This is a genomic window from Streptomyces sp. NPDC053427 (assembly GCF_044544985.1).
Classification (GTDB): domain Bacteria; phylum Actinomycetota; class Actinomycetes; order Streptomycetales; family Streptomycetaceae; genus Streptomyces.
On record NZ_JBITYA010000003.1, the window covers coordinates 113,135 to 225,628 of the forward strand.

Annotated in this window: 104 protein-coding genes and 1 pseudogene (2 of these 105 only partly in view); 42 read left to right on the top strand and 63 right to left on the bottom strand. The window is 69.4% G+C overall.

The window, feature by feature from the left end:
- From ACIGWZ_RS08470 to ACIGWZ_RS08480, 3 genes are all read right to left on the bottom strand, one after another.
- A protein-coding gene (locus tag ACIGWZ_RS08470; protein WP_400062169.1) for a hypothetical protein crosses the window boundary here: on the bottom strand, positions 1–597 show its 5' portion. 573 nt of this gene lie to the left of the window's left edge; the window shows 597 of its 1,170 coding nt (coding positions 1–597); the start codon lies at positions 595–597; the stop codon falls past the left edge of the window.
- A complete protein-coding gene (locus tag ACIGWZ_RS08475) occupies positions 594–1,739 on the bottom strand; it encodes a hypothetical protein (RefSeq protein ID WP_400062171.1) in 1,146 nt (381 codons plus the stop codon). The genes ACIGWZ_RS08470 and ACIGWZ_RS08475 overlap by 4 nt, the downstream gene beginning before the upstream one ends.
- Positions 1,740–2,010: 271 nt before the next feature.
- A complete protein-coding gene (locus ACIGWZ_RS08480; RefSeq protein WP_400062173.1) occupies positions 2,011–2,589 on the bottom strand; it encodes a TetR/AcrR family transcriptional regulator in 579 nt (192 codons plus the stop codon).
- A 90-nt stretch (positions 2,590–2,679) separates the two neighbouring features.
- On the opposite strand from ACIGWZ_RS08480, the gene ACIGWZ_RS08485 reads away from it, so the two are divergent.
- From ACIGWZ_RS08485 to ACIGWZ_RS08505, 5 genes are all read left to right on the top strand, one after another.
- The gene (locus tag ACIGWZ_RS08485) at positions 2,680–3,126 is read left to right on the top strand and encodes an anthrone oxygenase family protein (RefSeq protein WP_400062175.1); all 447 of its coding nucleotides are present in this window, start codon (positions 2,680–2,682) and stop codon (positions 3,124–3,126) included.
- A 53-nt stretch (positions 3,127–3,179) separates the two neighbouring features.
- Positions 3,180–3,485, top strand: a complete 306-nt coding sequence (locus tag ACIGWZ_RS08490; RefSeq protein WP_400062176.1) for a VOC family virulence protein — start codon at positions 3,180–3,182, stop codon at positions 3,483–3,485.
- 25 nt (positions 3,486–3,510) lie between these two features.
- Complete coding sequence (locus ACIGWZ_RS08495) at positions 3,511–3,861, top strand: antibiotic biosynthesis monooxygenase family protein (protein WP_400062178.1); 351 nt, start codon at positions 3,511–3,513, stop codon at positions 3,859–3,861.
- 106 nt (positions 3,862–3,967) lie between these two features.
- Complete coding sequence (locus tag ACIGWZ_RS08500; protein ID WP_400062180.1) at positions 3,968–4,393, top strand: DUF4267 domain-containing protein; 426 nt, start codon at positions 3,968–3,970, stop codon at positions 4,391–4,393.
- A 441-nt stretch (positions 4,394–4,834) separates the two neighbouring features.
- Positions 4,835–5,317, top strand: coding sequence for a hypothetical protein (locus ACIGWZ_RS08505; RefSeq protein ID WP_400062182.1), 483 nt, complete (start codon positions 4,835–4,837; stop codon positions 5,315–5,317).
- Positions 5,318–5,382: 65 nt separating this feature from the next.
- Here the strand turns inward: ACIGWZ_RS08505 and ACIGWZ_RS08510 are convergent, their stop codons facing one another.
- The 5 genes from ACIGWZ_RS08510 to ACIGWZ_RS08530 form a co-directional block, all read right to left on the bottom strand.
- The gene (locus tag ACIGWZ_RS08510) at positions 5,383–6,099 is read right to left on the bottom strand and encodes a transposase family protein (protein ID WP_400062184.1); all 717 of its coding nucleotides are present in this window, start codon (positions 6,097–6,099) and stop codon (positions 5,383–5,385) included.
- 54 nt (positions 6,100–6,153) lie between these two features.
- Positions 6,154–6,972 (bottom strand): class I SAM-dependent methyltransferase, encoded by an 819-nt coding sequence (locus ACIGWZ_RS08515; RefSeq protein WP_400063232.1) that lies wholly within the window; start codon positions 6,970–6,972, stop codon positions 6,154–6,156.
- Positions 6,973–7,205: 233 nt separating this feature from the next.
- Positions 7,206–8,120, bottom strand: a complete 915-nt coding sequence (xdhC, locus tag ACIGWZ_RS08520) for a xanthine dehydrogenase accessory protein XdhC (RefSeq protein ID WP_400063234.1) — start codon at positions 8,118–8,120, stop codon at positions 7,206–7,208.
- A gap of 1 nt (position 8,121) precedes the next feature.
- On the bottom strand, positions 8,122–10,527 hold the full coding sequence (gene xdhB, locus ACIGWZ_RS08525) for a xanthine dehydrogenase molybdopterin binding subunit (RefSeq protein ID WP_400062185.1): 2,406 nt from the start codon (positions 10,525–10,527) through the stop codon (positions 8,122–8,124).
- Positions 10,524–12,017, bottom strand: a complete 1,494-nt coding sequence (locus ACIGWZ_RS08530) for a xanthine dehydrogenase small subunit (RefSeq protein WP_400062187.1) — start codon at positions 12,015–12,017, stop codon at positions 10,524–10,526. The genes xdhB and ACIGWZ_RS08530 overlap by 4 nt, the downstream gene beginning before the upstream one ends.
- A 1,111-nt stretch (positions 12,018–13,128) precedes the next feature.
- On the opposite strand from ACIGWZ_RS08530, the gene ACIGWZ_RS08535 reads away from it, so the two are divergent.
- Entirely contained in the window at positions 13,129–13,725 is a 597-nt protein-coding gene (locus ACIGWZ_RS08535; RefSeq protein WP_400062189.1) for a group III truncated hemoglobin, read from the top strand.
- 513 nt (positions 13,726–14,238) lie between these two features.
- Here the strand turns inward: ACIGWZ_RS08535 and ACIGWZ_RS08540 are convergent.
- The gene (locus ACIGWZ_RS08540; protein WP_400062191.1) at positions 14,239–14,592 is read right to left on the bottom strand and encodes a hypothetical protein; all 354 of its coding nucleotides are present in this window, start codon (positions 14,590–14,592) and stop codon (positions 14,239–14,241) included.
- A gap of 121 nt (positions 14,593–14,713) precedes the next feature.
- The gene (locus ACIGWZ_RS08545; RefSeq protein ID WP_400062193.1) at positions 14,714–15,703 is read right to left on the bottom strand and encodes a radical SAM/SPASM domain-containing protein; all 990 of its coding nucleotides are present in this window, start codon (positions 15,701–15,703) and stop codon (positions 14,714–14,716) included.
- Positions 15,704–16,725: 1,022 nt separating this feature from the next.
- On the opposite strand from ACIGWZ_RS08545, the gene ACIGWZ_RS08550 reads away from it, so the two are divergent.
- Complete coding sequence (locus ACIGWZ_RS08550; protein ID WP_400063236.1) at positions 16,726–16,980, top strand: UTRA domain-containing protein; 255 nt, start codon at positions 16,726–16,728, stop codon at positions 16,978–16,980.
- A 379-nt stretch (positions 16,981–17,359) separates the two neighbouring features.
- Here ACIGWZ_RS08550 and ACIGWZ_RS08555 read toward each other — a convergent pair whose 3' ends face one another.
- Positions 17,360–18,112 (bottom strand): hypothetical protein, encoded by a 753-nt coding sequence (locus tag ACIGWZ_RS08555; protein ID WP_400062195.1) that lies wholly within the window; start codon positions 18,110–18,112, stop codon positions 17,360–17,362.
- Between the two features lie 52 nt (positions 18,113–18,164).
- Positions 18,165–18,431 (bottom strand): hypothetical protein, encoded by a 267-nt coding sequence (locus ACIGWZ_RS08560; RefSeq protein WP_400062197.1) that lies wholly within the window; start codon positions 18,429–18,431, stop codon positions 18,165–18,167.
- Here ACIGWZ_RS08560 and ACIGWZ_RS08565 point away from each other — a divergent pair.
- Positions 18,430–18,603, top strand: a complete 174-nt coding sequence (locus ACIGWZ_RS08565) for a hypothetical protein (RefSeq protein WP_400062199.1) — start codon at positions 18,430–18,432, stop codon at positions 18,601–18,603. The two genes, ACIGWZ_RS08560 and ACIGWZ_RS08565, sit on opposite strands and share 2 nt — an antisense overlap.
- Before the next feature lie 776 nt (positions 18,604–19,379).
- Here ACIGWZ_RS08565 and ACIGWZ_RS08570 read toward each other — a convergent pair.
- Both ACIGWZ_RS08570 and ACIGWZ_RS08575 read right to left on the bottom strand, forming a co-directional pair.
- On the bottom strand, positions 19,380–19,712 hold the full coding sequence (locus tag ACIGWZ_RS08570) for a hypothetical protein (protein ID WP_400062201.1): 333 nt from the start codon (positions 19,710–19,712) through the stop codon (positions 19,380–19,382).
- Positions 19,713–19,836: 124 nt separating this feature from the next.
- Positions 19,837–19,951: pseudogene (locus ACIGWZ_RS08575) on the bottom strand (diacylglycerol kinase family lipid kinase); the annotation flags it as partial.
- A gap of 1,072 nt (positions 19,952–21,023) precedes the next feature.
- On the opposite strand from ACIGWZ_RS08575, the gene ACIGWZ_RS08580 reads away from it, so the two are divergent.
- Positions 21,024–21,476: a hypothetical protein gene (locus ACIGWZ_RS08580; RefSeq protein WP_400062203.1), complete on the top strand. Its 453-nt coding sequence runs from the start codon at positions 21,024–21,026 to the stop codon at positions 21,474–21,476.
- 767 nt (positions 21,477–22,243) lie between these two features.
- Here the strand turns inward: ACIGWZ_RS08580 and ACIGWZ_RS08585 are convergent.
- From ACIGWZ_RS08585 to ACIGWZ_RS08595, 3 genes are all read right to left on the bottom strand, one after another.
- Positions 22,244–22,981 carry a VOC family protein gene (locus ACIGWZ_RS08585; RefSeq protein ID WP_400062204.1) on the bottom strand — a complete coding sequence of 246 codons (738 nt, stop codon included), beginning with the start codon at positions 22,979–22,981 and terminating at the stop codon, positions 22,244–22,246.
- A 131-nt stretch (positions 22,982–23,112) separates the two neighbouring features.
- Positions 23,113–23,763 (bottom strand): LysE family translocator, encoded by a 651-nt coding sequence (locus ACIGWZ_RS08590; RefSeq protein ID WP_400062206.1) that lies wholly within the window; start codon positions 23,761–23,763, stop codon positions 23,113–23,115.
- Positions 23,764–24,132: 369 nt separating this feature from the next.
- Positions 24,133–25,476 carry a diacylglycerol/lipid kinase family protein gene (locus ACIGWZ_RS08595; RefSeq protein ID WP_400062208.1) on the bottom strand — a complete coding sequence of 448 codons (1,344 nt, stop codon included), beginning with the start codon at positions 25,474–25,476 and terminating at the stop codon, positions 24,133–24,135.
- A gap of 360 nt (positions 25,477–25,836) precedes the next feature.
- Here ACIGWZ_RS08595 and ACIGWZ_RS08600 point away from each other — a divergent pair, with 360 nt between their 5' ends.
- The 5 genes from ACIGWZ_RS08600 to ACIGWZ_RS08620 all read left to right on the top strand — a co-directional run bounded on the left by ACIGWZ_RS08600 (position 25,837) and on the right by ACIGWZ_RS08620 (position 31,976).
- Positions 25,837–28,587 carry a LuxR C-terminal-related transcriptional regulator gene (locus ACIGWZ_RS08600; RefSeq protein WP_400062210.1) on the top strand — a complete coding sequence of 917 codons (2,751 nt, stop codon included), beginning with the start codon at positions 25,837–25,839 and terminating at the stop codon, positions 28,585–28,587.
- Between the two features lie 106 nt (positions 28,588–28,693).
- Positions 28,694–28,894: a hypothetical protein gene (locus ACIGWZ_RS08605; RefSeq protein ID WP_400062212.1), complete on the top strand. Its 201-nt coding sequence runs from the start codon at positions 28,694–28,696 to the stop codon at positions 28,892–28,894.
- Positions 28,895–29,038: 144 nt separating this feature from the next.
- Entirely contained in the window at positions 29,039–30,466 is a 1,428-nt protein-coding gene (locus ACIGWZ_RS08610) for a hypothetical protein (protein ID WP_400062214.1), read from the top strand.
- A gap of 425 nt (positions 30,467–30,891) precedes the next feature.
- Positions 30,892–31,425, top strand: coding sequence for a hypothetical protein (locus ACIGWZ_RS08615; RefSeq protein ID WP_400062216.1), 534 nt, complete (start codon positions 30,892–30,894; stop codon positions 31,423–31,425).
- A 137-nt stretch (positions 31,426–31,562) separates the two neighbouring features.
- The gene (locus ACIGWZ_RS08620; RefSeq protein ID WP_400062217.1) at positions 31,563–31,976 is read left to right on the top strand and encodes an SHOCT domain-containing protein; all 414 of its coding nucleotides are present in this window, start codon (positions 31,563–31,565) and stop codon (positions 31,974–31,976) included.
- Between the two features lie 150 nt (positions 31,977–32,126).
- Here the strand turns inward: ACIGWZ_RS08620 and ACIGWZ_RS08625 are convergent, their stop codons facing one another.
- The 3 genes from ACIGWZ_RS08625 to ACIGWZ_RS08635 all read right to left on the bottom strand — a co-directional run bounded on the left by ACIGWZ_RS08625 (position 32,127) and on the right by ACIGWZ_RS08635 (position 34,565).
- Positions 32,127–32,540 carry a PaaI family thioesterase gene (locus ACIGWZ_RS08625; protein ID WP_400062219.1) on the bottom strand — a complete coding sequence of 138 codons (414 nt, stop codon included), beginning with the start codon at positions 32,538–32,540 and terminating at the stop codon, positions 32,127–32,129.
- Between the two features lie 121 nt (positions 32,541–32,661).
- Positions 32,662–33,267: a TetR/AcrR family transcriptional regulator gene (locus tag ACIGWZ_RS08630; RefSeq protein WP_400062221.1), complete on the bottom strand. Its 606-nt coding sequence runs from the start codon at positions 33,265–33,267 to the stop codon at positions 32,662–32,664.
- A gap of 125 nt (positions 33,268–33,392) precedes the next feature.
- Complete coding sequence (locus ACIGWZ_RS08635) at positions 33,393–34,565, bottom strand: winged helix DNA-binding domain-containing protein (RefSeq protein WP_400062223.1); 1,173 nt, start codon at positions 34,563–34,565, stop codon at positions 33,393–33,395.
- A gap of 448 nt (positions 34,566–35,013) precedes the next feature.
- Between ACIGWZ_RS08635 and ACIGWZ_RS08640 the strand changes: the two genes are divergently transcribed.
- From ACIGWZ_RS08640 to ACIGWZ_RS08655, 4 genes are read left to right on the top strand one after another with little or no spacing between them, the layout of a single operon-like run.
- Entirely contained in the window at positions 35,014–35,424 is a 411-nt protein-coding gene (locus ACIGWZ_RS08640) for a VOC family protein (RefSeq protein WP_400062225.1), read from the top strand.
- Between the two features lie 58 nt (positions 35,425–35,482).
- The gene (locus ACIGWZ_RS08645) at positions 35,483–35,635 is read left to right on the top strand and encodes a hypothetical protein (RefSeq protein ID WP_400062227.1); all 153 of its coding nucleotides are present in this window, start codon (positions 35,483–35,485) and stop codon (positions 35,633–35,635) included.
- Entirely contained in the window at positions 35,632–35,766 is a 135-nt protein-coding gene (locus tag ACIGWZ_RS08650) for a hypothetical protein (RefSeq protein WP_400062229.1), read from the top strand. Before ACIGWZ_RS08645 ends, ACIGWZ_RS08650 begins: the two co-directional genes overlap by 4 nt.
- An 11-nt stretch (positions 35,767–35,777) precedes the next feature.
- A complete protein-coding gene (locus ACIGWZ_RS08655; protein WP_400062231.1) occupies positions 35,778–36,167 on the top strand; it encodes a VOC family protein in 390 nt (129 codons plus the stop codon).
- A 141-nt stretch (positions 36,168–36,308) separates the two neighbouring features.
- On the opposite strand, the gene ACIGWZ_RS08660 is transcribed toward ACIGWZ_RS08655, so the two are convergent.
- The 3 genes from ACIGWZ_RS08660 to ACIGWZ_RS08670 are packed head-to-tail and all read right to left on the bottom strand — an operon-like array spanning position 36,309 to position 38,310.
- Positions 36,309–37,025 carry a phosphatase PAP2 family protein gene (locus tag ACIGWZ_RS08660; protein WP_400062233.1) on the bottom strand — a complete coding sequence of 239 codons (717 nt, stop codon included), beginning with the start codon at positions 37,023–37,025 and terminating at the stop codon, positions 36,309–36,311.
- Positions 37,022–37,624, bottom strand: a complete 603-nt coding sequence (locus tag ACIGWZ_RS08665) for a phosphatase PAP2 family protein (RefSeq protein WP_400062235.1) — start codon at positions 37,622–37,624, stop codon at positions 37,022–37,024. The genes ACIGWZ_RS08660 and ACIGWZ_RS08665 overlap by 4 nt, the downstream gene beginning before the upstream one ends.
- Positions 37,621–38,310, bottom strand: a complete 690-nt coding sequence (locus ACIGWZ_RS08670; protein ID WP_400062237.1) for a DedA family protein — start codon at positions 38,308–38,310, stop codon at positions 37,621–37,623. Before ACIGWZ_RS08670 ends, ACIGWZ_RS08665 begins: the two co-directional genes overlap by 4 nt.
- Positions 38,311–38,416: 106 nt before the next feature.
- Here ACIGWZ_RS08670 and ACIGWZ_RS08675 point away from each other — a divergent pair, with 106 nt between their 5' ends.
- The 3 genes from ACIGWZ_RS08675 (at position 38,417) to ACIGWZ_RS08685 (ending at position 40,971) form a co-directional block, all read left to right on the top strand.
- Positions 38,417–38,704, top strand: a complete 288-nt coding sequence (locus ACIGWZ_RS08675) for a BlaI/MecI/CopY family transcriptional regulator (RefSeq protein ID WP_400062239.1) — start codon at positions 38,417–38,419, stop codon at positions 38,702–38,704.
- A gap of 216 nt (positions 38,705–38,920) precedes the next feature.
- Positions 38,921–39,583 carry a response regulator transcription factor gene (locus ACIGWZ_RS08680; protein WP_400062241.1) on the top strand — a complete coding sequence of 221 codons (663 nt, stop codon included), beginning with the start codon at positions 38,921–38,923 and terminating at the stop codon, positions 39,581–39,583.
- A complete protein-coding gene (locus ACIGWZ_RS08685) occupies positions 39,580–40,971 on the top strand; it encodes a sensor histidine kinase (RefSeq protein WP_400062243.1) in 1,392 nt (463 codons plus the stop codon). The genes ACIGWZ_RS08680 and ACIGWZ_RS08685 overlap by 4 nt, the downstream gene beginning before the upstream one ends.
- 303 nt (positions 40,972–41,274) lie before the next feature.
- Here ACIGWZ_RS08685 and ACIGWZ_RS08690 read toward each other — a convergent pair whose 3' ends face one another.
- On the bottom strand, positions 41,275–41,883 hold the full coding sequence (locus ACIGWZ_RS08690; protein WP_400062245.1) for a CGNR zinc finger domain-containing protein: 609 nt from the start codon (positions 41,881–41,883) through the stop codon (positions 41,275–41,277).
- Between the two features lie 81 nt (positions 41,884–41,964).
- Between ACIGWZ_RS08690 and ACIGWZ_RS08695 the strand changes: the two genes are divergently transcribed.
- Positions 41,965–42,759 (top strand): MBL fold metallo-hydrolase, encoded by a 795-nt coding sequence (locus ACIGWZ_RS08695; RefSeq protein ID WP_400062247.1) that lies wholly within the window; start codon positions 41,965–41,967, stop codon positions 42,757–42,759.
- A 296-nt stretch (positions 42,760–43,055) separates the two neighbouring features.
- Here the strand turns inward: ACIGWZ_RS08695 and ACIGWZ_RS08700 are convergent, their stop codons facing one another.
- The 9 genes from ACIGWZ_RS08700 to ACIGWZ_RS08740 form a co-directional block, all read right to left on the bottom strand.
- Positions 43,056–45,740: an ATP-binding protein gene (locus tag ACIGWZ_RS08700; RefSeq protein WP_400062249.1), complete on the bottom strand. Its 2,685-nt coding sequence runs from the start codon at positions 45,738–45,740 to the stop codon at positions 43,056–43,058.
- Between the two features lie 231 nt (positions 45,741–45,971).
- On the bottom strand, positions 45,972–46,319 hold the full coding sequence (locus tag ACIGWZ_RS08705) for a YciI family protein (protein WP_400062251.1): 348 nt from the start codon (positions 46,317–46,319) through the stop codon (positions 45,972–45,974).
- A gap of 86 nt (positions 46,320–46,405) precedes the next feature.
- On the bottom strand, positions 46,406–47,299 hold the full coding sequence (locus tag ACIGWZ_RS08710; RefSeq protein WP_400062253.1) for a virginiamycin B lyase: 894 nt from the start codon (positions 47,297–47,299) through the stop codon (positions 46,406–46,408).
- A 180-nt stretch (positions 47,300–47,479) separates the two neighbouring features.
- Positions 47,480–48,148: a CatB-related O-acetyltransferase gene (locus ACIGWZ_RS08715; protein WP_400062255.1), complete on the bottom strand. Its 669-nt coding sequence runs from the start codon at positions 48,146–48,148 to the stop codon at positions 47,480–47,482.
- A gap of 100 nt (positions 48,149–48,248) precedes the next feature.
- Positions 48,249–49,190, bottom strand: a complete 942-nt coding sequence (locus tag ACIGWZ_RS08720; RefSeq protein ID WP_400062257.1) for a GNAT family N-acetyltransferase — start codon at positions 49,188–49,190, stop codon at positions 48,249–48,251.
- An 8-nt stretch (positions 49,191–49,198) separates the two neighbouring features.
- Positions 49,199–49,768, bottom strand: a complete 570-nt coding sequence (locus tag ACIGWZ_RS08725; RefSeq protein WP_400062259.1) for a dihydrofolate reductase family protein — start codon at positions 49,766–49,768, stop codon at positions 49,199–49,201.
- 287 nt (positions 49,769–50,055) lie between these two features.
- Positions 50,056–50,751, bottom strand: a complete 696-nt coding sequence (locus ACIGWZ_RS08730) for an alpha/beta hydrolase (RefSeq protein WP_400062260.1) — start codon at positions 50,749–50,751, stop codon at positions 50,056–50,058.
- A gap of 77 nt (positions 50,752–50,828) precedes the next feature.
- Positions 50,829–51,230: a cupin gene (locus ACIGWZ_RS08735; protein ID WP_400062262.1), complete on the bottom strand. Its 402-nt coding sequence runs from the start codon at positions 51,228–51,230 to the stop codon at positions 50,829–50,831.
- Positions 51,227–52,675: an MFS transporter gene (locus tag ACIGWZ_RS08740; RefSeq protein WP_400062264.1), complete on the bottom strand. Its 1,449-nt coding sequence runs from the start codon at positions 52,673–52,675 to the stop codon at positions 51,227–51,229. The genes ACIGWZ_RS08735 and ACIGWZ_RS08740 overlap by 4 nt, the downstream gene beginning before the upstream one ends.
- A gap of 56 nt (positions 52,676–52,731) precedes the next feature.
- Between ACIGWZ_RS08740 and ACIGWZ_RS08745 the strand changes: the two genes are divergently transcribed.
- Together ACIGWZ_RS08745 and ACIGWZ_RS08750 are read left to right on the top strand one after the other, a co-directional pair.
- Positions 52,732–53,400, top strand: coding sequence for a TetR/AcrR family transcriptional regulator (locus tag ACIGWZ_RS08745; RefSeq protein ID WP_400062266.1), 669 nt, complete (start codon positions 52,732–52,734; stop codon positions 53,398–53,400).
- Positions 53,401–53,590: 190 nt separating this feature from the next.
- Positions 53,591–54,424: a PIG-L family deacetylase gene (locus ACIGWZ_RS08750; protein ID WP_400062268.1), complete on the top strand. Its 834-nt coding sequence runs from the start codon at positions 53,591–53,593 to the stop codon at positions 54,422–54,424.
- Between the two features lie 311 nt (positions 54,425–54,735).
- On the opposite strand, the gene ACIGWZ_RS08755 is transcribed toward ACIGWZ_RS08750, so the two are convergent.
- From ACIGWZ_RS08755 to ACIGWZ_RS08775, 5 genes are all read right to left on the bottom strand, one after another.
- Complete coding sequence (locus ACIGWZ_RS08755; protein WP_400062270.1) at positions 54,736–55,197, bottom strand: cupin domain-containing protein; 462 nt, start codon at positions 55,195–55,197, stop codon at positions 54,736–54,738.
- Positions 55,198–55,279: 82 nt separating this feature from the next.
- A complete protein-coding gene (locus ACIGWZ_RS08760; RefSeq protein ID WP_400062272.1) occupies positions 55,280–55,513 on the bottom strand; it encodes a hypothetical protein in 234 nt (77 codons plus the stop codon).
- A 45-nt stretch (positions 55,514–55,558) separates the two neighbouring features.
- Positions 55,559–56,782: a cytochrome P450 gene (locus tag ACIGWZ_RS08765; protein WP_400062274.1), complete on the bottom strand. Its 1,224-nt coding sequence runs from the start codon at positions 56,780–56,782 to the stop codon at positions 55,559–55,561.
- A 13-nt stretch (positions 56,783–56,795) separates the two neighbouring features.
- Positions 56,796–58,187, bottom strand: coding sequence for an NAD(P)/FAD-dependent oxidoreductase (locus ACIGWZ_RS08770; protein ID WP_400062276.1), 1,392 nt, complete (start codon positions 58,185–58,187; stop codon positions 56,796–56,798).
- Positions 58,184–58,411, bottom strand: coding sequence for a ferredoxin (locus ACIGWZ_RS08775; protein WP_400062277.1), 228 nt, complete (start codon positions 58,409–58,411; stop codon positions 58,184–58,186). The genes ACIGWZ_RS08770 and ACIGWZ_RS08775 overlap by 4 nt, the downstream gene beginning before the upstream one ends.
- A 654-nt stretch (positions 58,412–59,065) precedes the next feature.
- Between ACIGWZ_RS08775 and ACIGWZ_RS08780 the strand changes: the two genes are divergently transcribed.
- Positions 59,066–60,904, top strand: a complete 1,839-nt coding sequence (locus ACIGWZ_RS08780; protein ID WP_400062279.1) for a glycoside hydrolase family 15 protein — start codon at positions 59,066–59,068, stop codon at positions 60,902–60,904.
- Positions 60,905–60,978: 74 nt separating this feature from the next.
- Here ACIGWZ_RS08780 and ACIGWZ_RS08785 read toward each other — a convergent pair whose 3' ends face one another.
- The gene (locus ACIGWZ_RS08785) at positions 60,979–61,818 is read right to left on the bottom strand and encodes an SDR family oxidoreductase (RefSeq protein ID WP_400062281.1); all 840 of its coding nucleotides are present in this window, start codon (positions 61,816–61,818) and stop codon (positions 60,979–60,981) included.
- A gap of 363 nt (positions 61,819–62,181) precedes the next feature.
- Here ACIGWZ_RS08785 and ACIGWZ_RS08790 point away from each other — a divergent pair, with 363 nt between their 5' ends.
- A complete protein-coding gene (locus ACIGWZ_RS08790) occupies positions 62,182–63,093 on the top strand; it encodes a cobalamin-binding protein (protein ID WP_400062283.1) in 912 nt (303 codons plus the stop codon).
- Between the two features lie 129 nt (positions 63,094–63,222).
- Here ACIGWZ_RS08790 and ACIGWZ_RS08795 read toward each other — a convergent pair whose 3' ends face one another.
- The 10 genes from ACIGWZ_RS08795 to ACIGWZ_RS08840 form a co-directional block, all read right to left on the bottom strand.
- On the bottom strand, positions 63,223–64,767 hold the full coding sequence (locus tag ACIGWZ_RS08795; RefSeq protein WP_400063238.1) for an ABC transporter ATP-binding protein: 1,545 nt from the start codon (positions 64,765–64,767) through the stop codon (positions 63,223–63,225).
- Positions 64,768–64,838: 71 nt separating this feature from the next.
- Positions 64,839–65,714, bottom strand: a complete 876-nt coding sequence (locus tag ACIGWZ_RS08800; protein WP_400062285.1) for an ABC transporter permease — start codon at positions 65,712–65,714, stop codon at positions 64,839–64,841.
- Entirely contained in the window at positions 65,711–66,664 is a 954-nt protein-coding gene (locus tag ACIGWZ_RS08805) for an ABC transporter permease (RefSeq protein ID WP_400062287.1), read from the bottom strand. The genes ACIGWZ_RS08800 and ACIGWZ_RS08805 overlap by 4 nt, the downstream gene beginning before the upstream one ends.
- The gene (locus ACIGWZ_RS08810) at positions 66,661–68,232 is read right to left on the bottom strand and encodes an ABC transporter substrate-binding protein (protein ID WP_400062289.1); all 1,572 of its coding nucleotides are present in this window, start codon (positions 68,230–68,232) and stop codon (positions 66,661–66,663) included. The genes ACIGWZ_RS08805 and ACIGWZ_RS08810 overlap by 4 nt, the downstream gene beginning before the upstream one ends.
- 33 nt (positions 68,233–68,265) lie before the next feature.
- Positions 68,266–69,075, bottom strand: a complete 810-nt coding sequence (locus tag ACIGWZ_RS08815; RefSeq protein WP_400062291.1) for a class I SAM-dependent methyltransferase — start codon at positions 69,073–69,075, stop codon at positions 68,266–68,268.
- A gap of 13 nt (positions 69,076–69,088) precedes the next feature.
- Positions 69,089–70,333, bottom strand: coding sequence for an MFS transporter (locus tag ACIGWZ_RS08820; RefSeq protein ID WP_400062293.1), 1,245 nt, complete (start codon positions 70,331–70,333; stop codon positions 69,089–69,091).
- The gene (locus ACIGWZ_RS08825) at positions 70,317–71,378 is read right to left on the bottom strand and encodes a dipeptide epimerase (protein ID WP_400062295.1); all 1,062 of its coding nucleotides are present in this window, start codon (positions 71,376–71,378) and stop codon (positions 70,317–70,319) included. The genes ACIGWZ_RS08820 and ACIGWZ_RS08825 overlap by 17 nt, the downstream gene beginning before the upstream one ends.
- Positions 71,375–72,466 (bottom strand): PLP-dependent cysteine synthase family protein, encoded by a 1,092-nt coding sequence (locus ACIGWZ_RS08830; RefSeq protein ID WP_400062298.1) that lies wholly within the window; start codon positions 72,464–72,466, stop codon positions 71,375–71,377. The genes ACIGWZ_RS08825 and ACIGWZ_RS08830 overlap by 4 nt, the downstream gene beginning before the upstream one ends.
- A complete protein-coding gene (locus ACIGWZ_RS08835; protein WP_400062299.1) occupies positions 72,463–73,311 on the bottom strand; it encodes a Rossmann-like domain-containing protein in 849 nt (282 codons plus the stop codon). Before ACIGWZ_RS08835 ends, ACIGWZ_RS08830 begins: the two co-directional genes overlap by 4 nt.
- Positions 73,308–74,564, bottom strand: a complete 1,257-nt coding sequence (locus tag ACIGWZ_RS08840; protein WP_400062301.1) for an ATP-grasp domain-containing protein — start codon at positions 74,562–74,564, stop codon at positions 73,308–73,310. Before ACIGWZ_RS08840 ends, ACIGWZ_RS08835 begins: the two co-directional genes overlap by 4 nt.
- A gap of 145 nt (positions 74,565–74,709) precedes the next feature.
- Between ACIGWZ_RS08840 and ACIGWZ_RS08845 the strand changes: the two genes are divergently transcribed.
- Positions 74,710–76,203 (top strand): alpha/beta hydrolase, encoded by a 1,494-nt coding sequence (locus tag ACIGWZ_RS08845; protein ID WP_400062303.1) that lies wholly within the window; start codon positions 74,710–74,712, stop codon positions 76,201–76,203.
- Between the two features lie 67 nt (positions 76,204–76,270).
- On the opposite strand, the gene ACIGWZ_RS08850 is transcribed toward ACIGWZ_RS08845, so the two are convergent.
- Complete coding sequence (locus ACIGWZ_RS08850; RefSeq protein WP_400062305.1) at positions 76,271–77,026, bottom strand: (2Fe-2S)-binding protein; 756 nt, start codon at positions 77,024–77,026, stop codon at positions 76,271–76,273.
- 361 nt (positions 77,027–77,387) lie between these two features.
- On the opposite strand from ACIGWZ_RS08850, the gene ACIGWZ_RS08855 reads away from it, so the two are divergent.
- The 5 genes from ACIGWZ_RS08855 (at position 77,388) to ACIGWZ_RS08875 (ending at position 82,242) form a co-directional block, all read left to right on the top strand.
- On the top strand, positions 77,388–78,296 hold the full coding sequence (locus ACIGWZ_RS08855; RefSeq protein WP_400062307.1) for an SAM-dependent methyltransferase: 909 nt from the start codon (positions 77,388–77,390) through the stop codon (positions 78,294–78,296).
- Between the two features lie 2 nt (positions 78,297–78,298).
- A complete protein-coding gene (locus tag ACIGWZ_RS08860) occupies positions 78,299–79,396 on the top strand; it encodes a hypothetical protein (RefSeq protein WP_400062309.1) in 1,098 nt (365 codons plus the stop codon).
- Positions 79,397–79,733: 337 nt separating this feature from the next.
- Positions 79,734–79,895, top strand: a complete 162-nt coding sequence (locus ACIGWZ_RS08865; RefSeq protein ID WP_400062311.1) for a hypothetical protein — start codon at positions 79,734–79,736, stop codon at positions 79,893–79,895.
- Positions 79,896–80,022: 127 nt separating this feature from the next.
- Positions 80,023–81,561, top strand: coding sequence for a helix-turn-helix domain-containing protein (locus ACIGWZ_RS08870; RefSeq protein ID WP_400062313.1), 1,539 nt, complete (start codon positions 80,023–80,025; stop codon positions 81,559–81,561).
- 216 nt (positions 81,562–81,777) lie between these two features.
- A complete protein-coding gene (locus ACIGWZ_RS08875) occupies positions 81,778–82,242 on the top strand; it encodes a peptidase inhibitor family I36 protein (RefSeq protein ID WP_400062315.1) in 465 nt (154 codons plus the stop codon).
- A 368-nt stretch (positions 82,243–82,610) separates the two neighbouring features.
- Here ACIGWZ_RS08875 and ACIGWZ_RS08880 read toward each other — a convergent pair whose 3' ends face one another.
- On the bottom strand, positions 82,611–83,228 hold the full coding sequence (locus tag ACIGWZ_RS08880) for a TetR/AcrR family transcriptional regulator (RefSeq protein ID WP_400062317.1): 618 nt from the start codon (positions 83,226–83,228) through the stop codon (positions 82,611–82,613).
- A 73-nt stretch (positions 83,229–83,301) separates the two neighbouring features.
- On the opposite strand from ACIGWZ_RS08880, the gene ACIGWZ_RS08885 reads away from it, so the two are divergent.
- Complete coding sequence (locus ACIGWZ_RS08885) at positions 83,302–83,778, top strand: DUF1453 domain-containing protein (protein WP_400062319.1); 477 nt, start codon at positions 83,302–83,304, stop codon at positions 83,776–83,778.
- 61 nt (positions 83,779–83,839) lie between these two features.
- Here ACIGWZ_RS08885 and ACIGWZ_RS08890 read toward each other — a convergent pair.
- The 7 genes from ACIGWZ_RS08890 to ACIGWZ_RS08920 form a co-directional block, all read right to left on the bottom strand.
- Positions 83,840–84,720 (bottom strand): IS5 family transposase gene (locus ACIGWZ_RS08890; protein ID WP_400062321.1). Its coding sequence is split into 2 segments (ribosomal slippage): positions 83,840–84,351 and positions 84,351–84,720, totalling 882 coding nucleotides; the frame shifts between segments, so codons are not numbered across the junction.
- Between the two features lie 54 nt (positions 84,721–84,774).
- The gene (locus ACIGWZ_RS08895) at positions 84,775–86,163 is read right to left on the bottom strand and encodes a cytochrome P450 (protein WP_400062323.1); all 1,389 of its coding nucleotides are present in this window, start codon (positions 86,161–86,163) and stop codon (positions 84,775–84,777) included.
- On the bottom strand, positions 86,160–86,774 hold the full coding sequence (locus ACIGWZ_RS08900; RefSeq protein WP_400062325.1) for a GTP-binding protein: 615 nt from the start codon (positions 86,772–86,774) through the stop codon (positions 86,160–86,162). Before ACIGWZ_RS08900 ends, ACIGWZ_RS08895 begins: the two co-directional genes overlap by 4 nt.
- Positions 86,755–87,108 (bottom strand): DUF742 domain-containing protein, encoded by a 354-nt coding sequence (locus ACIGWZ_RS08905; RefSeq protein WP_400062327.1) that lies wholly within the window; start codon positions 87,106–87,108, stop codon positions 86,755–86,757. The genes ACIGWZ_RS08900 and ACIGWZ_RS08905 overlap by 20 nt, the downstream gene beginning before the upstream one ends.
- Positions 87,105–87,512, bottom strand: a complete 408-nt coding sequence (locus ACIGWZ_RS08910; protein WP_400062329.1) for a roadblock/LC7 domain-containing protein — start codon at positions 87,510–87,512, stop codon at positions 87,105–87,107. The genes ACIGWZ_RS08905 and ACIGWZ_RS08910 overlap by 4 nt, the downstream gene beginning before the upstream one ends.
- Positions 87,509–88,972, bottom strand: coding sequence for a sensor histidine kinase (locus tag ACIGWZ_RS08915; RefSeq protein ID WP_400062331.1), 1,464 nt, complete (start codon positions 88,970–88,972; stop codon positions 87,509–87,511). The genes ACIGWZ_RS08910 and ACIGWZ_RS08915 overlap by 4 nt, the downstream gene beginning before the upstream one ends.
- A gap of 611 nt (positions 88,973–89,583) precedes the next feature.
- Complete coding sequence (locus tag ACIGWZ_RS08920) at positions 89,584–90,648, bottom strand: aldo/keto reductase (protein WP_400062333.1); 1,065 nt, start codon at positions 90,646–90,648, stop codon at positions 89,584–89,586.
- A 132-nt stretch (positions 90,649–90,780) separates the two neighbouring features.
- Between ACIGWZ_RS08920 and ACIGWZ_RS08925 the strand changes: the two genes are divergently transcribed.
- Complete coding sequence (locus ACIGWZ_RS08925; RefSeq protein WP_400062335.1) at positions 90,781–91,599, top strand: helix-turn-helix transcriptional regulator; 819 nt, start codon at positions 90,781–90,783, stop codon at positions 91,597–91,599.
- A 17-nt stretch (positions 91,600–91,616) separates the two neighbouring features.
- The gene (locus tag ACIGWZ_RS08930; RefSeq protein WP_400062337.1) at positions 91,617–92,231 is read left to right on the top strand and encodes a GrpB family protein; all 615 of its coding nucleotides are present in this window, start codon (positions 91,617–91,619) and stop codon (positions 92,229–92,231) included.
- 195 nt (positions 92,232–92,426) lie between these two features.
- On the opposite strand, the gene ACIGWZ_RS08935 is transcribed toward ACIGWZ_RS08930, so the two are convergent.
- Positions 92,427–93,569 carry a DUF4185 domain-containing protein gene (locus ACIGWZ_RS08935; protein ID WP_400062339.1) on the bottom strand — a complete coding sequence of 381 codons (1,143 nt, stop codon included), beginning with the start codon at positions 93,567–93,569 and terminating at the stop codon, positions 92,427–92,429.
- Between the two features lie 784 nt (positions 93,570–94,353).
- Here ACIGWZ_RS08935 and ACIGWZ_RS08940 point away from each other — a divergent pair.
- The 3 genes from ACIGWZ_RS08940 to ACIGWZ_RS08950 all read left to right on the top strand — a co-directional run bounded on the left by ACIGWZ_RS08940 (position 94,354) and on the right by ACIGWZ_RS08950 (position 98,230).
- Positions 94,354–95,322: a 3-hydroxyacyl-CoA dehydrogenase NAD-binding domain-containing protein gene (locus ACIGWZ_RS08940; protein WP_400062341.1), complete on the top strand. Its 969-nt coding sequence runs from the start codon at positions 94,354–94,356 to the stop codon at positions 95,320–95,322.
- A 222-nt stretch (positions 95,323–95,544) separates the two neighbouring features.
- Positions 95,545–96,258, top strand: a complete 714-nt coding sequence (locus ACIGWZ_RS08945; protein ID WP_400062343.1) for a 3-hydroxyacyl-CoA dehydrogenase — start codon at positions 95,545–95,547, stop codon at positions 96,256–96,258.
- Between the two features lie 466 nt (positions 96,259–96,724).
- Positions 96,725–98,230 (top strand): long-chain fatty acid--CoA ligase, encoded by a 1,506-nt coding sequence (locus ACIGWZ_RS08950; protein ID WP_400062345.1) that lies wholly within the window; start codon positions 96,725–96,727, stop codon positions 98,228–98,230.
- Positions 98,231–98,303: 73 nt separating this feature from the next.
- Here ACIGWZ_RS08950 and ACIGWZ_RS08955 read toward each other — a convergent pair whose 3' ends face one another.
- Entirely contained in the window at positions 98,304–99,569 is a 1,266-nt protein-coding gene (locus ACIGWZ_RS08955; RefSeq protein ID WP_400062347.1) for a PucR family transcriptional regulator, read from the bottom strand.
- A 310-nt stretch (positions 99,570–99,879) separates the two neighbouring features.
- On the opposite strand from ACIGWZ_RS08955, the gene ACIGWZ_RS08960 reads away from it, so the two are divergent.
- The 3 genes from ACIGWZ_RS08960 to ACIGWZ_RS08970 all read left to right on the top strand — a co-directional run bounded on the left by ACIGWZ_RS08960 (position 99,880) and on the right by ACIGWZ_RS08970 (position 103,478).
- Positions 99,880–101,163, top strand: a complete 1,284-nt coding sequence (locus tag ACIGWZ_RS08960; protein WP_400062349.1) for an acyl-CoA dehydrogenase family protein — start codon at positions 99,880–99,882, stop codon at positions 101,161–101,163.
- Between the two features lie 187 nt (positions 101,164–101,350).
- Positions 101,351–102,571, top strand: a complete 1,221-nt coding sequence (locus ACIGWZ_RS08965) for a CaiB/BaiF CoA transferase family protein (protein ID WP_400062351.1) — start codon at positions 101,351–101,353, stop codon at positions 102,569–102,571.
- Between the two features lie 121 nt (positions 102,572–102,692).
- Positions 102,693–103,478, top strand: coding sequence for a crotonase/enoyl-CoA hydratase family protein (locus tag ACIGWZ_RS08970; protein ID WP_400062352.1), 786 nt, complete (start codon positions 102,693–102,695; stop codon positions 103,476–103,478).
- Between the two features lie 148 nt (positions 103,479–103,626).
- On the opposite strand, the gene ACIGWZ_RS08975 is transcribed toward ACIGWZ_RS08970, so the two are convergent.
- The 3 genes from ACIGWZ_RS08975 to rph form a co-directional block, all read right to left on the bottom strand.
- The gene (locus ACIGWZ_RS08975; RefSeq protein ID WP_400062354.1) at positions 103,627–104,523 is read right to left on the bottom strand and encodes an alpha/beta fold hydrolase; all 897 of its coding nucleotides are present in this window, start codon (positions 104,521–104,523) and stop codon (positions 103,627–103,629) included.
- Positions 104,524–104,871: 348 nt separating this feature from the next.
- A complete protein-coding gene (locus ACIGWZ_RS08980; protein WP_400062356.1) occupies positions 104,872–106,290 on the bottom strand; it encodes a DEAD/DEAH box helicase in 1,419 nt (472 codons plus the stop codon).
- A gap of 504 nt (positions 106,291–106,794) precedes the next feature.
- Positions 106,795–109,392, bottom strand: a complete 2,598-nt coding sequence (rph, locus tag ACIGWZ_RS08985; protein ID WP_400062358.1) for a rifamycin-inactivating phosphotransferase — start codon at positions 109,390–109,392, stop codon at positions 106,795–106,797.
- Between the two features lie 548 nt (positions 109,393–109,940).
- Here rph and ACIGWZ_RS08990 point away from each other — a divergent pair.
- Positions 109,941–112,494 carry the 5' portion of a non-ribosomal peptide synthetase gene (locus ACIGWZ_RS08990; RefSeq protein ID WP_400062360.1) on the top strand. It continues 467 nt past the right edge of the window, so 2,554 of the gene's 3,021 nt are visible here — the first part of the coding sequence; it begins with the start codon at positions 109,941–109,943; the stop codon falls past the right edge of the window.

Here is a 112,494-nt window from a genome sequence, read left to right on the forward strand (position 1 = left end):
GTTGTCGCTGATCCAGCTGCCCTGGGCGATGTCCACGACGGTCGGCCCGTCGAAGTCGCCGGGGCGGCCCAGGCAGCCGTCCGGAATGGCGAGCCAGGCGCGGTCGTCCGAGGCCATGCCCAGCAGGCCGCCGCCGAGCGGGGTGAGACGGGCGGAGAGGAACTCGTCGGCCCACTTGCCGTCGTCGCCGCTACGGTCGTCCAGCCGGTGCACCCGGGCGGTGAGCGCCCATGCGTCGCCGTCGCTGTTCGTCAACTGGCAACTGCCGGTGGGGCCGTCCAGGGAGTGCCCACCGTGCAGCACGGGCGCCTCGACCGCCTTGACGTTCTCCGGCTCGCGGAACGTCGGGGCGAGGTCGTCGCGGGACAGTGCGCCCCAGCACAGCCCGTCCGGCGCGAACGGCCCGGCCTGCGTCTGCCAGGCCATCCCGCCGACGCCGAGCAGCACCCCGGCGAGACCCGCGGCCAGCAGCGGTCGGACCCGGCCGCGCAGCAGCCTGCGCCAGTGCCACCGGCGCAGGCGCCGCTCGCTGAGCAGTTCCCGTTCGGCGGGCAGGGGCTGCTCGTAGCGGTTCGGCTCGTTCGGTGTGCTGCTCACCGGGCGGCTCCCTTGGGGGCGATGGGGGCGCAGCCCAGGCGGGCCGCGGCCGCGTTGGCGAAGGCGGCGAGGTGGTCGGGGTCGGTGGAGGCGCCCATCAGGAAGGTGACGGGCCGGCCGGCGCAGTCGGCTCGTACGATCGCGTGCTCCTCGCCGATGGTTCCGGTGCCGCGCCATCCGCGGACCGCGGAGCGTTCGCCCGCGATGCCGTCGAACACCGCGGCCAGCCGGGGCTGCGCGACCATCGCCAGGTTCAGGTACGGCATGCCGTCGCGATCGCCGCGGACACTGCACGTCTGCAGATCGCGGGTGACCGCGCCGGTCTGGTCCTCGATGTCCTCCGTGGCGAGGTGCAGGCCGCGGATGCCGCAGACGTCGTCAGACGCGCCGAAGATGCTCTCCTTGTTGCCCGGCAGGTCGTAGACCGGCGAGCTGACCTTCAGCGGCTCGTCCGGCGCGCAACCGGCCGCCGCCATCCCATGGTTGGCCGCCGCGACGAGCAGCACCGCCGCCTCCCGGGCGCCGCCCAGATCGGCCGGATCGTGTTGGGTGTACGAAGGGCCGCTGCTGTACGTGCCGGACGCTTGCATGGTGACGACGGTCGGCCGGCCGTCCTGCGTATCGCAGGACTTCGGGAGTACCAGCAGGCCGCCACGCCCGTTCACCGTGCCCGGCAGGCCGTCCGGGAGCGGGACCATGTCGCCGCCCAGGAAACCGTCCTGGATCATCGCGAGCCGGGCCTTTGCGGTCTTGGGGACCGGGCCGTACTCGACGGTCACTCGCTGGTCGGTGGAGACCTGGTCGCCGTCGTAACTGCTCTTGTAGTCGCTGGCGATGGCGACCTCACAGCTTCCGGTCGGGCTCTCGCGGGTGGGCGCCGTCTCCTTGCCGGTGCGTGACCCGTCGTCATCGTCGCCGAACGCCTCGTCACCGAGGAAGTCCGGACCGCTGCCCTCTTCCCAGGCGCCCCAGCAGTAGCGGTCCTTCGGCCACGGCCATGTGTCCGCCGCCCACGTGCCGAGCCCGGTGCCCGCAAGCACGAGCACCAGCGCGGATATCAGCAGCAACCAACCCCGCCTGCCGGTCGGCAGCGCCCGGCGCAGCCGACCAGGCGCCGCGGGCGCCTCTTCTGTCTCACTCACCCCGTGACCCCCTTTGGCGGAGGAGTGTATCCCCGTCATCAGTCAGGAGCGGCCCGCCCCGTCCATGGGATCTTGCCGTTCAACAGGTAGTCGTCCGCGGCGGCTCACACGGTCGAGGCGGGTGCCGGCCGTGGCCGAACGGAGTCCAGGAAGCGTTGCGGTCGAAACGCTTTGCAGGGAGCGCCGCGGAAACATTTGGGACGAAACGTTTCCGAAGGGCGCAGGGCGCGGGACCCGAGGGCCCCGCGCCGCTGCCTGCCGGGATCGTGTGTCAGACCACGGCGAGCCGGTCCACCAGCAGCTCCACCCTCGGCTCGGTGTCCTCCGGCGGCAGCCGTCCCGACCGGGTCAGGGTCGCCACCCCGTGCAGGGACGCCCAGAACACCTCGGTGAACAGCCCCGGGGCGACGCCGTCCCCGGCGACCTCGCCGAGGCACTCCAGCAGTGCGGCGAAAGCGTCCTTGAGAGGTTCCGGGGTGTCCTCCTGTGCGTACGGGAGACCGCCGTCGAGCTGGAAGATGGCGTCGTAGACCGCCGGGTTGTGTGCGGCGAAGTCGAGGTAGGCGCGGGCGAGGGCGTACACCCGCTCGCGCGGGCCGTCCGCGGCGGCGGTCGCGGCGCGCACCGCCGCGGCCAGCTCGGCGGCGCCCTCCAGGGCGACGGCGCCGATGATCTCCCGTTTGCCGCGGAAGTGGCTGTAGAGGACGGGCTGGCTGTATTCGATGCGCTCGGCGAGCCGGCGGGTGGTGACCGCGTCCCAGCCGTGCTGCTCGGCGAGTTCGCGGGCCGTGGCCACGATGAGGCGCTCGCGGCTCGCCCGTTCGCGCTCCTTGCGTTCTTGTACCGACATGATTCGATCCTAGCACCGCTAGACAAGTGAGCGGCAGTAGCGCTAGCGTTGCCTCATCAGCTAGCAGCACTAGATGTCGAGAGGGTCATCATGCTCAACGCACTCGAGGTCGTCACCACCGTGGTCGTCGGCGTGATGGTGGGGGTGGAGTTCTCCGTCGCCTTCGTCATCAACCGGATCCTCGACGCACTCCCCGGTGACAGCGGCCAACTCGGCCGCGCCCACGGGGGCCGGATGCTCGGCGCCGTGATGCCGGTCTGGTACATCGGCTCGCTCGTCCTCGTCGCGGTCTGGGCCATCGCCGGATGGCACCACCACGGCACCGGCCTCGTCGTCACCGCCGGCGCGCTGCTGATCCTCAGCGTGATCATGTCGATCTTGCTGCTCGTCCCGATCAACAACCGGGGCAAGACGTGGACCCCTGACAACCGGCCCGACGACTGGAAGGAGCAGATGAAGCGCTGGGACCGCTTCCACTACGTCCGCGTCGCCGTCATCATCGCCGCCTTCGCCCTGCTGGTCGCCGCCCTCACCTGAGCCCGCGGGCTCACCCGCCCGCTCGTCAGCCGCAACCGCTCGGCCTGGAGCCGATGCGCGCAGCGGAGTGGCGGGTCGGCACGATCTCCTCCCCGTCGGTGTGGATCACCCCGGAGACCATCATCGATCTGATCGCCGGCCCGCGCGGCGAGTCCGACGTCGACCACCGCTGCCTCACCGTGCATCCGGTCGACCGGGACGAGGTCATCAAGTCGGGCACCTTCACCGTCCTGGAGCGCCCTGTCCAGCGCTTCGCTGCCCGCGCCACCGCCACCTCCCTCTTCATCCAGGACCCGGACACCCACACCCTCGAACTCCGCTGGTATCCCCAGGACGCGGGCCCCAGCGACACCCACTGACCGATAGCGAGAGGAAGTACCGAAAATGGCCAAGCTGCAGAGTCTCGACCCGCACACGCCGATGTTCGCGCAGTTCCAGGAGAAGACCGGGCCCATCGTCCTGGCCAACACCTTCGTCGTCCCGAAGGAAGAAACCGAAGCGTTCCTGGCCCTCTTTCGGAGGCAGGCCGAGTTCATGAAGGCTCAGCCGGGATTCGTCTCCCTGCAGATGCACAAGGGAACGGCGGACAGTCAGCTTCTGATGAACGTCGCGGTCTGGGAGTCGACCGAGGCGCTCGCCAGGGCGTTCGGCAGCCCAGAGTTCCAGCGCATGGCGGCCGAGTTCCCCGACGGCATCGTGTCGTACCCGCACATCTTCGAGCAGATCGACGTATGACACGGCGGCTGCGGCTGCGGTTGTAGCCGCAGCCGCGCCGCCTGACCAGGCCCCATACGACGCACCAGGCTTACCAAGCTCACGAAGACTCGCAAGGAGAAGAACAGTGCCGCTGAAGAAGATCAACACCGTCCTGACCGTCGCCTTCATCCTCTTCATCCTCTGGTTCGGGACGGAGTTCATCCTGAGCCCGGAGACGACGGCGCCGGGCTACGGCCTGCCGAGCTGGCCGTCCGGCGACGGCGACGGCTTCCTGGTCATCAAGGGAATCCGCGACGTCGTCCTGGCCCTGGTCCTGGGCATCCTGCTGGTGACGGGCCACCGCCGGGCGCTGGGCTGGGCGCTGCTGGTGGAGGCTTTCGCCGCGTACGGCGACATGACCAACGTGCTGGCCCACCACGGCTCCGTGGCCATCGCGCTCGGCGTCCACTGCCTGACCGCGACGCTGATGGTGGTCAACGGCCTGCTGATGATGCGCGAGACCCGCAAGGTCGCGGCCGCTCCGGCGACGCCCGCCCCGCAGCTCGCCTGATCCCATCGGTCCAAGGTGGCCCAGACCCGGGCCACCTTGGCGCGTGCCGGTATTCGCGTGTCGGCGCCCGTCAGGAAAGGCCAGGCAGACGATCTTCTTCCAGTGAGCGACGACCTGACGGCTGAGGCGGCCCGCTGCACCGCGGCGGCCACGGCCACCTGGACTGGCCGGTAAGGGGACCAATGCGCAGCCCTGCTGCCCGAGCACGGGGACACCCGCTCCCTGGGCTGTCACAACTCCCGTGCGGTCTGGGGGAGCACTGGCGACTGCGAGCTCCGCGCTCACGTGGGGTACGTCGTCACGGCCGGTGGTGATGTACTCAATCAGCAGAGCGTGGGCGGCGTTTCCGTGTCTGGCACCATGCTCGTGGGAAACGCCGACCGATGAGAACAAGGGGAGATCATTCCAACCCCGGACGAGCTTGAGGGCCGAAGCTGCTACGTGCTCGAGACCGCAAATGACGCCCAGATGGCTTGGAGCGTCTTCTTCGTCTACGGAGACCGCGAGCACATCCGCTTCCTGCTACGGAACATCTTCGTTGAGAACGACGATCCGGACATGGTCGACGCACACTTTGACCAGACGGCTGACCTCTGGTTCATCGAAAACGGGCGTCGTGTCGGACACGTCGATCTGCATTCCCTCATCTCGATGCCTGACGATGCAGGCACGAGACGGGTGTTGGTCGACTGGGTCCGCTTCGACGAGCTCGTCCCGGCTTTCCTGACGGGTTCGGTACTACGCCATGGCGAGGAGCTGCGGCTTCTGGACGCTCAAGACGATTTCGCCGAAACTCGGAGCAACTTGCCTCTCCTGTACCCCGCCACGCCGATTGGCTACGGGATGCAGGTGTGGGTGGAGGGGGATCTGACCGACCAGCCATACGAGATCTATCAGGACCCTGATCCCGCAGAGAGCGGCTGATGCGTTCCCGCCTCCGCGAAACTGGAGGTCCGCGCGTGCTTGTACCGTCCGTCCGACATTAGACGTCACTTGGCCCTTGGGGTGTTGGGGCGTCCGTCCCAGCGGTAGAGGCGAATTGCGCGGCGGATGAGGATGTGGAGCGTAACCAGAGTGGCGGCGAGGTACTTGGCGCTGTCGTAGCCGCGGTCGAGGTTGACGGTCTCCGGCATCGCACCGGCCTGTTCTTTCGCCGCTGCCGGGGTAGGGCCGAGTAGCGGCGAGTCGTGCCGGTTCGCGCCGAGCGGGTGACCCGGGTCGATCCCGGCTCGCCGTGCCGCTCGCGCTCCGGCGCGGTCGCCGGCACCTACCACCGGCCGCTTCACCAAGGTGCCCCGGCTCGCCAAGCTCCTACGCGTGCCCACTCCTGCCGACCGCGGGCCCGCAAGACCGACCGACACCAGCGTCGACCGCAGCCGCTCGGTCCGTCGCCCGAACCTGCGGGTGAGACCGGGTACTTGCTCGGCGAAGGTCATGCGCTCGCAGGATTCCTCCTCGCAGACGAACCTCCGCACCCGCAATGACACCACGACGAACGTGCCCGCCGTCGGCAGATCACGAGGAAATCGCAGGTAGGAGCGGTGTATTCGCCCCGACCAGCACCCGCACCCCGGACCGGCCGCCCGCCCTGCGGTCGTACGGGCCTCGACCCGGACGACCGTGTCGATCACCTCGACCGATTCCACCAACACGCCCTCGACCGAGGAGAACAGCAGCTCGTTCAACTGCGGCAGCACGTCGTTCACGGCGAAGGACCTTCGACCACACCACCGTCCAGCCAGGCGATTTTCGGGCGGACTTCAGTGGTCGTAGCGGACCGCCGAGATCAGTCCGCCGGGGCGCTCCTCGCGCTGCGGCGGGGTGCTGAGCGGGCGGCCGTAGGCGGCAGCGCGCTCGCGCAGGGTGTGGCTGTCGGCCTCCCAGCCGTGCCCGGCCAGCCAGCCCACCGGGTCGTCGGGCATCTCCGAGACCCACATGGACGCCGCCGATCCCGGCGCGGCGTCCGCGCCGAAGCGCTCGACCACGCCGCGCGAGCCCAATGCCAGCCCCATCCGACTGCCTGCCGCCGACTGCGCGCTGATCCGGGCCAGCAGCAGCTCCACCGCATCCTCGGGTAGATAGATCAGTAGTCCTTCGGCGATCCACACGGTCGGTGCGGCCGGGTCGTGCCCTGCGGCGGCCAGCGCGCCTGGCCAGTCCTCACGCAGATCCACCGCGACGGTGATCCGCTCGCAGCGCGCGACGGCCCGCTCCTGGCGCAGCACCGAGGCCTTGAAGTCCAGTGGCGCGGCGGTGTCGACCTCGAACAGCCGGGTGCCCTCGGGCCAGTCCATCCGGAAGGCCCGGCTGTCCATGCCGGCGCCGAGCAGCACGACCTGCCGGACCCCGGACGCGGAGGCCTGCTGCAACAGGTCGTCGAGGAACTTCGTCCTGATGACGACGGAGAGCGACACGGCCAGCCGGCGGCGTCGCGCGGTCTCGTCATCGGGCGGCGGCGAGGAGGGCCACAGGCCGCCGGCGGTGGCGAAGGCCTGTGCCAGTGGGTCGCGGAACAGCGCGTTCTCCCGCTCGGTCTCCAGCGCCCGCACCCTGGCGACCCCCACCGCCGTGGCCCACACTCCCGACGGCTGCACCCGCTCCCGCTCATCAGCCACCGCATCAGCCTAGATGATCGATTCCAAGGGGCCTGATGAGGGGAGCCGGCTTCCTGCGCGGCCGGCCGGGCATGCGCGCACTGGCCGCGCATTGCGGCCGGCCGCCTCGCCGGAGCGGGCCGGCGAGGGGCGCGGGTCCACCAGGTAGCCGGTACGCGCTGGTTGGCCGGCCACGTACCCGCCAACTATGGCCGGCGTTACCGGGCCGGGTGGGTAGCAGAAGCAGAAGGCCAGTTGACCGGTGCGATGGCTGCGGCGAATGCGTCACCGGTGGTGGCCGCGGCAACCGCGTTCGGCACCGTCGAGAGGCGGTCGTGTTCGAAGGTCCAGAGCAAGTCTGCCGCGACGCTCACCGCGATCGTGGCGGGTTCCTTGCCGGTGATCTCGGTCATTCCGATCGGGGTCTTGATCCGGTCGATGGTGGCGGCGTCATGGCCGCCCTCGGTGGCCAGGCGGTGCCGGAACCGCGCCCATTTGGCGGCCGAGCCGATCAGTCCGATCGAGCCGAGATCGGTGGTGCGCAAGGCGGCGTCGGCCAGTGCCGCGTCCTCGGCGTGATCATGGGTCATGATCAGGATGTGGGTGCCGGGTGCCAGCTCCGCGAGCACCTCCTCCGGAAGCAGCGGTGTGTGGTGCACGTGGATCTGCGCCACCGCATCCGCGAGCACATTGAGCCGTTCGCCGGTGAGTATGTCGGGGCGGCTATCGATCAGGTGCAGATCGAGGTTGTGGCGTGCCAGGATGCGTGCCAGCTCCAGCCCGACGTGCCCGACGCCGAAGATCGCCACCGCTGGGACCACCGGCAGCGGTTCGAGCAGTACGGTGACGGCTCCGCCGCAGCATTGCACGCCGTGTCGGTTGGTGACCTTGTCGTTGAGGGCGAACTCCATCAGCTCGGGCTCCGACTCGAGCGTGCCGATCAGCTCGCGGGCCCGATCGATCGCGACGGCCTCGATGTTGCCGCCACCGATCGAACCCCAGGTCTCGGTCTGTCCCACAACGAGTTTGGCACCGGCCCGGCGGGGCGCGTGGCCGCGCACGGCCGCGACGGTCACCAGCACGCCGGGCTCCCGGCGGGCTCGCAACCGTGCGACCGTGGCCACCCAGGTCATGTCAGGCATTACTCAAAGCGCTTGTGTCGGTGGGGATCTCACTGCCGTTGCCAGCGTGGCCGTTACGAGCGTGACCGTTGCGCCGCACGCGGGCTGCTTCGATGGCCCAGTAGACCGCCTCCGGCGTTGCGGGCGAGGCCAACTCGACGCTGACTCCGCTCGGGCCGAACGCGGCGGCGGCCTGCCGCAACGCCTCTCGGACCGAGAACGCCAGCATCAGCGGAGGTTCACCCACCGCCTTGGACCCGTATACCGCGCCCTCCTCGGTGGCGTTCTCCAAAAGCGTGACATGGAACTGCTCGGGCATCTCCGAAAAGCTCGGCAGCTTGTAGGTGCTCGCGGCCTGGGTCAGCAGCCGGCCACGGTTCGGCCCGTCACCGGTGTCCCAGCGCAGATCCTCGAGCGTCAGCCAGCCCGCACCCTGCACGAAACCGCCCTCGACCTGACCGATGTCGATCATCGGGGACAGGCTGTCGCCGACATCGTGCACGATGTCCACCCGCCGGAGGCGGTACGCGCCGGTGAAGCCGTCCACCTCCACCTCCGCTGCGGCGGCACCATAAGCGAAGTACTTGAACGGCGAGCCATGGAACGTCTTCGCATCCCAGTGCAGACCCTCGGTCCGGTAGAAACCGGCCGCCGACAACTGAACCCGCTGGAAGTACGCGGTGCGCACCAGGTCGTCCCAGGCCAGCTCCTTGTCGCTGCCCAGGGTGCGCGCGACGCCCTCGACGATGCGCACATCCGAGGCGTTCGCACCCAGTTGGGTACCCGCCACTTGCAGCAGCCGCCCGCGCAACTGCTCGCAGGCGTTCTTCACCGCCGCACCGTTGAGGTCCGTCCCCGAACTGGCGGCGGTGGCAGAGGTGTTGGGCACCTTGTCGGTTCGCGTCGGTGCCAGCCGCACCTTGTGCAGCGGGATGCCCAATGTGGTCGCGGCCACCTGCAGCATCTTGGTGTGCAGGCCCTGGCCCATCTCGGTGCCGCCGTGGTTGATCAGGACCGAGCCGTCCTTGTAGATCAGCACCAGCGCGCCGCCCTGGTTGAAGGCGGTGAGGTTGAACGAGATTCCGAACTTGATGCCGGTCATCGCAAGTGCCCGTTTGGTGTTCGGGTGCGCGGCATTGAAAGCGGCGATCTCGCGCTTGCGATCGGCGATGCCGGCGTTGTCCTGAACCTCTTGCCAGACGGTGGAGATCCGTTCGGGGTGAGCGACCGGCTGCCCGTACGGCGTCGCCTGGCCCTGCCGGTAGAAGTTGCGCTGCCGCAGCTCCATCGGATCCAGGCCGAGCAGCGGCGCGCACCGGCCCAAGATGTCCTCGATCACCAGCATGCCCTGCGGTCCGCCGAAGCCGCGGAAGGCGGTGTTGGAGACCTTGTTGGTCTTGGCGATGCGACCGGCGATGTGGGCGTTGGGGATCCAGTACGTGTTGTCGATGTGGCACAGCGCACGGGCAAGGACCGGCTCGGAGAGGTCCAGGCTCCAGCCGCCGTCCGCGGTCAAGGTGGCGTCCAGGGCCTGGATGCGGCCGTCGGCGTCGAAGCCGATCTTCCACTCGGCGTGGAACCCGTGCCGCTTACCGGACATCGTCAGGTCCTGGGTCCGATTGAGCCGCAGCCGGACCGGCCGACCGGTCAGCTTGGCGCCGAGCGCGGCGACGGCAGCGAACCCGTGCGGCTGCATCTCCTTGCCGCCGAAGCCGCCACCCATCCGCAGACACTGCACGGTCACCTCGTGGCTGTGCAGACCGAGCACATGCGCGACGATTTCCTGGGTCTCCGAAGGATGCTGGGTGCTGCTCTGGACGAACACCTGCTCGGCCTCGTCGATATGGGCCAGCGCCGCGTGCGTCTCGAGGTAGAAGTGCTCCTGATCGGAGAACTGGAACTCGCCGGTGAACACGTGCGCGGAGTCGGCGAAGCCGGCGTCGACGTCGCCGGTCAGCATCACGGGCCGAGCGCCGTGAAAACTGCCCGCCGCCATCGCGTCCTGCAGCGTGATCAGCGAGGGCCGTTCGTCGAGTTCCACCTCGACGGCCGCCGCACCGAGCCGGGCCGCCTCCAGGGTCTCGCCGAGCACCCATGCGACCGCGTGGCCGAAGAACATGACCTCGTCGGGGAACAGCGGTTCGTCATGCTTCATCCCGGCATCGTTGACGCCGGGCACATCGGCGCCGGTCAGTACACGGACCACGCCGGGTACGGCGAGCGCGGGTTCGGTGCGCAGCGCGGTGATCCTGCCGTGGGCCTTCATGACCTGGACCGGGTACGCGTGCAGCACGTCCTTGGTGCGCTGGACCAGGTCGTCGGTGTAGAGCGCGGTGCCGGTGACGTGCAGGGTGGCGCTCTCGTGCGGCATCGAGACGCCGACGACGGGTTTTTCGGGACGCTCGGACAACTGGCTCATGACGACACCGCCTCGGTGGTTTGCGCGTACAGCTTCGGCAGGCTCTGGCCGAGCATCGCGGAGCGGTAGTCGGCGCTGGCGCGATGATCGTTCATCGGCGTGCCCTCGGCCCGCAGCACCCCGGCCGCGGCCTCGACGGTCTCCGCCGCCCACGGCTTGCCCTCCAGGGCCGCCTCGGTGGTGCGGGCGCGGATCGGGGTGGCGGCCACGCCGCCCAGGCCGATGCGTGCCTTGCGGACGATCCCGTCCTCGATGTCCAGCGCGAAGGCGACCGCCACGCTGGAGATGTCGTCGAAGCGCCGCTTGGCGATCTTGTGGAAGGCCACGACCGGCGACAGCGGCAGCGGGATGCGCACCGCGCGGATCAGCTCGCCGGGACGGCGCACGCTCTGCCGATAGCCGGTGAAGTAGTCCGCCAGCGGGACCTCGCGCTCGCCGTCGGCGGCAGCGAGCACCACCGATGCCTCCAGCGCGAGCAGCGCCGGCGGGCTGTCACCGATGGGGGAGCCGGTGCCCAGGTTGCCGCCGAGGGTCGCACCGTTGCGGATGAGCCGGGATGCGAACTGCGGGAACAGCTCTGCCAGCAGTGGGACGCCGCCGGCGAGGCGGCGTTCGATCTCGGTGAGCGTCAGCGCCGCCCCGATCTCGATGTGGTCGGATTCGACTCGCAGCTCCCGCAGTTCGGGCAGCCGGTCGATGGCGACCACGCAATTCGCCCGACGGGAGCGGATGTTCACCTCTACGCCCCAGTCGGTGGAGCCGGCGATCACCACCGCGTCGGGCCGCTCGCGCAGCAACCGCAGCGTTTCGGCCAGGGTGCTCTTCCGCAGGAACGCGCTGTCGTCCTGGGCGTATTCGGTGGCACTCGGTGCGGGCGGTGACTGCTCGCGACGCCGCGCCAGCGGGTCCTCATCGGTGGGCGTACCGACGGCGAACGCGGCATCGCGGATCGGGCGATAGCCGGTGCAGCGGCACAGGTTTCCGCTCAGCGCGTGCAGATCGAAACCGTTCGGACCGTGCTCGACGTCGGTGCTGTCGGCCGTGTCCGTGCCGGTGTCCGCGTCCGTGCCGGTGTCAGCGTGCGCGCAGCGGTCGGGTCGGTAGTACTCGGCGGCCATGCTGCAGATGAATCCCGGTGTGCAGTAACCGCATTGGGAGCCGCCGCGGACCGCCATCTCCTCCTGTACCGGGTGCAGGGTGGGCGGCATGCCGGGTTCACCGGCGGTGGCGAGACCTTCGGAGGTGATGATCTCCTGGCCGTCGAGCGCCGCGGCCGGGACCAGGCAGGCGTTGACCGCCACCCAGTCGGTGGGCTTGTTCACCCCGGGACGGGCCACCAGGACCGAACAGGCGCCGCATTCACCCTCGGCGCAGCCCTCCTTGGTGCCGGTGAGGCCGCGCTCACGCAGGAAGTCCAGGACCGTTGTGTGGGGTGCGGCCGGGGAAATCGGTGCGACCTTCCCATTGACCGTTAGCCGCGCCGCTACCATGGCACATCCTCATTTCGGTGCGCGGTCGTTCTCATTATCCTGGTCGCCATTTCAGGGGACTTTCTCTCTCGGTGGCGCAGCTTGAGAAACCGGAGCATGAATCGGCACGCATCGACGTGCCGTAGCCGGTGACAGAGATAGGAAAGCGCCGGGGCCACAATCGGGCACGCCGGGACGGGGCTGCTCAGCAGCCGTGTGCTACACGACCCGGAATCCAGGCGGCTCGCCGAGCGAGGCGATGCAGGTCAGAGATGGTCGACATCCGACTTCGCCTCCTTCTGGCAGCTCACGAGTCGATGCGCTAGAAACTAAGTTGCCGCAGACCCACCGTCAAGCCGACCTGCGGAAACCGGCAGTAGCCTGTAGGAACCTACAGTGGACTGGTCGGGATCCTCTCAATGTATCGTAGCTTCGCACAAATGAATATGCAGGCAATGTTAAGCGTGTTGAGTGACGCGGGAGGCTCAGCAGGGGCGATTTACCTCTGATGCAGCTTGACCTGGGATTTCCCTGAATCGGTTGCTCAGCAGTTAATCCTAGTTATCTGCAGGTTAACCATGATCATCTCCCAGTGGTTTCCCACTTCGCCCCCCGCTGCATACGAAAGCCGGCCCCGGGCTGCGCACCTTGGGGGGTGACCTGCAGTCCGGGGCCGGCGTTCATGGGTCGCCATCCTCGGCACGGCGGGGATGGCGTCAGGTGGCGCGACGACATCTACCCGCCGCGGCGCCGCTTCCGAATGGGAGCATGGATTCGATTCACTGTGCAATCGCCTAGCCGGGTGATGGGCGTCCGTTGATCAAAATGCACCGTTGGCGGTACAGACTTGTGATCTTGCTCCGTCAAGCGTTTACGGGTGCCATCCGACCCATTGCCCGACTGGGTACGATTGCGCCGCCAGGTGATCGCGAGGCCATCAGACCCACGACTCCGCCGCAGTCTCACACAAGAGATGCTGGCCGAGCGCGCCGGCCAAGGCCAAGGGGCCAATTGCCAACGGCGGAGCTGCAAGCGAAGCCCGGCGGGGCCTGCTTACAGGCTGGCCACTCGAACCAGTGAAACCCGCTTCACCCTCTCGACTCCCAAGTGGTCCCGGGTGAGGATGCCGCCCATGCCAATTCCGCCATCGCAAAGCTTCACCGCCGACAAGGTGATTTCAGCGATCGTGGCCGCGATACGCAGCGGTGACGATCAGACCGTGGACGCCCTGCTGTTGACCGTGGCCGACAGCCCTGACCCGTATGCCGTCTTCGCGCTGCGCCAAGCACTGCAGCAGCACCTCACCCAGCCCGCAAAAGCGCCACCCCCGTCGACCCTGACGACCCGCGCGGGCGTGCGGCGCCTGGTGGAGACCTTCTACGAGGCCGCCGCCGACGACGACCTGCTCGCCCCCGTCTTTGCCCACAGGGGGACCCCACTGATACCTCATATCGACACTCTCACCGACTTCTGGTGCCATCAGTTGTTCGGGCACCTGGGCTGGCGCGGCGCGCTGCTGGAAGCACACCAGTGCGTGCACGCCACACACCCGCTGACCGACGCGCACTTCACCCGCTGGCTATACATGTGGCAGGACAGCGTCGACGCCGCCTTCGTCGGGCCGGCCGCCGAGTATGCCAAGGACCTGGCCACCCGCATCGCCCATTCCATGCGCACCCGCCTGCCCAACTGCCCCTCGGGGTTGCCCCTGCAGGAAACGCTCAGTTAGACCGGAATGCGATCGGCCGCGTTGAAAACGGGTACATGCCCCATCCTCGATCACCTGCTGCTCATCGCCGACGCGCTCGGGACACCCCCCGGAACTCCTCATGCGAGATTCGTAGCCGCAGCCGACTCTGGCTTGGCCGCTCCCGCAGCCAGGCCGTCACACTGTCACCGGCACCCGACTGTGCAGAATTGCCGGGCCAGCTGGAGCGTGTAGTCCTCGGCCGGTGTGGGGCTACAGGATGGGACCGCGCCGCAACTGGGGTTCAAGCAGACGCATGGGAACTCGCCCGTCGGGTTGCCGTTTTCATCGGTTTCGACGTGTTGTGCATGGTGCCGCCGCAGCTTCCGCAGCCGCGGGTCTGGATGAGCTGTCCCGTGTCTGGGTCCTCATCCCCAATGGATCATGACGACCGGTCGCCGATCCCAGCGGCCGGCCGTCGGCCTCAACGACTACCGCCTCACTCCTGTATCAGGGGCGAGGCGGTAGAAGCGGATCGGCTACGCCGCTCTGCGCTCAGGCTTCGAGTGTCTCTTTGAGGCACGCCCGTGCGGAGTCCACAAAGACCTCCCGCGCCTTCTTCAGGTTCAACCAGTCCTGCTCTTCCTTGCTCGCGCGCCCCAATAGCCGGATCTGCTCGACCAGGGCCTGTGCCTCCTTGTGCGGCCCGACCGGCTCGACGAGGATGCGGTTGTACGCATCGCGAGTGACGGCGTACGCCGCATCCTGTGCCGCCGTCGCCGCCTCGGGGTTCGGGTACTGGCCATCAGCCTTCCGCCAGCACACCGACGACTCCTCGTCGGTTGCGCTGAGGAAATCGGCGTACGCATCACGGCGGGACAGGTAGAGATCAGAAGCGGTGGTGCTCATGGTCTTCTCCGTAGGTGCGGGAACAGTGAGCGCTGCCACGCTACTTGTGGGCCTCCTGTCTCTCACCAGATCCATGGCGAGTTCGCCCGTCCGGGCCCGGCCGGTCGACAGTCGGTGCCGGTCAACAGTCGGTGCCTGCGATCCGGGGATTGCTGTACCGCACCGACCGCCGCGGCGACATGATCGGCTCCCGCAAGCGTCCATCCCCCTCGGTCGGATTGCAGGCCGCATCCGGCGCGCATGCCAGTTGCGGCGAGCAGGTGTCGAACGAGGGGTTGCAGTCGGGCAGGCAGCTCGGATCGCTGTTGGCGGCTGGGGCCTTCTCCGGGTGAGCGGCGGCCAGCTCCGCGCGGGCTGCCTGCATGGACACCCCGTGGTAGATGTCCTGAAGGCTCTGTTCGTGGACGTTGCCCACGGTCATCCAGCGCGCGAACACACAGGGCCACACGTCACCGGTGGGCGAGATAGCCATCTTGTCCCGTCCGCACCTGCCGCACAGCTTCTTGATCTCGGGCGCGGCACCGTCGGCTCCCCGACCAAACGGCCTGATCTTGTCCGTCCGAACGTCTCGGAGACCGATGTCCAGCAACTCGCGGCGGGATTCATCCGCGCGCTGGCCTTCCAGCACCTTGATCACGCTGCCGCGCATGGGGATACCCAGAGACTTGGCCTTCTCGATGTTGGCGCGCGTGCGGGTGTGGGAGCCGCGATTTTGGGTCACGTCATCGTGGTCCTGGGCGTCGTCCGAGTAGTAGCTGAAGGCCAGCCGTACATCAGGCGTTCGGAGCGCTTCCCACACCTCGGCGGAGACGTTCGTCAGGTTACTGAAGACCTCGACGCGCATGCGCCGGGCGCGAGCGTGCCGGATGAGCTGGGGAAGGCCGGGGTGAAGGGTGGGTTCGCCGCCGATAAATTGCACGTCCCGGACGCCGAGCGTACTGAGTTCATCGATAACGCGAACCCAATCCTCGTCCTTCATGGTTCCGTGGTTGCCGCGGGGCGATGAATCGGCGTAGCACTGGCGACATTCCAGGTTGCAGAAGCCGGTGATCTCCAGCCATGCGAACTGTGGGATCGGACGCCGGGCCGGGCGCGGGGGCAATAAGGACATGGACGCTCCTTGGTGTATCGGTCTTGGGGACAGGGCCTGAAGTCGCCGCAAGGGGGTGCCGGCCGCCGTCAGGGCGGAGTTCGACGGCGGCCGGCTTTCCCGCGGCGCCTCGGGGGTCGCAGCGCGGCGGGAGTCTCAGAGGAAGGGCCGGGGGCGGGGCGGCCAGGGCTCACCCGGCACCCAAACTCCTTGGGCCCGCGCCACGCACTGATCAAGAGCATGGCTGTGAAGGTCGGGATAAGGCGGCAGCACAAGGCACAGCGGGCAGTACGGGAGGATCCAGCCGGGACCGGACTCGGAGTCGCAGGGCTCCCAGGTGAGGTCCTCAAGGGTTGCGCACCGTGTGCACCGTGCGGGGTTGTCGGCCATGGGGCAGCGTCCGGACGGTGCGTCCGGGTCGCAGGTGAGGCAGACGGTGCGGACCAGGCATGTGCCCCACGCGGTATGAGCGCAGGTGTCACGGAGATCTCTCTCCGAGCCGCATTCGCCGCAATGGTCCGACGCGGTCACCGGCCACCTCGCGCAATGCCGACCGCCAGCACGAAGGCCACGACCGTCAGCACACCGAGGTAGGTGGCTACCTGGGTTAAGCGCTCCCTGCCGTTCATCATGGTTACCTCCGGGTGCACTTGGCGTGCGCGGTGACGGTGTGGGGGGCGGCGGTCCGTCTGCATTGGACGGTGGCTCTGACGGAGTCCTCCGGCCACACCGGGCGTCGGCAGATCTCGCATCGCTGTGCAGGAGGGCCGAGGAGCGTGAGCGTGCAGACTGCAAGTTCGTCGACGAGCCAGCGATCGCTGAGGTAGCTGCCGGTCCACCCCGCCGGTCGAGCCCAGTACGGGCCTGGGCCCGCATCGCTGGCCTGTCCTGGGATCCGCGTGGCGGGGGCTTTGCCTCGCCCCGTGTGCACGGTGATGTAGCGGGAGATGCGCGCCCATGCCCATGGCCGTGCCTGCACCGTGCCTCGGGGCAGCAGCCAGTAGCGAGATGACGTGGCCGGGTCGACGATGTGAGCAGACCGGATCGAAGAGCACTTCGAAGCGCCGATCTCCTGGGAGGAGACCGTGTCTTCCCGGCCGGCGGATGACCGGGAGCAGCAGCAGCTGCGGATAGGTGCAGGGCTGCCGGTCCTCGTGGTGACCCGGGTGTCCCGGATCGGTGAGCGCGTCGTGGAGGTCAACAGGACGCGCATGCCAGCGGATCGGTTCGCCGTGAACTATCAGGTGATGCGGGACGAGACTGCCAAGTGGCCCCGCGAGGTTGAGCGCAGCGAGTAGCGGGCCCTCGCCGGGCCGGGCAACTCGTCCGGCCCGGCGGGGTGTCAGGGCATCCTGTGCGCGATCACGACCCCGAGGAAGATCACGCCGGTGCCTATGGCGAGGATGATGGGGATCTCTGAATTCGACCAGTGCCGCTCGTCGCTTCACTCGTTCCGGCGTTCAACTGAGTGGGGAGTTTCAGCGAGCGTCGGGCACGTTGTCGGCCGGGAACCGCTCGCTCGTGGAGTGTGCGGGCCGTGCCAGCCGGTCAAGGCGCCTGCGGCGGCGCTCCGCTCCGCGCTGGCCTTCGGCCACCCTGGACAGTCCGGCCTGCCCCTGGACCTGGCGTATCGATCAGGGCGCCATCCGCCGGTTGCTGCGGTCCCGGGCCGGGGCCTCAGGCCACTTCGTCCAACGCCATACGGGCTTCGGTGATGAATTCCCCGATGGCGGAGTTGAGAGCATGCGCGGCGTCGCCGTAGGCGGTCGCGGACTGCGAGGTGCAGAGGTGCCCCATGTATGCGAGGCTCACGTCGATGCGGCGCATCAGGGGCCGGAGTTCGCTCAGCATTGTGTTTGCCTCGTCGGGCATTTGCGGGGTGCCGATCAGGGACCAGTAGCCCTCTACGCGGAAAGCGGCTGTAATGTCCCTGACTCGTTCCACCTCCTGCGGATACGCGGCGGCCCGATCGTCGAGCAACGATCGGGCCAGTTGCGAAACCGCCCACACGCGGCACACGTCCATCAGCTCCTCTGCGGCTGCGATGAGGGCTTGCGCGGCGGTGGACACCTCGTCGGGGCCTTCCAGCCTCACAACGAATTTCTTGTGTGACATGTCAGTTGCCAGGGGCTCCGAAGCGGCGAAGACATCCTGGGCGCGACGAGGATCCTCAGCACCCTGCGAGAACACTTTGCCCGCGTGATCGGTGTGATTCAGGACGGCCTGAAGTAGAGCGGCGTACGCCGCTCGCCGGACGGTGCGCCTCCATTGGTTGTGTTCGTTCAGACCCTGTGTGCGTGCAGCGTCCACTGCCGACCGGTAGGTGGCCTCGGCAGTCTGGATCGCCGCCTTCACCTGCCTGTGGCCCACCAGGACGCTGACCAACGCCGCGCCGGCCGCGACTACGGCGCCGATACCCTGAAGATCCATCTCTGCCCCCCGGCGCAACGATTCCACAGCAAGGCGAGGGCTGATCGAGTCTTTACCCTTCGGATACGCCGCTGGTTGTGGGCCGGCGAACGACGCGGGAGGCGAGGACACACCCGTGGCACGCAAGAAGATCACCCTCAATACGGAACCTCACGTCGAGATCGGCGACACCGAACTCCTCTTCCTCCTCGAGGTCATGGGCAACGAGTTCGTCGACGCGTTCTCCGAACTCAGGGGGGCGCAGAGGGCTGCGAGCGGCATCAACATCGACGACTTCTCGACGCTCGACCTCGCGATGATCCGTGGTGCCGCGCGCCATGAGGGCCTTCCTGGCGCGCCTGATGCTGTTCGAGAGCGCCGAACTGTTCACCCGCGTCGACGTCGTCAAGGGTGCCGAGATCCTCAAGTCGTTCCACGACTTCGGTGAGGCAACTGGGTTCGCCAACTCCCCAAAGAGCGTGGTCGTCAGGGAACGCTGCTCCTCTGCCTGACCGGGTCTTGGTCGACATCATGGAGTTCGTCGTCGAGCTGTACGGAGCAGGTACCGACGAGGGTCCTCCTACGTCGTCCTCCGCCTCTGCGAAGCCATCGCGGAAGGGTGGGAGTACGCGCCGTCGGCCGCCGAGGCGAAGCGGCGCCGCACAACGGGCGAGCGGCCGGCCGTGCTATCGGGCGGCCCTCCCTTGTGGCGCCTGTCCGCAGGTCAGGTGCCGGATGGTGGGGAGATCCACTGAGCAGGTGTGGGGTCACCTCCGAGCAGGGGGTGGCCGTTTTCAACGAGCCCCATCAAGGAGCCGCACGGCTTGCTGCCAGTATGCGGATGCGCGGACCTGCCGCATGGAATTTGACGTTGCGGCGGCTCGGAGCGATGAACACAGGGCCGGGGATCTCCTCGATGCGGTCGGCCGGCCGGGGCCCGTGATGGGCTCGCTGCCGGTGGTCGTCGCGGTCCGCGGCGGCCTGGTAGCTGTCGGGCCGCTCGGGAGATTGGGCGTCGCAGGGCTCGCAGTAGTGGACGTAGCGCACATCGCGACGTTAGCGCCTGGCCGGCCGCCAGGGGTGGCGTTCCGGTGCTGACCGTGGTGCGGGCGGCGCCGCACACGGTGCGGGTGCCTGCTGAAGTCCGCGCGATCCGAATCCCGGCGGAGAACCGCACGGTGTACGTCGCGGCCCCGGCCCTCGTTGATGCCGAGCGGTACGTGTAGACATGCCTCGCGGCAAGGCAGAGAGCCCCATCGAGAACGATGGGGCTCTCTGCCTGCGGTAGTTAGCGCTGTCCTCGGCGGTGGCTGCTGAGCCCGATTGCGGCCAGGATCGTGACGACGAACCCGGCTGCTTCGGTCGTGGTCGCGGTACCAGTGATGACGAGGGTGGCGCCGACCGACAGCGAGGCGATCACCAAGATTAACGAGATCAGCTCCCGTTGGATGCTGTCGCGTTCGGGCATGCCTGTTTTACGCTTGCGTGGCAAAGGACTGTTCCTTCCTCGGATGATCCCCGAAGGGTGCAGCGCCTCGAAGGGTCTCCAGCCGGTCACCGCCAAGTAGTCGGCTGGGGGCCCTTTTTGCGCGTTCAGACAGACATCGTCGACAAACCCCACGGCGGATACAACCCCTTCCGGAAAGTTTTTTTTGATTCCTTGGCGTCGACTCAATCACAGGCACTATTCAATGGGGTTCAACCCTCATTAGGCGTTCGACTAGAAGGTCATTTCGGCTTTCCGCTCACACAATCACACGCAGTGCACGGCATACGCCTGTGAACGTGACGCTCGTGCGCAGTCCCAGGTGGGCAGCCATCCACTTGAAGCAGCGTCACGACCTTGAAATGCAAGGTGAAACCACCGTCATAGTCGCTACCTCCGAGGGAGGGGGTGGAGGCAACGTGCTGGTAACGACGCGATGTTCAACCGTCCACACCGGCATTTGCGACGCTTGGGCGGCCCGCTGGCCGACGCGCGACACAGCACCCCGCCAGGAGGGAACCGTGTACGACGGGTCTTTGTAAGAAGCTGTGCAGTCGGGTGACCGGTGCCGCGCAGGTAGGCGCCGCCTTGATGAAAACGTGATCAGCCTCGACGATCGGCGGCTTATTGGGTGGCGGGGCGGTCGGACGTATGGGGCTAGCACGCGACCCGACCGAGGAACATGGCAGTTTTCTAGGGCTATGACCATAGAACGACAGGTTGAGGGATCTTGGCGCCGTCGTTCTCAAAGTTGTTCACTCGTTCGCCGCGTATCCACCTCGCGGGAACCGTGGTTGTCAGGACATGACCACGAACCATCCGCCCCAGCCGGGCAACGAGATCCTGAATCAGGCCGCCGTTTGCAGGCGCATGTCAGTGAAGCGAGGCGCCGTCAAGGGCTACCTGGACAGGAGGGAACTGCCCACAGTCGATCATCAGGGTGCGTTCGACTCGCGACGCACTCTCAGATCTGCTGTGGACCTGCTCATGCAGAAGCAGGGAAAACCGGTCCCAGACGACCGCGACACCACGTCGCCAGATGACGGGAGCTGCCCCAACTGCGGCCGCGAGCACGCCGATCGACGGAGAGCCGAAGCCGAGCGTCGCCGTGTTCAAATGCCTCCGCGGGGGTCGGTGTCTTGCTCACGGCCGGACCTCCCCGTATCCGGAGTTGTTGCAGGGCAGGCAGTAGGGGCGACCGTCACGGCGGTACCGGCGGTGCTCGGCGGCAGCGTGCCCGCGTCGGCAGGTCTCAGCCGGGCTTTCGACGCCGAGCAGGCCGGCGTACGCGGCGCGATTGCGGGTTCGGGTGGCGTCGTCCTCGGCGTGGGCAGGGGCGACGCAGCCCGGCATGCCGCGCCGTGCCCCGGCTGATCAATATCCCCTGTCGAACGAACTCGGCGCCGCGGGAAGTACACGAAGAAGAAGCGCGAGCGGAAGAAGGACATGGAGTCCGCCGCAGTCGAGCAGCTGGCGCGTAACGCTGAGGCGGTGTTCGGGTTCTCGGGCTATGCCTTCATGTGGACGATGGCCATGACCGGGATGCGGCCAGGCGAGCTGTACGGGCTGACGCGCGGGTACTGCTACCCGAATTGGCCCGGCATCGACCCGCGTGCCGACCCGGACGAGGAGGAGCGATATGAGGAGGACGCGGAGCGCTACGGCAAGGGTGAGGGACTCATGCCGGCAATCCGGGTGGAACGCCAAGTTCAACATGTGGAGGGCGAACTGCAGTTTCTGCCGCCGCAATACGACAGTTACCGAACCCTCGTGGTGCTGGTCTTCCTGGCCGAGATGCTGGACAAGTTGCTGGCGTCGCACGAGAGTGACTGGGTTTTCCCCGCGGTCAAGGGGGGAGTTTGGGGTCGGTCAACTTCGACGTCAATTACTGGCGCCTGATCGCCGATGGTGCCGAGCAACGCTCAAGGGCCCTGGTGGGCACATGCCGCGGCCGGAGATTCCGGCGGTGCCCTCGTTCCAAGGTAAGCGGCTGTACCTGGTGCGGCATGGTCACAAGGCGTGGTTGGACGAGGGCGGGCACAGCAGGATTGCCGTGGAGTCACGCATGGGCCATGAGGTTCAGGGGGTTGAGGGGGATCTACTCCAGCGTGACGGTTCCTATGGAGCGTTCCATCATGGCGTTGTTGCAGGCGCGTTGGGAAACGCTGCAGAAGCAGCTTCGGGAAGCCTGTTCCTAGATCATCTCCCAGTTGTTTCCCAATCGAGGAACTTCGATGAAGGGATCCCCAGGTCAACGCGCTCTAGAGGCCCTGTCTTTGGGCATGCAGGAAATATTTATCGTGGCAATGCGTCGTTGCCATGCGGCTTGGTTTCGGTGAGATGTTTTACCGCGTACTGCGTACCGCGTACCCCCTCCGAACTCCGTGTTCCGGAGAACTTTCCGAAGTCGCCGTCGCCGAAAGTGAACTGGTCCTCCGCTTCCTGTTCCGGCAGGAAGTGCGGGCGCAGTAGCGCATACCCGCGCTGCACGCCGACCGTGCGCGGCGCTGCCCACTCGGGTCTGAAGTCGAGCCGCCCCCCCGGTACGGGACGAGCCTCCGGAGGCGCAGCGTCGCGCTCAGGAGGTCAGGCGCAGAGGGGCGGCCGTCTCCTGGCGCCTCGCGCTACGGCGCCGCACCGCCAGGAGAGCGCGGACGAGTTCCGCGTCAGCCCCGGCCGAGGACGCAGAACTCGTTGCCCGCGGGGTCGGCCAGGACGACCCAGGAGACGTCACCTTGACCCACGTCGACCCGTCTCGCGCCGAGGCCTTCGAGCCGGGCGACTTCCCTCGCCTGATCCTCGACGGGGTCGGACATCACGTCGAGATGGACGCGGTTCCCTACGACCTCGTCGTCGGGCGTGCGGCGGAACTCCAGGTACGGCCCGACGCCCTTGACGGAGCGCAGCAGGGCGCGGCCGTCGGTCAGCTCGTGGACGGTCCAGTCGATCGCCTCGCCCCAGAACCGGACCATGGCCCGCGGGTCGGCGCAGTCGACGACCACAGCGGCTATCGGCCCGGTGTCCCGGTAGAGCTCCCGGGGCTCCAGGACGCTGAACGTGTTGCCTTCCGGGTCGGCCATGACCGTCCACGGCGCGTCGCCCTGGCCCCCATCGGCGGGCGTCGCCCCGAGCTCCTTCAGGCGTGCGACCAACTCCGCCTGATGGGCGTCGGAGGTGGTGGCGAGCTCGAGGTGCACGCGGTACTTCACCGTCTCCGGGTCCGGGACGCGGACGAGGTCGATGCAGACGGCGGACGGGTCCGGCCAGTCGAAGCCCACGGGTTCCAGGTTGGTGACGCCGGGCCCTTCGCTGGAGACACCCCAGCCGAGCGCTTCCGCCCAGAACTGGCCGAGTGCCGAGTTGTCCCGGGCCTTGAAGTTCACCTGAACAAGTTGCAGCGTCATGCCGCACACCCTAAGGGCTGTCCCCAACGGGCAGGCATGCGAATTTCTCGCCACGACATCGGCTGACATCGGTCAGCTGACCCGCGGTGGTCGCCCTCAGCGCCCAGCTGTTGGCTCCCAGTTGTCAGTTGTCAGCGCAGGGCGACCGCCGCGCCCGTTCGTTCGGTGGCGATCCTGACGGCGAAGCCTGCCAGCGCGGTGCCCATCACATAGCGGTGCAGGCGCTGCCAGAGCGGATGCCGGGCGAAGAACCCGGCGACGGAGCCGGCCGTCACGATGAAGAACGCGTTGCCCGCGACCCCCACCGCGATCTGGGTCAGTCCCAACAGCAGCCCCTGCAGGCCGACGTGGCCGCGCGCCGGGTCGACGAACTGCGGCAGCAGCGAGATGTAGAGGATGGCCACCTTGGGATTGAGCACGCAGGTGAGGAAGCCCATCAGGAAGAGCTTGCGGGCCCCGTCCTGCGTCAACTCCTGGGGCGCGACAGCGGATCGGCTGCCCGGCCGGACGGCCTTCCAGGCCAGCCAGAGCAGGTAGCCCGCTCCGGCCAGCTTGATCGCCAGGTAGATCTCCGGCACCACCGCGAAGACGGTGGCGATACCGGCGGACACCGCGAAGAGGTAGACCAGGAAGCCGAGAAAGACCCCGGCCAGCGAGATCAGCCCCGCCCGGCGGCCCTGGGCGATCGAGCGGGAGACCAGGTAGATCATGTTCGGCCCCGGCGTCAGCACCATGCCGAGCTCCACCAAGGCGATCCCCGCTATTGCTCCCAGCCCGATCACAGCACAACCTCCGTACGCACGTTCGCCTGGGCGCAACCTAGCAGCCCACGGCCATGTGCGGCTCAGCGTGCCGAGCCGGGACAGCTGTCACCTCGCCACGCCACCTGTGACCGAGACCGAGACCGGCGAAGTCGCGGTAGGAGTTGACCGTCACACGGCGGAGGACGTTGCGAGGGGACCACCGGCTGCGGGGAGGAGGTGCCCAGGTCCGTTCCTTCCGTCGCTTGTTGAAGGGGGCGTAGGGAGGCTGTGGGGAAGGGACCGCCGTGGCTCGTGTCGGACGACCTGTGGGGCCGAGTTGAGCCGTTGCTGCCGGTGCGGCAGCAACGGCTTGGCAAGCTCGGCTGCGGCTTCGGCTCGGGCGCGTCGCTATCCGCCGCCCGTGGCCGATGCGCGGCGCCCCGTCGAGAGCGCGAGTCTTCGCAGTCGCCGCCAGTCCAACGGGGGCTTCGTCCGTGGCACACCGGGGCGGTGCCGGGGCACGCGTACGCGCAGGGCGCGGGGCCGGATCGTGCAGTGGACGGGCGTCGGCAGGGTGAGGGCCTCGCCGTCGACGCCGGCCGGGATCTCGGGCGCGTCGGCGTCGATGACGACCTCCCGGGCAGTGAGGGCGGTGAAGCCCTGCGCGTGTCTGCCTCTCAGGATCCCGGCCGCCTGCGCCGCGTTGTCGACCCTGATGCCCAGGATTCCGAGGACGCCCGAATCCAGGTTCTCCCGGCGTCCCAGTCCGGCGGGGTCACCTTGGCGGTAGGGGTTGTTGCTGACCAGGACCGCCTGGGGTGCGTCGATGGCCGTGTCCGCGGCGCGGACCGTCAGCCTCGGGCCGCGTTGGTGCGTCAGCAGGTCCGGAAGCATTTCCAGGATCGTCCGCACCTTGTCGTTGCGGTACGCGGGGCTCTGCACGACGGCCGCGTACGTGCCGAAGGACGCGTTGTTGACGAACGGCCGGTCCTGGAGGAAACCGAGGTCGACGCGGAGGTCGACTCCGTCGGTGAGGGCGTCCAGGCAGGCCGAGGGGTCGTCCCGGTCCAGGCCGAGGTCGAGTGCGAAGTGGTTGCGGGTCCCGGCGGAGATCACCAGGAACGGGATGCCGTGCTGTGCGGCCACTCCGGCCACCATGGCCTGTGTGCCGTCTCCGCCTGCGACGCCGAGGAGGTCGGCGCCGTTGTCCACCGCTCCGCGCGCGAGTGCGACCACGTCCTCGTCGTGGGTCGTGTCCAACAGATGCACTTCGGCGCCGAGTTCCTCCGCCCGTTCCTTGAGGTGGAATGCGCCCACCTTTCCGTTGCCCGAGCGGGGATTCATGATGAGGAAAGGGTGCTGGGGCGGCGCGCACGGAACGTCCGGTGCGCGCGTCGGCCGGGCCTCCCCGCCGAGCGCGGCGCCGCCGGCGGAGACCGCCAGTGCCCCCAGGGCCAGCGAGACGAGTACGACCCACAGCAGACCGGCCCATGCGTAGAGCAGGAGTACGGCGGCCGGAGCCACGGCGGCCAGGGTGCTCGCCAGCACCCTGGCGAGTCCGCGCCGCGTCAGTGCCCACCACGCACCCGCCGCGGCGACCGCCAGTCCCGCCACCCCGGCGCCCAGCAGGACGACGCTCCTGAACCCGGCGAACGCAATGAGGATCAGGACCGCCGCAACTGTGGCCACCAAGGCCAGGCGCGCGTACCAGCGCTGTGCCCGGCGGCCGCGGGCGTCGGCATCCGTGTCCATGCGGCCTCCAGACTTCGTGCAGCTCGTGCACGGGCTCGGGCCTGCCTGACCTGGAACGGCACCGTTCCGGCCGCCCCGTCTGCCATTGCACAGTCCCAGGCCGGTCGTCGCATCACCCGAGGCGGGTGAGCGCTCGGCGCAGCGGTCATGGTTGCCCGAGGCGCCAACGGTGACGGGGAGCCGCTGGTCAGATGCCCTTCGCCCCGCCCGCGTGGCGATCATGGCTCCGGCACCGTCACGATGGAATCCGGGTCTTACGCAGCGGTCCGACGTGAGCGTGAGAGGGCAGCATCACCCGGCGCAGCGCAGCGGCGGGCGGGTGGCGGTGCCGGTGAAGCCCGTACCCGGACGGTGGTGTCCATGCCCTTCAGCGCAGCCTCGGCAGCGGGGGACGGCCGTGCGGAGTCCCGTGCCTCCCGCATGCCGAAGACCGCCCCGGATTCCGGCCGCGGCAGCGCAGTCACGCCCCTGGGGCCGGCCGGTGACCCACTGTTGGCCGCGAAGTTCTCCGTCCCGACGGTCCCGCACGCGTTCCTCCGCAGGCAGCGGCTGCTGGACCGGCTCACCGAAGGCGTGGCGGGGCCGCTGACCTTGATCACGGGCCCGGCGGGCGCGGGAAAGACGACTCTGGGTGCTATATGGGCAGGTCAGGGGAGTGCACCGGGCCCTGTGGTGTGGCTGACCGCCGAGAGCGACGACAGCGCGCCCGGGGTGTTCTGGGCCTATGTCCTCGAGGCACTGGGCCGTCACGAGGTCGTACTGCCCCAGGAGGTGGGGCAACCCAGGTCCGCCGACGTCGTCGACCACTCGCTGCTCGCGAGGCTCGCGTCCGCGCTGGCGCATCTGCCCCGGCCGGTCGTGCTCGTGGTCGACGGACTCGACCATGTCGCCGTACGGGCGGTGGCATCGGGCCTGGACTTCGTCCTGAACCACGCGGGATCGGGGCTGCGCCTGGTGCTGATCAGCCGCGTCGACCCGCTGCTTCCGCTGCACCGCTACCGTGCCGACGGCCGGATCCATGAGATCCGCAGCGCCGACCTCGCGTTCACCCGGCAGGAGACCGTGAAGCTGCTGCGCGGACATGGCCTGGGGCGGTACGAGCAGAGCGTCGACGCTCTCATGGCGCGCACGGAGGGCTGGGCAGCCGGGCTGCGGCTGTGCGCGCTGGAGATGCAGCGGGCCGACGACCCGGCCGCGTTCGCCCGGTCGTTCGCCGCGTCCCAGAGCGCCGTCGCCGACTACCTGCTCACCGAAGTCTTCGACGCCCAGCCACCTGCCACACAGGATCTGCTGATGCGCAGCAGCATCCTCGACCGGGTCCACCCGGACCTGGCGAACGCGCTGACGGGACGCGAGGACGCCGAGTGGATCCTGGCCGAGCTCACCCGCGCCCACGTCTTCGTCGAGCCGATCGATGCCACGCCGTGGTGCCGCTTTCAGCCGTTGTTCTCCGAAGTGCTGCGCATGCACCTGCGCCACCACCGACCGGGCCTGGAAACCCAGTTGCGTCGCCGGGCCGCGACCTGGCTCGCCGACACGGGGAGGCTCGCGAAGGCGGTGGAACAGGCTGCCGCTGCCGAGGACTGGGAGTGGGCCTGTGCTCATGTGGTGAGCCACGTGGAGATCGGACGGCTGCTGACCGGCCGTGAGGCCCACCGGCTGGAGCGGATCTTTTCCGGCATGCCCGGCGATCTTTCCGGGGTCGCCCCCGAGCTTGTTGCGGGTGCCTGCGCCCTCGCCCAGCACGACACCGCCCGCTGCCGGGCGCGGCTGGACCGGGCCGAGGAAGACATGCACCAGCCGGGAGCACGGCCCTCGCCGGCCGCACGACTCGCTCTCTCCCTGCTCAGGCTTCTCGCCGCACCCGATGCGCAAGGCGGCGACAGCGTCCTTCACTCGGCGCAGCCGACCCGCGAACTCGCTGAGCGGATGCCGCGGCCGCTGCTCGAGGCGCACCCGGAGATCGAGGGGCTGCGGCGGTACGGGCTGGCGTGCACGCTGCAACTGGCCGGCCGTGCCGAAGCCGCCCGGAGGGCGTTCGCCCACGCGGCGGCGTGCTGTACCGGCGAGGTGACACAAGCCGTACGGCACCACTGCCTCGGCCGACTGGCACTCATGGAGTCCCAGCACGGGGCGCTGAGCCAGGCCGAGGAACACGCCCTGCTTGCTCTCGAGGTCGCCGGGCACCGGTCCGTCCCGCCGGCCCGGCGATCCGGGATCGGCCACCTCGCGCTGGCCGCGGTCGCTTTGGAACGAGGCGAACTCCCGGATGCCCGCCGTCATCTCGACCTCGCAGGCGAATTCCCGGACGCGGGCCACGACCCGGTCACCGACGCCGAAATCGCCGTCACCCGGTCCCGGCTGGACCTCGCGCACGGCCAGTGGCACACCGCACTCGTGGCCGTCGAGACGGCCAACGCTCATTCCGGACCGCTTGCGCCGTGGCCGGCGCAGCGCCTCGCCCTCGCGCGCTCCGCGGCCCACCTGGCCCGAGGCGACCCGACGTCGGCGATCGCCGTCCTGAACGAGCCCGGCCCCGGTGGTGCGGCGCACACGATCGCCCTCGCCCGGGCCCGGCTCGCCGGCGGGGACCTCGACGGGGCCCTCGGCCTCCTCGCGCCCCTGGACCGTCGCCAGGACGCAGGAATCGCGACACACGTCCGCATGCGCCTGCTTCAGGCCCGCGCCGCGACCTTGACCCAGGACACCCGGACGGCACACCGTCTGCTCCGCGACGCGCTGGCCGCCGCTCACCCCGAGCGGATGCGTCGGCCGTTCACCGAAGCGGGCTCCTGGGTGTGGCACCTGCTGGAGCAGCGGCCCGACCCGGCCACGGGGCACGCATGGCTCAGCGCCCGCCCCGGGGGCGTCAACGGCACATCCCGCACGGACGGTTGTCCACCGGCCTCCGCCATGGTGGAACGGCTGACCGACCGGGAGCGCGAGGTACTCCGCAACGGGGCGCAGATGATGTCGACGGAAGAGATCGCCGCGGCGATGTATCTGTCGGTCAATACGGTCAAGACGCATCTGCGGAGCATCTACCGCAAGCTCACGGTCTCCCGCCGCAGCGATGCCGTACGGCGCGCACGGGAACTTCATCTGCTCTGACCCGCCGGCGGGGACGGGGGGTCACCTTGTCCGGGTGATGCGGCCGAGCCCGGTAGCCGTTGAGCATCGAAGGAACGACGCCACCGACGGAGGGAAGGGCGCGCTCATGCGATACGAGTTCCGCGTGACGGGCCGCCTGTCGACCGTCGTGGTCGAGGCGTTTCCCGAGCTGGAGAACACGCTCGCCCCCGAGCAGACGGTCCTCTTCGGCCAAGTGACCGACGAGGCCCACCTCTACGGGCTGCTCATCCGCTTCCAGGATCTGGGCCTGCGAGTCCTGGAAATGCGCCAACTGCCGGAACCATGACGACCCCCGCCGGAGCATGCCGCCGACACCGCGGGAGCGGGTCGACCACGCCCCGGCCGACGCGCAGGGGTCGCCCGTCACGGGTGAGGTGAATTCGCCCGGACGGAGCGACAGTGAATCGAGGACCCGCGCGAAGGAGCACTCATGGACCCGTCGCCCGCTGCCCCGGCCCCGGAGGGCCCCCAGGGCCCCTTGAGCGCCACTGAGCGGGCGGATTACGAGCATCTTCGTCGCGTCGCCGATGTGCGGCACTGCCGGCTGCGCTACGCCGTCACCTCCCTGCTGCTGGTTCTGGCCTTCGTCCTCGCGCCCCTCAGCGTCGTCGCTGCCTGGGTGGACTCCCAGATCTCGGACACCGACCGGTACGTCCAAACCGTCTCGCCCATCGGCAAGGCCCCTGCGGTCCAGAACGCGCTGACCAACCGTGTGACGGACCGGGTCGTCAGCTATATCAAGACCGACGAGATCACCGCCGCACTCACTCGCGCCCTGCAGAAGGTCGGCGCTCCGCCGGTCGTGGTCGACAGGTCGGGCGCGCTGGCGGGTGTGTTGAAGGGCGGCGCCACCAGCGTGGTCCACGGTGTGGTGAACAAGGTCGTGACGAGTGACCAGTTCGAGAAGGCATGGGACATCGCCAACCGCAGGGCGCACGCGGCGGTGGTGAACGTCCTCACCGGTGAAGGCGGCAGCGCCGTCGAGGCCAAGGGCAACACCATCAGCCTCAACATCGGCACGGTGATCAAAGAAGTACAGGGAAAGCTGGTCGACGCGGGCTTCAAGAAGGCCGACAAGATCCCCGACATCGACAAGTCCATCGTGCTGGTCAAGGTCGACAAGCTGAACAAGGCCCAGGACGCCATGCGCCTGCTCAACATCGTCGGTGTCTGGCTGCCCGTGCTCGTGGTCGTACTGGCGGCGCTTGCCGTGTGGGTGGGGCCCGCGCACCGCGTGGCCATGATGAGTGCGGGAGTCGGGATCGGCGTGATGATGGTCCTGCTTCTCCTCGCGCTCGCCTTCTTCCGCCAGAAGTACCTGGACTCCGTCCAGCCCAAAGTGCAGTCGCCGGACGCCGCCGCCGTCGTGTACGACAACCTGGTGCAGTTCCTGCAGCAGAGCACCCGCACGGTGCTGGTCATCGCGGTGATCGTCGTGATCGCGGGCTATCTGTACGGGCCCGGACGCGGCGCCCGCGCGATACGCCGCGCCACCGTGCGCGCCACCGAATCCGCCGGGCGGCTCCTTGCTCGGGTGGGGCTGCGTACGGGTGGCGTGGGTCGCTGGCTCGACGGTCACCGCAGCTGGACGACGGGAACCGTCATCGCCGCGGGAATTCTGGCGCTGTTCCTGTGGAACTACCCGACTCCGGGCAGCGTGGCCCTCGTCCTCGGCCTCGGGGTACTGGTCCTGGCGATCCTGGGGATCCTTGCGGCCACGCGGGCGGTGCCGGCACCGGCCGTGACGGGCCCCGGGGACACCGAGGCCGCACCAGGCCCGCTGGCCGGGCCGCGTCGCGTCGAACCCGGTGCGCCCGGCGCCGAGCCCGAGAAGGAACCGCCGTACGAGGGCGGCTGAACACCAATTCACCAGGTCTCGCGGACGGGCGGGCGCCGGAAGGGTGGCCCGAGCGTGTGACGGCAGCAGACCTCACCCGTCGCCCGCCCGAGCCCACTCTTGCGCGAGCCGCCCGGCCTTCTTCCAAGGCGCACCGATCCCCTCACCCAGGACTGCATGACATGGGGCCGATCGGAGCACGCGCGCACGCGCGCTCAGCTCGGCGACCAGCACAGCCACCGGGCGTCGCGGTGAGTCCGTGAGTCCGCGAGTCCGCGAGTCCGCGAGTCCGCGAGTCCGTGAATCCTTGGATCCTTGGATCCGTGAATCCGCACCACGTTCGGCCAGGGAGTTTTCCTCGTGCGGCAGGTCGCCCGGCAGCTCGGCCGAGGCGACGCGCCGGCGCCTGTCCTGCGAGCCTCGCTGTTTCCCGGGATCCTGGAGCGGTGGAACCTCACGAACCCGAGCACGACGGGTCCACGGGGCAGGTGCCCGTTGGGCCCGCTGCCGCCCGGAGGACCGACTACGTGGGCGCGGTCTACGGATCCTTGCTTGCCGCTTCCGTGGTGGCCGGGGCGGGAAGCCTCGGTTCCCGCCCGCGGTTCGAGCTCGCGCTGCTCCTGCTCGCCACCGGTGTGGTGTTCTGGGCCACGCACGTCTACGCCCGTCTCGTCGGGGAGCGACTGCTGCATCAGCCCCTGAGCCGACGGGAGATCCGCCGGGTCTGTGTGGGCGAGTGGCCGATCGTCAAGGTGGCCATCCCGCCGGCCGTCGCCGTGGCGGTGAGTCCTGTGCTGGGCCTCGGGCCGGACGGAGGGGCGTGGCTGGCGCTCGGCGTGGCGGTGGCCGAGCAAGTGGGGTGGGCGAGCGTCGCAGTGGTCCGGGCCGGTGCCCCGCGCCGCATGGTGGTGGTTGTCGGCGCGGTCAACCTCCTCCTCGGCCTGATCATCGTGGCGCTCAAGGCCGGACTCCACCTCTGACTGCCTCTCGCCGGCCCGCTGCTCCGTAGCGAAGCCCGTGCACCGATCCTCCTCTCCTTGTTCACCCGCAGAGGGTGATGTTCAAGCCCTCAGAGCGGTGGAGCCTGAAGGTGACTACGAGTGGCAGGAGGAAGACTATGGGCAGCGTCTACTTGGCGTACGACTATCCAGTGCTGGGCGCTTTCTGGACAGTCATGTGGATCTTCCTTTGGGTCCTGTGGCTGATGATGCTCTTCCGCGTCATCGCCGACATCTTCCGTGATCACGAACTGCATGGTTGGGCGAAGGCGGCCTGGCTGCTCTTCGTGATCATCATCCCGTTCCTGGGTGTTCTGGTCTACGTGATCGCACGCGGAAAGGAAATGAGCCAACGCGAGCTACGGCAAGCCAGGCAACACCAAGAAGCCGTCGATGCGTACATCCGCGATACAGCGGCGGGCGGCGGAGGCAGAAGCGGCGCTGACGAGCTGGCCAAGCTCTCGGAGCTCAAGGCAAAAGGCGAGATATCGCAGGAAGAATTCCAGCGCGCAAAGGAAAAGTTCCTGAAGTGATCCCCCTTCGCCCGACAACGGCGCGAGATCCGGAGCATCCACGATCCGAGCCACGATCCGAGGCAAGCCGCGTCATCACCGACAAGGGGCGGGCAGGTCGTCCCCGGGAAGGCCGCGGGCAGGGGCTGTGGCTGAGAACGGGCGTATCTCTCAGACCGCGTTCCGCTCCGGTGGCCGGATATACGTCAGGGTGTGGTGGGATACGAGCTTTCCGGCGGTGTCGGTCGTGTCAGCGGTGCCGTAGACGATCAGGCGGCCGGGCCGGACGATCGTCGACTCGCAGACCAGATCGGTGCGCGCCGGACCGAGGAAACTCGTCGTCATCTGCTGGGTGACGGACGGATCGTCCTCGCCGAACAGCGACATGATCGCGATCCAGCAGGTCACATCGGCGAGCGTCATCGCGCACCCGCCCTGGAGGACGCCGCCGGGGCGGAAGAGTTCCGGGCGCTGGCGTAACGAGACCTTTGCCTGCCCCTTTCCGACAGCTTCCACCCTGAATCCCCACCAGGGTCCGAAGGGGCTGTTATCGAGGACGGCTTGAGCTGCGTCAACATCCATCATCGACCCAACATAGCAACGTTACGTATGCCGACGCGCAGATCCAACGGAGCGAGGATCACACGGACGTTCAAGGTCAATGCCTGTGCCGCGCACTGGAATTGTTCAGCTCGTCGGACAGCCCTTAGGAGTCGGCTTTCCCAGGCGGTGTCGGAAGTGCCGGGTTGGGGGTGAGGATGCGGCGGAGGATGTCCTCGACCTCGGCGCGGCTCGGCGGGCGGGAGCCGGCGAGGCCGCGCAGGGTCAGGCCGTCCATCGCGGCGGCAGCGGCGCGGGCCGTCGACGGATCGACGTACGGCAGAAGGGCGTTGACGGTGGCCTCGACGTACTTGTCGACGAGGGGGCGCAGGTTGGGGCGGCGCAGGGCGGCGAGGTAGAGCTCGTATTCGAGGACCTGGTAGTCGCGGTTGGCGCCGAAGCAGTCCACGAGGATGTCGGTCAGCAGTACGACGTGCTGGTTGGTGGTGAGGTCGGGGCGCCGGGCCACCCAGTCCTTGAGCAGCGTTTCATAGCGTTCGTACGCCTGCTGGAGGGCGGCGTGGATGAGGTCGTCCTTGGTGGCGAAGTGGTAGGTGGTCGCGCCCAGAGGAACCCCGGCTTCCTCGGCGACCGCCCGGTGCGTGAGGCCCTCGATTCCGCGGGCGGCGATGACACGCTCGGTGGCCGCGGTGATGTCCGCGATCCGGCGCTCCGGGTCGCGGCGGCGCCGGGGGGAGGGCTGGGCGGGCATACAGGCGGCTCCGTGCGGTCGGTGGGCGAATTGCGGTACGTACGTACCGTACCGGGCTTTGGGGCGGGGTCGGCGCGGCGATCGGAAGTGGCGGCGGGGCGGCCCCGGGGCGGCTGTCGGCTCGCTCAGGACGCGAGCTTCCGCTCCAGTGGGGTGCGGTATTGGGGCGTGACGCGGGTGGTGCCGAGGAAGGCGGTCAGGCGGGCGATCTCGGTCTCGACGGCGGTCCGGGCCGCGCGGCCGGGGTCGGTGAGCGGTTCCCAGGCGATGCGGCCGTCGCGGCGCTGGGCCCAGCCGCCGATGATCGCGCCGTTCCACCAGACGGTGGGGCCGATGTTGCCGTTGCGGTCGAAGAGGGCGGCCTTGTGGTCGGAATCGAGGGAGAAGTCGCGGTGGCGCCAGCCCATGGGGGTGGGGTCGAGGCCGGGCAGGAGCGCGGCCCAGGGCTCGGCTTCCGCGGGCGGGGCGTCGTCGCCCGGTAGGAGGTAGCCGGTGCCCTCGTCGAGCTCGACCGGCTGGGCGCCGACGGCCGCGAGCGCCTTGCGGGTGTCGGTCTTCGTCCAGCCGGTCCACCACTTGAGGTCGTCGGCGGTGGCGGGCCCGAAGGTGGCGAGATAGCGGCGGGCCAGTTCGGTCCTGGCCGGCCCGGCGGGCAGTTCGGGCAGGGGATCGGCCGGGGCCCAGCGGAACTGGCCCGACGTCCACGAGCCGCGCGGCCGTGCCCGGCGGATGCGGCCCTCGGCGGCCAGCACGCCCAGAATCGGAGCGGAGACGCGCTGTCGAGACTCGTACGGCTTGCCCGGCGAGGTGGCGATCTGCTGCCGCAACTCCGGTACGTCCACAGCGAGTTCGGTGGCACTGGCCTGGCCGCGCTTGATGAGGGCCGCGAGGGTGGCCTGCTCCGCGGCGGTGTAGCGGCGTGCGTCCCAGCCGCAGGTCTCCTGTAGGTGACGCATGGCGTGGGCGCGGTTCTTGGCGGCGGCACCCTCGGCGGTGGCGGCGTGCACGAGGGGCGCCAAGCCGGACGGCAGGACGAACATGGTGCGGCGCATGCACCGTATCCGCGCCAGTGTCCGCTCCTCGTACAACGCATGCTCCACTGCGGCGGCATCGGGAGCCGCCATCCGGGCCGCGGCGGACAGGAACACGGTGGCCGGGTCGGTGGCGTGCAGACCGATCAGCGCTTCGACGACCTCGCCGGAGGTCCCGACCCGTGCGAAGCCGCCCAGCAGATGCCGGCGCCCCAGGCGGGCGCGGCGCTCGGCGGGAGTGATACGGCGAAGGGGAGTGGTGGTCATGACTCGGCTCCGTTCGGGGGTGCGGGCAAGCGGGTCGGGAGTCGCGGCGGCGACCTCCGATCGTCAGCAAGGTACCTAAAAGTACATACGTACAGTAGCTCCCACCGGTGCAGCTCCTTCGCGCGACGCATCGCGAAGCAACTCCAGCCTTTGGCTAGATGGGTTCATTGCCCCAGTTCAGATGCATGATCGCGCTTGATGTGGAAGGCGGCGGCAAATGTGCCAGCGCCTCTCTCGCGCGATCTGTGAAGTTACCTACGGTGTCGATATCACCACTATGTCTGTATTGCCCGCCAGGTCGGGATACTGTACGGTACCGATGTACAAGTCAAGAAGCGGAGAGTGGCGCCGAGCGAGCCATGCAGGCGCCCTCCGCCTTCCCGCCGCACGGCATCTGCTGCGGCCCGTACCTCTCCCTTTCCCCCTTCTCGCCTCTGGAGTGATCTTCATGAACGGCGCTTCCACGCGCCCCAACGCCGTCGGCGCGGTGGCCTCGTACGCCTTCTGGGGCGATGACGGCAAGGCGCTCGCCGAGTTCTATGCCGCCGCCCTGGGCTGGAAGGTCGCCCAGGAGTTCCCGGACGGGAACGGTGTCCCCACCGCCTTCCTCGTCACCGACGGCTCGACGACCTTCGTCTTCTACACGGCCAAGGACTTCAAGGCCCCCAACTGGCCCGAGGACGAACTCCCCTTCCACCTCGACCTGGCCTTCGACGACGTTCCGGCTGCCGAGCAGCGGCTGCTGGAACTGGGCGCCACCAAGCCCGACCACCAGCCCGGCGGTGAGCACTGGACGGTCCTGCGGGACCCCTCCGGTCAGCCCCTCTGCATCAGCGCCGGCTGGTCCGAAGGCTCCTGAGCACCCAGCCGACCCCCACCGACAACCACCTCTCGGCGCACACCGACAGGAGTGCGCCATGGATGCCGACACATTCGTTCACGAGTGGGTGAACGCCTACAACGACCAGGACTTCGACCGCTTCGGGACGCTGTTCACCGACGATGTCGCTTATACCTGTATACCTGCGCGCCCATCGGGCACGCCTTCACCGGCCGGGATGCTTTCGTGAACCATCTACGGGAGTACGCGACCGCGCTTCCCGACCGGAAGCTGAGCCCCGAGCGGACCATCGCCGACGGGAATTTCATCGCCGTCGCATACGACTTCGCGGCCACCGGCACCCCAGCACACGGACGATAAGGAGTACGACCATGGGTTACGCACCCTGCTTCAGCGTCAAGGACACCGCGACCAGCATCGCCTTCTACAAGAAGCTCGGCTTCGACGTGGACTCCAGCGGCGCCAAGCCCGGCGACGACATCCACATGATGTTCTACGAGGGCGAGTTCTGCGCCATGCTCTACAGCAACGCGGATCTGAAGAACTGGCTGCCCGTCCTGGCGGACACCCCCATCGGGTTCGCCGGCATGCACTACCTGGGCGTGGACGGCCTTGAGGCCGTCTACGAGCGGTTCGCCCGGCATGCCGAGATCGTCAAGCCCCTCACCCAGGACCACACCGGCATCCGGCTCTTCTACTTCCGCGACCTCGACGGCTACGTCATCGGCGTCAACGAGAAGTCCACCGTCAACGCCGTTTAGCACACCGAGCCTTACGACTCGCGGAGGGCGGCCCCACCTCGCCTGCACCAGCTCCCTGTCGGACGAGCCGCCCCTTCACGAATCGACGCTCCGGCATGAACGCCCCCATCCCCACCCCCACCATCGGCATGCAGATATCGCTCAACCCGTGCCGCGAGGCGTTCGCGGGGGCCTGCGAACGGGCAGCCGGCCTCTGGTGACAGCAACCATTGCAGCCAGGTAAGCAGCGGCCAGCAGCCAGCCGGCGACAACGTCGCTCGGCCAGTGCACGCCCAGATAGATCCGTGTGAGACCGACGCCGGCCGCCCACAGCACAGCCAGCCCCCAGACGCACCGGCACAGGATTCCCCGTACACCCTGGGCTGCGGCCCAGCACACGAGCCCCGCGACGAGGGCGGAGGTGGTGCTGTGCCCGGAAGGCATCGAGAAGCCCGAAGCGTGCGTCGCCCAGTCGGCATGCGGTGGCCGGGGCCGGGCTATGGCCAGCATCAGCGCCTGTCGCACCCCCTGGCCGAGCAGGAGTACGGCGAGGGCGGCGACCGCGCCGGCTGTCCGTCCTCGTGCGCCGCGGCCCGCGAGGAATCCGGCGAGCGCGGCCAGGAGATAGGGCCAGATGCCGGTGCCGGAGTCAGTCAATGCACGGGCCGTCGCCATGACCGCGTCCGGTCGGTGAGCCAGCGCCCAGGCGTGCAGTGCCTGATCGCCGGGCAGCGCCCCCGTCCCGCCCGCCGCGAGGACGGTGGTCACGAGTGCGGCGAACAGTGCGGCGCAGGCCACGGCCGCCCGCAGCGGGCCGGGCCAGGAGCGGCGGGCAGGCCGGGGCCCGGGCACCGGGCCGACGGCATCCGGCGCACTCATCGCGCCGACACCGGTCGGGGATCGCGCCCCCGCCCGAACAGGGGGGCGCTCCGCTTGGCCACGTGGATCAGCAGGGTGCCGAAGACGGCCCCGACCAGGAGACCGGCAAGGGCATCGTGCGGGTAATGCGCACCGATCCAGACCCGGGAGGCGGCCATCAGTAGCGCGGCCGAGGCGGCAATCCACCCCAGGAGCCGAGCGATGCCCCACAGAGCGGCGGCCGCCGCCGCGGCTATCGCAGCGTGGTTACTCGGGAATGACCAGTCACCCAGCGCCGGACAGGGATCCAGCGGCTTTACCGGCAAGACCTGGCAGGGACGCTGCTCTGCCACCTGGCTCTTGAGGGCGTCGTTGGCCGCGTAGGTGAGCACGACCACGGCCGGCACCGCCAGCGCGGGCAGTTGCGGCAGCCCGGCTGTGCGAGCCCGCCACCACGCGATGATCATGAGGACGGCGAACAGCGCGAGGCCGTACTCGGACCACGCGGAGATCACCGAATCCACTGCGGCGGGTGTGCGGTGAGCAAGGCGTGTCACGGAGGCGTAGAGGCCGTCGTCATAGAAGGCCGGGCGGGCGGAAAGGGGTACGCGGTTCGTCATGCCTCGCCCCCGGCGGTGCCTCGGTCGCGGCGGGTGCGACGGCTCCGCAGAACCTCTCGTGCGAGGGGGAGAAGGGAAAGGAGCACGATGAGGGCGACCAAGGGCAGCAAGTAGCGGTCGACGTTGGGGATGGAGGAACCGAGTGCGTACCCGGCGAGCACCAAGCCCACGGTCCACGCCAGGCCGCCGATGACCTGCCACAGGAGGAAGACCCGTGCCGGGACCTCGAGCGCTCCGGCCAAGGGGTTGAGAACGGTGCGGACGACAGGGACGAAGCGCGCCAGGACGATGGCCTTGGCGTGCCCATAGCGCGCCAGCAGCTCCTCGGCGCGTTCGGCTCCCTCATGCAGGTGCCGGGACCGGCTGCGGGCGAGGAGCGCCCGGCCGCCCCGGCGACCGATCCAGTACCCCGCCTGAGCTCCGGCCAGCGCCCCGCCGACCGCCGCGAGGAGAACCTGCGAAAGAGAGAGGTGCACCCCGGTTCCGTCGCGTACGCACAGCAGCCCCGCCGTGAAGAGCAGGGAGTCGCCGGGCAGGAAGAAGCCGACCAGCAGACCGGTCTCGGCGAAGAGGACGACGGCCACGCCCAGCGCGCCGAAGGCGGTCAGCAGTGACCCGGCGTCGAGGACGTCGACCGCAAGCTGGCCGGGTGCGGCCAGGGCGCAGAATTGTGGACACAACGGCACGCCAGGCTCCTTCCGAGAGGGTCATGGGCGGCGGGCCGCCCGGTCTGTCTACAGCAATGTAGTTGGTCTACATCACTGTAGACGCTCCCATGGGGCAATCAGTTCCATGACCGAGGAGCGCGGCGACCGCCGGCCGTCCGGCGAACTGGAAGCGCGTGTGCTGGCTGCCCTGTGGGCCGCGGACGTCGGCCTCGCCGCCGGGGAGGTCCGCGCGGCCCTGGGGTCCGGGCTCGCCCGCACGACCGTGACAACGCTCCTGCTCAGGCTGTACGAGAAGGGCATCGTCACCCGCTCGCGGTCCGGACGCGGCTACGCCTATGCGATGCGACCGGTGATTGGTATCTCCGCGCCAGCTGTTCGCCTACAGTGCAGTAGACGGTCTACTCGGTTGTAGTCGCTCGGAGGCGTGGTCACCCGGCCGCCCCCGCAGCGCGACCACGGCGAGACCGACCCGTCCCCAGTCGGTCTGGGGCAACCGCGGGATCCGGACGTCCACGCCGTGTCCGCCACGGGCGCCGTGGGCCGATGCCGTCCGCTGTCGGCCTGCCCGGCGAACTGCTGACGCGCGCTGCACCCCGGGACGAGCGCATGAACGAGTGAGGTGAAGGTGTTGCGTCTCACCATCATGGTCGTCGAGGACGACCACGCCCTGCGGGACGTGCTGGTGCGCGGACTGCGCGACGAGGGCTTCGAAACGTTGGCCGCCCAGGACGGCGCCACCGCCCTGCGGCTGGTCGACGACGGTGTGGACGCGGTGGTGCTGGACGTCGGGCTGCCCGACGCGGACGGACGGGACGTGTGCCAGGCGATGCGGGCGCGGGGGTTCGTCAGCCCGGTCGTCTTCCTGACCGCGCACCACCAACTCCACGACCGCCTCAGCGGGTTCTCCGCCGGAGGTGACGACTACCTCCCCAAGCCCTTCCACCTCGCCGAACTCGCGGCCCGACTGCGTGCTGCCCTCAAACGTTCCGGGCCCACCGTCCCCACGACCGCCGGGGACCTGGTCCTGGACCCGGTGCACCACAGCCTGTGCGTACGGGACGTCGACGTGGCACTGACGCCCACCGAGTTCCGTCTGTTGGCCACGCTGATGGCCGGCCTGGGGGCGGTGGTACCCAGAAAGGAGCTGGTCCGGGCCGGTTGGCCGGAGGGCGCGCAGGTCAGCGACAACACCCTCGACCAGTACCTGAGCCGGCTGCGTCGCAAGATCCGGGATGCGGGCAGCGGTCTGACGATCAGCACCCTCCGGGGGATCGGACACCGGCTGGCATGAGTACCGTCCCCAACCTCCTCGCAGCATTGGCCGGCCGTTGCCGCCCTCGTACGCTGCGGGGCCGTCTGTCCCTGATCGCGCTGACCACGGCCGCTCTGGTGATGGTGGTCCTCACCGTCGTGTTCAACACGATCGTTCGCCATCGCCTCCTGCAGCAGGCAGACGACGAACTGCGCACCCGTGCCACCACCGTGGCCGCGACCGTCGACACCCGTCACCACCCGGTACGCGTCCTGGAGACCCCGGACGACGCCGCCCTCGACACCAATGTATGGATCTACGCGGGCAACCGGCTGCTGGAGCACCCCGCCTCCGCCCGGGTCGGCGACACGGTCACCCGCGCCGCCGCCGGCCTCGCCGCGCATGGCGACAAACGCTGCGCCGAGGTGACGGCCGGCGGCCCGATACGCCTGTGCGCCGAGCCCGTGGGCGGGGCCCGGCCGGGCGCTGGGCCCGCCGCCGTCGTCGTCACCGCCATGGACCTCGCGCCCTACCGTGACTCGGCCGACACCCTGCTCATCGCCTCCCTCGCCCTCGATGCCACCGTCTTGGCCTGTACCTACGTCCTGACCCGGCTGGCGGTGGGACGCGCCCTGCGGCCCGTGCGGGCGATGACGGAGCAGGCCACCCGGTGGAGCGTGGTCGCCTCCGAACAGCGCTTCGGCGCCGGGGACCGCCCCGCCGAACTCACCCGGCTCGGGGCCTCACTTGACGAGCTGCTGGACCGGATCCGTGCCGTGCTGCGCCACGAACAGCAGCTCACCCGGGAGCTCTCCCACGAGCTGCGCAACCCCCTGGCCCGGATCACCGCCGAACTCGACTGGTGGGGGGCCCGCCCCCGCTCCACCACCGAAACCCGCGCCACCCACGCCTCCATCGCCGACGCCGCCGCCTCGATGCGCACCATCTGCGAGACCGTCCTCGACGACGCGCGGGCCGGCGCACACACCGTTCCGGGCACGGCGGATGCCATGACTGTGCTGCGCCGGCTCGCCGGCCGGCTCGAAGGCCCGGGGAAAACCCCGATCACGGTCTCCGGTCCGGACACCCTGGTGGCCGGGGTGCCCGCCGCACTGCTGGAGCGCATCGTCGCCCCGCTCGCCGACAACGCGCTGCGCTACGCCCGCACCCGGGTCGCGGTCCGGGTCTCGTCGGCGGACGACGGCATCCGCGTGGTGGTCGTCGACGACGGGCCCGGCGTCCCGGCTGCCTTCACCACGCGCCTCTTCCAGCCGGGTCAGCGCGCCGACCCCGAGGACGGACACGGCGGAGCGGGCCTGGGGCTGCCGCTGGCGCGACGCCTGGCCCGCTCCGCCGGCGGTGAGGTGAGTCATGACGCCGGGCACACCCCGGGGGCGTGCTTCGTGGTCAGCCTGCCCGCCGGATGACCCGGTCCCGCCCGGTGCGGATCAGGAAGCACCCGTAAGGGTCGTGTCCTGGGGGGCCGCGGTCCTGCGCTCCTGAACCTGAACCTGGGCGTAGGCCCTGAGGCCGAGCAGGACCGCGAGGAGGACCGCCGACGAGCCCGCCGTGCCGAGGGGCTTGGTGAGGCCACGACTGCTGCCAGCCCCTTGGCTCAGTCGTCCCATCGTTTGCGTTCGAACGCGGCCGGTCCGGTCACCAGAGTGTTGGGGGGCACGTCCTTTGTGACGACAGCTCCGGTGCCGACCACTGCGCCTCGGGCGTGTTCGTCATTCCGTCCCGGCCTGGGTGCGGCGGGCGTAGGCGCGGGCGGCGCGGGCTCGGTCGCCGCAGCGAGTGGAGCACCAGTGGCGGCGGCCGTGACGGAGCAGGTAGCGGTTGCAGGGGGTGGAGCCACATGCGGTGAGGCGTTCGGCGTTCGGGGAGGTGAGGAGGTCGGCGGCGTCGGCGGCGAGGGTTGCCAGGGCGTGGTCGACGATCGCGGTGGTGGGGTGGGTGGTGGCGCGGTAGGGGCCGTTCTTGTCGTCCCACTGCAGCAGCGGGGCGGTAGGGACGCGGGTCATCGCGTCGTTGACGGCCGTGACGGCGGCGGGGAGGGCGGGAAGCCCCGCGGCGCGGGCCGCAAACAACGACCTGATCTGTTCGCGCAGCGAGCGCAGCTGCGCCGTGCACATTTCCAGCATGCCGGCGTCGACCGGGGCGAGACCGCGTTCCGTCAACCAGTGGTTCGCCTGCGCAGGAGTCCCCAGGAGATCGACGGTGTGCCCGCCGGGCCGCGCGATGGCGCTGTTGGCGAGGGCGAGGGAGACGTGCTCTTCCTCGCCCTGTGCGGGTGGCGGGACGGGTTCTTCCCTCACGGACTCCTTCATGTTCCTCATGGTACGGCTTGCGGTTATCCGTGAGAAGCGGCTACGGTCATCTCACGGTTCAACCGAAGCTATCCGTGAGGTGCTTTCCCTGTGTCTTCTGTGCCTGCATCGACCGACCAGTTCCCTGTCCGTGTTCTCGGTGGCCCGACCGCCCTCTTCGAGTACGGCGGCCTGCGCTTCCTGACCGACCCGACCTTCGACGACCCCGGCGACTACGCGGCGCCCGGCGCGAGCCTGACCAAGACCGCCCCCTCCACCGCCACCCCCACCGACCTCGGCCCCGTCGACGTGGTCCTGCTCTCGCATGACGAGCACCCCGACAACCTCGACAACTCCGGCCGGGCCCTGCTCGCCGACGTTCCGCTCACCCTCACCACCCTCGGTGGCGGACAGCGCCTCGGCGAGACGGCCAAGGGCCTGGCCGACTGGGAATCCATCGAGCTGAACCGCCCCGGAGGCGGCACGGTGACCGTGACCGGCGTACCCGCCATACATGGACCTGGGGCCCGCGAGGAGGTGGAGCCGGTCGTCGGCCAAGTCATCGGCTTCGTCCTGACCGGCGAGGGCCTGCCCACCGTCTACGTCAGTGGCGACAACGCCTCACTCGACGCGGTCAAGGAGATCGCCGAGCGCTTCGCCCCGGTGGACACCGCCGTCCTCTTCGCCGGAGCCCCCCGCTTCCCCGTCCTCTTCGACGGCGCGCTGCTCGTCCTGGACAGTGCCCAGGCCGCCGAGGCCACCCGGATCCTCGGTGCCCGCCGGGTCGTTCCCGTCCACTGCGACAGCTGGGCCCACTTCACTGAGGGCCACGACGAATTGGAATCCGCGTTCACCGCCGCCGGACTGGCCGACCGCCTGGATCCGGACTGGGGCCGGCGCGCCTGAGCCGGACGGCCAGGACAACCGCGCCCGCAGCCACCTCACCCCCGCAAACGGGATCGACCGTCCGCTCGGACTCGATTCCGGGCACCGCACTGAAGGGCTCCCGCCCGGTGAGCGGCCGGGAGGTGTTCGCCCGGGTCGTCGGGTCTGACCGGGGTGTAGTGCGCTGCGGAACTCGCGCGTGAACTCGCTGGATCGCCAACTGGCCCTCGACGACCTCTGGTTCAACGCCCCAACAGCGGGCGGCTCACCCGCGTCCCGTGCGGTGTGGGCGCGCCGAGTGCAGGACCTCGCCGTTGTCAGGAGGCGAGGAGGTCGGCGAGTTCTGTTCGTGAGCTGACGCCCAGCTTGGGAAACGCGCGGTAGAGGTGGTGCCCCACGGTGCGAGGGCTCAGGAACAGTTGGGTGGCGATTTCACGGTTGGTGGCCCCGGTGGCGGCGAGTCGGACGACTTCACGTTCCTGCGAGCTCAGCCGGCTGATAGGTGAGTCGATGGCATCGGTCGGGTGAGGGGTCTCGCCGGCAGCCTGGAGTTCTGTGGCCGCCCGGCGAGCCCACGGCTGTGTGCCCAGCTTGTCGAAGAGCTCCCTCGCGGTACGTAGAGGGGCGCGGGCGTCGAGCTTGCGGCGGCCCCGGCGCAGCCACTCGCCGTAGAGCAGTTCGGTGCGGGCCCGCTCGAAGTCACAGCCCGGGGTGTGCAGGTCAAGGGCCGATGCGTAGTGCTTCTCGGCCGACGCGTCCGGACCGGTCAGGGCGGCGCACCGGTGGGCCTGTGCCGTGAAGTGGGGTTGCCGGAGGTCTTCTGCCCAGCTCATGAGCTGTGTCGCGGGTTCCCTCGCCCGCTCCGGATGGCCCGCGCGAACGGCGGCCTCGATCAGATCGGGCATCAGGTGCCGGGCCAGGAGGGGGTGACCCGCTGCCTGCCGGGCCGCCTCCAGGTGTTCCAGCGCAGCCTGGGCACGCCCGAGGCCGAGGTCGAGCAGACCCAGCGCCCACAGTGCATCCGCCGTGCCCCGTCCGACGCCGCGGGGGCGGGTGTATTCCAGTGCCAGGCCGGCCAGTTCCCGGGCATGCTCCTCCTCCCCCCGGGCGGCCGCGAGCACCGCGAGCAAGGCACGCAGGTGGGCGGCTCGGTGGTCCAGGTCGTAAGCCTCCGCAAGCCGGAGTGCTTCGGTGGCGTGTGCGTGTGCGTCGTCGTGCCGGCCCAGTGCCAGTTCCGCTTGGGCGAGCAGATGCAGCGTGGTGGGCAGCCACCCCCCGATGCCCTGCTCCCGGCAATGGGTGACCGCCGCGGCGGCCAGCTCGTGCGCGCTCTCGTGGTCGGCGACCAGGTGGCAGTAGATACCGGCCATCAACCGGTCCATGAGGCCGCTTCCGGCGAGGCGAGCGGCCTCTACGTGATCGTCCAGCGTTTGAAGTGCGCCGGGAATGTCGCCGGCGAGCAGCTTCGCGGGCGTAGCCACCACGGGCAGGCCGGGAGTGCGCACAGCGATCTCCACCATGAGGGCCGCGTCGCCGGCCGAGAAGGCCGCGTGGATGGCGTCGGTCAACAGAGGGGCGAGTTTGTCGGGACGGCCGACGGAAACCGCGTCCGTGCATGCGGCCAGCAGGCGGGCGGCTTGCCCCGGGCTGCCATAGCCCAGCTCGACCACGGAGCGTACGCGGGCGAAGTCCGCCGCCATGCCCGGGTCCAGGAGAGGCAGCGGCACCTGCTCGGTGAGGGCCCGGCATCGTTCGTCCTGGCCGGCTTCGCTCGCCTTCTGCGCGGCGTTGATCAGGCGGCGGGCGCGCCTCGACGGATCCGCAGTGAGGCGAGCGGCTCGCTCGTACGCGGCAGACGCGGAGGCCATTGCCTGCCGGCTGCCTGCCCACTCGGCGACCCGCTCCAACTCACCGGCGACCCGCTCGTCCGGGCCGGTCGCCGCGGCGGCCAGGTGCCAGGCGCGTCGGTGCGCGTGCCGGTGACCGTCCAAGACCGCGACCAGCGCCTGGTGCACCGCCAGCCGCCAGGCCAGCGGAGCGCGTTGATAGGCGGCGAACCGAATGAGGGGATGTCGAAAACGCAGCCTCTGCCCGGACACGAAGATCAGCCCTGCACGCTCGGCCGGCTCCAGATCTTTGACCTCTCCGCCGAGCGTGCCTCCGGCGGCCAGTACCGTGGGCAGGTCCCCGGTGTCGTCCGCGGCGGCCACCGTCAGCATGCGCTGCGTGGCGTCGGGGAGGCGGCGGATCTGCTCGGCGAAGGCGTCCTGCAGTCGACTCGGTGGCGCCGCCTGCACATCGGGCAGCGTCAACGGCCCCAGCTGTCCGGCCCGCTGCGCCGGCGTCAGGGCGGCTGCCAGTTCCTGCAGCGCCAGCGGGTTGCCTTGCGCCTGATCGATGATCCACTCGGTGACCGGGGGCGCGAGGCCGGGCAAGAGCGACGCGGCCGACTGCCGGTCGACGCCGGTGAGGGGCACGTGGGGCAGAGCCTTCGTTCCGCCCGCCGGGGAGGTCTCGCGAGTGGCGAAGAGCATGACGACGCCTTCGGCCCGCAGCCGCCGGGCGGCGAAGACCAGCGCATCCACGGACGGTCGGTCGAGCCACTGCAGGTCGTCGATCACACACAACAAGGGCTTTTCGGCGGCCGCCTCGGAGAGCAGCGTCAGCGCCGCAAGCCCGATGGTGAGACGGTCCCGCACGGTCTCGTCGCTCAAGCCGAAGACGGCCCGCAGGGCCCCGGCCTGCGGTGGCGGCAGCAGGTCGAGCCGATCCAACACCGGCAGCAAAAGCTGATGGAGCCCGCCGAAGGCCAGCTCCATCTCCGACTCGATGCCCTCGACCCGCAGAACGCTCATGCCTTCGGCGTGGGCGACCGCGTACTCGAGGAGGGTGGTCTTGCCGATGCCGGCCTCTCCGTGCAGGAGCCTGCAGTTGCTCTCCCCGCGATGGGCGTCGGCGAGTATCCGACGGATATGGCACTGCTCTTCTGCACGTCCCTGCACCACGCGCTCCCCCCGGTCCGCGTCCCCCGGCCGTAACCGAGCATCATGATCGCCACTATACGTCCGGGGGTGTGTGACCCTGGTGGTCCAGGTGCCGACTTCCGGCCCAGCGAGCGCTGCCCGCAAAAATCGTGCGGGCAGCGCTCGCTGGGACATCGGCTGCGCTCGCAGGAATCCGCCGTGCATACGCGCCTTCCGGGACCCCGCTGTCCCCGCGGCCGGGGGCGCGACTCAGGCCGATTCGAGCAGAGGCCAGATTTCGACCGTCTCGGGGGTACCGAGGCCCTTGGCCAGTTCTACGGCTTCCTCACGATCGGCAACGTCGATCACGAACCAACCACCCAGGGTCTCCTCCCCGGGGTGCGCCGGCCCCTCGGTCACGGTGGACGCCCCGTCGGTGGTCTTGCGGACGGTCACCGCGGCGATGCCCTCGGTCGCAAGCGCATCGCCACTGATCAGTTTGCCCGCCGCCGCGATCTGCCCGATCCAGCTTTCGTAGGCTCCTCGGTGGGTGTCCCGGTCGGTCTGGATCCTGTTGCGCGACTCGTCCGTCTCGAAGATCACGAGTGCGAATTTCATGGGGTTCTCTTTTCGTTTGGTGTGTCGTTCGGAAATGTGGTGCTCGGACTTCCCGAGCAACGTGCGCGCGCCCGCCCGGATGTGGGTCAGGCGCCCGGCCTGGTGGAGACGCGGGCGAGTGCGCCGGTCTCCAGTGCTGCCCATACGGAGCCGTCCCGGCCCAGGGAGATGCCGTGGGGTTCCGAGCCGGCGGTCGGCAGCTCGTGCACGGTGATCACCCCGGCGGGGGTGAGGGAGCCGACGCGGTTGGCGGCCCACTCGGTGAACCACAGCGTCCCGGTGCTGTCAGGGGTGATGGCATGCGGCCGGGACGTGCGGTCGGGCAGCGGGAACTCGGTGATCCGGCCGTCGGGGGTGATGCGCCCGATCTGCCCGGCGCCGATCTCCACGAACCACAGCGCGCCGTCATGGCCCGCTGCGATGCCCACCGGGGCGGCGGAGTCGGTCGGCAGGGCGTGCAGGGTGACGGCCCCGTCCATGCCGATCCGCCCGATCGCGTTGGCCTGGTTCAGGGTGAACCACATCCCGTCGTCCGGGCCTGCGGTGATCGCAGAGGGGAAGGCCCCGGTGACCGGCAGCGGAAACTCGGTCACCTGGCCGTCGGTCGTGATCCGGCCGATCCGGTCGGCAGCGGTCTCGGTGAACCACAGCGCCCCGTCCGGCCCGGCGGCGATCCCGAACGGCCCGCACTGCGCCGTAGGCAACGCGAACTCCGTGACCTTGCCGTCGAGAGTGATCCGGCCGATGCGGTGCGCCCGGTGCTCGGTGAACCACAAGGCCCCGTCCGGCCCGACAGTGATGATCGTCGGCCCGCATTCCGGATCGAGTTGGTGGGTCGAAAGCTCGCCTCCGGGCACGAGCCGACCGATGCTTCCGCCGTGAACCATGGTGAACCACAGCGCCCCGTCCGGGCCGCTGGTGAGCGCGTACGGTCCGCTGCCGGCCTCGGCCACGGCGAACTCCTCGATGAACACAGCCATTCAGGCTCTCTCTCCTCTTCTCATGGCGCGCACGCTCGCGCACCCACTGGCCGTTCCTGCGCACGCCGTTCGTTACTCACGGAGACGACAAGCGGGGTTCGCGACATCATGCATGGTGATCAACTTGACGCCTGCGAGCGCGGCTTGCGTCCACCGGCTCCTCGTCCGCACTGCTGCTGATCAACTGCCGCTTCCGTCGCGCCGGTTGGCGATACTTTCGATCTCTGCCGGGGTCCCGGCCATGATGGTGCGGGTGTGTTCGGTGACCAGCTCGACGGGCCAGTCCCACCACGCGGCGTGCAGGAGACGCTTGACGTCGTCGTCGGCGAAGCGCTGACGGATGAGCCGGGCCGGGTTGCCGCCCACGATCGTGTAAGGCGCGACGTCACCGGTGACCACGGCGCCGGCCGCGATGATGGCACCATCTCCGATCCGCACGCCGGGCATCACCGTCACCTGGTGGCCGAACCAGACGTCGTTGCCGACGACCGTGTCACCACGACTCGGCATCGCGGTGACGATGTCCAGAGTCTGCTCGGCCCACCGGCCACCGAACATGGTGAAGGGGAACGCGGACACCCCCATCGTCGGATGCTCGGCGCCGGCCATCAGGAACTTGGTGCTGGCGGCGATGGCGCAGTACTTGCCGATGATCAGACGCTCCGGCCCGTAGCCGTAGAGCACGTTGCGGTGTTCGAAGTCGGTGGCGCCGTCGGGGTCGTCGTAATAGGTGTAGTCGCCTACGACGATCTTCGGTGAGGTGATCATCGGTTTGAGGAACACCACGCGGTCATGCGCAGGCAGCGGGTGCACGGTGGTCGGATCGGGAGACAACGTTACGTCCTTCATCGATGGAGCAGGTGGTCTGAATGAGGCGCCCACCCCAAGGGCTTCGCACGGCGGCAAGGGCCGTCCGGTCGGTCAGCGGCAGGGTGTGTCGCCTCCGTCCTCATGCCGTCGGCGCGGTATGGATCATGCGGATCTCTGTGATCCGGTAGCCGGCGCGGTCGAAGGCCGCGGCCATCGGCGCGTTGCCGGTGTCCGTGGTGGCGGTGATCAGCTCGGTGCCCGTGTCCGCGTGTATGCGGGTGATCTCGGCGAGCAGATCGTCCACGTACCCGTGGCCGCGGAATTCGGGTACGACACCCAGGTAGCCGACGTTGCGGGCGTACGGTGTCGCGGACGGGAGAGCAAGCCCGACGACCTGCCCGTCGGGGGCGTATGCCAGCCTCCACCAATCGCGCCGGCCGGGGCAGCCGAGGTAGAAATCCATTTCGCCCCGAGCGGTGGCTTCGGCGCCCTTGGCCTCCAGGTTTCTGCGGGTCTCGTCGTCCAAGCTGCCGACAGCTATCCGCCGGAACAGCCGGAGGAACTCCTCGTCCGACGCCGGGGCAAAGGCCAGCCTTCCCCTGGCCGGAGGAAGACCGGAATCCGGTGTCCACTCCAGGCGCAGCCGTTCCACTTCCCGCGTGAGCCCGGCTCCTGCCGCAGCCCGGCCCCGCCATTCGACGGCTGCCGCCGCCGCAGGGTCGTCACGCCAGCCCACGGGCAGCGTCAGGTTGTACTGCGGGGGAGTGGGCGCACCCTGTGCGGCGAACGCCTGCAGCCCAGCGGCCAGTAGCCCGGCCGCGACTTCCGCCCGGTCGGCGCATGCGGGGTCGACGTACAGGCAGTCCAGGGCGAGGGGGTGAGCGCTGTCCGTCCGTCCCCACCACAGGGCTCGCGCCGCCACCCGCCCACCGTCCTCGGCGATCCAGGTCCACTCAGGCCGGTACATCCCCTGCCGCAACTCGGCCCGATAGCGGTCCGCGCCTATCCAGCCCACCGGCTCGTCCACGACCACTTCTACGACGCGCTCCAGATCGGCCTCGGTCGTGCGTCGAAACAACACGTGTTCTCCTACTGCTTGGCGTACGTGGTGACGGTCGTCCCGGTGCTGAAGACCCGGGACCCGGTCAGGGCGAAGTGGGAAGGGGCGAATGAGGTGCGGAACAGGGGGATGCCGTCGCCGAGTACCACGGGGTAGCGGTGGACGATCAACTCGTCGATCTCCCCCAGCAACTGACCGGCCAGCACCGCGCCACCACAGAGCCAGATGCTCATGCCCGGTTCTCGCTTCAGCCCGCGGACGAACTCCACCGGGTCATCGGCTACGACAGCCACCTCGGGGTCGGGACGTATCAGGGTCGAGGAGAACACGTACTGCCGCAAATGGGGATACGGGCTTGTCACGCCGGTCGCCCGAGCCGTCTCGTAGGCGCCGCGCCCCATGACGACGGTGTCGAACTTCTGGTTCGCCGTGGCGCCGACGCCCAGCAACCTGCGGACGTGGTCCGGAACGGTTTCGGGGTGCTCGGCAAGAATCGCGGCCTTGAGGTCACCGTCGAATCCGGAGGAGTCGTGCTGCCCTTCCGGACCGGCGATGAAGCCGTCGACACTGCAGCCGATGAAATACGTCAGCCGACGCATGTGGGCCCGCTTTCGATCCGTTGCTGCCAGGGACAGACACGAGACTAGGCAGCCTGCGCCAGCGGGACATCAGTCACCGCGACGTAACGTGACCTGCCGCGACGGTGACTCGCCTGGGGCGACATCAGTAGAGGCGTCGGCCGCTGCCGTCACGCGGCGCAGGCGCGAGCGCCGCCGTACAGCTCCGCTCCGCAACGACCCGAGGGGCGTGCAACGGGCAGGCATCAGCAGACGGGCCGGCACGAGTTCCCGGCGCGCCTCCACGGCGTTGTTGTCGCCGGTCGCCGTCACAAACTCAGCACGAGGTCGCGGACGGCGGCCGGCTGGGACAGGAACGGGTGGTGGCCGGCGTTCAGTTCCACGACGCTGCCTGCCCGGCCGGCGAACTCGCGTTGCAGCGCGGCGGGGGTGCCCCGGTCCTGTGCGCAGACGAGGTACGTCGCCGCCACGTGCTGCCAGGCCGCGGACCGCACCGGCTGCTCGAGGACCGCCAGGCTCTGCCGGGCCGTCTTGTCCATGGCCTGTCGCTGGATCTCCGGACCGCAGTCTTGGAGGAACGTCTCGGCCAGGGCGTCCGGCCGGACGGTGAACGTGCCACCTTCGGGATCGATGTCGAGGAACCGGGCGGGCTCCTGGCCGCCGAACGAGGACAGGCTCTGCCCGACCTCGGGCAGGTAGCTGGACACGAGCAGCAGATGGCGCACGGCTTCGACGCCTGCCGCTGCCTCCGCGGTGACGATGCCGCCGTAGCTGTGGGCGACCAGGACGGTCGGCTCGTCGCTCGCCGTCAGTACCCCTCGGACCGCGGCGACGTCCTCCGCCAGCCCCGGGCCTCGCGCGCTTGCCGGCTCACCCGTCTCGCCGCAACTCGGCAGGGCGGGCGCTTCGCTGGCGACGTCCCGCTCGGCCAGCAGCCCAGCGGTGCGGTGCCACCACCACGATCCGTCCTTGACGCATGCTCCATGCACAAAAACGACTCTCATGACGACCTCCTGGTCTTGATGGGTTCCAGCCAAGGAAAGGGTGGCCCGGCGACAGGGTCGGCCGGGCCACCCCGCAGTCAGCGAGTGTCGGTGCGCTTTTCGAGGCGGGTGCCCTGGCGAAGGGTGATCGACATCAGGTCGCTGGGGGCGTCCAGCTCCAGGCGGTGCCATCGGCCGCGGGGGACGATCACGGCGGTGCCTGCCTGCAACCGCACCATGTCCTGGGCGCCGCCGGGCCCGGTGGGACGGAGGTAGAGGCGGACGCCGCCGGTCAGGCAGCACACCGCTTCCTCTGCCTCCGGGTGCATCTCCCAGTGGTCGGCGTGCACGTCGGCGTCGGTCTCCACATGGAATGTTGCGATCTGCCAGGCGCCGCCGCCGTTCGCCATCCGCCGTTCGGTGACTCGGACTTCGCCGTCGGGGTGGAGGTGCAGCGCGGAGGCGAACAGGTCGAGGGATGCGAGGGATGTCGTCGTCATGAGGGTGTTCCTTCCAGTCGGATCTCTGCGGGGGCGGTGGGTCGCGGGTCGGGGGTTTCGGCTCGACGGCGGGGTAGCACGCCGATCGCCACGACGGCCGCGAGAACGAAGAGCGCGGCGGCGACGGCCAGGCCCAGTGCGTAGCCGTCGTTGAGCGCGGCGGGGTCGGTGGCCGTGCCGGTGCGGTGTGCTGCGACGGTGGCCAGGACGGCCAGGCCAATGCAGCCGCCGAGTTGGCGGGAGCTGTTGATGAGGCCGGAGGCCATGCCGGCCTCGCGAGGGGTGACGCCGGTGGTCGCGGCGGCGACGATCGGGGCCATGGCCAGTCCGACACCGACGCCGGTGATGATGCAGGGGCCGAGTACGCCGGTGAGGAAGCTGCCGTGGGGGCTGATGAAGGCGAACCAGGCCAGGCCCGCGGCGGCCAGCAGGGCGCCGGGTACCAGGGACGCACGGGGGGTGCGGGCCGCGGTGACGCGGGTCGCGACGAGGGTGCCCGCGACCAGGCTCGCGGAGAAGGGCAGGAACGCGGCGCCGGTCGCTGCGGCGCCCATGCCCAGAACCTGCTGCATGTACAGGGACACGAAGTAGAACGCCGCGAACTGCCCGGCCGTGGAGAAGAACGCCAGCACGTTGGCACCGGCTACCCAGCGGCTACGCAGCAGGCCGAGGCGCAACAGCGGTGCGACAGCCCTGGATTCGGCGAAGACGAAAGCGGCCAGGAGCGTGATCGCGGCGACGAGCATCGCCAACGTGGCCGGTGACCCCCACCCTTGGGCATCGGTGCGGACGACAGCGAGCACCAGCAGCCCGACTCCGCCGGTCGCCAGGACGGCACCGAGCACATCCAGCCTCTGGCGCCGGGCGGGGCGTTCCTCGGCGGGCGCGCCTGCGAGTACCAGCGCGAGAGCCACCGCCACGAGGGGCAGATTGATCAGCATCACCCAGCGCCAACCCGCGTACTGGGTCAGCAGCCCACCCGCCAGCACGCCCAGCGCGCCCCCTGCGGCGTTCACCGCGCTCCACACTCCGAGCGCGCGCACGCGCTGCGGGCCCTCGGTGAACGTGGTGGTGAGCATCGCCAGCGCGGCAGGGGTGGCCGCGGCGGCACCCAGGCCCTGGCCGGCGCGGGCGGCGATCAGTTGCCAGGGTGCCTGGGCCAGCCCGCCTGTCAGTGAGCACAGTCCGAAGACGACCATGCCGAGCAGGAACAGCCGACGTCGGCCGTACAGGTCGCATGCGCGGCCCCCCAACAGCAGAAATCCGCCGAGCGTGAGTGCGTATGCGTGCACGACCCACGACAGTCCGAGCGGGGCGAACCCCAACGCGGTGCGCATCTCGGGCAGTGCGACGTTGACCACCGACAAGTCCAGGGCGACGGCGGACTGGGCGATGGCCACCGCCGCAAGCATCACGCCGGGGCGCCCTCGCGAGTTTTTATACATGTAAGGAAAGTACTCTCAGGGATCACCGCTGTCGACACCTGGGGGATGATGAGGGCATGCCGCAACCCTCCGCACCGCGCAAAACCCTCGGCCGACCGCCCCGCATCTCCCGCGACGAGGTCGTCGAGACGGCCCGCCGTATCGTGGACGCGGAGGGCGTGGACCGGCTGACCATGCGGCGGCTGGCCACCGAGATCGGCAGCACTCCGATGGCGCTCTACCACCACGTCCGCAACAAGGAGGAACTGCTCGTCCTCCTGCTGGACGACTACGCCGCGCGGACGCTGCGCCGACCCGAACTGCCCGCCCGGCCCCGCGAGCGGATCGTCGTCGCCGCCGCCACGATCCACGAGGCGCTCGCCGCCTGCCCCTGGATCGTGGAGGTACTGACCGCCGACGACCTGATGTCCACATCCGCCCTGTGGTTTGTCGAGCAGATCGTCGATGGCCTGGTCGAATGCGGCCTGCCCCCCGAGCGGGCCGTACAGGGATACCGCACGATCTGGTACTACACCGCCGGTGAGATCGTGGTCCGGACGACAGCGGCCCGGCGGCGCACAGACGATGAGGGGCCTACCTACCGCGAGCGAGTTTTCGCCGATCTCGACCCGAGCGAGCTACCCCGCTTGGCACAGGTCGCGGACCGCTGGGCGCCGCTGACCGCCGAGGACACCTACCTGGACGGGCTCCGTGCCCTGGTGGAGGGCCTCCTGACTGCCCGTTGACCTGCTCATTCAAAGGCCGAGCGGCCTCGCCGGGAACATCCGGTCCGGCCGGCACTGTTGCATCGACCGAGGGACCGGCGCCGCACGGGTGGGAACAAGGTCATCCGGCCCGACAGGATCCGGCCCCCGGGATCGCGGTACGCCCGCCGCGCACTCGAACCAAGACGTATTTCCGCAGGAGGACTTGTTCATGACTGACCGGCCCTTGACGCTCATGGCAGTGCACGCCCACCCCGACGACGAGGCCACCGGAACCGGAGGGGTCCTCGCGCAGTACGCGGCGGAAGGCATCCGCACGGTTCTGGTGACGTGTACCGACGGCGGTTGCGGCGACGGACCGGGGGGTGCCAAGCCGGGCGATCCCGGGCACGATCCGGCGGCCGTCGCCTTGATGCGCCGTCAAGAACTGGAGGCGAGCTGTGAAGCCCTGAAGATCAGCGATCTGGAAATGCTGGACTATGCCGACTCCGGGATGATGGGCTGGCCGAGCAACGACGCGCCTGGATCCTTCTGGCAGACCCCCGTGGAGGAAGGCGCCGCCCGACTCGCGGAACTCATGCGGCACTACCGACCCGATGTGGTCGTCACCTATGACGAGAATGGCTTCTACGGCCACCCCGACCACATCCAGGCCCACCGCATCACGATGGCGGCGCTGGAGATGACCGCGCTGACACCGAAGGTGTACTGGACGACGATGCCCCGCTCGATGATGCAGCGGTTCGGGGAGATCATGCGCGAGTTCCATGAGGACATGCCGGAGCCGGATCCTGCCGAGGCCGCCGCGATGGCCGAGATCGGCCTCCCCGACGATGAGATCACCACGTGGGTGGACACCACCGCATTCAGCGGCCAGAAGTTCGACGCGCTGGCCGCACACGCCAGTCAGGGCGAGAACATATTCTTTCTCAAGATGGGCAAGGAGAGGTTCGGCGAGTTGATGGGCATGGAGACCTTCGTACGTGTCCAGGACGCCACCGGCGCGGCCGTACCCGAGAACGATCTCTTCGCCGGACTGCGCTGACCCGACCGTCCGAGCGGGGCCTGGGGAAGGCCATCGGCCGCACGGCACGATCGAGCGCGTCACACACCCGGAGGCTTTCCACGCGGATTCCGCTCCGGCAGCCCGCAACCACCTGGTAACCGTACAGGTGGGAGACCTGCGGGCTGCCGGCTCGGAAGGTGTGCGACAGCCAAGGAGCAGTACAGGGCGCCGCGACGGCCCCTGGCAGGGTGGTGACCGGGCATCAGAGCTGAGCACCCTCGGCGAAGTCGGTCGTACGGGAGAGCGTCTCCCGTGCGCGGCTCCTCGCTCGTCCGGTACCGGCGCAAGGGCTACGAGGACCCGCCATGATGCTGCGCGGCCGTCTCTTCGAGTGGGTACAGCTCGGGCACGGAGACCTTGATCGGTTCTTGAGTGGTCCGAGCGATCACGACGACCGCGGGCTCGTTCGGGTCGGGGTTCTCCTCGCGATGCGGGACGAACGGGGGGACGAGGAAGAAGTCGCCGGGACCGGCGGCGAGCCGCACCTCCTGTGTGCCGTCGTGGTAGACGAACACGGGGTGACCGCTGACCACGTAGATGCCTGCCTCCGAGTCGCCGTGATGGTGGTTGTCCGTTGCGCTCAACGGCGGGTTCTCCACCAGGCCCATCCAGAGCTTCTTCGAGCCGACCGTGCCACCGCTGATGGCGGCGTAGCCGTCCAACTCGCCGGAACGAACGCGGTGGACGCGGTTGTTGGGCGGCGCGTTGTCACCGGCGCCCAGCGCGGCCCCGGCGTCTCCATGTGCAGTCATTGTGCAGCCTTCCGGTTCTCGATGGTCTTGGTCGGGACCCAGGTTGCGGCTCCCGTGCCGGAATCGACAACCTTTGTTGCCGTTATGGCAAAGTGCGCGCAGGTGAGGCGAGGCGTGCGCCGAGCGTCAGTGCGCCTCCGGCCCCGGTCATCGCCAAGGCGCTCGGCTGCAACGAGTCCTTCCAGTTGGCGAGCATGGCCTGTGCCCGCTCCCTCATGAGCAGGAGCACCGCGAGCGGAGCGAGGACGCCGAGAGAAGCGATGATCACGAAGAGGGCCGGCGTGGAGATCTGCCGGCCGAGGGGCAGCCCGCCCAAGGCGCCCTCCAAGGGGCGTTCAGGGACGGTGAGGTGGGTTGGGGTTCACTGTCCGGCACTCTGCTGGACGTGCAGATGGATCGGACCGCGCAGAACGGGGCTACGCCGATACGGCGGCGGGTCGGCGACCAGCCGGGGCCGGTCGAGGCGGCGCACCAGCTCGCTCAGCGCGATCTGGGTTTCCCGCCGGGCCAGCGCCCCGCCGAAGCACAGGTGGATGCCGCTGCCGAACCCGAGGTGCTGGTTGTCACGCCGATCGGGGTCGAAGCGGTCGGGATCGTGGAAGTGGTTCGGATCGCGGCTGCCCGAGGCGAGCATGAGCATGATCTGCGCGCCCTTGGGGATGACGGTGTCGGCGACGGTGATGTCGCTGTACGCCGCCCGCCACGGAATGATGTGCACGGGGGGCTCGTAGCGCAGCAGTTCCTCCACCAGCGGCACGACCAGGTCCGGTTCGTCGCGCAGTCGCTGCAGTACCTGCGGGTGGCGCAGCAGCGTCAGCATGCCGTTGGTGATGAGGTTGACGGTGGTCTCGTGGCCGGCGATCAGCAGCAGGTTGGCGGTGCTGACGATGTCGTCGTCGGCCATCCGCCCGTCGGGCCCGTCGTCGTTGGCCAGCCGTGACAACAGGTCGTCTCCCGGTCGGCCGTGGCGTTGTTCCAGCAGCCCGCCGAGGTACTGGCGCAATTCCTTGCGCGCCTGCACACCCTTCTCCACCTTTTCCTTCGGGTCGGTCTTGGGGTCGTAGTCGAGCGCGTTGATGACGTCGTCCACCCACAGGTGGAACCTCGGTTCGTCCTCGCGTGGCACGCCGAGCAGGTGACAGATCACCGCGACGGGGAACGGGTAGGCGAAGTCGTCGACGATGTCGATCTGCTCCTTGCCCGCGAAGGCGTCGATCAGGCTGCCGACGATGGTGGTCAAGTCGGGTTCCAGGCCGGTCACCAGCCCCGGAGTGTGCGGGGGGCCGAAGTGCCGCATCGCCATCCGCCGCAGGCGGTCGTGCTCGGGCGGGTCCATGTTGATGAACGCCGGCGTGGCCGTTCCCTCGGCTGCGGGCATCGGATGCGACAGATTGCGGATGTCGGAGCTCAGGTGAGGGTTGTGCAGCAGGTCCGTGAGCTCGCGATAGGTGCTGATGACGTAGCTGCCGTCCTCCTGCAGGGCCACCGGGGTCTTGCGCAGCTCGGCGTACAGCGGGTACGGGTCGGCCCGGGAGGAGTAGTCGAGGATCCGGTGCAGTGTGTCGGGTGTCTCCGTCGTGGTCATCTCGCATTGCCTCCTACCGGTGCTGCCACGCGGACGTCACACGCCGCTCACTTGGGTCATGGCCGGTGACGACCACCGTGGCGCCCTGGGCGAGCAGGGTGGGGCCGGGGAAGTCGACGGGCATCGGCTTCATATCGGCGGGCTGGTCGGGCGTGGGGCAGGGCGGCGGGAAGGGTGCGGCCGTCTCGATCAGCTGCCGGTAGTGGTCCAGCCACTTCGCATTGTCGAAGCTCACCGCCGCGGTGACCCGGCCCTGATAGCCGTATGCGGCGACGAACCGGCGGTCGGACACCGACCCCTGGGTGACGGCCACCTCGTCGGCGAAGGTCGGCACGCCGACGGACTTGATGTTGACGCCGAACTGGATCGACCAGAACACCGGGATGCACAGGTGGGGCCAGCGGTCCGCCTGTCCACTGAGCATGTTGTGCGCCGCGACCTCGGCCTGCTCCACGGCATTGGCCCAGTGCTCCAGCGAGATGAGCCGGTACTCGTAGATCGGGTTCGGGCAGCGTGCCACATCTCCGGCGACGAAGATGTCGTCGGTGATCAGGCCGTTGAGGTCGAGGGCGCGGCAGCCCGTGTCGCAGGCGATTCCCCAGACACCCGCCGCCAGCCCCGACTCCTGCAGCCACTCGGTGTTGCGGATGCCTCCGAGTGCCACCACGGCCACGTCGGCATCGATGGTGCTTCCGTCGTCGAAGTGAGCGCGGCGGAACCGCCCCTGGGCGTCGCCCTCCAGCTGGGTGACCTTGACACCGCAGCGCAGGTCGACGCCGTGAGCGCGCTGCATATCGGCCGCGACATCACCGATCATGGCGCCGAGCGCTCCGACCAGCGGGGCCGGCGCGAGTTCGGCGACGGTCACCGGGATGTTCCGTTCGCGGCAGATGGAGGCGATCTCGGAGCCGGTGAACCCCGCACCGATGACCAGGACGCGGGAGGGCCCCGCGGCGAGGGCTCGCTGCAGGCCCTCGGCGTGCTCGCGGGTACGCACGACGAACACGCCGTCCAGGGCCGCCTCGCTCTCGACGAACCATGGCCGGGCCCGCACCCCGGTCGAGATCAGCACCCGGTCGAAGGGGACCTCGCGTCCGTCGGCGAGACGGACGTGGTTGGCGGCCAGGTCCAGCCCGCTGGCGGGCACGCCCAGCAGCCACTGCGCATCGATGCCACGACGTCGCGGCAGGGTGGTGCCCCCGGCCGGCACCCACCCGGTCAGTACCTGCTTGGACAGCGGAGGCCGGTCGTAGGGCTCTCCCAACTCGTCACCGATCATGGTCAACGAGCCGGTGAAACCCTCGTCGCGCAGAGCCTCCGCGGCCCGCAGTCCCGCCAGTGAGGCCCCGACGATCACGATGCGGCCGTCGCGCTTGAACGCTTGCAGGGTGTCGGCGCTGGTCATGACGGCGGCGCCTCCACCGGGGCGTCCCGTCCCTCCAGCTTGTCGACGAGAATCGCCTGGACCGGGCAGGCCGCCGCGGCGCGCAGCACCCGGTCGCGTTGGGCGTCGTCGGGGTTCGGGTCGTACATCAGTGCTTCCTCGCCGTGCATCCGGAACGCGTCCGGCGCCAGGAACGCGCACTGTGCGTACCCTTCACATCGGGAAAGATCAACGACAACTCTCATCCCGACCTCCACAGGGGCTGGAAGCTGCGGACCCTGGAGCCGGCGCCACTCCGGTGCGCAAAGCGCGAGACGGGCTTGAGACTTGAGAGAAAAGGTTCGGCTGTAGCCCGCCCCGGCGAAGTGCGAGGGGACGCACCGCGCTCGTCGGGTCTCGACAGAAAGAATTGATCATCGCGACCAAGGCGACCGTCGGGTAAGGCCGCCTGGAAAACCGGATGTTCGTACCAAAAGCGTATACTGCGCGCACCTCACCCGCACCCTGAGAAAAGGGCACGCGCGGGCGCGATCGCACCCCCTCGCACCGGTGGTCCACGCCATCGTTGCGTGCCGTGGTCATGCGACGATCAGCGGTCGGCTCTCTGCCGGTCATCTTGGTCACTCTGGGTTTTGGCGCGGTGGCGCGCGGTTCCGGCCTGCGGTCGGAAGCCGTTGAGCTGGGTCTGCGGCCTGCCTCCCCTCTCATCGACACGCCGGACTCCTTCGCGGCCGTCGTCGACTTCCTCGCCGGCTCGGGCGACTCGTCGTGCCACCGCACGTCCGCATCGCCAGGGAGCGTGCCGGGTGACCCGAGCCCGGCGGGTGGAAGCGGGGCCCTCGGCTTACGCTGATCCAGGGGGTGCAACCGGTGAATGGCACACCGAAAGGGGCACCCCGATGGACGACTACCCACTGATCGAGAACCACGGTCTGCTCGGTGATCTGCAAACCGCGGCGCTGGTGACCACCGATGGGGTCGTCGACTGGCTCTGTTTCCCCCGCTTCGACTCGCCCAGCGTGTTCGGCGCGCTCCTGGACAAGGACAGAGGCGGGCACTGCACGGTCCGGCCCAGGCACGAGACCTATGCCACCAAGCAGTTGTACCTTCCCGATACGGCGATCCTGGTGACCCGGTTCATGACCGAGGCGGGAGCCGGTGAGGTCCTCGACTTCATGCCTCTGACCGGTACGACGGTCGCGGACAGTCACCGGCTGGTGCGCCTGGTCCGTTGTGTGCGTGGCAGCATGACGTTCGAGATCGACATCGCGCCGCGGTTCGATTACGGGCGCAGGGCTCACACGTTGCACATCACCGAGCGCGGTGCGGTGTTCGCCTCGGACGACGGTGCGGAACTGACCGTGCACCCCATCCGTGAACCGGGGGACGCACGGCTGGCGGACGTCCTCACGGACCGGCAGGCCGACCTGCATTCCGTTCTGACCCTGGAGGCGGGCCAGCAGCGCGGGCTGGTCCTGGAGTGGGCCGCCGACGGGCCGCCCAGGGAGATCCGCCTTGCCGACTATGGGCAACTCTTCGATGACACCGTCGCGTTCTGGCGCTCCTGGCTGAGCCGGTCGCGGTACTCGGGGCGTTGGCGCGAGGCCGTGGAGCGCTCCGCGATCACGCTCAAACTCATGACCTATGCCCCGAGCGGCGCCCTGGTGGCCGCTCCGACGGCGGCACTCCCGGAACAATTGGGCGGCGAGCGCAACTGGGACTACCGCTTCACCTGGATCCGTGACGCCTCTTTCTCCGTGTACGCCCTGCTGGGGCTGGGCTTCACCGAGGAGGCCAGAGCGTTCCTCACGTGGCTGGGTGACCGGGTCCTGGAGCGAGCCGGCGGCGACGGGGCGACGGGCCCGCTCAACATCATGTACAAGGTCGACGGCTCCTCCGACCTGGACGAGCAGATTCTCGATCACTGGGAAGGGTATGCGGGTTCCGCGCCGGTGCGGATCGGCAACGGCGCCGCCACACAGCTTCAGCTGGACATCTACGGTGAGGCCCTGGACAGCATCTACTTCGCGCACCGGCACGGACTCCAGGCCGGGCACCGGGGCTGGACCTCGCTGCTCAAGAACCTCGACTGGCTGGCCGAGCACTGGGACCAGGCGGAAGAGGGCCTGTGGGAGACCCGCGGCGGACGCCAGGACTTCACGTACGGCCGCGTGATGTCATGGGTGGCGTTCGACCGCGCGCTGCGGCTCGCCGAGTCGAACGGCCGGCCGGCCACGGCCGCACACTGGCAGGAAGCACGGGACAACATCTACCGGCAGGTCATGGCCAAGGGCTGGAGCGAGGAACGTCAGGCATTCGTCCAGCACTACGGCAGTGAGGTGCTCGACTCCTCGCTGCTGCGGATGTCGACGGTCGGATTCATCATCCCCGAGGATCCGATGTGGACGTCGACCCTCGACGCGATGGAGGAGGAACTGGTCAGCGACAGCCTGGTCTACCGCTACAACCCCGAGGCTTCGCCCGACGGCCTGCGCGGATCCGAGGGAACCTTCTCGCTGTGCACCTTCATGTATGTCGACGCCCTGGCCCGCGCAGGGCGAACCGAGCGGGCCAGGCTCGTGTTCGAAAAGATGATGGGGTACGCCAACCATCTGGGCCTGTTCTCCGAGGAGATCGCCCCGACGGGCCGTCAGCTGGGCAATTTCCCCCAGGCGTTCACGCATCTCGCCCTCATCGATGCGGCGATCACCCTGAACGCGGCCCTCGAGAGGCGTTAGCAGGGCACGGTGCGGCCGGCCGGACCGCGCCCTGTCGGCGGCACGGGGCCGAGTTCCGGAGCCGATGGAGCGCGTCAGCCCCCGGTGGCGAAGCCCGGGAAGAGGGTCATCCCGCCGTCCACGAAGAGGGTGGTGCCCACGACGTAGTCCATGAGGTCGGAGGCCATGCCGACGACCGCATGGGCGATGTCCTCGGGGTCGCCGATACGGTCGTAGGGGATCAGCCGCAGCAGGTCCTTCCGGGCGTCCGGCGTCTCCCACGCATCGCGGTTGATCGGGGTCTTGATGGCCCCCGGGGCAATCGCGTTCACGCGGATCTTCTTCGGGGCGAGTTCCTGGGCCAGCGTCTCCATCATCATCTGCACCCCGCCTTTGGAGGAGGCGTAGTTGACGTGCCCCGCCCACGGGATGATCTGGTGGACGGAACTCATGCAAATGATCTTGCCTGCGGCGCGTGAGACCTCGGGGACCACGCCGCGCCGCAGGAACTCCTTCGTCGCCTCGCGTGCGCACAGGAACTGCCCGGTGAGGTTGACGTCCAGCACCTTCTGCCACTGCGCCAGAGTCATCTCGGTGAACGGGGCGTCACGCTGCAGTCCCGCGTTGGCGACGAGAATGTCGATGGTGCCGAACTCCTGGACCATCCGGTCCATCATCGAGACGACCTGGTCCTCGTCGGACACGTCCGCCTCGTAGGCCGCCGCCCGTACCCCGAAGGCCGTGATCTCGTCGACCACCTCGTCGGCTTCCTCGCGGCCGGCCACGTAGTTCACGACCACATCGGCCCCTGCCCGGCCCAGGGCGACGGCCGTGGCCCTGCCGATTCCCGAATTCGCCCCGGTGACCATCGCCTTCTGGCCCTTGAGCAGGTGCGCGGGGACGACACCCTGAGGTGCGCCCTGGGGGGAACTCACGATGAAGGTCTCCTCCACTGCGTGGCCGAGGTCAGCCGGGTCGTGGCCCGGAGGTTGAGGCCCCACGGAATCACCGGGGACCAAGAGCGACACGTCCGGCGGGGCCTGCGTTGCGCCGACCGACTGAGGATCTTCGCCCGGTCGGCGGGGACAGCCGGCCGGGACGTGCCGACCGCCGATCGGCCCGGCCGCTCCACGAGGTGGTCGCCCCTGCGCAGTTCGGCATCGCCACTGCCGCCCGCGGGAAGGCGGTCAACGCCGGCGACACGATCGCCCTGTGCCGGGGCGTCCGACGCTGCCCTGCACCTGCGTGCCCGGCGCCCGAGCGGATCCGGCACGCACCGGCGCACCTACAGTCGGAGCATGCGCATCGTCTCGCTCCTCCCCGCCGCCACCGACATCGTGGCCGAGCTCGGGCTTGCCACCGACCTGGTCGGCCGGACGCACGAATGCGACTGGCCACCCCGGGCCGTGCGATCCGTGCCCGTGGTGACCGGCGCGGACTTCAGCCCGGACGACCTGAGCAGCCGGGAGATCTCGGACGCGGTCGGCGGAGCCGCGCACTCGGGTTCCTCCCTCTACACGCTCGACACCGAAAAGCTCGCGGCCCTGGAACCGGACGTCGTGCTCACCCAGGACCTGTGCGAGGTGTGCGCCGTGTCCTACGAGCGGGTCAGCCGCGCGGTACGCGTCCTCGACACGGGTACCCGGGTGCTCAGTCTGGAGCCGCGCACCCTCGACGACGTGCTGGACTGTCTGGTCACGGTCGGCGATCTGCTCGGGGTCCGCGAGCGGGCCGCACAGTGCCGGGCGGACCTGCGCCGCCGCCTGGAGCGCGTCTCCCGGCTGACATCGGACCGTCCACGGCGCCGCGTCGTGGCCATCGAATGGCTCGACCCGCTGTGGCCGGCGGGCCACTGGGTGCCCGAACAGATCAGCCACGCCGGGGGCCGGGCGCTGCTCGCCGCGCCCGGCGAGCACACCAAGCCCATGACCTGGGAGGCGGTGCGCGCGGCCGACCCCGACGTCCTCCTCGTCCTGCCGTGCGGCTTCCCGCCCGAACGGACCCTGCGGGAGAGGGAGCTGCTCACCGCCCTGCCGGGCTGGCAGGAGCTGTCCGCCGTACGGGCAGGGAAGGTATGGGTCCTGGACGGGCCGGCGTATTTCAACCGCCCCGGCCCACGCGTCATCCGCGGTGTGGAGGTTCTGGCCCACGTCCTGCACGGAGTGCGCGCGGGCGAGACGGTGACAGCGGCCGAGGCCCGGCTGTTGTAGAGGAGCGCGCGTCCGGACCTGGCGGATCATGACCGCCACCCCAAGGAGGCGGGGTGGTGGCGAGCGGGTCTCACTGCCGCACCGGCCGTTGCGCGCCAGTGCGCGGTCCGTCGTCTCCTGAGCGGCGGGTCAGGGGCTCGTTCCCGCCCCCGGCCGGGTCGTGGTCGCCATGAGCGAGACGGCGAACGGATGCCTCGGTTCGGTGAGGACCCGCCGGGCCGGGCCCTGTTCGACGACCTCTCCGGCGTCGAGAACGGCGATGCGGTGGGCCAGGGCCGCGGTGTCCAGATCGTGGGTGATCAGGATCAGGGACAGGTCGGCGCGGTCGCGGAGCAGCGTCGTGAGGAGGTCGAGGAGGCCGCGGCGGGTGACCGTGTCCAGGCCGGAGGTGATCTCGTCGCAGATGAGGACGCGCGGGCGGGCGAGCAGGGCGCGGGCGAGGGCGGCACGCTGGAGCTCGCCGCCGGACAGCCGGCCGGGGCGTCGGCGGGCGAGGTGCTCGGGGAGGCCGAGGCGGGTCAGAGTGGTCAGGGCGTCGGCCTGTGCGGTGCGGCGGTCGGTGGCGCGCAGACGTATCGCGGTGCGGGCGATCTGATCGAGGACGGCACGGTGTTCGTCGAAGGTGGCGCGCGCGTCCTGGAAGACGTACTGCACGGCCGCCAGCTGCGCTCGGCTGCGGTGGCGCAGGCTGCGCGGCAAGACGGTGCCGTCGAGGACGGTCTCGCCGTCGTGCTCGCGGTGCAGGCCGGCCAGACAGCGGGCAAGAGTGGTCTTGCCGCTGCCGGAGCGGCCGACGACGGCCAGACATTCGCCCGGGCGCAGGTCGAGCTCGGGGGCCCGCAGCACCACGGTCGCGCCGCGTGCGCCGTCGCGATGGCGGGCGGTGAGGCCCCGTACGCGCAGTACGGCCGCTGCGGTGGCGGACTCCGCCGAGGCGTCCGGGCCGACGAACGAGGGCCGGTCGTCGAGCAGTTGGCGGGTCCACTCGTGCCGGGGCGCGCGCCACAGGCGCCGTGCGGGCCCGGACTCCACGACCCGGCCCGCCCGCATGACGAGCACCTCGTCGGCGAGGGCCCGCACGACGTCCAGGTCATGGCTGAGCAGGACGACGGCGATGCCGCGTGCCGCCACGGCCGCTAGCTGGTCGACGATGCGGTTCTTGGTCAGGGGGTCCTGGCCGGTGGTGGGTTCGTCGGCGACGATCACTCGTGCGCCGAGCAGAAGCGCCTGGGCGAGGACGACACGTTGCTGCTGGCCGCCGGAGAGCTGGTGCGGGTAGCGCCGCAACAGGCTCTCGGCGTCCGGGAGTTGGGCGTCGGAGAGGGCGCGCAGGATGCGTTCGCGGATCGCCGCTCGGCGTTCGCCGCGGGGCAGGTGGCGTACGTGCGTGCGGGCGATGTCGGTCAGGAGGGCGGCGATCCGGCGGGCGGGGTTGAGGACGGCCGCCGGATGCTGCGGGATGTAGCCGGCCAGGCCGTCGGCGACCGGGCGTATGCCGCCGGTGACCCGGGCACCGGGCGGACACTCGCCGAGCAGGGCGAGGCCGGTGGTGGTCTTGCCGCTGCCGGAGGCGCCCACCAGGGCGGTGATCCTGCCGGGCAGGGCCCGCACGCTCACCCCGTCGACGATCGTTCTGCCGCCGACCACGACGCGCAGGTCACGGACCTCGGCCACGGGTTCGGCGGTGCCCGGGTCGGCGGACGCGCCCGGCGTTCCGGTCCGGTCCGTCTTCTCGTTCTTGTGGTTCACGGACGTACGTCACTCCCTGCCCGGTTTCGAAGGGTCCTGGTCATCGCGCTCCGGCGCCTCGTGCCCCGGACCCGGACGGGTCCGTCGCCGTCGTCCAGTGCGGCGTCGAAGAGCAGGTTGGTGCCCGTCGTCAGGGCCACGATCAGCAGAGCGGGCACGACCACGGCCCACGGCTGGACGAACAGGCCGATGCGGTTGCGGTCGACCATGACCGCCCAGTCGGCGGCGTCCGGCGCGACGCCGACGCCCAGGAACGCGGCCGTGGCGACCAGGTACAGCACGCCCGTCAGCCGCGTCCCGGCATCGGTGGCGAGCGTGCGCAGCGTGGCGCGGCCGACGTAGCCGACGGCCGTGCGCCACCACGTCTCGCCCTGCATGCGCAGGGCCTCCACCGCGGGCCGGGCCGCGGCCTCCGTGGCGGTGGCGCGCACGATGCGGGCCGCGTCGGGCACGTTGACCAGCGCGACCAGCAGGGCGAGGCCGACGGGGCCGGGCGCCCACACGGACGCCACCAGCAGGATCAGCAGCAGCGACGGCACGGCGAGCAGCACATCCAAGGGCCGCATCAGCAGCTCCTCCAGCCAGCGGCGGTGGGTGAGCGCGCCGACGAGGCCGACCGGGAGGGCGACCAGGTAGGAGAGGGCGGTGGCGGCGAGCGCGGTCACCACGACCGGACGGCCACCGTGCAGCACCTGCTGCCACGCGTCCCGGCCCACGAAGTCGGTGCCCAGCCAGTGCCCCTGGCCGAAAGTGAAGGAGGTGGCCCGCGGGCCCGGCTCGCCGGCGGCCAACGGGCCGAGGAGGGCCAGCGCGAGGGGTACGGCGACGACGGCCGCGCCGAAGGCGAAGCGGCCCGTACGCGAGGACTTCACGCGGCCACCCCCGCCCGGGGCGCGAGCCGGTGGGCGACGAGGTCGGCGCCGAGGTTCAGGACGACGGTCAGGGTGCCGAACAGCACGGCGAGTCCCTGCACGACGGGCACATCGCGCTCGGCGACGGCGTTCAGAAGGACGGTGCCGAGCCCTGGGATCACGTAGAGCGCCTCGACGACGACTACACCGCACAGCAGCCAGTCGATGGTGCGCGCGAGGTGCTGCGCGGCGGGAGCGAGGGCGCCCGGCAGGGCGTGGGCGAAGTGGATGCGGGCCCCGGAGATGCCGTAGCGGCGGGCCTGCGCCACGTACGGGGAGGCGAGCGCGTCGATCATGCCGGCGCGCACCAGCCGGGCCAGCGAGCAGACGGGACGGGAGAGCAGAACCAGGACGGGCAGGACCAGGGCGGCGGGATGGGCGAGCAGATCCGTGCCGTACCCGACGGCGGTCGGCGGCAGCCAGCCCAGCCGGAGCGCCAGGACGGTCACCAGCAGCACCCCGAGGGCGAACTCCGGTACCGCGTACACGGCGAGCGTCACGGAGCTGACCACCCGGTCGATCGGTCCCCCGGCGTGGCGGGCGGCCAGTATGCCGAGGCCGAAGCCGATCGGGACGAGCAGCGCCACGGTGAGTGCGGCCAGCAGCAGGGTGGGGCCGAAGCCGCCGGTGAGGTATGAGCTCACCGGGCGTCCGGAGGTGAGCGAGGTGCCGAGGTCACCGTGGAGCAGCCCGGTCACCCAGTCGGCCAGACGCTCAGCGGCGGGCCGGTCGAGGTGCATCGTCTCGCGGATGGCCTCGATGTGCGCGGGATCCGGCTGGTCTCCGGCCAGCGCCACGGCGGCGTCGCCCGGCAGTGCCTCGGTGAGCGCGAAGACCAGCAGCACCACGGCCACGGTCTGCGCGACGCCGAGGAGCAGCCGCCGGACGACGAAGGAGCGCGGTCCCGTCACCCGAGCCACACCTTGTCGAAGCGGGCCCAGTCCAGAGTGTTGGCGGGAGCGGTGACCTCAACTCCCCGCACCCTGGGGGACGTTCCGATGATCCAGTCCGCGAACCCCCAGATGAGGAAGCCGCCCTCGGCGTACAGCCGGCGCTGCATGCGTGCGTACACGGCGGCCCGTTCGCTCTTGTCACGGGTGGACTGTGCCTGCCGGTAGAGCGCGTCGAAGTCCTTGTGCTGCCACTTGGTGGCGTTGGTGGGGGAGTCGGTGAGGAGGCGCTGGGAGAGGTGGGAGTCGAGGGGCATGGCGCCGGAGCGGTAGCAGCACAGGGCGCCGTTGTCGAGCGTGTCGCTCCAGTACGCGTCCTTGCTGCCCGTCTTCACGTCGAGGGTGACGCCCGCCTTCGCGGCCTGGTCGCGGAAGATGCCGGCGGCCTCGGTGAAGCCGGCGGCGACGGGCGAGGTGTCCAGGGTGACCCTCAGTTTCTCGGCGCCGGCCCGCTTGAGCAGGGCGCGGGCCTTGCCGAGGTCCTGGTCGCGCTGCGGGAGGCCGTCGGCGTAGTACTCGTAGCCCTTGCCGAACAGGTCGTTGCCGATCTCCCCGGCGCCGGACAGGGCGCCGTCGACGAGTTCCCTGCGGTCGGCGATGAGGAAGAACGCCTGGCGCACCCGCTTGTCGTCGAACGGCGGCCGGTCGGTCTTCATGCAGAACGCCTGCATGGTGCTGTTGCGGAGCCGGACGATCTCGATCTGTCCGTTGCCCTCGTAGGTGCGGGCGGTGGTGGGATCCAGCTCGTGCGCGTACTCGACCTGGCCGCCGAGGAGGGCGTGGACGCGGGCGGACTCCTCGTTGGCGACGAGGAACTCGAGCGCGTCGAGGTGGGGCGCGCCGTCCCAGTAGTCGTCGTAGCGGCGGAAGACCGCCGAGCGGCCCGGCGCGAAGGACACGAACCGGAAGGGGCCGGACCCGATCGGCTTCCTGTCGAAGGCGGTGGCGTTCTCGGGCACGATGTACGCGCCGAAGGCGGCCAGGACGTTGGGGAATTCGGCGGTCGGCCGCCTGAGCACGAACTCGATGCTCCGCCGGCCGGTGGCACGGCTGGCGTCGAGGTCGATGGGTTCCAGGGAGGCCTTGGCGCGGAAGGCCTTCTTCGGGTCGGCGATGCGCCGGTAGCTGTAGAGGACGTCCTGGGCGGTGACCGGCCTGCCGTCGTGGAAGGTGGCCTCGCGCAGGGTGACCCGCCAGCGGTCCAGGGTCTTGTTCGGCTCCCACTTCTCGGCGAGGCGGGGCCGGGCGGACAGGTCGGCGCCGTAGTCGGCGAGCTTGTCGAAGAGTGCCTTGGCGCGGGCGACGTCGGCGAACAGGTTGGACAGGTGCGGGTCGAGCGTCTCGCTCGCGCCACCGCCCGCGAAGGCGGCGCGCAGCCGTCCGCCGCGCTGAGGCACGCCGCCCTTCGCATCGTGCCCCTGGTTCTCGGTACCGCCGCAGCCGGTCAGGGCCAGCGCGCCCAGAGTGGCGGCGCCGGTGGCGGCGAGGAAGCCGCGTCGGCGCAGGCCGGGAAAGCGTTCGTCGTGCATGAGGGTGTCCTTGAGAGGTGGTGTGGGTGAGTGTCAGCGGGGGGCGACGCGTCGTGCGACGAGGTGCAGGCGGTCGGCGTCGGTCGTCCGGCCGGGCAACCGGCCCGCGCGCCAAGCAGGGTCGGTGCGCGGGCCCGGGCCGTCGTGCAGTTCCAGGACCTCGAAGCCGTGCGCGGCCAGCAGCTGCCGCAGCTCCTGCGGGAACAGCAGCCGCCAGGCGGAGCGCTGCTCGACGGCCTCGGAACCGTCGTCGGCGGTCCATATGCGGGTACGGCGCAGGAGTTGGGCCGTACGGTCCACGGTGAGCGTGGTCGTCGAGCGGTACGCGGTGCCCTGCCAGGTGAACCGGTGGACGGTGGGGGCGTCGAGCGGATCGGTGCGGCCCAGGAAGTACGCGCCGTTGCGCATCTCCGCGACCAGCAGGCCGCCGGGGGCCAGCACGCGGCGGCAGGAGGACAGGAAGCCGTCCAGTTGGTCGTTGGTGTGGCAGTACAGCAGGGAGCTGTCCAGGCAGACCACGGCGTCGAAAACGTCCCGGCCCAGCTCGAATCGGTGCAGGTCGGCGCGGACGTACTCCGGCCCGGTGTGGTGCGTGCGGGCGTACGCGAGCATCGCCTCCGACAGGTCGGCCCCGGTCACCTTGCGGCCGGCGCCGTGCAGATGGGCGGCGTCGCGGCCGGTGCCGCAGCCCATGTCCAGTACGCGCGGACCGGCGCCGTGCCGCCGCAGGCAGTCCTCCGTCCAGCGTCCGGCGAGCCGGTCGGGGTCGGGGAAGCGGGCCTCGTACAGCGCGGGGTTGTCGGTGAGCAGGTTGCGGGCGGCCGTGGCCGTCGTGGAGGTCATGTCGGTTCCTTCCTCAAGCCGTCGCCGGTAGCGCGGGCTTCTGGGGCGTCGGCAGCCGGCCGAGCCGCCGCAGCCAGGCCACGCCCAGGGCGGAGACGAGCCCGAACACGACGCAGCACGCCCAGGGCAGCCGGCCCGCGTCGCCCCCCGCTCCGGTGTCCATGGCCCAGCCGACGACCGCGTTGCCGACGGCGGCGGCGATGCCCGAGACGACGTAGAAGATCCCGAAGTACGTGCCGGTCAGCTCGGTCCGGCCGAAGCCGGGGATGAGTTCCATCACGAAGGGCTGGGCGATCATCACGCCGAGGTGGAGCAGGAGGGCGCCGAGCAGGACGGGCACGGCGTCGAGCCACCCGGGGGAGGCGGTGTCCGCCACCAGGGTCGGCGGCAGGAACGCCACCCCCATCACGGCGAGTCCGACGACGATCCAACGCGCCCTGCTGCCACGGGACGTGAGCGCCCGCGTGATGCGCAGTTGGAGCGCGAGGTTGGAGACGGTGCCGACCAGAAAGACGATGCCCGCCGCGCCGTCCCAGCCGGTGGCCCGTCGCGCCCCGTCGGGCAGCAGCAGGTACAGCTGGTTCTCCAGGGTGAACATGCCGACCATGGCGAGCGCGAAGACCAGGAAGGCACGGTTGCCCAGGACCTCGCGCCAGTCCCCGAGCACGGTGCTCCTCCGCGGCGTGACCTGCCGGGCGGGCAGGACGAGGGCCTGGGCGACCGTGAGGGCCGCGAAGATCCCGGCCGCGGTCAGCGCGGACGTACGGAAATCCACCAGGAGCAGCGCGCTGCCGAGCAGCGGGCCGATCAGCGCACCGGTCGTGGCGAACATGTTGAACAGGGCGAACGCCTCGGCCTTGCGCTCCTCGGCCTCCTGGGCGATGTAGGTGCGCACGGCCGGGTTGAACAGCGCCCCGGCGAAGCCGCTGAGGACGGACGCGGCGAGGAGCACGGGCAGGTTGTCCCCGAGGGCGAACAGCGCGAAGCCGACGGTGCGCAGCGCACAGCCCGCGATGATCACACCACGCGCGCCGAGCCGGTCGGAGGCGGAGCCGCCGATGAGGAACAGGCCCTGCTGGCTGAGGTTGCGTACGCCGAGGACGACACCGACGACGGCCGCCGACAGGCCCAGGTTCTGGCCGAGATGGGTCGCGAGATAGGGGATGAGGAGGTAAAAGCCGGTGTTCACGCCGAGCTGGTTGACCAGCAGCAGCCGGACCGCGAGCGGGAAGCGGCGCATCTCATGCCACATCTGCACGGCCCACCTCCCGCGGCTCCACACCCAGCCCGGACAGGGCACTGGCGCGTACGAAGCCGTCGTCGCCCCCGATCCCCGTCCACGGGTCGTGCGCGAGCAGCAGATGTCCGTCGAGGTCGACCCAGCGGGCGCGGTCGGCGAGGTGCACGGCGGGCGCCAGGCCGAGGCTGCTGGCGGTCAGGCAGCCGAGCATCAGATCGGTGCCGCTGCCTTCGATCAACTTGGCGATGCGCAGGGCCGCGTGCACGCCGCCGCACTTGGCGAGCTTGACGTTGATGCCCTGCACCCGTCCGGCCAGCCGCCGGGCGTCGTCGAAACCGACGGCGTCCTCGTCGGCGATGATCGGCAGCGGCGACTTCTCGGCGAGGGAACCCAGCGTGTCGGCGTCACCCGGAGCGAGGGGCTGTTCCACGGCCGCCACGCCCAGGTCGGCGAATCGTGGCAGCAGGGCCGTGGCCTGCGCCGTGCTCCAGGCGCCGTTCGGATCGAGCAGCAGCCGCGCCCTGGGCGCCGCGTCGCGGATGACGCGGACGCGCTCCACGTCGTCCTCGGCATCCGGCGCGCCCGCCTTGACCTTGATCACCTCGAAGCCGCTCGCGGCGAGGCAGCGGGCCTCGGCGGCGGCGCGTAGGGGCGATGTGATGCCGATGGTCCGGGCCGTGGCGGCAACCGGAGCGATCTGAGTACCGAGGAGCCGGTGCACGGGGCTCCCCGCCCGTTTGCCGACCAGGTCGAGCAGTGCGGCGTCCACGGCGGCGGTCACGGCCGGGGGAGTGTCCGCACCGGCCAACTCGCCCACCCGCAGGGCCTCCAGGGCGCTCTCGGGGTCGGGGAAGCGACCGAGCTCCGTGCCGACGGCGGCGAAGAGTCCTTGGAGCGTCTCGGCGTCGAGCCCGTAGTAAACGCTGGTCACCGCCTCTCCGTGGCCGCGCAGGCCGTCGTGCTCAACGGTCAGCCATACGGCTTCACGGGCGGACATGGTGGAGCGGGAGATGCGCAGCGGCTCGGTCAGTTCGAGGCGCACGGTGCGCCGGCTGGCCTTCATGGGTTCCTTTCCGAGGGGGGAGTGGCCTGGAGCGGGTCGGTGACGCGCGTGCACCGCGCCCAGCCGGTGGCCTCGGCCGCGCGAGGGTGCGGGATCTCGACGGGCCGGACGGCCGCGGCGGACGGGGCGAGGCCGTGCGCGGCGGTGAAGTCGTCGTCGTAGACCGTGCCGAGATAGCGGTGCGGGCCGTCGGGGAAGACGGTCGCGACCACCGCGCCGGGGTGCACACGGGACGCCCAGGCCGCTACGCGCGCCACCGCCCCCGTGCTCCAGCCGCCGCTCACGAAGCTGCCGCGGGCCAGGCGGCGGCAGCAGTCCACCGCCTCGGCCGGGCCGACCCAGTGGACCTCGTCGAAGGCGTCGTAGGCGACATTGCGCGGGTGGATGCTGCTGCCCAGGCCGCGCATCAGTCTCGGGCGGGCCGGCTGGCCGAAGATCGTCGACCCTGCGGCGTCGACGCCGATCAGCCGCAGGGCGGGCCAGTGCCGGCGCAGCGGGGCGATGATTCCGGCGCTGTGCCCGCCGGTGCCGACGCTGCACACCAGGACGTCCAGATGGTCCAGCTGCACGGCGAGTTCGGCGGCGAGTGAGGCGTAACCGGCGTTGTTGTCGGGGTTGTTGTACTGGTCGGGCCAGTAGGCGTCGGGCCACACCGCGAGCAGTTCGCGCAGCCGGGCGAGCCGGGCCGCCTGCCAGCCGCCTTCCGGGGCGGGCCGGTCCACCAGCTCAAGGCGCACCCCGTGGGAGCGCAGCAGCATCCGCATGGACGGCTCCAGTTCACTGTCGCCGACCAGCACGACGGGATGGCCGAGGGCCTGTCCGGCGAAGGCGAGGCCGATGCCGAGCGTGCCCGACGTGGACTCCACCACCGGCGCGCCGGGCCGCAGTTCACCTCGGTCACGGGCGCCCAGCAGCATCGATACCGCGGCCCGCGCCTTCATACCGCCCGCGCCGAGACCTTCGAGCTTGGCCCAGAAACCGGGGTGCGGGCCCGCCAGCTCGGTGGTGATGCGTACCAAGGGCGTGCGGCCGAGCAGGGTGAGCAGCTCCGGGCGGGCGACGGCCGGCCCGACGTCGGTCACGGTCACGGGGTACCTCCAGGTCGGTTCGCGCGATAGCGGTGGACGGTGCCGGGGCCGCCGTCCAGCCAGAAGAAGGGGTACGGCTCCGCACACACCGCGCTCACCCCGTGGCCGAGGAAGCGCGGCAGGACCGCGCTGCCGGTCTGGGCGAACATCACCAGCTGCTTGCCGTGCCGCAGCGCATGCTCCCGCAGCGGCTCGAAGCTCCCGTTGCCCAGCGTCATCCCGGACACGAGCAGCGCATCGCACCGCTCGGCCGCGGCGAGTGCGTCGGCGACGACCGGCTCGCCCCACTCCGTCGTCCCGCCCTTGAGGTCGCACGGCACATAACCGAGACCGCGCGAACGCAGCGCTTCCAGCAGGGAGTTGACGACACCGACCACGAGCACCGTCGCACCCGGCGGCAGGTCGAGGAGTTCGACGACGGCCCTCGCCCGCGCCCGGGACTTCTCCAGCGACGTCCCGCACGGCAACGGCACAGGCCGGGCCCCATGGTCCGGAGTGTGCGGGGTGACGTGCATCAGATAGGCATCGAGCGCCGCCACCCGCACCGGCGGCAGCGGATGCTCCAGCAGCCGCGCCACATCGGCGCCCACACACTCCTCGACCGCGTCGTCGGACAGCGCACCCGGCTCGACCGCGCACGAACCGACGGCCCCGCCGAGCCGCAGGCTGAGCACCTCGTTGCGGTACCCGGTGCCACGCCCGTCGTGCCGTACGGCCTGCCGCGTGGTGAAGGCCACCGCGATCCGCTGACCGGCGGGATCCGGGCCCAGCTCGCCGGCCAGGGTGCGCCGTATGAGCTCGTCGTACGTCGTCCCGCGGACGGACGCCGAGGTGGCGGAGGTCATCGGAGCACCAGCCCGGACCGCAGTTCGGCGAGCAGGGCCTCGACCCGGTCGCGGGCGCCGCTGCCCTCCGGGTCGCCCACCATGACGTGCCCGAGGTACGCGTTGTTGCTGTCCGCCGCCTTCACCTGCTTGCCGGGCTCGGCGAGCTGGACCTCCAGCACGCCCGGCGCATCCCGCAGCGGGCCGCCGTCCAGGGATACGAGGGTGCCCGCGGTGTGCGGCAAGAGGAAGCCGATGGCGGCGCTGCGCAACCCCGTGTCGGTACGCCGGAGGTCGGGGGCGCGGCCCAGCGAGACGTCCACGAAGGCCGCGGCGAGGTCGATACCGGTCACGTGGCGGACGAGTTCGGTGATGCGGTTCCCGGCGGGGCGCGGGTTGATCTCGACCACACGCGGACCACCGGGGGTCAGCTTGATCTCGGTGTGCGCCACGACCCCGTCGGTCAGGCCGAGCGCCTGGAGCGCGGCCAGCGCGGTCCGCTCGGCGGCCTCGGTGTCCGCGGCCGTCAGCGCCGCGGGGAACATGTGGCCGGTCTCGATGAACGCCGGCGCCCCGCCGATGCTCTTGTCGGTCACGCCGACCACATGGACCGCGCCCGCGTGCGAGACCGTCTCGACGCTCACCTCGGGGCCGTCCAGCATCTCCTCGAGCAGTACCACGGGCGCCCGCCGCTGCCCGCGCGCGTTGACCGGAAGATCGGCCAAGGCCCGTACTGCGGCGGCGAGTTGGGTTTCGTCGTCCACCCGTCGCACATACATCCCCGCGCACAGGTCGATGGGTTTGACGACCAGCGGATAACCGATCTCCCGCGCGGCGCCCGCGATGTCGGCCCACTCTTCGTGGACGGCGAAGCGCGGCCCGGGTAGTCCGGCGTCGGCGAGGACGCGGCGGGTGGCGTCCTTGCGGCAGGCGTTCTCGACCGCCTCGGGGCTCGGGCCCGGCAGGCCCAGGTGACCGGCGATCCGCGCCACGGTCGGCAGGTAGTAGTCGCAGGACGTGACCACGCCGTCGAAACCCAGGACCGCGTGCAGCCGCTCCACCAGGGGCAGCAGAGCCGCGGTGTCGTTGGTGTCCGCGGTGATCACATGGCGGGCGGCGAGGAGCGGGTGCGCCGCGCCCTCGGGGGCGGAGCGCAGGTAGTGGTGCAGGTCACGGGTGAGGAAGGTGAACTCGTGCCCGCTCTCCCGGATCGCCCGTGGCAGCAACCTGCTCATCGATCCGACCCAGCTCTCGACCACCAGTAGATGAGCCACAACTTCCCTTCCAGGCTGACGTGCAGATACCAGGGCAGCCCGACGAGCCCCCGGGGGAGGCGGCCGGTGTTGCCGAGAAGGAACGATATCGATAATCATTTTCATTGTCATATGGCCGACGAACGATCTTCGCTGGAGACACTCCGTGACCCCTTCTGCACGCCGCACGGCCCAGCTGTGCGCCCTGGCGACCCTCGCCGCCACCGTCCTCCCCGCCGCACCCGTCCAGGCCGCGGCACCCCCGCCCGCACTCCGGTTCGCCGCCTGCCCCGACTCCGTCCCCGCTCCACCTGCGCCGGAGCGCGTCGAGTGCGCGCGGCTGAGCGTGCCGCTGGACTGGAACCGTCCCCACGGGCCGCGCATCCAACTGGCCGTCTCCCGGGTGCGCGCCTCGGGCGCCCCTGCCGAGCGACGCGGCGCCCTGCTGGTCAACCCGGGCGGACCGGGCGGCTCCGGACTGCCGTACGCGGTCACGAAGCGGGCCAAACTCCCGGCGAGCGTCCGGCGTTCGTACGACGTCATCGGCTTCGACCCGCGCGGCATCGGACGGAGCGCCCCCGTCGACTGCGGCAACATGGGCGGCCTTTTCGCCGCCCCGGGAGCGGACCCCGTACCGGTCGGCGATGCCGCGGAACTGACGTACCTGACCTCGCTCCGGGGCATGGCCGACGACTGCGCGGCAGGCGCGAAGGACGTGCTGCCGTACCTCTCCACGGGGCAGACCGTGCGGGACATGGACGCGATACGTCTCGCGCTGGGCGAGCGGAAGACGAACTTCCTCGGCGTCTCCTACGGCACCTACCTCGGCGCCGCCTACGCCGCCCGCTTCCCGCAGCGCACCGGGCGCATGGTCCTCGACAGCGTGGTCGGGCCCTGGAACTGGTACGACTTCGACGTCGTCCAGAGCCGGGCGCTGCTGCGCCAACGGGACCGTTTCTTCGCCTGGGCCGCCGATCACGACGACCGCTTCCGGCTGGGCGGCGGCGCCAACGAGGTCCGCCGCGCCTACCTGCGCATGCGCAAAGGGCTCTCGGCCCGGCCGGTGAACGGCTTCGGACCGTCGGAGTTCGACCGCGCCGTGTACCGCGCGCTGGGCCGCACGGAACGCTGGACGGGCCTCGCGGACGGCCTGCGCGCGTACCTGGATGACGGTGCCGTCGGCGGTCTCCGGCCCGCGAGCGCCTTCGACGGCCAGGACTCACGCAACTACGAGGCCGCCAATCGCCTCGTCAAGTGCGCCGACGGCCCCGCGCCTTCGCCGCGGCGGATCGTCGCGGACATCCGCCGCACCCGGAGTCTCGACCCTCAGCCGGTCCTGACCGGCATGGAAGCGTCCACCTGTACCTACTGGCAGGACGGCCCTGCCCACCGCACCCCGCTCGGCAGCCCCGACGCGCCGCCGGTCCTGCTGGTGGCCTCGGCGCACGACCCGGTCACTCCCATCGAAGGAGCGCGCCAGTTGCAGCGGCTGCTGCCCGGCTCGCGCCTGGTGACCCTCGACAACGACTACTCCCACGGCGTGTTCGCCAGTCGCGGCAACGCCTGCGTGGACGACGCCGCGGCGGGATATCTCGTCGACGGGAGGGCGCCGGAGGCGGACGTGCGGTGCGAAGGGCCCGGCCTGCCGGCGGCGTCCTGACGCTACGGGCAGGGGGTCGGTGTCCCCGCTGCCTGGACCGGAACGCCCTCCCGGAGTCCCTGGCTTCTCACCGGCCCGGCGCGGCCATGGGGCCGGATTCGCGCAGCACGCAATCCCCGCACAGCCCGCCGCCCGGCACGCGGTAGTACAGGCAGCAGCTGCGTCGTGAGAAGGCAGGGACGGACGGATCAAGGGTTCCGCAGTCGCGCAACGATGCGGCGTCGAGAAGGGATGCCGTCAGCGCCACGGCTCGTTCCGCTGCTTCCTGGTGGCCTGTCCTGCGGCACCAGCCGTGCAGCACACGGAGGGTGCCGACCAGGGCAGAGGCGGCGTTTCCCCACAGCACCTGGGAGGAGACCGGGAACACGGCGGTGACGGCGTCGTGCAGCGGCACCAGATGATCGTGCAGGACCGCCGTTTGCAGCCGTCCCGCGAGGTCTTCCTCGGAGGCCGACGGCAGGGGAGACGGGGCGGGAAGCCAGAGTTCGTCGGGTGTGCTCCGGTCCGGATGCCACCACAGGGCGTCACCGCTGAGATCGGGGATGCGTCCGGCCAGCACCGCCGGTCCGAGGGCGATCGACCACAGACGCCCGGCGAGCCCCTGGTAGACGAGCGAGGCGGCAACCCGCCTCTCTTCTGTGCCGAGCCGCGTAGCCACCGTCTCCACGCGGTTGCGCAGCGCCGGTGGGACTTCCTCGCGGTACAGCTCCACCAGAGGGAGAAAGCCCTGGTCGCGTGGTGCTCCCGCATCGGTCCGCACGGAAAAGAACGGCCCCACGTCAGCGTTGCGCCCGAGCGTTGCGGCCATCGGCTCCTGCGCCACCCGTCCTCCTTGGTCCGGGCTGGGTTGCCCGTGCCGGATCGTAACTCCGCCACGGCACCGTCGGCGGTGTCTTCGGCGAGCCGACTTGATCGCCTGCGTATGTCGCATCCGGTGGACGGCGCCCCGCGAACCGACCTCTCCCGGCTCGACATGCCGTCGACCGGCGCGCGCGCGTGGCCGTGCAGCTGTTGCCGGAAGCAGTCCTGACAGCAATGTGGCGTGACCGGAACGTAGAGAGGATCGTTGCTGATCACAACTGAATATCAACGGCCGGATACACACGGCGCGATGGCATCTTTCTGGCCAGTCGCGAGCGGTGCGGTCCGGCTCCCGAGTGGATCAGATGACATCCGGAGAACCGATGAACGCTCATCCTGTCACCCAGTCGCGCGCAGATGGTCCGGCGTTCGATGACACGGAAGTGCCGCGTTACTATGCACGCAAGACCCAGGACATACTTCACAAGTACGGTCCAGGGCCCCGGGTCCACTTCCATGTGGGCCTGTTCGATCCGGCGGTCAAGCTCAACACGACCGTCACGCAGCGGGTCCTCAAGGGCCGGATCATCAGGGCCCAGGAAGCGATTCTCGACCGCGCCGCGAACACCTGGGCAGGCGGCCAGTCATTTCCTGCGCACCTGCTCGACATCGGTTGCGGGCTGGGTGGCGGCAGCCTCTACTGGGCGCAGGAACATGGCGCGAACGTCACGGGTCTCACCGTCGCGAACGACCACGTACCGGTCATCAGGGAACTCGCCCGGCAGGCAGGTGTTTCCGGCCGCGTCGCCCCTCGCGTCGGCGACATCCACGGCATGACCCACGAGCGTCGCTACGACGCTGCCTACGCCATTGAAAGCTCCGGCTACATGGACCGCAAGCGACTTTTTCAGGTGGTGGCGAGGGCGCTGCGGCCCGGGGGCTGGTTCGGCATCCAGGAGCACTTCATCTGCCGTCCCGAATGGATCGACTGGATCGACGAGTATTACAAGACGCGGCTCGGCACCCTCACCGAGTACATCCGCGCCGCTGAGGCCTCCGGCTTCGAGCTGGAACAGGATGAGGACGTCACGGACGGCGTCAGCGAGTTCTGGGTGCAGTCCATGGCCTGGAACACGGCCGAACTGTCCCGTCTGGAACAGGGCGGCAAACCGGCATCCTGGTCTCGGGAGCGGCTCCAGCAGAGCGCCATCGCCCACGGCAAACTGTTCCGCGTCTGGCGCGACCACGCGGTGGAAACCCGCCTGCTGCTCTTCCGGCTCGGAGGCAGCTGACGGTGATCGCCGAACACGGCCACGCTTCACGCATCGGCTGGCAACTCCCCCCGTTCTTCTGCCCGTTCACCTCCACCTGCCATCCCAAGGCAGCGGAGATCGAGCAGCAGGCCACGGAATGGATCGATACCTTCGGGATCTACCCCGATGCCGCCGAACGCGCCTGGGGGCTGGCCACGCACAGTGCCGACTTCTCCTGCAGGATCATCCCCAACGGCAACGTCGACCACGTCCTGACGTTCACATTGTGGAATTACTGGGCGAACGCCGTTGACGACTGGCAGGACTCCGGACCGGCCGCCACCAGTACCGCGTCGATCACCGACCATGGCGCCCGGCTCGCCAGGGCCCTGGAGATGCCCGGCTGCGCGCTCCTTCCCCCGGGGCCCTTCACCTCGGCGCTGGATGACCTGGTGCAGAGGACACACGATCTGCTCACGCCCTTTCAGCTGCGCAGATTCGCAGAGGGAGCAAGGGACTGGCTGATCGGGGCGGGCTGGCGCACGGCTCAGGCCGAGCGCGGCCGCATGCCCGGCCTCACTGACTACGCCGGTCTCGGCGCTCTCGCGAACGGCACCCGGTTCAGCCTCACATGGGCCGACTCCGCGAACGGGATCGACCTGCCGCCGGACAGCCTCTACGCGGCCCCGGTCCAGGCCGTGACCGACGCAGCGGGGTGGATCGTCGCCGCCGACAACGATCTCTTCTCCTACAACAAGGACGACGATCAAGAGCCATGGGAGCAGAACTTGATCAACGTACTGGCCCACGAGCGAGGATGCGCACCCAGAGAAGCGGTCACTGAGGCAGTCGCCCTGCGGGACCGCGTGATGACGCTCTTTCTCCGTCTGCACGCACAGCTCGCTCGGGGGGCGGACGAGCCGCTTCAGCGCTACCTCGATTCCCTGCAGCACTACATCGCCGGCAGCATCGCATGGCAGAACACCGCTCCCCGCTACGCGAGCCCCCGCAACCGCAACGCCTGGCCGGTGGAAGGGGCGACATTCGATGTGCTCTGGAGCGATTCCCCGAGCGATCCGAGCATCGCCCCGCCCGCGGTTCCGTCCCTGAACTGGTGGTGGCAGCAACTGGAGCAGTGACCAGCCGGCGACGGCTCGGCGCATCTGCGCCTCATGCCGAGCAGGGCAACGGGCCCGCAGCGATGTGCTGCGGGCCCTCATGGCGGGACAGCCCTTAGGGCCTGTCTGATAGGTCGAGGACGGTGGAGGGACCGCCGGCAAGCCATCAATGATGATCGGCCATCTTGAAGTCGCGGGCCACAGGGCCGGTTTGAGTCGTTGATCGTGTTCTTGTTCCAGTCGGGGGTGGTTGTCGGAGCGCAAGATCGTCTGCCGTTTCGGTGATGACGGATCGACGGATTCTCCGGCGTGCGCGGGGTGTCTGTCCGTACGATCCTGGCGGGAGGCGGCGTGTCAGGTGGCCAGGGATGCGGAACCGGACCTTCGTGAGCTGATCACGGTTCGCAGCGCCGAACTGGAGGTGCAGGCACAAAAGTTGAGCCAGCGCTTTCAGGAGGTGCGTGACGATCTGGAGGGGCTCACCGAAACTGCCGTGCTCCTGTGCGCTCAGCAGGGGTAAAGCCATGCCGGCCCGAGGCCCGGAAGCCCCGTTCAGGGCCACGAAGAAGGAGGGTCATGAGTACATCACCCAGGATGAACCCGCTCGTGACGATCAGCGCACTCGCATGGGCTGCTGACTAAGTGTCATGGCCACTGAAGAGAACGAGACGTTGACAGAGAGGGCGAAGAGCCGTGGGGGGCAGGGGGTGCAAGGGCAGGCCGGAGGGCTGGACGGATTGCTGCGTGAGGTGAGACGTCAAGCGTCACGCGGGGGCGAACCGGACGTACGGCATGTTCTCGACTGGCTGCACCGACAGACCGGCGCCCACGTTGCGCTGATCACGGACGAGTCGGGCACCGTGGAATCGTCCACCGCGGGTTTTCCCCGGGAGGCGTTGCGCCCGCTCGCTCCTCTACTCGCACGATTATCCGGCGGGCAACTGGCCGCGGCCGCGACCCAGACCGAGGCGCTCCACGTGCGCTGTGAAGCCCTCGGGCCACACGAGCCGCGCCCCTTACTGGTGGTGGCCAGCCGCTCGGAGCCGACCCCGCAGGAGATCGCGCTGACCTCGCACACCGGCAGCCTCCTCACCCTGCTGCACCGCGCCGAGGCCAGCGACCGGAACTGGCATGGCTACCAGTACAAGGCACGCCAGCTGCGGTTCGCCGTACTGCATGCGCTAATGGCGGGAGGGCCGGTGCTGGCCCGCCGGATGACAACCGGCGCTGTTCCCCCGCTGCTGGACGCCGGCCGACTGCGTGTCCATCTCTTGCACTGTCCGTCGTCCGACCGTGACCGGATCGCCCGCGCCCACCAGGACCCCTCCGGCTATCACGGCCCGGATCTGATGGTGCACTGCCCCGTCTTCAAAGAGCACCTGATCTGTCTCATCGCCGATGATGCGACAGCAGGCGGCTTTGGCGGCCAGGAGCGTGGGCAGGGTGAGATTTTGCGCCGTCTGGTACGCGACAATCCGCGCTACGCTCTGGGCATCAGCGGCGCGCACCCGCTCAGTGCGACGGCCGCGGCCTACGGCCAGGCAGCCCATGCCCTGGCCGCCGCCCGCACCACCCCAGGCCGCGTCGCCTTCTACCATGGCCGGACTCCGCTCGAAGGCGTCCTTCCCCGTCAGCCCGCCCTCGACTGGTCCCGCGCGCTTCTGAGGCCGCTGGACTCTGTCCCGAAGACCAGCGCCGACATCACTCGCCTGGCCATGAACATGCCCCGCTCCGCCGTGGCCCGCCTGCTCAGCCTCAGCCGCAATACCGTCACCGCGCACCTGCGACGTACGCAACGAGCCCTCGGACTGGACCTTGCCGATGTCCGCTGCCGCGCCGCCGTCCACCTGGCCCTCGCTCTCAGCAGCTCCTGCGCCGATCCCGAACCCGGGGACCATCAACTGCCTTTCACTCTGGATGACTTGCTGCGCAACGAATCCGCCGCTGCCTGGGCCCGCACGATCCTCCGCCCTCTTCAAGCACGGCACCGCCGCACGCTTCAGGCGTGGATCGACGCCAACACCGACGCCCAGGAGGCCGCCCGACGCATGGCCATCAGCCGCAACACGGTCCGATCCCACCTGCGAACCGCCGAGGCCGTACTGGGCCTCGATCTGCTGACCACCGGCACTGGCATCCACGACGTCGTCCACGCTCTGCACATCACCAACGCCCGGGCCGTCTGAGCATCGTGCACGATCGGCGACCGGAGTTGAGCACCGTGCACATAGGCCGGAGAGAACGGTGCCATCTAACGTCGTCGGCAACGGTCTCAGGGGAGGCCGTCGGGGGACGCACCGCCCGGGGGAATCGGTGCGGAGGAGGACACGAAAATGCATATCACCGCACGGTTCGTCACCGGAACCGCCGCCGTCGCAATAGCAGTGGGCACGCTGGGCGGCGTGGCTGTCGCGCAAGACGCCCAGCCGACCACGCGTGCCCAGAGCGCCCAGGCAACGCTCAACGGCAAGACCATCGATCTCGCCAAGGGCTGGCAGGGCGCAGACGTCTGCGAGGTGACAGCAGGCGCGACGACCTGCTGGGACCGCGAAACTGCCGGCACGCGCGCGCAGAAGAACGAGTTCGCCCTGAAGTACAAGTGCAACAAAGGCTGGGTCTGCCTGTACGACGAGAAGAAGCTCAAGGGCCGCATGCTCAGGTTCAACGATGGAGGGTGGAACAACCTCGGCAAGTTCGGCTTCAACAACAAGATGTCCTCGCTCTGGAACCGGCAGAGCGGGTGGGGTAGCAGGGCCTGGTTCTCCACCAAGAGCAGCGGCAGGGGCACACAGTGGTACTACGACCCCGGCAAGGTCACGACGATGAGCAAGAACTACGACGACAAGGCGAACTCCGTCTACCCCTGATCCCGGCATGACCCGGGTCTGGGTGGTCCCTCCCGCTCCATCGGAGGGACCACCCAGACCCTCTCCGCGGCCTCCTTTACTGCCCAGGTTCGGGCGGCGACGGTGTTGTCGCCGGGAAGATCGGGGCCGTCAAGGGCTGCAGCGGCCTCGCGCAGGAGGTCCTTCAGCGGATCACGGATGTGGTGCGCCGGGCGGATTCGCCGGTCATGGTCAAGCGGGTCCGCGGTGAGCTGGGGAGTTCGCCGAGCCGGCCCGCTCGGAGGCGCTGCGCTCGAAGCTGAACCGGCTGGCCGAGCGGGGCTGGCGCGCTGCCGGGCGGCATCGCACCGCGATCCTGTGGCGTGCGGGCTGAACGCGTTGGCCGGAGGTCAGCTGCCGGCTGTGAGGGCGTCCAGGTGCCGCCGCAGCACCTGTCGGAGCAGCTTCGGCGGATAGCGGTCCGGCAGCAGCGTCGCCTGGAGAGTGAGTCCGTCGAGGAGGGCGGCCAGTCGCGTGCTTTCCAGCTCGACGTCCGTGTCAGCCGGCAGCCCGCCGGCGTAGCGGGCTTCGTGCAGCACGCGCGACATCAGGGTGTGCAGGTCGGCCTGCATCTCGGCTGCGCAGGGCAGCAGTTCGGGGCGGGTGTGTGCTGCGGCGGTGAAGGCGAGCCAGAGCGCGGCCTCCTGGCGGCGGGCCGCGTCCAGCGGGAGGAACTCGGCCAGGAGCTCTTCTGTCGCGGCCCGGCGGTCGGTGCCCCTGTCGGGAGTCAGGAGTCGCTCGGCGTGGGTGCGGATGCGGTCGCCGATGCGCCGACTCAACTCCCTCATCGTGAAGGTCATCAACTCGTCGTGGTCGGCGAAGTAGTGGCGGACCGACCCGATGGCGAGTCCGGCTTCGTCGGCGACGTTGCGCAGCGACGCATGCTCCAGTCCTTGCCGGGCGGCGACGGACAGGACGGCCTGCGCCACCGCCCTGCGGCGGGCTACGGGATCGACGATCTTTGGCACATTGCCGTTATAGCACGACCGGGCTAACATCATTTTTTAGCTCAGTCGTGCCATAAAGATGGGTGGTATCTGCGTGAACCCCTGGCTGCTCGCCGCGATCATCGCGGTGGTCGTGATCGCGGTCGTGATCAAACGAATGATCGGTGAACCGGTCAACGCAAGGGACCTCTTCGTCGCCCCCGCGATCCTGACCGGGATCGGCGTCCTGTCCCTCGTCAAGATGACGGATCTGACCGGCACCGACCTCACCTGGGTCATCATGGGCGCCGCCCTCGGCGCGGCACTCGGCGCACTCCGCGGCGCCACCGTTCAACTCTTCGACAAGGGAGGCGTCCTGTGGCAGCGGTACACGGGCCGCACCTTCCTCGCCGTGATCGGCACCCTGGCGATCACGGTCGGCTTCAGTGTCCTGGCGGTGAAGATGGGCATGCACGAGAACGCACGACCCGTCCAGCTCTCCATCGGCGTGAGCTTCCTCGGCGAGTCCCTCATCGTCGGCCGCCGCGGCATGGCTTCGGGAATCCCCTTCGCCCCGGCACGCACTCGCTGACGCATTGCCATATCCCGAGCCCGCACATGTCGGACCCGCTCGGCTGGCACCGTCCGACAGGTCATGAGCGGAGCCAGAGGCGAATGGCAGCGACAGCCACGGTGCCGTGGAAGCTGTACGCCCTCTTGTCGAATCGGGTGGCTACAGCGCGGAAGCCCTTGAGCGCGTTGATCGTTCGCTCGACTTCGTTGCGGCGCTTGTAGATCGTCTTGTTGAAGCCGGTGGGCCGGCCGCCCGCGCTACCACGGCGCTGGCGGTTGGCCCGCTGATCCTTGCGCTCGGGAATCGTGCGCTTGATCTGCCGACGCCGCAGAGAGCGGCGATTCCGGCGGGACGAGTACGCCGTGTCGCCACCCAGGTGATCGGGGCGTGTGCGCGGCTGATCGCCGGCCGGACATGGGACACGGATGCGTTCGAGGACCGGGATCAGTTGCGGAGCATCGCCCCACTGGCCTGGTGTGATGACGAACGCGAGAGGACGTCGACCGCCCTCACCGGCCAGATGGATCTTGCAGGTCAGCCCGCCACGGGAGCGGCCAAGGGCCTCATCTGAACGATGGTGAACAGGTCGCCGCGTCGTCCAGGAATACGTGGCGCGGCGGTGCGGGCGCCTGCGGCAAGCTGATGGGCACGGCAGGAGGCCGAGTCCACGCTGACCATGATCCAGTCGATCCGGCCTTCAGTATCGGCATCGGCCTGGACGGCCCGCAGGATCCTCTCCCACGTGCCGTCCGCCGACCACCTGCGATGCCTGTCGTGCACTGTCTTCCAGCTGCCGAACCGTGCTGGCAGATCACGCCACGGGATACCGGTCCGCTGCCGAAAGAGAATGCCGTTGATCACCTTGCGATGGCTCTTCCAACGCCCGCCTCGTCCCGCGTTCTTCGGCAAGTGCGGCTCCAGCCGAGCCCACTCCAGATCCGACAGATCACCTCGCCCCACACCGGCCGGAACGATGTGAATGCCGGCCTGGTCACGCGACCCATCGGACAGTAACTAGCGCCGGCGGAGCAGGCGGCTCAGCCACGACCACCGCCGAGGCCGCGGCCGGGCTGTCGCAGGCTGGACTGCCTCCTCCGGCGGAGCGAGCGGCGGCAGCGGATCGGGCTGGGGCCGCGGTGCGGTGCCGGCGGCGGCCCTGGGCGCGAACCGCACCGGTAGCCGTACGAGGTGCTGGGACATCAGCGTGCCCCGGCGCTCCAGCTCGAAGTCGTGCACCGTCAGCTCGATGTCGGGCAGGCGCGCCAACAGGGCCTCGATACCGGTGTCGGCGATGGCCCGGCCGATGTCCTGTCCCGGGCATTCGTGGGGGCCCGCGCTGAACGCCAAGTGGGAACGGTTTCCGTGGACCGGCGCGGTCAGATCCGGCCGGACCGCGGGATCGACATTGCCCGCAGCGAGGGACAGCAGGAGCATGTCACCGCGCTTGATCTCCTGCCCGCCCAGCTTGGTGTCTGCCGTGGCCCAGCGGCCCAGGACGGTGTTGATGGGAGTCTGGTCCCACAGCACCTGCTCCAGAGCCTCCGCCAGCGTCATACGGCCACCCGAGAGGTTCGCGCGAAAGCGCGGATCGGTGAGGACCATCCGCAGCGTGTTCGCGATCAGGTTCGCGGTGGTTGCGTACGCTGCGACCAGAACCACTCGCACGTGCGCCAGAACCTCGACATCTGTCAGCCCGGCGGGGTGGTCGAGCAGCCAGGACGTGAGGTCGTACCCACGACTGGCCTTCTTGCTCTCCACCAGCTGATGCAGCGTCTTCGTGACGTACTCATCGCTTGCGAGGGCGGTCTCCGTACCCTCCAGCATGTCAGGCACGGCCCGAACGAGCCGGGGACCGTGTTCCTCCGGAGCACCGATCAGCTGCGTCATCACCAGCATCGGCAGCTGACTGGAGAACTCCGCCACGAGATCGGCCTCGCCGTTGGAGGCGAAGGCATCGATGAGTTGGTGGGCGAACCGGGTGACGTACCGGCGGATCCCGCGCCGGTCGAAGCGCTGCAGGGACTCGAGCACCGCGCCCCTCAGCCGCTCGAAGACCGGGCCGTCGTTGAAATTGATCACCGGCCACCAGGTCACCATCGGCGCGAGTGCGTACTTGTCGGGGACCACCGTCCCGTCCCGTACGGCGCCCCAGGCGCGGGGGTCGCGAGAGAACCGGCCGGGGGTTCGGGCCACCTCCAGGTTCTCTCGGTGGCCCAGGACGAGCCAGGCCGGCTGATCGTCATGCACCAGCACGGGAGCCACCGCGCCGTGCTTGGCGCGCAGTTCTTCGTACAGGGCCATGGGGTCGTGCTCTGCGGCTGGACCGTAGAGGCGCTGCGGTCCGTCCTGCCGCAGGCCGTGGGCCGGGCACCCGGGTGGCGGGAGGAGGGGAGGCGTACTCATGAGGACTCCGTTACAACGAGGGAGTGCAGGTAGTGCATGAGGGACATCAGGACGTCACGACTGGACTCGCGATGCCGCGCATCGCAGGTCATAAGGGGTACGTGTGAAGGGAGGTCGAGAGCGCTGCGGAGTTCCTGCAGCGCGTGTTCCGGAGCGCCCGCGAAGGAGTTCACCGCGACGACGAAGGGCACGCCGCTCTCTTCCAGGCGGCCCATGACATCGAAGCTGTCCTCCAGCCGACGGGTGTCCACCAGCACCACCGCGCCGAGAGCGCCCTCGAACAGCCCGTTCCACAGGAACCAGAAGCGTTGCTGGCCTGGGGTGCCGAAGAGGTAGAGGACGAGTTCGTCGTTGATGCTGATCCGGCCGAAGTCCATGGCGACGGTGGTGGCCGTCTTGTGTTCCACACCCGCGCGGTCGTCGATTCCGGCGCCGGCCTGGGTCATGGTCTCTTCGGTGGTCAGCGGCCGGATCTCGCTCACCGATCCGACCATGGTCGTTTTGCCGACCCCGAATCCGCCCACGATCACGACCTTGACCGCCGCGGACGCCGTGTGGGGGAGCCGCTCGTCGTGGGGGGGCTCTGCGAGCTCAGAGCTTTTGAAGGCCATGGATCACCTTTTCGATGAGGGCAAGGTCGGGCAGATCCGCTGGCGGTACTGGTGGGCGCGTGAGCACCTGTTGCTCGTCCAGCAGGTCGCTGATCAGGACGGTGACGACACTCACCGGCAGTCCTATGTGGGCGGATATCTCGGCGATCGAGAGCGGAGCCTGACACAGGTTGAGGATCGCCACATGCTCCGGCTGCATGCCGGTCGTGGCGACCGTCCTGGCCACGATCAGTGTGACCAGGTCGAGTTCGTTGGATGCGGAGGAACGGCCACTGGTGATGACGTAGAGGCGCTCCGGCCATTCCTCCGTGCCGTCCTGGGGGGAGTCGCTCACCTGGCCTGCCCGTCACCGCGGGGCGGGCTGGTGATGTGATCTCCGAGACGCGCGATCAGGTCCCGCATGCGTTGGCCCATGAGCCCGGCGTCCACCCCGGCGTCGGCGAGCACCGCGAGGTAGGCCCTCGGGCCGGCCGCCATCAAGTAGAAGAAGCCGCCTTCCATCTCAATGACCACCAGCCGCATCTTGCCCGCCTGGTGCGGGAGTTCGCTGCCGACCGCACTGGCGAGGCTCTGCAAACCCGAGCAGGAAGCGGCCAGCCGCTCGGCCGACTCGATGGTCCCGCCGTGGTGTCCCATGCGCAGTCCGTCTGAGGACAGTACGAGGACCGTGCGGGTCTGCGGCACGCTCTCCGCGAGGTCCTTGAGCATCCAGTCCAAGTTGGCCGTCTGCTGAATCACAGTTCTCCTCTCGGCGCGGCGGCGTCGTCGCCACCACTGCTGCCCTCCGCCGACAGTCCGGTCTTGAACGCGGCCAGCCATTCGCCGGGAGCCCGCTGCGATCCCTCCGCCGGCCGGGCGTTGCCCGCAGGTGCCGGCGCCTCCGGCACTCGCCCTCTGCGTCGCCGCTGGGGGAGTCCGGTTGCTGTCCGCTCAACCACCTGCGGCGCATCGTCGGCTCGCATCGCCGCCTGTGGCTTCGCCGTCTGGCGAGGCGATCCCTGACCCGGTTGACTCGCAGCGCGCGGACCGGAGAAGGTCCCGATACCGTGCGCCACTCCGGACGCCTCGGCCGCGCTGGTGATCAACTGCTGAGGCACCACCAGCACCACCCGCACGCCGCCGTAGGCGGATGTGCGCAGCGAGACCTGCAGACCGAACGCCTGAGTAAGACGCCCCACCACTGCCAGGCCGAGCCGCGGGGTCTCTCCCAGGTCACCCAGGTCGATGCCCTGCTGGGCCTGTTCAAGGCGCCGTTCGGCCAGGTGCCGGGCCTGCTCGCTCATGCCCACACCGCCGTCCTCGATCTCCACCGCGACTCCGGACTGCACGTCCGCGGCCGTGAGGTGGACCTTCGTGTGGGGCGGGGAATAGCGCGTCGCGTTGTCCAGCAACTCCGCCAGGACGTGGATGAGCGGCTCGACGGCATGCCCCACGACGGCGCACTCCGTGCTGGTGCTCAGCTCGACCCGCTCATAGCCCACGATCCGCGACATCGCGCCGCGCAGCACGCTGTACAGCGGTACCGGCCGGTTCCACTGTCGGCCGGACTGGGCGCCGCCGAGTACGGCGATGGAGTCGGCGAGCCGGCCGGTCAGCGCGGTGTTGTGGTCGATCCGCAGGAGATCCCCGAAGACGGCGGGGTCCTTGCCGTGCCGGTCCTCCATCTCGCGCAGCTCTCGTGCCTGCTGATGGACGATCGCCTGCATACGCCTGGCCAAGTTCACCAGGGCCCGCTGAGCGGAGTCCCGCAGGCCCTCTTCCGCAGCCACAGCATCGATAACGGTGCGCAGCACCGCCCAGTGGGCCTGCTGGAACTCGGAAGGCAGGCCGCTGTAGGAGCCCGCCCAGCGTGTCGTCAGCCAGTTGAGAACCTCCTCCGGAGCCTCATCCAGGCGCAGACGCGTCAGCATTTCCGGCACCAGGCTGGCGGCCAGCCGCGCGGTCGCTTCCTGCTGCCGCACCGACGCGGCCGACTGCAGTCGGCTGTCTTTCTGCAGTTGCGCAATCTGCCGATTCCGACGGACGGTCCCGCCGGCGGCGCCGGCTACCGCGCCCACAGCCGTTACGCCGATCCAGACAGCCGAAGCGAACACGCCAGGTTCAACCAAGCTCGCCACCGTCACGGCAGCAACCACCGGTATGAGCCATGCATACACCGCCACGGACGGCAATCTCGACGGCGACTTCTCCTGGACCATGAGCACCCTCAACCTGTGGGAATAGACGATCGTCCGAAGACCTGCGGGAGCGTATAGGCATATGCGCAAGGAAATTGGCGTAGCGTCAGCTGGACCACCGAGATGGGCGTAGCTTCCTCATTCCGGTAGCGGTCCTCGCCCCGAAGGGCGATACTGCGCGCGCCCCGGCGTGGGGGACGGACGCGACCTTCCCGACTGCAACCGCCCACCCGCCGCACCAGGCCTCGGCGCGGGGCGTACGAGACCGCACGGCTACAACCCACCCCTGAACAGGAGAATCTGCGCGCTGGCACTGGCATGGGCACAGCCACGATGGCTACCGGCGGGTCGCCGTGGAGCCACGGGCCCCGCGCCGAAGGGGCGGTGACGGATCTCCGACGAGTCACCCAAGCCCTACCGGACAGCCCCGGCCCGGGCGACCCGGCCCTTCCCGCCCTTGCGGGCCCGGACGTCACGTTGACGGGCATGGCTAGGCACCCTCAGCCGAGCCGAAGTTGATCGTGGTAAGGGTCAAGCCGCGATCCTCGTCGAGTTCGAGGTCGAGACCGTCGGCGGCAGCGGCATTTGTGGAATTCGGTCACATGTCACTGCCCTCGGGGCTCGATCGGATATCAGCGGCGGGTTTCGACCTTCAGGTCGCCGCGGGTCAGCCTGCGGGTTGTCTCGCGGGCGAGCACGTCGTGCGGGAAGCCGAGTCCGATCGCGCTGGCCTCGTCGAGGCGGGCCATTTGGGAGGCGGTGAATTCGACCTTTAGGGCGCCCAGATTCTCCTCCAACTGCGCGGGTGTGCGGGCGCCGATGATCGGTGCCGTCACGCCCGGGTTCTGCAGGGTCCAGGCCAGCCCGACCTGGGCGGGTGTGCGGCCCAGCTCCGTGGCGATCTCCTTCACAACATCCACGAGGGCGAGGTTACGTTCGGTGAGTGCGCCATTGGCGATGGTGACGCTCTTGCGGGTGCCGTCATCGAATGCGACGTGCGTCGCGGTCAGGTCGTCGCGGCTGTACTTGCCGGTGAGCACCCCGCCGGCCAGCGGTGACCACGGGATCACCCCCAACCCCATTTCGCGTGCCATGGGGATCAGGTCACGTTCTCCGGTGCGCTCGATCAGGTTGTATTCGATCTGCAGCGCGACCAGCGGCGACCAGCCGCGCAGGTCGGCGATCGCCTGCATGCGCGACACCTGCCAGGCCGGGGCGTTGGAGATCGCCACGTACAAGACCTTCCCCTGCCGGACCAGATCGTCCATGCCGCGCAGGATCTCCTCGACCGGTGTCGTGAAATCCCACAGGTGCAGGTAGAGCAGATCGATGTAGTCCGTATTCAGCTGTCGCAGACTGGCTTCCACCGACGCGAACAGGCTCTTGCGGTGCGGTCCCCCGGAATTCGGATCGCCGGGTCGGCGCAGCGTCGTGTATTTCGTTGCCAGCACCAGGCTTTCGCGGTTGTCGCGGGTGAATTTGCCCAGCAGGCGCTCGGAACTGCCATTGGTGTAGGTGCTGGCGGTGTCGATGAAGTTGCCGCCGCGCTCGACGTAGAGGTCGAACAGCTTGCGCGCCTCGTCCTGCTCGGCACCCCAGCCCCAATCGGTTCCGAAGGTCGCCGCGCCCAGCGCCAGCGGTGAGACCCGCAGCCCGGAACGGCCCAGCAGCCGGTAGGTGTCGAGGGTGAGCGACATCGTGTCCTCCTGCGTTTGTGATCCGTTGTCGAAAACAAGTCTGTGACCACCGCGAGCCGGGGATAAGGGACGGAAGTTCCTGGGAATACCAGTCCTACCCTGGCCGTTGGATCGAACGTGATGACCCGGACCGTGGACACGACACAGGAGCTGGCCGCGTTCCTGCGGACCCGGCGCGAACGCCTGGACCCGCGCGATTTCGGACTGCCATCGCGTCGGCAGGCCCGGCGGACCCCGGGATTGCGCCGCGAAGAGGTCGCCGAACTGGCCGGGGTCAGCACCGACTACATCGTGCGGCTGGAACAGGGCCGCGGGCTGCGGCCCTCAGCGAACGTGGTGGAGGCGCTGGCCCGGGCGCTGCGCCTGGCCCCCGACGAACGCGCCTACCTCTTCAACCTGGCCCAGCAGCGCCCTCGCAACGCCGACAAGCCCGCCACCACTGCAGCGCCGCCGCTGGCCCGGCTGGTCGCCGACCTGTCGCCGCTGCCCGCCATGTTGATGAACCACCGCTACGACATCCTGGCCTGGAACGGCGAAATGGCGAGGCTGCTACTGGATTTCGACACCCTGCCGCCGTCGCAGCGCAATGCGATGTGGCTGTGCCTGATGCATCCGGGGATGCGCGAGCTCTATGTCGACCGCGAACGCGTGGTGCGAGAGGGGATCGCCCACCTGCGCGCCGCGTGGGCCGCGCATCCGGAGGATCAGGCGTTGACCGACCTCATCGCCGAATTCACCACTCGTGACGAGGAATTCGCGCGAGGGTGGGCCGAGCGAGATATCAAGGTCAACGGCCGCGGGCGCAAGGTGATGCGGCATCCTGACGTCGGTGTGATCGCAGTGGAATTCGAAGTGCTGATGCCACTTCACGATCCGGACCAGCGGTTGGTGATCTACCGCGTCGCGGACGATGAGAGCCGGTCGGCATGGGACCGGTTGTGCGCACGGTGATGTCGAACCGTCCATGCGTGCACGAAGAGGTTGTGCCGGCGGGCGGTGCGTGGGGTGAGTTTGCGAGCGGTGGAACACTCTTCATCATGGGAGAGACGGTCGAGATCGTGCCTTACGACGCTGCTTGGTCAGCGATGTTCGCCACGTGGGGCACGGGCCTGCGTGCGGCCCTCGGTGACACTGCACTGCGCATCGACCACATCGGGTCGACCTCGGTGCCCGGCCTGGCAGCCAAGCCGGTGATCGACATCCAGATCTCCGTCGCATCGCTGGACCCGCCAGACGCATTCCTGGGTCCGCTGACAGACATGGGCTTGGTGTACCGGGCGGACAATCCCGAACGGACCAAGCGGTACTTCCGGGAACCTCCAGGTCAGCGCCGGACGCACGTACATGTGCGACAGCTGGGCAGTTTCTCTCAACAGTTCCCCCTGCTGTTTCGCGACTACCTCCGCTGCCAGGCATCTGTCGCGGAAGGGTACGCAGCAGCCAAACGGCGCTGTGCGGCCAAGTACCGCAACGACCGGCCCGCCTACGTCCAAGCGAAGGATGCCGTCGTATGGGACATCATCCGACGCGCTGACGCCTGGGCTCAGCGCACCGGCTGGGTCCCCGGTCCCGGTGATGCCTGAAGCGTGCCTCCGGATCACTGGCGGAGCAGAGCCCGTCGGAGTGACGGGACCGCCAGACTTCAGGCGACACCGGAAACCATCGCCGGTCTGGTTCGCCTTCGGAGCATGGCTGAACTCCCCGTCTCCGAGCGGGAAGAGCATGATCCGGAGCAGTGGCGATTTTGCGGCTCTGTGCGCTCGACGGGATGCGTCGGTTCAGGACAGCATGTTGATCTTGTACTGCATGATCCGGTAGTTCTTCGGGTCGTACCACTGACTGACGACGACGTGGAAGTTGCCGAACGTCGAGCCCGGGATGACGAACCCGCCGTACGGGCTGGCGACGAGGTTGGCCACCTCCTGCCCCGGGGCGCAGGGCAGGATCATCGTCTGCTCCAGCGTTTTCGTCAGGTCCGAGGTCGGGAGCGGGAAGACCATCGCCCGGATCGACAGCGGGTTCATGTTCAGCCACGTGAGGACGTACTTGCCGTCCATGGCGCGGAAGCAGATCTCGCCCCACTTGCGATTGCCGAAGACCGTCGTCGGGGGCGCGCCCCACCGCCAGTCGCCGTCGGCGTAGCCCCACGGCTCGTAGGCGTCCGCATTGCCGAGGCTGTCCTTCCGCACCCGGTGCAGCAGCATCCCCGATTCGACCTCGCGGTTGAAGACCGTGGACAGGACGTAGCAGTAGTCGCCCTCCGCCACCGCGTAGGTCTTCTGCTGGAACTGGCCGCCGTGCAGGTCACCCGGCCACTGGCACAGGTACTCCCAGGTCTCTCCGTTGTCGGTGGAGCGCCAGAAGTCCGTGTGGTGGGTGTCGTAGATGACGCCGCGCATGAGGTGCATGTACATGACGCCGTCGACGACGAACACGTCGGACGGGATCGCCGTCGTGGCCTTGTCGCCGACCGGGCTGTGCGGCTCGTCGACCAGGCTGTTGGCGTGGTCGCCGCCGACGCTGCCGTCGATACGCAGGTTGTTCACGTCCGCGCTGCTGGAGCGCAGGCCGACCGGGGCGCGCCAGTCGTCCGCGGGCTCGCCCGGCTGCGGTACGTGGTCGCCGTTGAACGTGTCGCCGCCGACGAAGAGCATGGTGCCGTTCGGGCACAGTACGGGGATGCCGAGGTCGGTCCACGGCGAGGCGAACGGGCCGGTCTCGGCCGGGCCGCTCAGGTTCTTGATCTTCGTCGCGAGGGTGGGGCTGGTCGGGTCGCCCGGCCCGCCGGCCATCGCTACCTCGGTACCCGAACCGACGATCCCCGCCCCCACCGCGACGCCTACGCCGATGCCGATCTTGAGGAGCTTGCGACGGGAATACCCGCTGGTCGTCGGGTCGTTCTCGTCCGATGGACGTGTCATTTCTGTCGATGCCTTTCAGAGTCGAGTCACTCGTGACGCGGGTGCTTTCGAGGTATCCATGGAGGGACTGGACGGGTCTGTTCCCGTAAAGCGACGGCCAAGTAGCGTCTATCGCCGAGTAATGATCGGGAGGGAGGCAGAGGCTTCTCCGCGGTACATCAGGCCGACAGGCAGGCTCTGGGCAGGCGTCCGCGCAGAAACCTCACACCTCCCCCCCTGCGTCTGTGGCGCGTTGTCCCTCTCGGACGGTGTCGACGCTAATCCCCGCCGATGAAATGGCGATGACACGACGACGATGATCCCGCCGGCCGAGGTCTTCGCCGACGCGGCCCTCCTCACTCGTGTGTTGACCGCCCTGGGGGCCGACGCATTGCGCCACGGTTCACGTGACCGGCCTCCCTTGGTCGCCGCCGAGGTTCATTCCGATCCGACGTCGGAATGTGACGGGAGAAGCGGCTCCCCGGTGGGTCCCCGAGATGCCCTGGACGCGCAAGCGCCGCACCCTGGAACGGAGCCGACGACTCGGGATGGACCACCGATGGCGAAGTCCCCATGCGAGTGGTCTCGCGCCAGGGCACACGCCCGCACCAGGGGCAACGGAGCGCGGGACGGACCCCGGCCGCCTGTACCCACCGCGTGGGAAGGGAAGGGAGGGCCGCAGTGTAAGTGAACTGAGACTTCCCCGGGTGACCGACAGCACGGCCGAGCCGGCCTGACCGCTGACCCCCTGGCGGTGATTCCCCTTGCACGCCGGCACCAGAGTACCCAGGAGCGAGCACAAGCCATGAACGCGTACAAACCAGTCCATCGCGTAGCGATCGTCGGCACCGGCACCATCGGAGCGAGTTGGGCGACGCATTATCTCGCTCGTGGCTTCGACGTCACGGCAACCGACCCTGCCCCGGGCGCGGAGAAGGCCCTCAGGTCGTACGTGGACGCAGCTTGGGAGTCGGCAGCCACGCTCGGGGCCGAACCCGGAACCTCACCGGATCGCCTGAGGTTCACCGCCGATATGCGACAGGCCGTCGCGGACGCCGATTTCGTGCAGGAGAACGCGCCGGAGCGCCCGGAGCTGAAGGTCAAGCTGTTCGCCGACATCGACGAGGCGACACCGCCGGACTCGATCATCGCGTCGAGTTCGTCGGGCATCACGATGAGTGCCATCCAGGCCGAGTGCCGGCGTCCGGAGCGCACCCTCATCGGGCACCCCTTCAACCCGCCGCACATCATCCCGCTGGTCGAAGTCGTCGGCGGAACGAAGACCGCCCCGGAGACGATCCGGGACGCAATGTCCTTCTACGCCGCGATCGGCAAGAAGCCGATTCACCTCAAGAAGGAGCTCCCCGGGCACGTCGCCAACCGTCTCCAGGCCGCCCTGTATCGCGAGGTCGTCCACCTGATCGAGCAGGGTGTGCTCGACGTCGCGGACTCCGACGACGCGGTGTCCTGGGGTCCAGGACTCAGGTGGGGCGTCATGGGACCCAATCTGCTGTGGCATCTCGGCGGCGGCGAGGGCGGTATCCAGCACTTCATGGACACCCTCATGCCTCGGTTGACCGAGATGTGGCAGGACCTGGGCACCCCGGAGCTCACACCCGAACTCAGAGAGAAGATCGTCGACGGCGTCCTGGAAGAGGTGAACGGCCACTCGGTCGACGAACTGGCCGCCCAGCGTGACGCGATGCTGCTCAGGTTGCTCGCGGTGCGCGCCGCATCCGGCCCGCACAGCGACACACCCGGCCGGTCGGCATGAGACGGCACCCGTGGCATGGGTTCTCACCCGAGAGGAGAGACGGTGACACAGCGGCAGGAAAGACTGTTCGTGCTGGAACTCAGCGGTGACGGCCGCGTGTTCTGCGTGAACCCCGACGGATCCGACAAGAGGGTCATCGTCACCGGATGCAGGTACCCGGACGGTGTGGCCGTCGATGTAGGGGCAGGTCACCTCTACTGGACGAACATGGGGTCTCCGCCGGTGAACGACGGCTCGATCGAGCGCGTCGACCTGGACGGAAGCAAGAGGACGACGATCGTTCCCAACGGCGGAACGCACACGCCGAAGCAGCTGCACTTCGAGGTCGCCGGCAAGAAGCTGTACTGGGGCGATCGCGAAGGGATGCGCGTCATGCGCTGCGACCTCGACGGGACGAACGTAGAGACCCTCGTACAGACAGGGCAGGGAGACGACGACCGCCGCGACCAGACCAAATGGTGCGTCGGAGTCGCCGTCGACCCTGCCGGCGGGCACCTGTACTGGACGCAGAAGGGCCCGAGCGATGCGGGACTGGGGAAGATCTTGCGGGCCGGAATCGACCTTCCCGCCGGCGAATCCGCCGCCGACCGCAGCGACATCAAGGTACTGCTCCAGGGGCTTCCGGAGCCGATCGACCTGCAGCTCGACCTCGCTGAGCGCACGCTGTACTGGACCGACCGAGGGGACCCGCCGCGAGGAAACTCCGTGAATCGCACGCCGCTGGATCCGCCGGACGGACGGCGAGAGCCCGAGATCTTGTGGACCCATCTGATGGAAGGCATCGGCATAGCTCTCGATCTGGACGGCGGTCGCATGTTCGTGACCGACATGGCCGGGACCGTCTACGCGGCGGATCTCGATGGATCGAACCGGCGGGAGATCCTCGTCGCGCAGGGCAACCTCACCGGGATCGCCCATGCCGTGATTCCCACGTGATTCCAGCGACGGTAGTGGTGGCGCCGGGCTTCTGCTGTCAGCGTCGTGGGGCCGCCCCATGCCGGGCGTTACGGCCCATTGCACCCGACGTGACGGTGAGACCTGCGATCAAAAACCTGAGATGCGGCACCCACGTGGTGCGGCAGAATGGACAGCGGAGCCTTCGTGCAGGCAAGCGGTGCATGCTTCGGGATTCGGTCGGCGATCGCTCAAGAGCCCGACGGCCCGGGCGCACAGACTGGGCGAGGTGTTGGCTCCGCACCCAGGCGTCAGGGAGGCGACACGCCGCTACGGACGCCGATGTCGCCTTTGAGAAGGCCGCAGAGCGCAAGCCGCAACCGATGAGGTGATCTCGACGGCGATCACTTCCAGGTTCCGCTGAGCGTGAGGGCGGCGCGGACTGGTCGCTGCTCCTGCTGTGGCTGGGCAGCCGACGAAGGCGAACATGCTGAAGGGTGGCCCTGCCATGAACCTCGCGTCGAACGTCGTGCGAAGTGCCAGCGCCCACCCGGACCGCGCCGCGCTGCGTCTGGGGGCCGACATCCTCTCGTATCACACGCTTGACCAGGTCAGCGCCCGCATGGCGGGACTGCTCCGGGACCGCGGCGTCAAACCAGGCGACCACGTCGCGATCATGCTGCCCAACAGTCCGGATTTCGCCATCGCCTACTTCGGCGTGCTCCGGGTCGGCGGCATCGTCGTTCCGATGAACCCCCTGCTCAAGGCGCGGGAGGTCGCCTACTACCTCGGCGACTCGGGCGCCCGGCTGCTGTTCGCCCGACCCGCCTTCCCCGACGAGGTACGCACCGGCGCACAGCAGGTCGAGGCCGATGCGGTGGTCGTCGATCCCGGCGGATTCGACGCGCTCCTCGCCTCCGCCCCGCTCGCCGAGGACGTGAACGAGCGGCGCGAGGACGACACCGCGGTGATCCTCTACACATCAGGGACGACCGGTGAGCCGAAGGGCGCGGAACTGACCCACGCCAACCTCACCCGCAACTGCGACGTCGTGGCGGCCGAGTTGCTTCATCTCACCTCGGATGACGTGATTTTCGGTGGGCTCCCCCTGTTCCACGCGTTCGGGCAGAGCTGCACGCTCAACGCCGCCGTCGCCTCCGGTGCGTGTCTGACATTGCTACCGCGCTTCGACGCCGGGCAGGCGCTGCAGATGCTGGCCGAGCACGGGGTGACGGTCTTCGCCGGGGTTCCGACGATCTTCAGCAGGCTGTTGCAGCCGCCCGACCGGAACGCCTATGACGTCTCCCGCCTCCGGCTGGCCGTCTCCGGTGGCGCGGCCATTCCGGTAGGGGTGTTGCGCTCCTTCGAGGACGCCTTCGATTGCGTCGTGCTCGAAGGGTACGGGCTGTCGGAGACCTCGCCGGTCGCCTCGTTCAGCCGCGTGGACGCCCCACGCAAGCCCGGCTCGATCGGCACCCCGATCCCCGGCGTGCGGATGCGGGTCGTCGACGACAGCGGCAACGAGGTGCCGCAGGGCGAGACCGGCGAGATCGTGATCCGCGGTCACAACGTGATGAAGGGGTACTGGCAGCGTCCCGAGGCCACGTCCGCCGCGATCCGCGACGGCTGGTTCCACACCGAAGACCTCGCCCGGGTCGACCCGGACGGGTACTTCTGGATCGTCGGCCGGGAGAAGGATCTGATCATTCGTGGCGGGTACAACGTGTACCCGCGCGAGGTGGAAGACGTGCTGTACGAGCATCCGGCGGTGGCCGATGCCGCGGTTATCGGTCTGCCCAATCCCGATCTCGGCGAGGAGATCGGCGCAGCCGTCGTTCTCAAGCCAGGCGCCGCTGCGACAGCCCAGGAACTGCGCGATTACGTCAAGCGCCAGGTCGCCGCGTACGAATATCCGCGGAAGGTATGGATCGTGGACGCCCTGCCGAAAGGGCCGACCGGCAAGATCCTCAAGCGGGAGATCGTCCCGCCGGCCGACGGGCAAGCGCTGAGCTGACCTCGCGGGGAGAGGTCGTGAGCATCCGCGCATGCGGTCGGCGGGGTCGCCGGGGTGTGCGGACGGTGTGCCGTCAGGAGGGGCTCGTTCGCAGGAAGGACGGGCCGAGGTACTGAACGGCGAGCAACGCCATCTCCAGATCGCGGCGCCGTTCCTGCAGTGGCTGCCCCAGGGTTTCCTCGGCTTTTCGAATGCGGTACTGCACGGTGTTCTTGTGCAGAATCTGCCGGCTGGCGGTGGCGGTGTAGCTGCAGCCGGTGGCGAGGAAGGTCTGCAAGGTCTCCCGCAGTCGTGCGCAGTGCTCGTCGTCGACGGCCAGGGCACCCAGCACGCTCCACACCCACGCGCGGGTGTCGTCCATGTTCGTGCACATCAATGCGATCGGGGCGACCTGGGCGTAAGCGGTGACCCTGGCTCCGGGACCCGCCGCCATGGCCAGTTCCTGTGCGCGGACAGCCTGGCGATGAGTGCGACGGAAGCCTTCGACGCCGGGTTCCACGTCCCCCACGGCCGCCCTCGCCATGGGGTCGCCGTCCTCGATCACACTCGCCAGCACGCTCCAGGAAAGGTCCCGGGGCGAGCCGAAGGGCAGCCAGGCCCAAGCCAGGGTTTCTTCCCGGGCGGCGAACAGCGGGTTGGCACAGCAGTTGAGTTCCGCGGCGATCCGGCTTGTCAGCCGGTCGAGCCGGGCGAGACCTTCACCGCCAAGGGGACGCCGGGGCAGCCAGAGGATCAAACCCACGTGATGATGTTGACGTATACGGTAATCGAGGGCTGATTCCGCCGAGTCGGCGTCCACGTGCTTCTCGGCCAGGATCTCTTGCACACGTAGGGCGCGCACGGCGGTCTGACCCTGCAGCCAACGGTCCCGTTCCAACTGGTAGACCTCGATGACTCGTTCGCTGACACGGTCGATGTACCCGAAACTCAACTCCAGCATGAGGCCCGCGGTAGCCGCGCAGACATCCTCATCGGGTCCCTGACGGCGGAGTTCGTCCAGGCACCACTGCAGGAAACGGCAGTGGCCGAGCCGGTAGGACCGGATGAGCGAGCTGATGGGAACATTACGTTGAGCCAGCCGACGCGCATAATCCAATGCGGCCGCAGGTCCCTCAACGTCGCCCAGCGGCATGTCGTTCTCAAAGCCGTGCAGCAATGTGGCGATATTTTCCTCGACGCTCGCTCTAAGAGTGTTGACGATTATCCCGTCGCCTCTCAGTTCCGGGATTTCGGCAATCACGAGCTCCCACACGTCCTGGCTGACTTCCGGCATGCGCACAGCAACGTTCGATGCCACGACGGACAGGCATTTTGCTGCTTCGATGCTGCCCACAGCCATGTCGTCACGCTATCGCGGCCGTCTCGACCACGCCATCCAGCGCACCCGGAGGATCTTCAGCAGCCGGTTCCTGCGGCGGAGGGGGCACCAATGCGCCACTGATTGAAGGACAGTTGCCCATTTTTCACGCCGCACGCCCCTCTGTGCTTGGGCAGTCACCCCGAGTATGTCGGGTCGCGGGTACGAATTCCTTCGAAAAGTTCATACTCTGCGTCCGATGATTTCCCTCCGTCCGGCTCCTAACGTCGTCCCATGGGGGCGTATCGAACCGAGGTCGAGAAAAAGCCGAGGAAAAAGGAGCGTCGAACGGATGAACGCGAAACGCCAGGACACGATGACACCCGTCGACGTCACCACCGTCGGCCGCGGAAACGGGCATCCGGTCGTCCAGCCCCCCGTGCTGGGTGGCCCCGAGTACACGGACTACTACCTGCTGAACGAGCTGCTCACGGATGATCAGCAGGCACTGCGTCAACGCGTGCGTGAGTTCATGGACCAGGAAGTCATCCCCGTCATCAACCCGTACTGGGAGCGCGCGGAATTCCCGCACGCACTGGTCCCCAAGCTGGCCCAGCTGGACATCGCGGGCTTCCAGGTGCCCGGCTACGGCTCGCCCGGAATGAGCAACGTGACAGCCGGCATGGTGATCATGGAGCTGGCCCGCGGTGATCTGAGCATGTCCACGTTCATGGGAGTGCACTCGGCGCTGGCCATGATGTCGATCGCGCTGCTGGGCTCGGAGGAGCAGAAGCAGCGCTTCCTGCCGCCGATGGCGCGCCTCGAGAGGATCGGCGCCTTCGGTCTGACCGAGCCGGCCCACGGCACCGACGTGGTCAAGCTGGAGACAACCGCGCACAGGGACGGCGACTCGTACGTACTCAACGGCCACAAGCGGTGGATCGGCAATGCGACCTTCGCCGACTACGTGATCGTCTGGGCCCGCGGTGACGACGGCCACGTGGGCGGTTACGTCGTCGAGAAGGGGACCCCGGGGTTCGAGGCCGAGGTCATCACCGGCAAGACGGCGCTGCGCTGCGTGCAGAACGCGCAGATCTCCCTCACCGACGTCCGCGTGCCCGCCGAGAACTGCCTGGCGAACGTCCACACCTTCCGCGACACCGAGAAAGTCCTGCTGGCCTCGCGCTTCTGCGTCGCCTGGGAAGCGATCGGAGCCGCCGTCGCGGGCTACGAGACCGCACTGGCCTACGCCAAGCAACGGAAGCAGTTCGGGATACCGCTGGCCGCCTACCAGCTCGTCCAGTACCGGCTGGCACGGATGCTGGCGGACATCACCGACATGGTGTGCATGCAGTACCGGCTCAGCCAGCTCATGGACGAAGGCAAGTACTCGATGCCGCGCGTCGCGCTGGCCAAGATGCATTACACGGAACGCGCAAGCGCCATCCTCTCCGACGCCCGCGACATGCTCGGCGGCAACGGCATCCTGCTCGAGTACAACGTGGCCCGGCATCTGTGCGACATCGAGGCCATCGACACCTACGAGGGCACCGACACGGTGCAGGCGCTGATCGTCGGCCGCGACATCACCGGATACAACGCCTTCGTGCCCATGGCCCCCAACGGCCAGCACTAGCACCGGTGCACATCGCAACCCGCGCCGCACGGCGCCGGGCCCTGCGACTGCGCGACCGGCCACCTCAGTACCCGCTCCGCCGCTGCGTCGCCCACTGTGCGCCTCCCATGGCGGCCCGCGTGCAGGCAGCACCGGCGGCGAGGACACCCACATGTCCGCCGGACACCCCGCGGAAGAGGACCCTGTCATGGAGAACATGCCCTTGCTGGAGGGACTGCACGTCGTCGATGTCGCCAGCTTCATCGCCGGGCCGGCCGCGGCCTCGATACTCGGCGACTACGGGGCCGATGTCGTCAAGGTGGAACCACCGCACACCGGCGACACCTACCGCGGCCTCAGCCGGATGCCCCCCAACCCCCAGGTCGAAGGGGTCAACTACCCCTGGCAACTGGACAATCGCAACAAGCGCAGCGTCGAGCTCAACCTGAAATCGTCCGATGCCCGGTCCGTACTCGAACGACTGGTGCGGTGGGCCGATGTCCTGGTCACCAACTTCCCGCCCCACACCCGGGCCAAGCTCGGCCTGGACTACGACGCTCTCTCCTCCCTCAACCCCCGACTGATCTACGCCGACGTCACCGGCTTCGGCGAGCAAGGCCCGGACGCCCACCTGCCCGGCTTCGACGTCACGGCATTCTGGGCACGCAGCGGTCTGATGGACTTCACTCGCCAGCGCGACGCGGCCCCTGCCATCAACGCGTTCGGCTCCGGCGACCACCCCACCGCGATCACCCTGTTCGCCGGGATCATGACCGCCCTGTACCGGCGCGAGAAGACCGGCCAGGGCGCACGCGTCAGCGCGTCCCTGATCGCCGAAGGCGCCTGGGCTGCAGGGATGTGGTTGCAGGCTGCCCTGCTCGGCGGGAAACCCCCGCGCCCCGTCGAACGCTCCGCGCCACCCAACGCCCTGGCCAACGTGTACCGCACCGCGGACGACCGCTGGATCCTGCTGGCCTTCGCCAATGAAGACAAGCAAGTCCCCCTCTTCCTGGAGGCCATCGGCCACCCCGAGGCCGTCGAGGACCCCCGCTTCCACGACACCGTCAGCCGCCGCGCCCACGCCGCCGAGATCGTCACTCTGCTGGACAAGCGGTTCGCCACCCGTCCCCTGGCCGAATGGCGCGAGATACTCGACGCCGCCGGCCTCACCTACGGGGTCGTCCAGACACTCGAGGAATGCGCCCACGACCCCCAACTCCTGGCCAACCAGATCGTGGTGCCGATCGAGGACGGCAGCAGCGAACCGCATCTGACCCTCAACAGCCCCGTGCACCTGGACCAGGAACAGAAAGTCCCCGCACGTCCGGCTCCCGATCTCGGGGAGCACACCGAAGAGGTCCTCACGGAACTCGGCTTCACTGCCGACGACATCGAATCCCTGCGTACCGGCGGAGCGATCCCGCGCTAGCAGGGGACGCCCACCGATGGCACCCGGCACAGGCGAGGTAAAACCCCGAGAAGCCCTCCGCTGTCAGCGGTCGGAGATCCACACCGGCGGGAAAGACCGGGAAAGGCAAGGAATCCCCACCATGACCACCAAACCCACCACCGGCACCCCCACCGTGCACACCGAAGAACAAGACGGCGTCCTCGTCATCACCATTGACCGGCCCAAGGTACGCAACGCCGTCGACGGCGCCACCGCCCGGGCGCTGGCCGATGCCTTCGACCAACTCGACACCCACGACGAGCTGTTGGTCGGCGTTCTCACCGGTGCCGGCGGCACCTTCAGCGCGGGGATGGACCTCAAGGCGTTCGCGAAGGGCGACACCCCGGTCATCCCCGGGCGAGGCTTCGCGGGCCTCACCCGAACCCAGCTCCACACCCCGCTCATCGCTGCCGTCGAGGGCTGGGCGCTGGGCGGTGGCACCGAGATGGCGCTCGCCTGCGATCTGGTGGTGGCCGCCGAGGACGCCACCTTCGGACTCACCGAGGTGACGTTCGGCCTGGTTCCCCCCGAAGGAGGGATCGTGCGGCTGCCCGAACGCATCCCCCGCAACATCGCCGTGGAAATCCTCCTCACCGGCGACCCCCTCCCCGCCGAACGGGCTCATCAGCTCGGCCTCGTCAACCACCTCACCCCACCGGGCGAGACGCTCACCAAGGCCGTGGAACTGGCCCACCGCATCGCACGCAACGCCCCACTGTCCATCGCGGCCGTCAAGCGCGTGGTCAACGAGCGGACCGCATACGGCGACCAGGACGCCTTCCACCAGCAGGATCAGCTCGTCGCACCGGTCCTCGCGTCCCACGACGCACAGGAAGGCGCCCACGCCTTCGCCGAAAAGCGCCCACCCCACTGGGAAGGTCGCTGACCGCACCCCCGCGAGGCCCTCGTGGCGCGCCACCGGCAGCCCGTCCAACCGGCCGGGCGTCAGGTCACCCCTCGCACCCCTCGGGGATGACCTCGGCCGTTGTCGCCGGACCGGACGCCGAAGCGGGGAACGCCGTCCCGGAGCGCCGTCAGTGCGCCTGGCGCCTCAACCGGCGGCCCAGGAGGACGGCTCCCGCTCCCGCGATCAACGAGACGGCGGCAAGTCCGGTCTCGGCCCAGGCGTCATGGGTGGACCCGGTGGTGGCCAGCGCGGACCGGTCGGAATCGCCCGCCGTGGCGGCCTGCAGGACGAGGTCGGTGACCTCGTCGGGGTGGGAGACCATGGCCACGTGGGAAGAGTCGATCTCCACCGTGTGTGAACCCGCGCGCTTTGCCTCGAAGCGTTCCTGGTCGGGGTTGATGGTCTTGTCCTGCTTCGCGACGAGGAACCACGACGGGATGCGCTTCCAGGCGGCCACCTCGGCCTTCTCCGAGAACGCGGTTGTCGCCACGGGCCGTTGGGTCACCGCCATGATCCTTGCGGTGCTCTCCGGCAGGTCGGCGGCGAAGACCGGATGGAGCCTGTCGGGCTTGAGGTACAGGTCGGTCCCGCTGACGCCGCCGCCCGCCCGGTAGGGAACGGACTTGGTGGCGGTGCCGAGTTCGCTGGGAAACTTGGCGCTCAGGGACATACCGCTCTCGCCCACATCGGGCATCAGTGCCGACACGTACACCAGGGACTTCACCCGGGGGTTGCCCGCGGCGGCCGTGCTGATCAGGGAGCCGCCGTAGGAGTGGCCCACCAGCACGATCGGGCCCTTGATGCTGTCCAGTACGGAGGCGATGTAGGTGGAGTCGTTGTACAGCCCGCGCAGCGGGTTGGCGGGGGCGATGACGGTGTAGCCATGGCGTTCGAGCCGTTCGACGACCCCGTTCCAACTGGAGGCATCCGCGAACGCCCCGTGCACCAGCACGATGGTGGGTTTGGTCGTGGTCGTGCCGCCGTCCGCGGTGGCAGGGGCCGCCACGGCCAGGCACAGGGTCATGGCGCACCCTGCTGCCATAGCGTGTGTACGACGTATTCGGTGCCGTGAGCCGGGGGTCGGACATGCTGTCACGTCGTTCTCGCTCTCCGTGAGGCCTACGACACCCGAGGCTTCACCCGTCCGCACCAGCGGGCACGGCAACGCACTCCAACCGGGTGGCAGAAGAGGGCCGGCGGAGTGAACGCCGGAGCCAACAGGGTTCAGAACCTACGCCGTGAGCTGCGTGTATTTCCGATGACAGCCCAGTCGGAACACGTCGCGCCCGAGTGCCTTGGTTGGCGAGCGATCAACCCAAGGATGCCAACGATCATGCGATCAGGGGCATGAGGCCTATCAGGGCAGAGGCTCTCAGGCGCCGCGGCGTACCCGGGCCGCTTTGCGGGCCTCGGCGAGCTTACGGGCCTCGTTGGCCTTGCGTGAGGACTTGCCGCCGGTGCCGCGGGAGGCGTCCTTGCTGGTGCCCAGGCCGCGGAAGGGGGTGTTGGTGTTCTTGGCCCGGGGCGTGGCGGGCCCACCGTCGAGCGGGGTGCCGGAGGGGGCCTTGGCTCCGGTGATCCGGCTCAGCTCCGCCTCACCCGAGCGCACCTTGGTGATCGTCGCCTCGATGCCGGCCCCGGCGATCAGCCGGCTCATCTCGCGGCGCTGGCTCGACAGCACCAGCGTGACGACGCTGCCGGACTCACCGGCCCGGGCAGTGCGGCCCGCACGGTGCAGATAGTCCTTGGGGTCGGTGGGCGGGTCGACGTTGACCACGAGATCGAGGTCGTCGACGTGCAGACCACGGGCCGCGACATTGGTCGCCACCAGGACGGTGACCTGGCCGTTCTTGAACTGGGCAAGGGTCCGTGTGCGCTGCGGTTGGGCTTTGCCGCTGTGCAGGGCCGCGGCGTGCACTCCGCTGGCCCGCAGATGCCGGGTGAGCTGGTCGACCGCGTGCTTGGTGTCCAGGAACAGCAGGACGCGGCCGTCGCGGGCGGCGATCTCCGTCGTGACGGCGTACCGGTCGGGGCCGTGGACGACCAGCACATGGTGGTCCATCGTCGTGACCGCGCCCGCGGACGGGTCGACCGAGTGGATGACGGGGTCGTGGAGGTAGCGGCGGACCAGCTGATCGACGTCGTGGTCCAGGGTGGCCGAGAACAGCATCCGCTGGCCGTCGCGGTGCACCTGGTCGAGCACCTCGGTGACCTGCGGCAAGAAGCCCATGTCGCACATCTGATCGGCCTCGTCGAGGACGGTGATCCGCACCCGTCCCAGGCGGCAGGCCCCGCGCTCGATGAGGTCGTGCAGGCGGCCAGGGGTGGCGACGACGACCTCGGCCCCGTCGCGCAGCGCAGCGGCCTGCCGGCCGATGGACGTGCCGCCGACGACCGTAGCCATCCGCAGCCGGAGCGCGTCGGCGTACGGCACGAGCGCCTCGGTCACCTGTTGAGCCAGCTCCCGGGTAGGCGCCAGGATCAGGGCGAGGGGCTGCTTCGGCTCCGCGCGCCGCCCGGCCGTCCGTGTGAGCAGCGGCAGGCCGAAGGCGAGCGTCTTGCCCGATCCCGTGCGCCCGCGCCCCAGGACGTCGCGTCCTGCGAGGGCGTCGGGCAGCGTGGCCGCCTGGATGGGGAAGGGCGTGCGCACGTCGAGCTCGGTGAGCGTTCGCAGCACCTCGGCCGGCAGTTCCAGGTCGGCGAAGGAGGCGACCGGGGACACTGCCGGGGTGAGGGGCGCCGGCCGGGCGAGGCTGCCGTGCGAGGTGCCGAGGCGGTCCGGGTGGTTCATGAAGAGCCTTCCGCAGGGGGAACGTACCGAGGAAGGCCCGGCAGGAATGAGCAGCCGACGAACAAGGGAACCGCACGGACGGAATCGCCGACTGTCACGCCGTCCAAACGTTTGAGGCTAACACGAAGTGACAGTTCGACCCGGCGCTGTGGTGTGGTGCTGATCGCTCCGCCTGCGTCGGTGACGCGACACGGGCTGCGCGCCATGCGAACGGGTCGGCGGGGTACGAAATGGTCGGCCGAGCGCCGGGCGCCCTGCGCACGAACCGGGATACCCGGACGCGCGGCAGGGCGCCCCGCACACGACGCCCGGCCAGCTGCACGGTGCAGCGTCACGCCATGCGGCAGATCGCCCCCGACTGCAAGACCCACCACACATGGATCAGCGTCTGGTTCGACGATGGGGGAGTCGTCCGCGGCGGCCGGCGGTCCGTAGGAGAACGTCCTGCGGTTCGGGGACCACGACCCCCAGGGCCCGCACCTCCCGCCCTCTCGGTGCGGTCGGTCAAGGCAGGAGCTCGATGTACCCGTCGGTTCCGTGCACGCGGATCCGCTGCCCGTCCCGGATGAGTCGGGTGGCCCGCTCCACGCCCACGACGGCCGGCAGGCCGTACTCCCGGGCGATCACCGCGCCATGGGTCATCAGGCCGCCCACCTCCGTCACCAGGCCCGCGATCCCGACGAACAGCGGCGACCAGCTGGGGTCGGTGAAGGCCGTGACCAGGATGTCGCCCGCTTCGAGATCGGCCTCCGTCATGTCGAGGATGACGCGGGCCCGCCCCTCGATGGTCCCGGCGGAAACCGGTACGCCGATCAGGGCGCCGGCCGGCACGTCGTCGCGCCGGTACGCCCCGGTGAGGGCCTCACCGTCCGAGGTGAGCACCCGGGGCGGAGTGAGCGCGTGGTGCGACTGGAACGCGTCCTTGCGCCGCTGGACGAGCTGGTCGTCCACCTGGTGCGAGCGCACGACGTCGTGGAGTTCCTGGAACGTGAGGTAGAAGATGTCGTCCGTCGCAGGAAGCACGCCCGCCTGCACGAGGCGATCGGCCTCCGCCAGCAGGGCCTGCTTGTAGACGAAGTAGCGGCTGATGATGCCGTACTTGGGGTACTCCCGGTACCCGATGAAGGTTCTGACCCGGTCGATCATCCGCTTGGCCTCGTCGGCTTTCCGGTCCCCGTCCGGCAGGGCCCGCAAGCGGGACAGCACGTCCCGTTCCTTCTGCTGCGCCTTCTGCCGCCCCTGCTCGAAGCGTCGCTCGGCGGCGCCCGGCTCGAAGATCCTGACGTTGTCGAGGACCACGGGTACGAGCGTGCTGGGGCGCTCGCGCCAACGTGGCCTCGTGATATCGATCTCGCCTACGCAGCGCATGCCGTACCGGTCGAGGTAGGCCTCGATCGCGTCGCGCGCTTCGGTCCCGCCCGCGAGCTTCGCCAGCTCGTCCAGGAAGCCGTCGTCCTCGACGCCCTGCAGGAACGCCACCACCTCCGGATGCGGGCGGATCACGTCCGCGACGTCGAGCAGCGCCAGTCCCATCTCCGACGTGATGTTGTCGGGGGCGGACAGTGTCAGCGTGTCAGCCGCGTTCTTCTCGCCCAGCCACTCCTGCAGCTTGTCGTTGAGCCACCACGTGGCCTCCATCCCCGCCATGATCGCCTGAATGCTCAGCGGATCGCTGAGGACCCGCTTGTGCTCCTCGAAGGCCTCCAGCAGGAAGTCGAAGAGTGCCGCTCCGGTCTTCGTCCGGATGTCGCGCTCCAGGGCGGCGATGGACGCCCGGCTGCGCTCGATCAGCTCGGTGACGATGGCGGGATCGGTCTCGATCGGGGCGGGCGCGCCTCCGGCGGGCGGTCCGCCGGGACCCGCGTCCGGGAGCGAGGGGACGAAGCCGTCGCGGTCGAGCACGGTCTCCAGAGCGTCCCTGATCAGCGGATCGCCCTTTCCCATGGCGTCCAGGAGGCCGGCGCGGCTCGCGGGCGAGGCCAGGCGCCGGGTGACGTCGACGAACAGCCTCCCGCCGGCCTCGTGCATCGGCACCATGGCCGTCAGCTGCCACATGGAGAACCCCAGGGGCTTCATGGGGTCGGTCATCATCTGCCCATGGCCGACGGAGACGTAGACGTGGTTCTCCTGGTCGTCGGTCTCGGGGATGGGAAACAGCGTCGTGATCGGCCGGCTCTGCACGATCTGGAAGCCATCGTCGACCAGGCACCATTCGATGTCCTGCGGGCGGCCGAAGTGCGCTTCGATCCGCCGCCCGAGCTGTACGAGCCGCACGGCCTGCGCATCCGTCAGCGCCGGCTGCTCCTGCCGCTGCGAGTCGATCGCGACTTCCTGCGTCCCGCCGGTCGGCAGGGCGTGAACGGCGCGCTGTTTGGCGGCGATCGCCTTGTCGACGACTTCGCCGTCCCGCACCTTGAAGATGTCCGGGTTCACCAGGCCGGAGACCAGGGCCTCGCCGAGGCCGAAGCCGGCGTCCACGGTGGCGACCTTCCGGTTGCCCGTGACGGGGTCGGCGGTGAACAGGATGCCGGACGCCTGCGGGAAGGCCATCTGCTGCACGACCACGGCCATGTGGACCGTACGGTGATCGATGCCGTTCCGCTGGCGGTAGGTCACGGCCCGCTCGGTGAACAGCGAGGCCCAGCACCGGCTGACGTGCTGGAGGATCGCCGTCGCCCCCACGACGTTGAGGTAGGTGTCCTGCTGGCCGGCGAAGGAGGCCGTCGGCAGGTCTTCTGCCGTCGCGCTGGATCGGACGGCGTAGGCGGCCTGCTCGCCGAGCCGGGCGAGCGCGCGGGTGATCGCCGTCGCGAGATCGTCCGGGATGGCGATCCCTTCGATGGTCCGGCGGATCTCCGCGCTGAGCGTACGGATCGCCTCTCGGTCGTCCGGGTTCAGGCGCGACAGCTGATCGAGCCGCTCGTCGATCGACGGCGCTTCCGCCATGACCCGTCGGAAGGCGTCCGTCGTCACGCAGAAACCGGCCGGCACGCGGATGCCGTCGATCCGTGACAGCCCGCCCAGGTGAGCGGCCTTGCCGCCGACGACCGCGACCTGCGTCTCGTCAACCTCCTGAAGGTCCCACACGTACTGCTCGATCATCGCGATACCTCCGAGGCAGTCGTGTCCCGTTGCACTGCACTGGCCGATCGACTCACCGGCGCCTCCAGCTCTCTCGAACCTCTTGCCGGGCACGCCCTTGTCTCCGGCTGCCCTCCCTCTGACGAGTCGGCCGACCGCTCCGCCCGGTCGGACGGCGCGCACACCCGCACCGCCGCCCCGAGCGCTCGCGACCGCACTGCCGGTCTCCCCACTGGTCCGACGTCACCGCGTCCCCCATACGTCGCCAACACACGCACGTCGTGCTCCCATTTCCGCAGGTTGTGGCCTCGGCCGATGATTTTGCGCCACCACCCGGGTCTTGCCGCAAGCCCCCCGGTGCGCTATAAGTTAAGAGTGGCAGGGAGAGAGATCTCTCTGCCTTTGTCTTTGCCTCGGTCCGCCCCGTTCAGCGAAAGGCAGGCGGGGAGGATTGCGCTCGGCGGCCATGCGCTCTGTGCGACTTTGGGGGGATTCGTCCGAAGCTGACGGTCGGGCGAAGTCGAACGCTCTATTGATTTGCATAGTGCCGGGCGCAGTTTGATGCGGGAATGAAGTCAAAATTAGCCACCACGGCGGAGGCCGACCGCTTCGCCAGAGCAGTGGTTCCCTTCGAACACTGGTACTTGGGGTTCCCCGCCGCGCTGTCACCGGTGCTCAACCTCGTCGTCGAGGGCACCGGTCGGATCGCGGCCGCGGAGCTCCGCCGGGCGGTCGAGGCGGCCGCGGAGTCCTGCCCGGGCGCCCGGTTGGCCCGCCACGGCTCCCGCTGGTCGGACAGCGGTGAGCCGCCGCCGGTCCGGTTCGCGGCCGGCACGGTGTTGGACCGCACCACCCTCAATGACGTCGCGGAGCTGCGGCGGCCCCTGCCGGTGCACGGCGCGTACTGCGAAGTCGTGCTGTTCGACGGGGAGTTCCCGGCCGTCGCCTTCCGCGCCTCGCACGCGGTGATGGACGCGCGCGGGCTGCGGCTGTGGGCGCTCGACGTCTTCCGGGTGCTGCGCGGCGAGGAGCCGGAGGGCGCGCCGTCGGTGACGACCGTGGTCGAGCTGGACGACCCTCTGATCGCCCAGGCAGACGCCAAGAACCAGGACTTCGTCCTCCCGTCGCTGCTGGGCGTGCCCGCGGACGCGCGGTTCGGCGGCTACCGCTGGTGGCGGCGCTCGGTCGACGGCACCTTTCCGGCGGTGGCCGCGCGGCTGGCCACCGAACTGGCACGGCTGTCCGGGCAGCCGACGGTGCCGGTGAGCATCCCGGTGGACCTGCGGCCGTTCCACCCGGAGGTGCGGTCCACGTCCAACTTCGCGGTCACCGTCTCGCTCCAGGTCACCCCGGACGAGGGATGGGAGGCCACCCAGCAGCAGCTGCTGACGGTGCTGTCCGAACGCCGGGGCACCGTGCGCGCGCCGGGACCGGAGGTGCTGAAGGTTCCGCTCGGTCTGCTGCGCATGGCGGTGCGCGGAGTGGACCGCAAAGCGCGCCGGACAGATCGCTTCTCCTCGGTTGCCGGGGTGAACAGTCTCGGCAGGACCTCCCTCGACGCGTTCGCCACCGACGGCTTCGAGCCGGACGCGGTCTATCTGCTCTGCCCGCGCGAGCCGGCGAGCCCGCCGGGCCTGAACGTCGTGGAGTCCGAAGGCCGTACCGAGCTGAGCCTGTCGTGGTGGCCGGGCGAGGAGGCCGAGGCCCGGGCGGAGCGGCTGCTCGACACACTCTGCGAGTCCCTGTCGCCCGCCGCCCACCAGGAGCGAGCGACGCTGCTGCCGCCGGTCCCGGCCGACCGGGATGCCGGGTCCGCGGACCGGACGGTGGTCGAACTGTTCCGGGAACAGGTACGGTCCCGGCCCGACGCCGTGGCGATCAGCGGTCCGGAAGGCGAGGTGAGTTACGCCGAACTCGACCGCCGGGCGCGGGTGATCGCCGCGGAACTGCGGGCCCGCGGCATCGGCCGGGACACGGTCGTCGGCCTGTGCGCGGACCGCTCGGTGGCTGCGGTCACCGGGGCCTGGGGGGCACTGCTGGCCGGCGCGGCCTACCTCCCGATGGACACCAAGCATCCGGACGGGCGTCTGCGCGCACTGCTCCAGGACGCGCGGGCGCCGCTGTGCCTGACCCAACGCCCGCACAACGAACGGGACTTCCTGCCCGACGGCTGCGAGCCGCTGGTGCTGGACGAGCTGTCGTACGCGTCCGATCCCGCCGCGCCGCCGACGCCGCCCGCGCCTTCGGACCTGGCGTACGTGGTGTACACCTCCGGCTCGACCGGCCGCCCCAAAGGCGTCGACATCGAGCACCGCAGCCTGAGCACCTACGCGAACTGGGCGGTGCGCGAGCACGGCATCGGCCCGAACACCCGGCTCCCCCTGCTGTGTTCGCTCTCCTTCGACGTCGCGCAGATCTCCCTCGTCCTGCCGTTCCTGGTCGGCGGCACGCTGCTGCTCATGCGCGACGAGCTCGACCACCTGTCGTTGCAGGAGGTGATCGACGCCGGTGCGACCGCACTCGCGCTGACGCCGTCGCACCTCGACCTGATCACCCGGTTGGGGCTGCGCCCCGGGGCGGTCGGCACGCTCATGGTGATCGGGGAGCAGTTCACCCGGGCCCTCGCCTTACGGGCCCGCGAGATGTTCGGCCCACAGTGCCGCATCATCAACCTCTATGGGCCCGCCGAGGCGACCATCGGGGTCAGCCACCACTTCTTCGACGCCGAGCGCGACACCGGTGCGAACGTGCCGATCGGGCTGCCGCAGGACGGGGTCTCGCTGTTCCTGCTCGACCCGGAGCGCCGTTTCGTCGCGCCGGGCGAGACGGGCGAGCTCTACATCGGCGGCGTGCAGCTCGCCCGCGGCTACCGCGGACGCCCGGACCTGACCCGGCAGCGGTTCGTGCGCCTGGCCGACGGCACCCGCGTCTACCGCACCGGAGACCTGGCGCGCCGGCTGCCGTCGGGCGCGGTGGAGTGCTGCGGGCGCGTCGACGACCAGGTCAAGGTGCGCGGACACCGCATCGAACCATCGGAGATCGCGTTCACGCTGGAGACCCACCCGGCGGTCGCCGCCGCGGTCGTCGTCCCGCGCACCCCGCCCGGCCGGACGGACCGGGCGT

What these genes read in the sequence shown, in the direction of transcription:
- ACIGWZ_RS08715 (WP_400062255.1), bottom strand. Translation starts at nt 48,148, where the DNA reads ATGAAGGACGTAACGTTGTCTCCCGATCCGACCACCGTGCACCCGCTG.
- ACIGWZ_RS08690 (WP_400062245.1), bottom strand. Translation starts at nt 41,883, where the DNA reads ATGAGGAACATGAAGGAGTCCGTGAGGGAAGAACCCGTCCCGCCACCC.
- ACIGWZ_RS08900 (WP_400062325.1), bottom strand. Translation starts at nt 86,774, where the DNA reads ATGGCCTTCAAAAGCTCTGAGCTCGCAGAGCCCCCCCACGACGAGCGG.
- ACIGWZ_RS08685 (WP_400062243.1), top strand. Translation starts at nt 39,580, where the DNA reads ATGAGTACCGTCCCCAACCTCCTCGCAGCATTGGCCGGCCGTTGCCGC.
- ACIGWZ_RS08870 (WP_400062313.1), top strand. Translation starts at nt 80,023, where the DNA reads ATGGCCACTGAAGAGAACGAGACGTTGACAGAGAGGGCGAAGAGCCGT.
- ACIGWZ_RS08710 (WP_400062253.1), bottom strand. Translation starts at nt 47,299, where the DNA reads ATGGCTGTGTTCATCGAGGAGTTCGCCGTGGCCGAGGCCGGCAGCGGA.
- ACIGWZ_RS08770 (WP_400062276.1), bottom strand. Translation starts at nt 58,187, where the DNA reads ATGACCAGCGCCGACACCCTGCAAGCGTTCAAGCGCGACGGCCGCATC.
- ACIGWZ_RS08610 (WP_400062214.1), top strand. Translation starts at nt 29,039, where the DNA reads ATGGACCCGTCGCCCGCTGCCCCGGCCCCGGAGGGCCCCCAGGGCCCC.
- ACIGWZ_RS08480 (WP_400062173.1), bottom strand. Translation starts at nt 2,589, where the DNA reads ATGTCGGTACAAGAACGCAAGGAGCGCGAACGGGCGAGCCGCGAGCGC.
- ACIGWZ_RS08965 (WP_400062351.1), top strand. Translation starts at nt 101,351, where the DNA reads ATGGAGAACATGCCCTTGCTGGAGGGACTGCACGTCGTCGATGTCGCC.
- ACIGWZ_RS08730 (WP_400062260.1), bottom strand. Translation starts at nt 50,751, where the DNA reads ATGAGAGTCGTTTTTGTGCATGGAGCATGCGTCAAGGACGGATCGTGG.
- ACIGWZ_RS08915 (WP_400062331.1), bottom strand. Translation starts at nt 88,972, where the DNA reads ATGGTCCAGGAGAAGTCGCCGTCGAGATTGCCGTCCGTGGCGGTGTAT.
- ACIGWZ_RS08560 (WP_400062197.1), bottom strand. Translation starts at nt 18,431, where the DNA reads ATGGCGCGCGGCACCACGGATCATCGCGAGGTCGAGCGTCGAGAAGTC.
- ACIGWZ_RS08655 (WP_400062231.1), top strand. Translation starts at nt 35,778, where the DNA reads ATGGGTTACGCACCCTGCTTCAGCGTCAAGGACACCGCGACCAGCATC.
- xdhB (WP_400062185.1), bottom strand. Translation starts at nt 10,527, where the DNA reads ATGAGCCAGTTGTCCGAGCGTCCCGAAAAACCCGTCGTCGGCGTCTCG.
- ACIGWZ_RS08640 (WP_400062225.1), top strand. Translation starts at nt 35,014, where the DNA reads ATGAACGGCGCTTCCACGCGCCCCAACGCCGTCGGCGCGGTGGCCTCG.
- rph (WP_400062358.1), bottom strand. Translation starts at nt 109,392, where the DNA reads ATGATCGAGCAGTACGTGTGGGACCTTCAGGAGGTTGACGAGACGCAG.
- ACIGWZ_RS08705 (WP_400062251.1), bottom strand. Translation starts at nt 46,319, where the DNA reads ATGAAATTCGCACTCGTGATCTTCGAGACGGACGAGTCGCGCAACAGG.
- ACIGWZ_RS08960 (WP_400062349.1), top strand. Translation starts at nt 99,880, where the DNA reads ATGAACGCGAAACGCCAGGACACGATGACACCCGTCGACGTCACCACC.
- ACIGWZ_RS08565 (WP_400062199.1), top strand. Translation starts at nt 18,430, where the DNA reads ATGAGGGCCTTCCTGGCGCGCCTGATGCTGTTCGAGAGCGCCGAACTG.
- ACIGWZ_RS08835 (WP_400062299.1), bottom strand. Translation starts at nt 73,311, where the DNA reads ATGACCTCCGCCACCTCGGCGTCCGTCCGCGGGACGACGTACGACGAG.
- ACIGWZ_RS08920 (WP_400062333.1), bottom strand. Translation starts at nt 90,648, where the DNA reads ATGTCGCTCACCCTCGACACCTACCGGCTGCTGGGCCGTTCCGGGCTG.
- ACIGWZ_RS08535 (WP_400062189.1), top strand. Translation starts at nt 13,129, where the DNA reads ATGCCAATTCCGCCATCGCAAAGCTTCACCGCCGACAAGGTGATTTCA.
- ACIGWZ_RS08735 (WP_400062262.1), bottom strand. Translation starts at nt 51,230, where the DNA reads ATGACGACGACATCCCTCGCATCCCTCGACCTGTTCGCCTCCGCGCTG.
- ACIGWZ_RS08955 (WP_400062347.1), bottom strand. Translation starts at nt 99,569, where the DNA reads ATGGCTGTGGGCAGCATCGAAGCAGCAAAATGCCTGTCCGTCGTGGCA.
- ACIGWZ_RS08555 (WP_400062195.1), bottom strand. Translation starts at nt 18,112, where the DNA reads ATGGATCTTCAGGGTATCGGCGCCGTAGTCGCGGCCGGCGCGGCGTTG.
- xdhC (WP_400063234.1), bottom strand. Translation starts at nt 8,120, where the DNA reads ATGACCTGGGTGGCCACGGTCGCACGGTTGCGAGCCCGCCGGGAGCCC.
- ACIGWZ_RS08545 (WP_400062193.1), bottom strand. Translation starts at nt 15,703, where the DNA reads ATGTCCTTATTGCCCCCGCGCCCGGCCCGGCGTCCGATCCCACAGTTC.
- ACIGWZ_RS08780 (WP_400062279.1), top strand. Translation starts at nt 59,066, where the DNA reads ATGGACGACTACCCACTGATCGAGAACCACGGTCTGCTCGGTGATCTG.
- ACIGWZ_RS08725 (WP_400062259.1), bottom strand. Translation starts at nt 49,768, where the DNA reads ATGCGTCGGCTGACGTATTTCATCGGCTGCAGTGTCGACGGCTTCATC.
- ACIGWZ_RS08935 (WP_400062339.1), bottom strand. Translation starts at nt 93,569, where the DNA reads ATGACACGTCCATCGGACGAGAACGACCCGACGACCAGCGGGTATTCC.
- ACIGWZ_RS08975 (WP_400062354.1), bottom strand. Translation starts at nt 104,523, where the DNA reads ATGACCCTGTGCCTGGCCGTGGCGGCCCCTGCCACCGCGGACGGCGGC.
- ACIGWZ_RS08580 (WP_400062203.1), top strand. Translation starts at nt 21,024, where the DNA reads ATGGAGTCCGCCGCAGTCGAGCAGCTGGCGCGTAACGCTGAGGCGGTG.
- ACIGWZ_RS08740 (WP_400062264.1), bottom strand. Translation starts at nt 52,675, where the DNA reads ATGTATAAAAACTCGCGAGGGCGCCCCGGCGTGATGCTTGCGGCGGTG.
- ACIGWZ_RS08495 (WP_400062178.1), top strand. Translation starts at nt 3,511, where the DNA reads ATGGCCAAGCTGCAGAGTCTCGACCCGCACACGCCGATGTTCGCGCAG.
- ACIGWZ_RS08485 (WP_400062175.1), top strand. Translation starts at nt 2,680, where the DNA reads ATGCTCAACGCACTCGAGGTCGTCACCACCGTGGTCGTCGGCGTGATG.
- ACIGWZ_RS08970 (WP_400062352.1), top strand. Translation starts at nt 102,693, where the DNA reads ATGACCACCAAACCCACCACCGGCACCCCCACCGTGCACACCGAAGAA.
- ACIGWZ_RS08675 (WP_400062239.1), top strand. Translation starts at nt 38,417, where the DNA reads ATGACCGAGGAGCGCGGCGACCGCCGGCCGTCCGGCGAACTGGAAGCG.
- ACIGWZ_RS08950 (WP_400062345.1), top strand. Translation starts at nt 96,725, where the DNA reads ATGAACCTCGCGTCGAACGTCGTGCGAAGTGCCAGCGCCCACCCGGAC.
- ACIGWZ_RS08755 (WP_400062270.1), bottom strand. Translation starts at nt 55,197, where the DNA reads ATGACTGCACATGGAGACGCCGGGGCCGCGCTGGGCGCCGGTGACAAC.
- ACIGWZ_RS08810 (WP_400062289.1), bottom strand. Translation starts at nt 68,232, where the DNA reads ATGCACGACGAACGCTTTCCCGGCCTGCGCCGACGCGGCTTCCTCGCC.
- ACIGWZ_RS08605 (WP_400062212.1), top strand. Translation starts at nt 28,694, where the DNA reads ATGCGATACGAGTTCCGCGTGACGGGCCGCCTGTCGACCGTCGTGGTC.
- ACIGWZ_RS08595 (WP_400062208.1), bottom strand. Translation starts at nt 25,476, where the DNA reads ATGGACACGGATGCCGACGCCCGCGGCCGCCGGGCACAGCGCTGGTAC.
- ACIGWZ_RS08540 (WP_400062191.1), bottom strand. Translation starts at nt 14,592, where the DNA reads ATGAGCACCACCGCTTCTGATCTCTACCTGTCCCGCCGTGATGCGTAC.
- ACIGWZ_RS08600 (WP_400062210.1), top strand. Translation starts at nt 25,837, where the DNA reads ATGCCCTTCAGCGCAGCCTCGGCAGCGGGGGACGGCCGTGCGGAGTCC.
- ACIGWZ_RS08895 (WP_400062323.1), bottom strand. Translation starts at nt 86,163, where the DNA reads ATGAGTACGCCTCCCCTCCTCCCGCCACCCGGGTGCCCGGCCCACGGC.
- ACIGWZ_RS08630 (WP_400062221.1), bottom strand. Translation starts at nt 33,267, where the DNA reads ATGCCCGCCCAGCCCTCCCCCCGGCGCCGCCGCGACCCGGAGCGCCGG.
- ACIGWZ_RS08645 (WP_400062227.1), top strand. Translation starts at nt 35,483, where the DNA reads ATGGATGCCGACACATTCGTTCACGAGTGGGTGAACGCCTACAACGAC.
- ACIGWZ_RS08665 (WP_400062235.1), bottom strand. Translation starts at nt 37,624, where the DNA reads ATGACGAACCGCGTACCCCTTTCCGCCCGCCCGGCCTTCTATGACGAC.
- ACIGWZ_RS08620 (WP_400062217.1), top strand. Translation starts at nt 31,563, where the DNA reads ATGGGCAGCGTCTACTTGGCGTACGACTATCCAGTGCTGGGCGCTTTC.
- ACIGWZ_RS08530 (WP_400062187.1), bottom strand. Translation starts at nt 12,017, where the DNA reads ATGGTAGCGGCGCGGCTAACGGTCAATGGGAAGGTCGCACCGATTTCC.
- ACIGWZ_RS08750 (WP_400062268.1), top strand. Translation starts at nt 53,591, where the DNA reads ATGACTGACCGGCCCTTGACGCTCATGGCAGTGCACGCCCACCCCGAC.
- ACIGWZ_RS08815 (WP_400062291.1), bottom strand. Translation starts at nt 69,075, where the DNA reads ATGACCTCCACGACGGCCACGGCCGCCCGCAACCTGCTCACCGACAAC.
- ACIGWZ_RS08745 (WP_400062266.1), top strand. Translation starts at nt 52,732, where the DNA reads ATGCCGCAACCCTCCGCACCGCGCAAAACCCTCGGCCGACCGCCCCGC.
- ACIGWZ_RS08585 (WP_400062204.1), bottom strand. Translation starts at nt 22,981, where the DNA reads ATGACGCTGCAACTTGTTCAGGTGAACTTCAAGGCCCGGGACAACTCG.
- ACIGWZ_RS08635 (WP_400062223.1), bottom strand. Translation starts at nt 34,565, where the DNA reads ATGACCACCACTCCCCTTCGCCGTATCACTCCCGCCGAGCGCCGCGCC.
- ACIGWZ_RS08625 (WP_400062219.1), bottom strand. Translation starts at nt 32,540, where the DNA reads ATGATGGATGTTGACGCAGCTCAAGCCGTCCTCGATAACAGCCCCTTC.
- ACIGWZ_RS08490 (WP_400062176.1), top strand. Translation starts at nt 3,180, where the DNA reads ATGCGCGCAGCGGAGTGGCGGGTCGGCACGATCTCCTCCCCGTCGGTG.
- ACIGWZ_RS08775 (WP_400062277.1), bottom strand. Translation starts at nt 58,411, where the DNA reads ATGAGAGTTGTCGTTGATCTTTCCCGATGTGAAGGGTACGCACAGTGC.
- ACIGWZ_RS08825 (WP_400062295.1), bottom strand. Translation starts at nt 71,378, where the DNA reads ATGAAGGCCAGCCGGCGCACCGTGCGCCTCGAACTGACCGAGCCGCTG.
- ACIGWZ_RS08790 (WP_400062283.1), top strand. Translation starts at nt 62,182, where the DNA reads ATGCGCATCGTCTCGCTCCTCCCCGCCGCCACCGACATCGTGGCCGAG.
- ACIGWZ_RS08980 (WP_400062356.1), bottom strand. Translation starts at nt 106,290, where the DNA reads ATGAACCACCCGGACCGCCTCGGCACCTCGCACGGCAGCCTCGCCCGG.
- ACIGWZ_RS08765 (WP_400062274.1), bottom strand. Translation starts at nt 56,782, where the DNA reads ATGACCACGACGGAGACACCCGACACACTGCACCGGATCCTCGACTAC.
- ACIGWZ_RS08660 (WP_400062233.1), bottom strand. Translation starts at nt 37,025, where the DNA reads ATGAGTGCGCCGGATGCCGTCGGCCCGGTGCCCGGGCCCCGGCCTGCC.
- ACIGWZ_RS08855 (WP_400062307.1), top strand. Translation starts at nt 77,388, where the DNA reads ATGAACGCTCATCCTGTCACCCAGTCGCGCGCAGATGGTCCGGCGTTC.
- ACIGWZ_RS08940 (WP_400062341.1), top strand. Translation starts at nt 94,354, where the DNA reads ATGAACGCGTACAAACCAGTCCATCGCGTAGCGATCGTCGGCACCGGC.